General features: G+C 42.2%; 93 protein-coding genes and 4 tRNA genes (2 of these 97 cut by a window edge). 43 read left to right on the forward strand and 54 right to left on the reverse strand.

The features are described 5' to 3' along the window. A protein-coding gene (locus NHE_RS02510) for a F0F1 ATP synthase subunit gamma (RefSeq protein ID WP_038559653.1) crosses the window boundary here: on the reverse strand, nt 1-345 show its start. It extends 474 nt beyond the left edge of the window; only the first 345 of its 819 coding nucleotides appear in the window; it begins with the start codon at nt 343-345; the stop codon falls past the left edge of the window. A gap of 334 nt (nt 346-679) precedes the next feature. On the opposite strand from NHE_RS02510, the gene NHE_RS02515 reads away from it, so the two are divergent. Next, complete coding sequence (locus NHE_RS02515; RefSeq protein ID WP_198014737.1) at nt 680-2,269, forward strand: coiled-coil domain-containing protein; 1,590 nt, start codon at nt 680-682, stop codon at nt 2,267-2,269. A 197-nt stretch (nt 2,270-2,466) separates the two neighbouring features. On the opposite strand, the gene murB is transcribed toward NHE_RS02515, so the two are convergent. Beyond that, nucleotides 2,467-3,306: a UDP-N-acetylmuramate dehydrogenase gene (gene murB / locus NHE_RS02520; RefSeq protein WP_038559659.1), complete on the reverse strand. Its 840-nt coding sequence runs from the start codon at nt 3,304-3,306 to the stop codon at nt 2,467-2,469. Nucleotides 3,307-3,447: 141 nt separating this feature from the next. Between murB and NHE_RS02525 the strand changes: the two genes are divergently transcribed. Continuing rightward, nucleotides 3,448-4,386, forward strand: a complete 939-nt coding sequence (locus NHE_RS02525; protein WP_232214959.1) for a hypothetical protein — start codon at nt 3,448-3,450, stop codon at nt 4,384-4,386. 108 nt (nt 4,387-4,494) lie between these two features. On the opposite strand, the gene glpX is transcribed toward NHE_RS02525, so the two are convergent. From glpX to NHE_RS02545, 4 genes are all read right to left on the reverse strand, one after another. Then, the gene (gene glpX / locus NHE_RS02530; RefSeq protein WP_051579601.1) at nt 4,495-5,475 is read right to left on the reverse strand and encodes a class II fructose-bisphosphatase; all 981 of its coding nucleotides are present in this window, start codon (nt 5,473-5,475) and stop codon (nt 4,495-4,497) included. Nucleotides 5,476-5,658: 183 nt separating this feature from the next. Beyond that, nucleotides 5,659-8,163: a type I DNA topoisomerase gene (gene topA / locus NHE_RS02535; protein ID WP_038559666.1), complete on the reverse strand. Its 2,505-nt coding sequence runs from the start codon at nt 8,161-8,163 to the stop codon at nt 5,659-5,661. Nucleotides 8,164-8,478: 315 nt separating this feature from the next. Further along, on the reverse strand, nt 8,479-10,119 hold the full coding sequence (locus NHE_RS02540) for a hypothetical protein (protein WP_038559669.1): 1,641 nt from the start codon (nt 10,117-10,119) through the stop codon (nt 8,479-8,481). Nucleotides 10,120-10,312: 193 nt separating this feature from the next. Continuing rightward, complete coding sequence (locus tag NHE_RS02545) at nt 10,313-10,942, reverse strand: O-methyltransferase (RefSeq protein WP_051579604.1); 630 nt, start codon at nt 10,940-10,942, stop codon at nt 10,313-10,315. 251 nt (nt 10,943-11,193) lie between these two features. Between NHE_RS02545 and acnA the strand changes: the two genes are divergently transcribed. Beyond that, entirely contained in the window at nt 11,194-13,779 is a 2,586-nt protein-coding gene (acnA, locus tag NHE_RS02550) for an aconitate hydratase AcnA (protein WP_038559672.1), read from the forward strand. 129 nt (nt 13,780-13,908) lie between these two features. Here acnA and NHE_RS02555 read toward each other — a convergent pair whose 3' ends face one another. Both NHE_RS02555 and NHE_RS02560 read right to left on the reverse strand, forming a co-directional pair. Continuing rightward, complete coding sequence (locus NHE_RS02555; protein ID WP_038559675.1) at nt 13,909-14,880, reverse strand: class I SAM-dependent methyltransferase; 972 nt, start codon at nt 14,878-14,880, stop codon at nt 13,909-13,911. 100 nt (nt 14,881-14,980) lie between these two features. Continuing rightward, complete coding sequence (locus tag NHE_RS02560) at nt 14,981-17,320, reverse strand: valine--tRNA ligase (protein ID WP_038559678.1); 2,340 nt, start codon at nt 17,318-17,320, stop codon at nt 14,981-14,983. A gap of 290 nt (nt 17,321-17,610) precedes the next feature. Here NHE_RS02560 and prfB point away from each other — a divergent pair. The 4 genes from prfB (at nt 17,611) to NHE_RS02580 (ending at nt 25,553) form a co-directional block, all read left to right on the forward strand. Continuing rightward, nucleotides 17,611-18,715, forward strand: a protein-coding gene (gene prfB, locus NHE_RS02565) for a peptide chain release factor 2 (protein ID WP_156927349.1) whose coding sequence is annotated in 2 segments (ribosomal slippage) — nt 17,611-17,679 and nt 17,681-18,715 — 1,104 coding nt in all. Because the reading frame shifts where the segments join, the coding sequence is not laid out codon by codon here. A 214-nt stretch (nt 18,716-18,929) separates the two neighbouring features. Then, nucleotides 18,930-21,065, forward strand: coding sequence for a hypothetical protein (locus tag NHE_RS02570; RefSeq protein ID WP_038559684.1), 2,136 nt, complete (start codon nt 18,930-18,932; stop codon nt 21,063-21,065). A 270-nt stretch (nt 21,066-21,335) separates the two neighbouring features. Beyond that, nucleotides 21,336-23,021 (forward strand): hypothetical protein, encoded by a 1,686-nt coding sequence (locus tag NHE_RS02575; RefSeq protein WP_038559687.1) that lies wholly within the window; start codon nt 21,336-21,338, stop codon nt 23,019-23,021. Nucleotides 23,022-23,582: 561 nt separating this feature from the next. Then, nucleotides 23,583-25,553: a hypothetical protein gene (locus tag NHE_RS02580; RefSeq protein ID WP_156927350.1), complete on the forward strand. Its 1,971-nt coding sequence runs from the start codon at nt 23,583-23,585 to the stop codon at nt 25,551-25,553. Nucleotides 25,554-26,054: 501 nt separating this feature from the next. Here the strand turns inward: NHE_RS02580 and bioB are convergent. Beyond that, complete coding sequence (gene bioB / locus NHE_RS02585) at nt 26,055-27,026, reverse strand: biotin synthase BioB (RefSeq protein WP_038560584.1); 972 nt, start codon at nt 27,024-27,026, stop codon at nt 26,055-26,057. Nucleotides 27,027-27,158: 132 nt separating this feature from the next. Between bioB and NHE_RS02590 the strand changes: the two genes are divergently transcribed. From NHE_RS02590 to secD, 14 genes are all read left to right on the forward strand, one after another. Then, entirely contained in the window at nt 27,159-28,352 is a 1,194-nt protein-coding gene (locus tag NHE_RS02590; protein ID WP_038559692.1) for an aminotransferase class I/II-fold pyridoxal phosphate-dependent enzyme, read from the forward strand. Nucleotides 28,353-28,393: 41 nt separating this feature from the next. Beyond that, nucleotides 28,394-29,062, forward strand: a complete 669-nt coding sequence (locus tag NHE_RS02595; RefSeq protein ID WP_038559695.1) for an alpha/beta fold hydrolase — start codon at nt 28,394-28,396, stop codon at nt 29,060-29,062. Nucleotides 29,063-29,274: 212 nt separating this feature from the next. Beyond that, on the forward strand, nt 29,275-30,033 hold the full coding sequence (locus NHE_RS02600; RefSeq protein ID WP_232214960.1) for a methyltransferase domain-containing protein: 759 nt from the start codon (nt 29,275-29,277) through the stop codon (nt 30,031-30,033). A gap of 86 nt (nt 30,034-30,119) precedes the next feature. Further along, nucleotides 30,120-30,734, forward strand: coding sequence for a dethiobiotin synthase (bioD, locus tag NHE_RS02605; RefSeq protein WP_038559701.1), 615 nt, complete (start codon nt 30,120-30,122; stop codon nt 30,732-30,734). 189 nt (nt 30,735-30,923) lie between these two features. After that, the gene (gene bioA / locus NHE_RS02610; RefSeq protein ID WP_051579607.1) at nt 30,924-32,288 is read left to right on the forward strand and encodes an adenosylmethionine--8-amino-7-oxononanoate transaminase; all 1,365 of its coding nucleotides are present in this window, start codon (nt 30,924-30,926) and stop codon (nt 32,286-32,288) included. Between the two features lie 99 nt (nt 32,289-32,387). Continuing rightward, nucleotides 32,388-32,461: transfer RNA gene (locus tag NHE_RS02615), tRNA-Val, on the forward strand. Between the two features lie 84 nt (nt 32,462-32,545). Next, nucleotides 32,546-32,788 (forward strand): hypothetical protein, encoded by a 243-nt coding sequence (locus NHE_RS04295; RefSeq protein ID WP_156927351.1) that lies wholly within the window; start codon nt 32,546-32,548, stop codon nt 32,786-32,788. 217 nt (nt 32,789-33,005) lie between these two features. Continuing rightward, a complete protein-coding gene (gene coxB, locus NHE_RS02625; RefSeq protein WP_038560590.1) occupies nt 33,006-33,779 on the forward strand; it encodes a cytochrome c oxidase subunit II in 774 nt (257 codons plus the stop codon). A 28-nt stretch (nt 33,780-33,807) separates the two neighbouring features. Then, nucleotides 33,808-35,364: a cytochrome c oxidase subunit I gene (gene ctaD, locus NHE_RS02630; protein ID WP_038559707.1), complete on the forward strand. Its 1,557-nt coding sequence runs from the start codon at nt 33,808-33,810 to the stop codon at nt 35,362-35,364. A gap of 5 nt (nt 35,365-35,369) precedes the next feature. After that, nucleotides 35,370-36,278 carry a heme o synthase gene (locus tag NHE_RS02635; protein WP_038559710.1) on the forward strand — a complete coding sequence of 303 codons (909 nt, stop codon included), beginning with the start codon at nt 35,370-35,372 and terminating at the stop codon, nt 36,276-36,278. 17 nt (nt 36,279-36,295) lie between these two features. Then, nucleotides 36,296-36,817 (forward strand): ubiquinol-cytochrome c reductase iron-sulfur subunit, encoded by a 522-nt coding sequence (gene petA / locus NHE_RS02640; protein WP_038559713.1) that lies wholly within the window; start codon nt 36,296-36,298, stop codon nt 36,815-36,817. After that, nucleotides 36,810-38,036, forward strand: a complete 1,227-nt coding sequence (locus NHE_RS02645) for a cytochrome b (protein WP_051579611.1) — start codon at nt 36,810-36,812, stop codon at nt 38,034-38,036. The genes petA (NHE_RS02640) and NHE_RS02645 overlap by 8 nt, the downstream gene beginning before the upstream one ends. 16 nt (nt 38,037-38,052) lie before the next feature. Then, nucleotides 38,053-38,823, forward strand: a complete 771-nt coding sequence (locus NHE_RS02650) for a cytochrome c1 (protein ID WP_051579613.1) — start codon at nt 38,053-38,055, stop codon at nt 38,821-38,823. A 56-nt stretch (nt 38,824-38,879) separates the two neighbouring features. Further along, nucleotides 38,880-40,385, forward strand: coding sequence for a protein translocase subunit SecD (secD, locus tag NHE_RS02655; RefSeq protein WP_038559716.1), 1,506 nt, complete (start codon nt 38,880-38,882; stop codon nt 40,383-40,385). Nucleotides 40,386-40,387: 2 nt separating this feature from the next. On the opposite strand, the gene NHE_RS02660 is transcribed toward secD, so the two are convergent. From NHE_RS02660 to petA (NHE_RS04300), 3 genes are all read right to left on the reverse strand, one after another. Further along, nucleotides 40,388-41,602: a hypothetical protein gene (locus NHE_RS02660; protein ID WP_038559719.1), complete on the reverse strand. Its 1,215-nt coding sequence runs from the start codon at nt 41,600-41,602 to the stop codon at nt 40,388-40,390. Between the two features lie 162 nt (nt 41,603-41,764). Further along, nucleotides 41,765-42,448, reverse strand: coding sequence for a bifunctional 2-polyprenyl-6-hydroxyphenol methylase/3-demethylubiquinol 3-O-methyltransferase UbiG (ubiG, locus tag NHE_RS02665; protein ID WP_038559722.1), 684 nt, complete (start codon nt 42,446-42,448; stop codon nt 41,765-41,767). A 66-nt stretch (nt 42,449-42,514) separates the two neighbouring features. Continuing rightward, entirely contained in the window at nt 42,515-42,859 is a 345-nt protein-coding gene (petA, locus tag NHE_RS04300; protein ID WP_084473281.1) for a ubiquinol-cytochrome c reductase iron-sulfur subunit, read from the reverse strand. Here petA (NHE_RS04300) and NHE_RS02675 point away from each other — a divergent pair. Continuing rightward, a tRNA-Arg gene (locus tag NHE_RS02675) sits at nt 42,827-42,900 on the forward strand. The genes petA (NHE_RS04300) and NHE_RS02675 overlap by 33 nt on opposite strands. 29 nt (nt 42,901-42,929) lie before the next feature. On the opposite strand, the gene NHE_RS02680 is transcribed toward NHE_RS02675, so the two are convergent. From NHE_RS02680 to NHE_RS02705, 6 genes are all read right to left on the reverse strand, one after another. Beyond that, on the reverse strand, nt 42,930-43,865 hold the full coding sequence (locus NHE_RS02680) for a beta-ketoacyl-ACP synthase III (protein WP_038559724.1): 936 nt from the start codon (nt 43,863-43,865) through the stop codon (nt 42,930-42,932). Nucleotides 43,866-44,023: 158 nt separating this feature from the next. Then, a complete protein-coding gene (plsX, locus tag NHE_RS02685; RefSeq protein ID WP_038559727.1) occupies nt 44,024-45,052 on the reverse strand; it encodes a phosphate acyltransferase PlsX in 1,029 nt (342 codons plus the stop codon). A gap of 48 nt (nt 45,053-45,100) precedes the next feature. Then, entirely contained in the window at nt 45,101-45,292 is a 192-nt protein-coding gene (gene rpmF / locus NHE_RS02690) for a 50S ribosomal protein L32 (RefSeq protein WP_038559731.1), read from the reverse strand. A gap of 195 nt (nt 45,293-45,487) precedes the next feature. Beyond that, the gene (locus tag NHE_RS02695) at nt 45,488-48,049 is read right to left on the reverse strand and encodes a hypothetical protein (protein WP_038559733.1); all 2,562 of its coding nucleotides are present in this window, start codon (nt 48,047-48,049) and stop codon (nt 45,488-45,490) included. 528 nt (nt 48,050-48,577) lie between these two features. Beyond that, the gene (gene nuoE / locus NHE_RS02700) at nt 48,578-49,096 is read right to left on the reverse strand and encodes an NADH-quinone oxidoreductase subunit NuoE (RefSeq protein WP_038559736.1); all 519 of its coding nucleotides are present in this window, start codon (nt 49,094-49,096) and stop codon (nt 48,578-48,580) included. Between the two features lie 3 nt (nt 49,097-49,099). Beyond that, nucleotides 49,100-50,482 (reverse strand): ABC1 kinase family protein, encoded by a 1,383-nt coding sequence (locus NHE_RS02705; protein ID WP_038559738.1) that lies wholly within the window; start codon nt 50,480-50,482, stop codon nt 49,100-49,102. A 329-nt stretch (nt 50,483-50,811) separates the two neighbouring features. On the opposite strand from NHE_RS02705, the gene NHE_RS02710 reads away from it, so the two are divergent. From NHE_RS02710 to NHE_RS02720, 3 genes are all read left to right on the forward strand, one after another. Continuing rightward, the gene (locus NHE_RS02710) at nt 50,812-51,402 is read left to right on the forward strand and encodes a hypothetical protein (protein ID WP_038560602.1); all 591 of its coding nucleotides are present in this window, start codon (nt 50,812-50,814) and stop codon (nt 51,400-51,402) included. A gap of 201 nt (nt 51,403-51,603) precedes the next feature. After that, nucleotides 51,604-51,900 (forward strand): HU family DNA-binding protein, encoded by a 297-nt coding sequence (locus tag NHE_RS02715; protein WP_038559741.1) that lies wholly within the window; start codon nt 51,604-51,606, stop codon nt 51,898-51,900. Nucleotides 51,901-51,936: 36 nt separating this feature from the next. Further along, a complete protein-coding gene (locus NHE_RS02720) occupies nt 51,937-52,665 on the forward strand; it encodes a YebC/PmpR family DNA-binding transcriptional regulator (RefSeq protein WP_038559744.1) in 729 nt (242 codons plus the stop codon). Between the two features lie 198 nt (nt 52,666-52,863). Here NHE_RS02720 and groL read toward each other — a convergent pair whose 3' ends face one another. The 4 genes from groL to NHE_RS02740 form a co-directional block, all read right to left on the reverse strand. Continuing rightward, complete coding sequence (gene groL / locus NHE_RS02725) at nt 52,864-54,510, reverse strand: chaperonin GroEL (protein ID WP_038559747.1); 1,647 nt, start codon at nt 54,508-54,510, stop codon at nt 52,864-52,866. After that, entirely contained in the window at nt 54,510-54,800 is a 291-nt protein-coding gene (locus tag NHE_RS02730; RefSeq protein ID WP_198014753.1) for a co-chaperone GroES, read from the reverse strand. Before NHE_RS02730 ends, groL begins: the two co-directional genes overlap by 1 nt. Nucleotides 54,801-54,969: 169 nt before the next feature. Continuing rightward, nucleotides 54,970-55,929, reverse strand: a complete 960-nt coding sequence (locus NHE_RS02735; protein WP_038559750.1) for a DNA polymerase III subunit delta — start codon at nt 55,927-55,929, stop codon at nt 54,970-54,972. A gap of 3 nt (nt 55,930-55,932) precedes the next feature. Further along, nucleotides 55,933-57,657, reverse strand: coding sequence for a peptidylprolyl isomerase (locus NHE_RS02740; protein ID WP_232214961.1), 1,725 nt, complete (start codon nt 57,655-57,657; stop codon nt 55,933-55,935). A gap of 46 nt (nt 57,658-57,703) precedes the next feature. On the opposite strand from NHE_RS02740, the gene NHE_RS02745 reads away from it, so the two are divergent. Further along, nucleotides 57,704-58,912 carry a CCA tRNA nucleotidyltransferase gene (locus tag NHE_RS02745; RefSeq protein WP_051579618.1) on the forward strand — a complete coding sequence of 403 codons (1,209 nt, stop codon included), beginning with the start codon at nt 57,704-57,706 and terminating at the stop codon, nt 58,910-58,912. An 86-nt stretch (nt 58,913-58,998) separates the two neighbouring features. On the opposite strand, the gene NHE_RS02750 is transcribed toward NHE_RS02745, so the two are convergent. Both NHE_RS02750 and NHE_RS02755 read right to left on the reverse strand, forming a co-directional pair. After that, nucleotides 58,999-59,898 (reverse strand): hypothetical protein, encoded by a 900-nt coding sequence (locus tag NHE_RS02750; RefSeq protein ID WP_038559756.1) that lies wholly within the window; start codon nt 59,896-59,898, stop codon nt 58,999-59,001. 194 nt (nt 59,899-60,092) lie between these two features. Beyond that, the gene (locus NHE_RS02755; protein ID WP_038559759.1) at nt 60,093-60,725 is read right to left on the reverse strand and encodes a 3,4-dihydroxy-2-butanone-4-phosphate synthase; all 633 of its coding nucleotides are present in this window, start codon (nt 60,723-60,725) and stop codon (nt 60,093-60,095) included. A gap of 272 nt (nt 60,726-60,997) precedes the next feature. Between NHE_RS02755 and NHE_RS04365 the strand changes: the two genes are divergently transcribed. Then, nucleotides 60,998-63,367: an FtsK/SpoIIIE family DNA translocase gene (locus tag NHE_RS04365; RefSeq protein WP_198014738.1), complete on the forward strand. Its 2,370-nt coding sequence runs from the start codon at nt 60,998-61,000 to the stop codon at nt 63,365-63,367. A 214-nt stretch (nt 63,368-63,581) separates the two neighbouring features. After that, entirely contained in the window at nt 63,582-63,983 is a 402-nt protein-coding gene (locus NHE_RS02765; protein WP_038559762.1) for a hypothetical protein, read from the forward strand. Nucleotides 63,984-64,350: 367 nt separating this feature from the next. Here the strand turns inward: NHE_RS02765 and NHE_RS02770 are convergent, their stop codons facing one another. The 10 genes from NHE_RS02770 to greA form a co-directional block, all read right to left on the reverse strand. Continuing rightward, nucleotides 64,351-65,145 carry a GNAT family N-acetyltransferase gene (locus NHE_RS02770; protein ID WP_051579621.1) on the reverse strand — a complete coding sequence of 265 codons (795 nt, stop codon included), beginning with the start codon at nt 65,143-65,145 and terminating at the stop codon, nt 64,351-64,353. 45 nt (nt 65,146-65,190) lie between these two features. Next, nucleotides 65,191-65,634: a hypothetical protein gene (locus NHE_RS02775; RefSeq protein WP_038559765.1), complete on the reverse strand. Its 444-nt coding sequence runs from the start codon at nt 65,632-65,634 to the stop codon at nt 65,191-65,193. Between the two features lie 244 nt (nt 65,635-65,878). Continuing rightward, nucleotides 65,879-69,100, reverse strand: coding sequence for an FAD-dependent oxidoreductase (locus tag NHE_RS02780; protein WP_038559768.1), 3,222 nt, complete (start codon nt 69,098-69,100; stop codon nt 65,879-65,881). A 148-nt stretch (nt 69,101-69,248) separates the two neighbouring features. Next, nucleotides 69,249-69,698, reverse strand: coding sequence for a 3-hydroxyacyl-ACP dehydratase FabZ (gene fabZ / locus NHE_RS02785; protein ID WP_051579623.1), 450 nt, complete (start codon nt 69,696-69,698; stop codon nt 69,249-69,251). Between the two features lie 17 nt (nt 69,699-69,715). Further along, nucleotides 69,716-70,303, reverse strand: coding sequence for an OmpH/Skp family outer membrane protein (locus NHE_RS02790; protein WP_051579625.1), 588 nt, complete (start codon nt 70,301-70,303; stop codon nt 69,716-69,718). A 123-nt stretch (nt 70,304-70,426) separates the two neighbouring features. Continuing rightward, nucleotides 70,427-71,401 (reverse strand): phospho-N-acetylmuramoyl-pentapeptide-transferase, encoded by a 975-nt coding sequence (gene mraY, locus NHE_RS02795; protein WP_051579627.1) that lies wholly within the window; start codon nt 71,399-71,401, stop codon nt 70,427-70,429. 137 nt (nt 71,402-71,538) lie between these two features. Further along, a complete protein-coding gene (gene fabG, locus NHE_RS02800; protein ID WP_038559771.1) occupies nt 71,539-72,279 on the reverse strand; it encodes a 3-oxoacyl-ACP reductase FabG in 741 nt (246 codons plus the stop codon). A gap of 301 nt (nt 72,280-72,580) precedes the next feature. Beyond that, nucleotides 72,581-73,033, reverse strand: a complete 453-nt coding sequence (gene rnhA, locus NHE_RS02805; RefSeq protein ID WP_038560629.1) for a ribonuclease HI — start codon at nt 73,031-73,033, stop codon at nt 72,581-72,583. A gap of 126 nt (nt 73,034-73,159) precedes the next feature. Next, a complete protein-coding gene (locus NHE_RS02810) occupies nt 73,160-73,945 on the reverse strand; it encodes a methyltransferase domain-containing protein (RefSeq protein ID WP_038559773.1) in 786 nt (261 codons plus the stop codon). A 4-nt stretch (nt 73,946-73,949) separates the two neighbouring features. Continuing rightward, nucleotides 73,950-74,423, reverse strand: a complete 474-nt coding sequence (gene greA, locus NHE_RS02815) for a transcription elongation factor GreA (RefSeq protein ID WP_038559776.1) — start codon at nt 74,421-74,423, stop codon at nt 73,950-73,952. Nucleotides 74,424-74,681: 258 nt separating this feature from the next. Here greA and lpdA point away from each other — a divergent pair, with 258 nt between their 5' ends. After that, nucleotides 74,682-76,082, forward strand: coding sequence for a dihydrolipoyl dehydrogenase (gene lpdA, locus NHE_RS02820; protein ID WP_232214962.1), 1,401 nt, complete (start codon nt 74,682-74,684; stop codon nt 76,080-76,082). A gap of 107 nt (nt 76,083-76,189) precedes the next feature. Here lpdA and dapE read toward each other — a convergent pair whose 3' ends face one another. From dapE to typA, 3 genes are all read right to left on the reverse strand, one after another. Beyond that, complete coding sequence (gene dapE / locus NHE_RS02825; protein WP_038559778.1) at nt 76,190-77,305, reverse strand: succinyl-diaminopimelate desuccinylase; 1,116 nt, start codon at nt 77,303-77,305, stop codon at nt 76,190-76,192. A 92-nt stretch (nt 77,306-77,397) separates the two neighbouring features. After that, the gene (locus NHE_RS02830; protein ID WP_038559781.1) at nt 77,398-78,015 is read right to left on the reverse strand and encodes a hypothetical protein; all 618 of its coding nucleotides are present in this window, start codon (nt 78,013-78,015) and stop codon (nt 77,398-77,400) included. A 9-nt stretch (nt 78,016-78,024) separates the two neighbouring features. Then, nucleotides 78,025-79,821 (reverse strand): translational GTPase TypA, encoded by a 1,797-nt coding sequence (gene typA, locus NHE_RS02835; protein WP_038559785.1) that lies wholly within the window; start codon nt 79,819-79,821, stop codon nt 78,025-78,027. Nucleotides 79,822-80,207: 386 nt separating this feature from the next. Here typA and NHE_RS02840 point away from each other — a divergent pair, with 386 nt between their 5' ends. Continuing rightward, entirely contained in the window at nt 80,208-82,685 is a 2,478-nt protein-coding gene (locus tag NHE_RS02840; RefSeq protein WP_232214963.1) for a DNA polymerase, read from the forward strand. A 99-nt stretch (nt 82,686-82,784) separates the two neighbouring features. Here NHE_RS02840 and NHE_RS02845 read toward each other — a convergent pair whose 3' ends face one another. The 15 genes from NHE_RS02845 to NHE_RS02915 form a co-directional block, all read right to left on the reverse strand. After that, nucleotides 82,785-83,609, reverse strand: coding sequence for a cytochrome c oxidase subunit 3 (locus NHE_RS02845; protein ID WP_038559791.1), 825 nt, complete (start codon nt 83,607-83,609; stop codon nt 82,785-82,787). Nucleotides 83,610-83,635: 26 nt separating this feature from the next. After that, nucleotides 83,636-87,763: a DNA-directed RNA polymerase subunit beta' gene (gene rpoC / locus NHE_RS02850; protein ID WP_038559794.1), complete on the reverse strand. Its 4,128-nt coding sequence runs from the start codon at nt 87,761-87,763 to the stop codon at nt 83,636-83,638. A gap of 42 nt (nt 87,764-87,805) precedes the next feature. Further along, nucleotides 87,806-91,882, reverse strand: coding sequence for a DNA-directed RNA polymerase subunit beta (gene rpoB, locus NHE_RS02855; protein WP_051579629.1), 4,077 nt, complete (start codon nt 91,880-91,882; stop codon nt 87,806-87,808). Nucleotides 91,883-91,923: 41 nt separating this feature from the next. Further along, a complete protein-coding gene (locus tag NHE_RS02860) occupies nt 91,924-92,334 on the reverse strand; it encodes a ribosomal protein L7/L12 (protein WP_038559800.1) in 411 nt (136 codons plus the stop codon). A 36-nt stretch (nt 92,335-92,370) separates the two neighbouring features. Next, entirely contained in the window at nt 92,371-92,901 is a 531-nt protein-coding gene (rplJ, locus tag NHE_RS02865; RefSeq protein WP_038559803.1) for a 50S ribosomal protein L10, read from the reverse strand. 10 nt (nt 92,902-92,911) lie between these two features. Next, nucleotides 92,912-93,541 (reverse strand): uL1 family ribosomal protein, encoded by a 630-nt coding sequence (locus NHE_RS02870; protein WP_038559806.1) that lies wholly within the window; start codon nt 93,539-93,541, stop codon nt 92,912-92,914. Beyond that, on the reverse strand, nt 93,538-93,969 hold the full coding sequence (locus NHE_RS02875; protein ID WP_038559809.1) for an uL11 family ribosomal protein: 432 nt from the start codon (nt 93,967-93,969) through the stop codon (nt 93,538-93,540). Before NHE_RS02875 ends, NHE_RS02870 begins: the two co-directional genes overlap by 4 nt. A gap of 31 nt (nt 93,970-94,000) precedes the next feature. Then, complete coding sequence (gene nusG / locus NHE_RS02880; RefSeq protein ID WP_038559812.1) at nt 94,001-94,516, reverse strand: transcription termination/antitermination protein NusG; 516 nt, start codon at nt 94,514-94,516, stop codon at nt 94,001-94,003. 15 nt (nt 94,517-94,531) lie between these two features. After that, nucleotides 94,532-94,708 (reverse strand): preprotein translocase subunit SecE, encoded by a 177-nt coding sequence (gene secE / locus NHE_RS04555; protein WP_084473283.1) that lies wholly within the window; start codon nt 94,706-94,708, stop codon nt 94,532-94,534. A gap of 10 nt (nt 94,709-94,718) precedes the next feature. Then, nucleotides 94,719-94,791, reverse strand: a tRNA-Trp gene (locus NHE_RS02890). Nucleotides 94,792-94,810: 19 nt separating this feature from the next. Beyond that, nucleotides 94,811-96,097 carry an elongation factor Tu gene (gene tuf, locus NHE_RS02895; protein WP_038559816.1) on the reverse strand — a complete coding sequence of 429 codons (1,287 nt, stop codon included), beginning with the start codon at nt 96,095-96,097 and terminating at the stop codon, nt 94,811-94,813. A 29-nt stretch (nt 96,098-96,126) separates the two neighbouring features. After that, on the reverse strand, nt 96,127-98,208 hold the full coding sequence (gene fusA, locus NHE_RS02900) for an elongation factor G (RefSeq protein ID WP_038559818.1): 2,082 nt from the start codon (nt 98,206-98,208) through the stop codon (nt 96,127-96,129). Between the two features lie 8 nt (nt 98,209-98,216). Further along, nucleotides 98,217-98,738, reverse strand: coding sequence for a 30S ribosomal protein S7 (gene rpsG, locus NHE_RS02905; protein WP_038559821.1), 522 nt, complete (start codon nt 98,736-98,738; stop codon nt 98,217-98,219). A gap of 11 nt (nt 98,739-98,749) precedes the next feature. Further along, a complete protein-coding gene (gene rpsL, locus NHE_RS02910) occupies nt 98,750-99,118 on the reverse strand; it encodes a 30S ribosomal protein S12 (RefSeq protein WP_038559824.1) in 369 nt (122 codons plus the stop codon). 70 nt (nt 99,119-99,188) lie between these two features. Then, nucleotides 99,189-101,216, reverse strand: a complete 2,028-nt coding sequence (locus tag NHE_RS02915; RefSeq protein WP_038560636.1) for an ATP-dependent DNA helicase RecG — start codon at nt 101,214-101,216, stop codon at nt 99,189-99,191. Between the two features lie 256 nt (nt 101,217-101,472). Here NHE_RS02915 and NHE_RS02920 point away from each other — a divergent pair, with 256 nt between their 5' ends. The 5 genes from NHE_RS02920 to NHE_RS02940 all read left to right on the forward strand — a co-directional run bounded on the left by NHE_RS02920 (nt 101,473) and on the right by NHE_RS02940 (nt 105,848). After that, nucleotides 101,473-102,828: a complex I subunit 4 family protein gene (locus NHE_RS02920; protein ID WP_084473285.1), complete on the forward strand. Its 1,356-nt coding sequence runs from the start codon at nt 101,473-101,475 to the stop codon at nt 102,826-102,828. After that, entirely contained in the window at nt 102,825-104,198 is a 1,374-nt protein-coding gene (locus NHE_RS02925; RefSeq protein WP_038559830.1) for an NADH-quinone oxidoreductase subunit N, read from the forward strand. The genes NHE_RS02920 and NHE_RS02925 overlap by 4 nt, the downstream gene beginning before the upstream one ends. Beyond that, nucleotides 104,198-104,878, forward strand: coding sequence for a biotin--[acetyl-CoA-carboxylase] ligase (locus NHE_RS02930; RefSeq protein WP_038559833.1), 681 nt, complete (start codon nt 104,198-104,200; stop codon nt 104,876-104,878). The genes NHE_RS02925 and NHE_RS02930 overlap by 1 nt, the downstream gene beginning before the upstream one ends. 87 nt (nt 104,879-104,965) lie before the next feature. Beyond that, complete coding sequence (locus NHE_RS02935; protein ID WP_232214965.1) at nt 104,966-105,751, forward strand: polyprenyl synthetase family protein; 786 nt, start codon at nt 104,966-104,968, stop codon at nt 105,749-105,751. A gap of 24 nt (nt 105,752-105,775) precedes the next feature. Then, a tRNA-Thr gene (locus NHE_RS02940) sits at nt 105,776-105,848 on the forward strand. A gap of 4 nt (nt 105,849-105,852) precedes the next feature. On the opposite strand, the gene NHE_RS02945 is transcribed toward NHE_RS02940, so the two are convergent. Continuing rightward, a complete protein-coding gene (locus tag NHE_RS02945; RefSeq protein ID WP_051579631.1) occupies nt 105,853-106,671 on the reverse strand; it encodes a type I glutamate--ammonia ligase in 819 nt (272 codons plus the stop codon). 141 nt (nt 106,672-106,812) lie between these two features. Here NHE_RS02945 and NHE_RS02950 point away from each other — a divergent pair, with 141 nt between their 5' ends. The 3 genes from NHE_RS02950 to ccmA are packed head-to-tail and all read left to right on the forward strand — an operon-like array spanning nt 106,813 to nt 108,890. Continuing rightward, nucleotides 106,813-107,565: an MlaE family ABC transporter permease gene (locus NHE_RS02950; protein ID WP_038559836.1), complete on the forward strand. Its 753-nt coding sequence runs from the start codon at nt 106,813-106,815 to the stop codon at nt 107,563-107,565. After that, nucleotides 107,555-108,298: an ABC transporter ATP-binding protein gene (locus NHE_RS02955; RefSeq protein WP_038559839.1), complete on the forward strand. Its 744-nt coding sequence runs from the start codon at nt 107,555-107,557 to the stop codon at nt 108,296-108,298. The genes NHE_RS02950 and NHE_RS02955 overlap by 11 nt, the downstream gene beginning before the upstream one ends. Continuing rightward, the gene (ccmA, locus tag NHE_RS02960) at nt 108,276-108,890 is read left to right on the forward strand and encodes a heme ABC exporter ATP-binding protein CcmA (protein WP_038559842.1); all 615 of its coding nucleotides are present in this window, start codon (nt 108,276-108,278) and stop codon (nt 108,888-108,890) included. Before NHE_RS02955 ends, ccmA begins: the two co-directional genes overlap by 23 nt. Nucleotides 108,891-108,892: 2 nt before the next feature. Here the strand turns inward: ccmA and tsaE are convergent, their stop codons facing one another. Continuing rightward, nucleotides 108,893-109,336 (reverse strand): tRNA (adenosine(37)-N6)-threonylcarbamoyltransferase complex ATPase subunit type 1 TsaE, encoded by a 444-nt coding sequence (gene tsaE, locus NHE_RS02965; RefSeq protein WP_038559845.1) that lies wholly within the window; start codon nt 109,334-109,336, stop codon nt 108,893-108,895. 117 nt (nt 109,337-109,453) lie between these two features. Between tsaE and NHE_RS02970 the strand changes: the two genes are divergently transcribed. The 5 genes from NHE_RS02970 to NHE_RS02990 all read left to right on the forward strand — a co-directional run. After that, nucleotides 109,454-110,029, forward strand: coding sequence for a ribonuclease HII (locus tag NHE_RS02970; protein ID WP_038559848.1), 576 nt, complete (start codon nt 109,454-109,456; stop codon nt 110,027-110,029). A 156-nt stretch (nt 110,030-110,185) separates the two neighbouring features. After that, entirely contained in the window at nt 110,186-110,665 is a 480-nt protein-coding gene (locus tag NHE_RS02975; protein WP_051579633.1) for a hypothetical protein, read from the forward strand. 245 nt (nt 110,666-110,910) lie between these two features. Next, nucleotides 110,911-111,765: a D-alanyl-D-alanine carboxypeptidase family protein gene (locus NHE_RS02980; RefSeq protein ID WP_051579635.1), complete on the forward strand. Its 855-nt coding sequence runs from the start codon at nt 110,911-110,913 to the stop codon at nt 111,763-111,765. Between the two features lie 120 nt (nt 111,766-111,885). Then, nucleotides 111,886-113,868, forward strand: a complete 1,983-nt coding sequence (tkt, locus tag NHE_RS02985) for a transketolase (RefSeq protein WP_038559852.1) — start codon at nt 111,886-111,888, stop codon at nt 113,866-113,868. A gap of 183 nt (nt 113,869-114,051) precedes the next feature. Further along, a protein-coding gene (locus tag NHE_RS02990) for a proton-conducting transporter transmembrane domain-containing protein (protein ID WP_051579636.1) crosses the window boundary here: on the forward strand, nt 114,052-115,343 show its 5' portion. Its footprint extends 82 nt past the window's final position; the window shows 1,292 of its 1,374 coding nt (coding positions 1-1,292); its start codon is at nt 114,052-114,054; its stop codon lies off the right edge, out of view.

Consider the following 115,343-nt stretch of genomic DNA (forward strand, 5'->3'; position numbering starts at 1 on the left):
ACAGAACGATACCCGTCTCCTGCTCAAATCTGGGAAAATCATCCGGAAGTACTTAGTGATCGAGGAATTATATCCACCACACAAACCCTTGTCGGAGGATAACACGAACAACACCTCTCTTCCTGCTGCGCAATCTGACTTCGAATTTGAAGGAATTCCTGCTTCAGCAAATCTCCCAAGTCTGTACAGCGAACCCAAAACTTCATCTTTATAACGATGTGCGGCAGCGAGTGCCGCCTTGGAGTGCCTCAACTTCGAAGTAGCAATCATCTGGGTGACCCTCGTGATTTTCTTAGTCGAGTTCACGGAATTAATACGGAGTAACAGGCTCTTCAGGTCTGACATTTAGAATCGATATACAAATCGGTTACATATAGAATAGCAGCTCAGATTGTTTTTTAAACAGCAAATGCATTCAAACATACATCATGGAGTAATAGCGGACTGTTTATAAAGGACTCCAAAACAGAAAGTGATTCCGAACACGCTCTCAATTAAACCAAGGTCTCATAAAGGTAAAACCTAAATAACAGCTGTAGAATCAAAATACTCCTCAAGTGTATCCATCATGAATACGTTAAAAACTATTCTAGTATATCGTGATCCTACTAATATTCGGATATAATTAACATTATATTTAGATTTAAACATAGCATCCGCTATGTATATTGCACTATTTATGACTGACACACATTTAAATACTGAAGGAAAAGTACTTATCATTATAGGATCGGTAATAGCGCTTCTGTCATCACTTACGCTTCTGTCATCACTTATTATTGCAACGTTGACGGTTAGGCTAAACAGAGCGCAGTCTCGCACTAACACGCGAGCAAGTTTTGAAGTTTTTTTGCGTGACCAAGGAAAGCTAACACTACTACCTTGTAAGACACCAGATGAATATACAAGTTCATCTATGATGAGGCTGGCGGAGGAAGGTCATATAACCCATGAAGAACAGCAATCATCCATAGGTATACCAGAAGAGAAAGCAATTATTGCCCAAACAGAACCAAGTGTGTACTCCGATATATTGAAGATAAGAACAAAGCTGCCCGCTGGAAACACTGAAACAGTGCTACTTTATAACCAAGAACTCCTTAATGCAGGCGCACCTGTTTCCGACATTGGTGGCAACTCTGGATGTGGTTCTAGAGAAACACTTCTCACTTCTAGGAAGAGAACACCACTCACAAATCTTGTCGATCACTGTGATGTATCTCCAGAGCAAGCTTCAGCTCGTGATTCATCGATAAGATTAAATTCCGAGCAAGGTACAATCAGTGGACCTAATGAGGATTTAAGACAGACTTGTAAAAGTACACCAGAAGAAAGCGGTAGTTTACACCATTACCTTGCAAATCCATCGCTTCTCGGGGGCTGTGAAAAGCTAACTTTAGAAGAGTCAAGGGACGAAGCTTTTTCTGCTGATAGATTAGATTCGCTTTATTACGAGGAAGTAGAGAGACCGGAAAATAATGGAGGGAATTCACTTTATGTTGTGGAACTAAGCAAAATACGTGAGGAACTAAACTTCCTTGGTATAGAACTAAGCAAAATACGTCAGGAACGACGCTCTCTTGGTGCGGCAGTGAATAAAATAGATGAGGAGCTAAGCTCTCCTGTTACAGAGCAAGATGGAATGCATGTAATCATGGTACTTCTTTGCGAGGAAGTAAAGGAATTAAGGAAGAAGTTACAGTCTGTTTATGCGGAAAACGCTAAAATGCGCGATGAGATATGCGCTAACACAGCAGAAATACAAGAACTAAAAGCGCCTTCATGCACCGTTGAGAAACTAGATCCAAGTCTGTTACATTGTAATCACCAGATAGAGGAACTAACGAAGGAGTGCTCATTTCTTCGTGGGAAGCTAGAGTTGGAAATTTCATTTCGTGATAGTCAGGAGAAGAAACTACGTGAGACAATAAACTCAGCAACTTTAGTTACTAATCAGCAGATAAAAAAAATAGAGGAGGACAATAAACTTAATTACGAGGAAATAATTGCACTGAGTTCGATGATACACTCTAATAAAAAGTCTCTTAGTGTACAAATCGATGAACTGAGAATGCAACAACAATCTTTTGAGATAAAACTAGGAGACATTTCCACTTCGCCTCGTAATAAGCAACGACGTAGGAAGTCAAACTTAGGCGATTTAGGAGAAGGAGATTTCTATGCCAATGATGAAAGTCCATCTCATGCATTAGATACAAGTCATACCCTGCAATTGAATAGAGCTGGACAACGCGCTCCATATGCGTAGATTTCTTCCTCATGGCGAAAACAGCATAGTCACCGCACAGGAGCCAGATGAAAAGACTCGTCCGCTAGAAGGTATTCAAGCTCAGCGGACTTTATGGGTATCACGACTTTTCTGAGGTGCTTCGTACTCTCAGTGTCATTGCATCAAATGAGTTACAAATTGCTCGGCTGGTGCAGATCCTGAAGCGAAAGCGCCTGCTAAAGGAATCTCATCTCAAAATCCAACGTGATACCTAGCTTTTCCCTCACCCCATCTTTGACGGTGCGACAAAGATCAATTAAGTTCTCCGAGCTCTCACAACCATGGTTTATAACAAAATTGCAGTGCTGTTCCGAAATCTGTGCTTTTCCTATTGAGAAACCACGGAAGCCCGCTTTCTCTATCAACTCCCAGGCTTTATAGCCAACAGGATTTTTAAAAATTGATCCAGCGGTCTTAGAAAAAATTGGTTGGGACTCCTGCTTCTTTCTTATCATCTCCAACATTATGGACTTTATGGAGTCCCTAGGAACTACATTAGTAGCATCGAAAATTACCTCAATACAGATGTAGTGCGATGGTAAGGAATTAGATCGATATTGAAATCCAATCTCTTCCTTTGAAAGAGTGATGATCTCACCATTGTCAGCAATAAAAGTCGCAGAAGTAACAAGATCTTTCGTTTCACAGTTATAGGATCCCGCATTCATAGCAACTGCACCTCCGATAGTACCGGGAATCGTAGAGAAAAACTCGAATCCCCCTATACTATTTTCTAGAGCAAGCTTCGCTAAATTAGACTGTAATGCCGCTGCTCCAGCAATGATTTTTCCATCTTCATATGATAGGTAATTAAAATTCCTGCCTAACTTCAAAATAATGCTCTCTATCCTGTCGCCGGCTAAGATATTCGACCCAGCACCCAAGATGAAAAAAGCATTATACCTGCTAAAATGGATGAGTTCGTCGAGGTTCTCAGCTTTGAACAACTTCGCCTTACCACCGACTTTAAGCCAAGTATAATTCATCAGATTAATCTCTTTAAATCTGTATTTCATGTTTCTTGAAATTCATAGAAATGAAATAAATCTCGTGATATTCTACCAGTTTGTCTTCGGATTCTAAATGATGAAGTCTTTTTCGATAAGTACCATTCTGCGGATTAAATGTTGAGAACCAGGTTTGTAATGCTTTCTATGATGCTGTCTTTCAGCCTTTCTTCGTGCGCGAAACGTGGGATACCTTTTTCAGCTTACCCACTTCAGAATCCACAAGGGGTATATTTCGAGAGTGATCCTGAATTTGTCTCTGCATACATGCGTTATATGAACGCTTCGCAAAGCAATGAGCGTCCGGAAAGCGCTGTGAGTATACTCAATCTCGAAAGCGTTGGCGAGCTAGAAGAGATCAATCCCGTAGATGCCGGCTGGGAAGTTAAAACATTACCTGCCGGAAAAACAGACCTAGAGGAGTTCTTAGATAACTCTGTTGAGACAGCCAGATCATTCGTCACAGACGCTGTGAAGAAAGTGCAGGATTCTGCTGAGGCTGTCAAAAATGTAGCTAGTAAGCAATTCGGTTTCGATGATGAAACAAACAAAAATTCGTCTCGAAATAAAACAAAAGAAACCTCCAGAACTAAGATTCAGCAGTCTCAAGATGAATTAATCCAGGACAAAAAAACACCTGACTCCCAGGCCCAATCTTCTTCGAATGAGTCAAATCGCAACGACGGGACAGTAAGTACTGTCGAAACCATCCCTGATTCAGGCAGCGGAAAAGTATCCAAAAAAAAATCTAGATCAACATCTAAGAAAAGTAAGAGCCATCTTTCCACCGGTAGCAAAGAGGTTTCACAGATTGAGGCAGAGGGTGACAAATTGCTCCCCACTTTTTACACACGGGAAAAAACACATAAGCTGCCATTCTGCGCCGAAAACTGCTCCAGAATCGCTATATATTCTACCTATCCAGTGGTGGGTAGCAGAGATCCGCGCATAAAGTCAGTTGATACTCTTAGTACGCAACGGAATGTGTATTCTACCCATCCCGTTGCGTTAGATAGAAGTAATTTGCGTACGAAATTAGCCGGTATTTTCGATGCAGGGCACGATCGCTTTTCCGTTACGGATAGGTGAGTAACGTCCTATCTCAGCACAGAACTAGGGCAACGTTGTCACCTGGCTGGGAGAAACCAGACTGAGAAAGCGCAAACGATGACCACAGCCAGAGCCAAGTACCCATATTCAATTAGAAACTCTGTCAGGATAGCCTTGTAAGCAAGTCGGCTGTATTTTTCCTGATCTATGAAAGCTGGACTGGAGCTTGTGAAAAGCGCCAGGAAGTATTACCAAGGATTCGCAAGAGGCAATGGTAGAACTATCACGATCGTCGATTCCTGCCAGAAGTTTTCCATTTGTGACTCCAGTGGCGATAAATATCGCCTCTCCTCTGACCATCTCATAATGGGTATAGGATTTCTCTAGATCCAAGATACCTAACTTTCTCGCATACTCCCTACGTTCATTATCCTGAAGAAGTAGCTTCCCTATCATCGTACCCCCAAGATTACGTACAGCTATAGCAGATAACACACCTTCAGGTGCACCACCACTACCCATATATGCATCTGTTTCCCCTTTCAATATAATGGAGACGATAGCGGAGATGTCGCCATCGGTGATTAGCCTCACCTTGGCGCCTGCCTTTCTTATATCCTCGATCAACTGCTGATTTCTCTCTCGTTTCAAGACAGTGATAATCAGCTTGGCAGCAGATTCCACACCTTTAGCTGAGGCAATGCTTTTGAGATTCTGTGCAACGGTATTCTCGAAGCTAACCTCACATTCATAAGGTGTATAAATCTTTTCCATATAGACATCCGGGGCACAGAGAATACTACCAGACCCCCCAAAACCTAGAACCGAAATTGCGCCTTCCCTGAAGTCCGCACAAATATCCGTACCTTCAAGTGGATCTACAGCTAGGTCCAGTTCTAGGCCCCCATTTCCGAGTCTTTCCCCTATATAAAGCATCGGCGCTTTATCTCTCTCGCCCTCGCCTATCACGACACTGACAGTTGCAGAGATCTGATTGATAGCGCTTCGCATTGTTTCAACTGCTATTCTATCAGCTTCTTTACTATTTCCTCTACCTGCAAAACTATACGAAGCAAAAGCAGCTTTCTGCGTTACAGACAAGAAATCCAGAATGTAATCACTAATCATACTTCTTAAGGACACCAGCGAGGATGGTAGCAGAAATCCTGCATTTCGGCAAATATCAAAGTACCTTTTCGATTTTTAATCTCAAGTCTGCACAGACTTTCAAGGCGCATGGACAGCTCTAATGACGGGTTCGGCGAAGTGTGAAGCAAAATAAATATATCACACTTCAACCATAAGAAGCCGCTAATCCTTTTTCGCCTTCTTCCCCTGAGTTGAGGAGGTCTTTTTATTCCCAGATGGAAGAACCTTCTTTGCAATTTTTGGAGCACTCTTCTTTTTCTCCACCATAGAGATGGCTGTCTCAAGAGAAAGACTCTGAGGATCTTCCGACTTTGGTATTGGAGCATTGATCTTTCCGCATTTTATGTACGGCCCATACCTTCCACTCCTGATTTGAACTTCATCGCCTTCATGAGAACCTAAAACGGAAATCAAATTTTTATCGTTGGCTGCATAATTCTCTATGAAATAGATAGCCTTTCCCAATGTCATATCATACATCTCTGAGAATTGGAGATTATAATACTTACCATTCCAAAAGAGATATAATCCATATGGACCAATACCCATCTTAACTTCTTTATTATCCTTGGGGTGCTTGCCAAGTACCTTTGGAAGGGCCCCTAACCTGTCAGCGAACTCCTCATTTATCGAATTAGGATCGACTTCAGATGGAATACCAATATTCTTCCCTTTATATTTTAGATAGACTCCGTATGGACCTCTGTTTAGGGTAATATCCTCTCCAATCCGCTTCGGATACTGAGCACCGTCATCGACATTGTGATCATTCACCACAAGTCTGCAATCCGGATAATCTGTGCATCCAAGGAAGACTCCGTACCTACTGACGTTGAGACTGATTTTACCTGCTCCACATTTGGGGCACCCGTCCCCTATTTTGATATCTTTGGAGATAAGCTTTTGATCAATCAAGGCCTTATTTATAGCATCCAAGATCTCAGCAATGGGAATCTTTTCGACTTCCCGCACTTTTGCACTGAAATTCGACCAAAAATCCTGAATTACATCGAGCCATTCAAGCGCTCCATCTGCAACCCTATCCAATTTATCCTCCAGGTCGGCGGTGAAGTGATACTCCACATACTTGCTGAAAAAATGAACTAAGAATTCCGAAACTATCCTTCCACGATTTTCAGGAATAAAGGACTTATTTTTAATAGATGCGTACTCTCTTTCCTGGAGTACAGAGATAACGGTAGCATACGTCGAAGGTCGACCTATTCCCAATTCTTCCAACTGCTTCACCAACCCTGCCTCAGAATAGCGATGAGGCGGTTCTGTGAAATTCTGCTTGGAGACCACCTCATTGACCTTAAGAAGAGTCCCTTCTTTTTCTCTAGTTATGAAGTCTGCAACTTCCGGATTCTTGTTCTTATTCTTACTTTCAGAAAAAGCAGCATGAAAACCATCGAAGAGAACCATAGAAGTCGAAGCTGTGGTTTTGTACTTGTTGTTCTGAGATACAAAGACAATACTTTGCGTACCGATCAGAGCATCGCTCATCTGGCAAGCAAGGCTCCTTTCCCAGATTAATTTGTACAACTTGTACTGATCATTAGTCAGATAAGCTTTGACCTTTTGTGGAGTGTAGAAAATATTTGTAGGCCGAATTGCTTCATGAGCTTCTTGAGCATTCTTCACTTTCTTTTTGAAAATGACCGGAGCCTCAGGAAGATAGGATTCACTGAAATTATCCTGTATGAATTTCCTAATTGCATTGATCGCATCAGCTGCAATATATGTAGCATCAGTTCGCATGTAGGTAATAAGGCCTTCTGTAACACCAGCGATGTCTACACCTTCATATAATTTCTGCGCCAGGCTCATTGTTTTTTTTACATTGAACCCCAAAAATGTGGAAGCAGCTTGCTGCATCGTAGAGGTAATAAAAGGAGGACTTGCTCTTTGCCTGACTTCTTTTTTTTTTATTTCATCGATTCTGAAATTGAGGTTATTTATTTCATCAAGAATTTGCTGTGCTGTTTCAGCATTCTTAATCGAAGTTCTTTCGAGCTTTTCTCCATCTATATGGGACAATTGTGTACTTATTACGAGCCCAGCACTACCCAATATATCCACATCGATGCTCCAGTACTCCTCTGGAACGAATAATCCTATTTCATTTTCTCTTTCACAGAGCATCCTAAGTGCAACTGACTGGACCCTACCAGCAGACTTACTCCCAGGAAGCTTCCTCCACAAGACTGGCGAGAGACTGAATCCAACTAAATAATCGAGAGCCTGACGCAACCTCTGCGCCTGTACAAGATTATCGTTGATTTTCCTAGGAGAAGTGATCGCATTTTGCACGGCCGTCTTGGTGATCTCGTTAAATACAATTCTGTGGACTTCTTTCGGGAGGACATTGTTCTCCTTGAACACTTCGAATAAATGCCATGATATTGCTTCACCTTCTCTATCTGGGTCAGTTGCTAGGTAAAGCTTTGAAGCATTTTTCACGTCCTTGATCAGTTGTGGAACAACAGTCGCACCTTTTTCAGTGAGCTCATACGACATCTTGAATGAGTCATTGACATCGACGGAGCCGTTTTTCGTGGGCAATGCCCGGACATGCCCGAAAGATGACAGAACCTTAAAATCCTTACCTAAATACTGGCCGATAGCCTTAGCCTTCGCTGGGGACTCGACGATTAGAACATACATTTCTTCAGAACGCTAAAAAGTTAAAAACAATAAAGGTATGCTAGTACACAGGCGACACAGATATTATTACCGTGCCGCATTAGAGTAAAACCCGCGAAGAGATAACATGGACTTAACAATCATCAATAGGAATAGGGTAATACAACCCTAGCTTAAACAATGTTCCCACTAAAATGCAACTCTGTTCCAAAGAAAGGGAAGCGCAATAACGGCATACCATAGACCTGCACTTCCCAAGAAGACTCGAATATACTAGATTGCTAAACAATCCGAACAATCCGATTTTCGGCATAACGTAAACTTCAGTGGAAACTCCTATGGTCTTGACAAAGCTGGGCTCACTACTGGCTGTATGGAAGCGACTGTTAATCCCGGTGTACCATTGGAAAGCTCTTCATTCCTTTCAGATAGTTGTGAGCGTACTCCATGTAATGAAGCTCCGTTAAGTATAGGGGCAGCTATAGGACGACAGCTTCCAGTAGATGAAACGGTACCTGGATCTTTATTTCCCTCAAATAGGGAGGTGTATACTCCATGTAATGAAGCTCCGTTAAGTATAGGGGCAGCTATAGGACGACAGCTTCCAGTAGATGAAACGGTACCTGGATCTTTATTTCCCTCAAATAGGGAGGTGTATACTCCATGTAATGAAGCTCCGTTAAGTATAGGGGCAGCTATAGGACGACAGCTTCCAGTAGATGAAACGGTACCTGGATCTTTATTTCCCTCAAATAGGGAGGTGTATACTCCATGTAATGAAGCTCCGTTAAGTATAGGGGCAGCTATAGGACGACAGCTTCCAGTAGATGAAACGGTACCTGGATCTTTATTTCCCTCAAATAGGGAGGTGTATACTCCATGTAATGAAGCTCCGTTAGTGGCAGGAAGTTCAGGTAGAGGATAACCATCTCTTACGGATGAAGTAGTGGCTAAAACGCACCCTTCGAATGCATTTTGCCTAGAAAAGACGAAACCTTCATCTAGATTACTGAGGCCATGGACTTCTGTAAAAGATCCACTCACCTCAGTTCTGTCCCACGATTCATTGATGGGAGAATGTAGTATTGGGGTCTCTGAAATCTGAAGATATCCAAGCGATGGACGGTTTAAATACTCTCCACTGTTTTCAACCTCAGAGAGAATATATAAAACCGCATTGGCTTTCTGTACAGATGTATAATCGAACCCCAAATACTTCATGTTCTTCAGATCATACTTGAGTCGGTAATATCTTCCAAAATACTTCTTGACTTTTATACTGGAAAAGAAATCACATAGACTCGATGCAAATAAGGCAACCATCACCAACTGAAAACGGCTTGCTCTATCCGCAGTGGAATAGACAGTTGTGTAAAGTGTAGGAAAATCCGTACACTTTCCTCTGCGGTTGCCACTTCTATAACTCGCCCTTGGTGTACGTAAAAGACTCTGTACCCCATTGCTGAGATGCTCCACGCCCATACATATAGGACGCTCCCTAAAGTGTCTCTTAAAGATTTTTACTAGCTCAACTGCATGCTTTTTCGTAAGTTTCTCGGTCCTACCACTGAGAAAGTCACATAGTGCATACTCAAACACAACCTTGAAGAGATTTAGTGCACCGAGATCCACGATACACAATCTATTCAAAAGAGTAGTGGATTTTGCAGCTTTTGCGGCCTCAGCCCAAGGGCGCGCCTTGGGACTCTTATACTCAGAGCCACACACTCTGACACCGCCTTCAATAGCTTCCTTGTAATACCTAATCTCCTCTGGGGTAGCACCTTTCCATAAGATGTGGGAAAGGTATGCATAATTTAACCTGTCTATAACAAGAGCTTTACCTAACTCAGACTTGACTGCCAAAAAAAACTCCTTATATTTTTCCACGACAGTAAACCTACTCTGGCTGAATCCCACACGCTGAAACCCCTGTTGCCTAATTGATCTTTGTCCAACAGCATTTCCTGTCTCCATATCTACTTCCTCATAAACTGATAGTCTGTTGTTTATATGCCATATATAATAAAAAATTTCTATCCAAGATATGAGATATACTGCTGCATGCGTATCGGCTTACGTGATTCGCTTGGAGTGTGTTTTGGATTATTATCTTTCCTAGGTTGATATTGAGATCATCTGAAGGTGCTAAGCAGGATTGAATTCCTACTTACTTTTTCAGCGCGATTGTCATACCGTTTTCCGTCTGTATGATGACTGAATCATACTTATCTGGATTACTGAGTTCGCTGTTGAACTGATCTATCGAGTCCCAGAGTCTTCCCTTGTTGGCAAAACTACTCTCCCCGAAACTAAGTGTATTATCAGCGACTATCAGTCCACCAGACTTAATATTTTTCTCCGCCCAACAGAGATATTCGGGATATCCTGATTTTTCAGCATCGATGAACATCATATCAAATGGCGAAAAATCAATTAATTCATCCAACTTAGTCTTTGCATCTCCCACGATAAGCTTTATTTGTGTGAAATCCCTAAAATTCTGTGATGCAATTTGTGCGTGTTCAGGATTTTTTTCAATTGTGTACACTCTACCCTCAGGTCCCACGGTCTTTGCCATCCAGATTGTTGAATAACCAGCAAGAGTACCTACTTCGACAATTGTTTTAACGGAGTTCATTTTTATCAGAAGCTCTAGAATCTTCCCCTCAATTCTACCAATCTGCATGAACTTCCTCTTATCGGAAAAAGTCTCCTCTCTGATCTTGCGTAACAATCCACACTCGCCAGAAAGCTTTGAGATAATGTACTTTATGACTTCTGAATCTTCTAAATGCATTTATCCTGGGCAGTAGCCAAAATGGAAACAGGGTGCTATCTTTTAACAGCGTGGATCAGCGAGATAAACATCTTTTTCATTTTCATAGTGCTGTGCCACACAGTGCGTGATTGAACTGTGAGCTAGATTGTCCACAATGGTCATCGACTGTGAAATTCACGTATACATGATTTCAATACAAAAAGTAAAGCATTACCATATGATAATTGTCATTATGCCCCTTCTTTTGTTAGGATCGTTCCTAGTTGGTTATGAAGAAAAATCTAAAAGCTGGAATAGAATACTTCGATATAAATCTAAATAAGAGAGTCGAAAGCCTTCCGTGTGTCATAAAAATTTTCCTGGAGAATGCGATAAGGAATAATCGAGGCGAAAATACTGTGGATGCACTCTTGAACTACAAAGAGAACATTGGAGGCTTCACTATAGATTATTATCCATCGCGGGTACTTATGCAGGATTTCACTGGAGTACCGGCTATAGTGGATCTTGCATCGTTGCGAGATGCGGTCTCAGCAAATGGTGGAGATCCTAGAAATGTGAATCCTAAGATTCCTGTAGATCTTGTTATTGATCACTCCATTCAGGTTGATTCATATGGCAAGTCTAGCTCTGCTGGGGAAAATAAACGAAAAGAATTCCAGAGAAATATCGAAAGATATAAGTTGTTAAAGTGGGCACAGGGGGCATTTCAGAATTTCAGGGTAGTTCCGCCAGGAATGGGAATCTGTCATCAAATCAATTTGGAATATCTATCACGGGTGGTTTGTACAAAAGCGGAAGGTAGAGCTGTAATAGCTTATCCAGACACGTTGGTAGGAACAGATAGCCATACCACTATGAGCGGCGGCTTATCCGTACTTGGATGGGGTGTCGGAGGAATAGAAGCAGAATCAGTAATGCTTGGTGAAGCAATTTCCATGGTCATCCCGGAAGTTATAGGTTTGGGGCTCAAAGGTAAATTGAAACCCGGTGTCACATCTACAGATTTGGTTCTACATATTACACATCTTCTTCGCAGCTACAACGTCGTAGGAAAGTTGGTTGAGGTCTTCGGAGAAGGTGTAAAGAACCTTTCGATAGCTGATCGTGCAACGATAGCAAATATGGCTCCGGAATGCGGTTCGACTTGCAATTTTTTCGCTCCCGATCAGAAGACACTAGATTATCTAGACATGACAGGAAAGAGCGCCGAACAGATAGAGTTAGTGGAATCCTACACAAAAGCTCAGACTTTCTGGGCAGATTACAATCACGATGCAGATTTCATTGATGTAATCCACCTTGACTTAGGCGAAGTACGACCTATATTAGCGGGACCTAAAAGACCTCAGGATAAGGTACTCATAGGTGCAGTTCCAGAAAATTTTCGAAATGCATACTCATCGATCTCTCCGTTAGACAGAGAACAGCTCTGTGATGGGTCAGTAATCATTGCTGCAATTACAAGCTGTACTAATACGTCTAACCCTTCAGCGATGCTTGCAGCAGGACTCATAGCAAGAAAAGCTGTAGAAGCAGGCTTAACAACTAAACCATGGGTAAAGACATCGTTAGCACCGGGATCGCAGGTTGTTTCAGAGTATCTCTCACAATCTGGGTTGCAGGAATATCTGGATCAGCTAGGTTTCAACGTCGTGGGCTACGGTTGCACGACCTGCATAGGTAACTCAGGAGATCTACTACCGGAAATCTCTGAGCAAATCGCCGAAAAGAATCTGACTACCGTTGCTGTACTATCCGGAAACCGTAACTTTGAGGGGAGAATACATCCAAAGGTGAAAGCGAATTATCTTGCTTCGCCCATGCTGGTAGTTGCCTATGCAATTGCAGGAAACATCAATGTCAATCTGGAAGAAGAACCGTTGGGGATAAATAAAATTGGCAAAGCTGTATACCTCAAGGACATCCTACCCGACAACAAAGAAATAGAGGGATATATATCTCTTTTCCTGAAAAAAGAGATATTCCTCTCAAAATACAGCAGTGTTCTAGATGGGGATCTAGACTGGAATCAATTACAGTATCATGACTCAGTCACTTATGATTGGGATCCAGAAAGCACATATGTGAAAAATCCACCATTTTTCGATGACAATGCGTCTGAAGCTGATCACTTTTCAATAAGCGATGCAAGAATCATTGCTCTTTTCGGGGATAGTATAACGACGGATCATATTTCTCCGGCAGGAGCGATTCCCGTGAAAAGTCCCGCTGGAGAATACTTGAAAGAACTTGGAGTCGAGCCGCAAGATTTTAACTCCTATGGTGCACGCAGAGGTAATCACGAAATTATGATGCGTGGCACATTTGCAAACCTAAGAATCAAAAATCAGATGCTCGAAGGACAGGAAGGAGGTTACACAGATTATTTCGGCGAAGGCGGAGAAAGAAAAATTTTAAGTATCTACGAAGCAGCAATGCGATATAAATCTCATGGCACGGCTCTTGTGGTATTTGCCGGCAAGGAATACGGGACTGGCTCTAGTAGGGACTGGGCGGCCAAGGGAACGCATCTATTGGGAATAAAGGCGGTAATTGCAGAAAGTTTCGAAAGAATTCATAGGAGCAACCTAGTCGGGATGGGCGTTTTGCCGTTAGTGTATGCAGACTCTAACGAGTATAAAAAGTTGAACCTAACAGGTAGGGAGGAAATCAGTATAAGAGCACTCTCTGATCCCGCACCTATGTGCAAGATGGAGTGCTCAATAAAGAGCGAACAAGGTAAGACTCACATCATGATACTGACGCTGCTTGTAAACACAACTAAAGAACTGGAATATCTCAAAGTTGGGAGCCTCCTGAGATACGTAATTAAAGAATCATTTCTTAGATAGCTGAGCCAGATCTTGTCCATCAAGACTAGCAACTCGCAAGAATGCTCAATTGCAACATAATTCTCGTGAGTTCGGCATTCAAAAGATTGTTTGGGAGCAAGAGCTGTAGGTATGACCACCCAAAATAAGCTACAGGATCACGCACTTAAAAATCTCTCCCATTTGGATGGGTTCGAGTAATCTGTCCAAGGCTTTCTTTAGAGTTACTCGATCAGTTATTCTAGAGCGCTTTGCAAGTTCCAGGATCCCGTAGGAAAGAAGAAAATCCCGCTGTGACATAACTGGATATCCAGGAAATAGGAATGAAAAATCCACCTCATGTGTAATATCAGCCTCGCCTATGTTTTGGAAGATATCGGAAAATTTGTGGGACCTCAATGCCTGAATTGTACTTCTGCGCACACCAAATGCATGACCATAATCTATAACAAGGACGCCTCCCCCACATCTTGTGATTCTCTCAATCATTGAAGCAGCAACTTCCCTACCCTTAAAGTTCTTTTCTATGATATCTCCATGACTAAACATGCCAGTGAACCTTTCTTCTGTTTTTTCAGGCGTTACATGGAAGTCCGCAGTGATTTTATTTTCAAAGAATTCCTCATCAAGAAAGATGAATTGATCAATAGGAAGAGCATCAAAAAATTCATTTGCAAGAATGAGTATCTTGCTTTCAGGAATTTCGTTTATACTTTCGCACCAGCATATTTTCCTGGAATGCGCTATCAACCTCCCCCTTTGGAGCTTTCTGAGAAGCGGACTTATCTCGACCATGTAAACACGAACAGCGCTATAAAAATCATCAGAACAATGGATGGCATCCAAAATATCTAGCATCATGATACCAGTCCCTGGACCAAACTCCGCTATGATAATCTCGGTCGGCTTACCTAACTGCCCCCATCTATGAAGTAACCATATCGCTATTGTTTTCCCAAAAAGAGATGTAACTTCAGGGGCGGTGATGTAATCACCTTCCTTACCTATGGGATTTTTTGTCATATAATAGCCTTTTTCAGGGTGATACATGGCCATCTCTATGAACTTTGAGAAAGATATAGGTCCACTTTTTTTTATCACATCCTGTATGTAGGACCTCATTTCTTGATGCTGGACCTCCAACTTTGACTTAAAAGATATCTACGACTTAACACAACGAGCTCACCTCAATACAATAATGGACACCCAACTAAAGGTCTCATTATAAAGACATTGCAACAGAGGTTTCATGTGCGGATTCCAGTATCCTCCATGTGACGTTCAGACTATTTGTGGCCATCTTTAGGTCATATTCTGCAGCAACTAGATCTTTAAAGGATGTCGTGATCTCCAATAAACTTATCTCTTTCTTCATCGATATGGAGTGTTCCGATTTGAACTCCCTGACCTTACTCAGAATATGAATAAACTCGCTACCAGGACAAATAAGCTTCGGCTTGATATTAATCTCTTCTGGCCACATTCCCCTGCTATGAACAGAAATATCTGCTGGAAACAGTGTGGAATATATCTCCTCTGTTATGTAGGGAAAGAAAGGAGCAAAAAGTTTCAGCAATACAGAAAGAGAAATGCTGAGCGCATGAATAGCGCTGATGTTCCCATCAACACTATTGTAGGCACGAGATTTAACGAGCTCCAAATAATTGTCGCAGTATTCATGCATAAAAAAGCGCTCCAGCGTGGATTTAGCATGAGAGTAATCACACTGATCAAATGCATTCTCCATTACTTCAATTACCTCAGCTAATCTTGAGATAATCCATATATCGGTAGGATAGGTAATACTGTTTATATCAATCTCAGGTATAAAAAATTGTTCAATAAATCTTGAGGCATTCCAGATCTTATTCATTAATTTTTTGCCTACTAGGAAAACATTATCACTGAAACATGTATCACAACCAAGACCAGCACTTGCGCTCCAATAGCGTACTATATCTGCTCCATGATCGGAGATGAGTTGCACTGGATCAATTGTATTACCCTTGGACTTGCTCATCTTGCTTTTATCGCTGGCCAGACACCAACCGCTGATCATAATCCTTTCCCAGGGAGTTTTCTGATATTCGAGGAATGATCTAAGAATCGTATAAAATGCCCAGGTACGGATAATCTCATGTGCTTGAGGTCTCAGAGACATTCGGCGAAATGGGGCTACCGCGATACTGTCGTGATTAATCTGTGGCGTAAGCGAGCTGGTTGCCCAAGTATCAAGGACGTCTGTATCTTGTCTATAGCGTCTTCCATTCCTGAGTATGGGATCACCATTAATCGGCAAATCGACCTCCTCCGGTAAGAGGATTTCTTCCGTTTCCTCATCATAGTATACAGGTACTCGCACACCAAGATACCGCTGCCTGGAAATACACCAGTCCCATTTTATACCATCGATCCACTGCTCTATTTTGATTCGCATCTTTTCAGGAATCCAGTCGATTTCCTTAACTTTGACTTTCAATTCTTCCTTGTAATCCAGGACTCTAATGTACCACTGATACGTCGAGATTATTTCGAGCTTCCCACCTGATCTTTCCGCACATTTTACATTGTGAGTGATTTTTTCCTGTCTTTTCAATAAACCCTTTGAATCCAAACACTCCAGAATATATTTTCTAGCATCTTCGACTTTTCTTTGTCCTAGGGCATCTATTTTCCCATATCTGTCTACTACTTCCCGCAGTGGAAGGTCATATTGCTGCCACCACTTTATATCCATCTCATCCCCGAAAGTACAACACATTACTAATCCTGTTCCCTTTTCTACTAGGACACTCTCATCACAAATGATTGGTATTTTTACATCAAAGAGCGGTGTGAAGGCATATTTTCCGTTCAAACACCTGTATCGCTCGTCAGAAGGATTACAGAGTAGTGCGACACATCCAGGTAACAGCTCAGGTCTTGTAGTCGCGACTTCGAGCTTCCTGCCGTCTTCAGAGGAAAAAATGATGTAATTCATTTGGGATTCAAACTCTTTTTCCTCGACTTCAGCCTGAGCTATAGCGGTCTGATCTATCACATCCCAGAGCACGGGCATCTTTTTTCTATAGATCAGACCTTTTTTGTAGAGATTCAAAAACGACTTCTGAGATAGACGTCTACACGCTTCACTATTTGTCTGATAACTGAAGCTCCAATCTAGGCTGAGTGCAATACTATCAAAGAGACTTTTAAACTCCAATATTTTTTGTTCTGAGATTGCATCACATAATCGTATGAACTCATGTTGCTCTGTGGCACGTATCCTGATCTTATGGGTTTTTTCAACAAGCCTTTCTGTTGGAAGTCCATTATTATCAAAACCAGCTGAATAAAAGACATTCTTACCCCTCATGCGTTGGTAGCGGGCTATGAAATCAGTGTGACAGTAGCTGAAGACGTGCCCAATGTGAAGTGAGCCGGAAATCGTCGGCGGAGGAGTATCTATGGAAAAAATGTCATCTCCGTCTTTGGAGAAATCATATACTCCTGAATGCTTCCACTTCTCTCTACATTTTTCAGCAATCTGAGCAAAATTGTACCTTTCTACTAATTTTCCCATTGATTTTATTTTTCTGCGCCACACTTATGTTATCTGACAAAATGACATTATTAAATTCCCTTAGAAACAAGATTGCGCGTGCCAAATTGCTTCGAACACGGAGACCCGTCTATCCGCCAAGAGAGTCACAGCGCGGATGCTCAGATGGGCTTCTTTAAAACCAAAATATTTCCGGACTCACACGATCCTGAAGTATTAAAGTCATAGCCACAATTGCATAATGTACCCCTTTTAGTTATCGGAACACTACAATACAATTGTAGCTATGAAGTAAGGACTCGGTCTTAGTAATGGATTCCGAAATACAGACAACCCTGTCAGCATTAAAGAAGTCTATTGAATTAATCAGGAGACATCTTTGACATCGAAGGTAAGACAGCAAGATTAGAGCAGATTTGCAGTTTAGTTGATTCCCCTACACTTTGGGAGAACCAGAACGAAGCGCAATCTCTGTTGAAAGAGAAATCCAATATAGAGTCGGGCTTGGATGAGTTTAGGAAACTTTCCGCACAGTTGACGGATTTAATCGAAATGATTGAATTAGCTTCCGACGAGGACGAGCAAGAGACAATAAAAGAACTGGAAATAGAGCTGCTAGCACTCCAAGAAAAGATTAAGAAAAAAGAAATAGAGTGTCTCTTTTCAGGAGAAGCAGATGCTAATGATTGCTTCATAGAAATACAATCAGGCGCTGGTGGTACGGAAAGTAATGATTGGGCGATGATGCTCTTGAGAATGTATACTCGCTGGGCTGAAATCCAGCACGGGTTTCAAGTGCAGATCATAGACAAGGTAGACGGTGAAGAAACAGGGATCAAATCGTGCACCCTGAAGCTGCTCGGGGCAAATGCATATGGTTGGGCTCACACAGAAACTGGCGTCCACAGATTGGTGCGCATTTCACCCTTCGATGCAAATGCAAAACGTCATACGAGTTTTGCCAAGGTCTTTGTCTCACCTTGTATAGAGAATGCAATAAACATCAATATTGACGAAAAAGATTTGAAAATCGATACCTATAGGGCTTCCGGAGCTGGTGGACAACATGTCAATAAAACGGAAAGTGCTGTTCGGATTACACATTTACCAAGCAAAATAGTTGTGCAATCACAAACTAGCAGATCCCAGCATCAAAACAGAGCCGAGGCACTGCAAATGCTGAAGTCCAAACTATATGAAATAGAGCTTCGCAAAAAGCAAGATGCACTGAACCTAGCACGGAACGTAGACGCCTCAATTAGCTGGGGATACCAGATTAGATCTTACGTCCTACATCCTTACCAGATGATAAAGGACCTCCGCACTGGATATGAAGTAGGAAATGTCACTTCAGTCCTCGACGGAAAATTAGATCAGTTCATCATTGCAACGCTATCTTCCAGCACTCCTAGGTGAGCTCTTCAACAGTAAGTTGAATGACCAGAACGCAACAGTGAAAGAATTCACTCATATATTCTGCTTTATATTTTTGATATAATAAACTTGATAACTACTTTATACTATAAGCTACTTTCTTACTTATAGCATCATAATAAATTATTCTTTTTCTCTTGAGCAGAGATATTAATTAGTACTTCAGGCACATAACAAGAAAGCTTTATAACACCATATGCTAGAATCATATCATGATGAGACCTTTGAGCTCTTATTTGTGTTAAATGCTCGCGTTTTACAGGCAGCACAACAGCGCGGCTTGAGTAGGAAGCAACAAAGAGAACTTATAAACTCTCTGGAAGAAACATTAACAACCGAGCAATCAAAGATAAACAGCCTAAGTATATCTTTAGAACAACTAAAATCGGTGTATGGGACTGAAATTGATAATTTCAGGATTGGGGCTCCAGAAATGCCGGCCAAGCCTGCTGATACCGTTATCCAAGAAAGACAACAGTGCGTGGATACGCTGAAAACGCTACTTAGTTCCGTACGAGTAAATAACAGTGGAAAGCCAATACTACCTAGAAAACGCATAGAAAAAGTCGTATCGGAGCTCGAAAAAACACATAGAATGATCTTGCGCAATGCGAGGTTGGACTTAGTAGGTACGACACAACTATGCTCAAGAGAAGCAGAGATTATCATTAACGCTGTCAAAAAGAACTGTTCTTTGACTGTCAAATGTACACGTTCAACTACTTTATCCGATCTTGTAGAAAAGCAAACGCAAACTGAGATATCCCGCAAGAAACTACAAACACTATTTCTCGTTAAGTCGAATCCAAAAGAAGCCGAGCATTTCATTAGAAAAAGAATTGCTGCAGAAAGTCCTTTCTTGAATCACAAAGAATTGGAAGAACGTGTTGCTCAAGAATTCATAGAAACCAAAGAACGGTCACACAAATTACACAACCTCTTAGAGGAACATCTAACGTCAAGCAAAGCAAACGTTGACAAAACTGTTGCCGGCTTGAATAAGGAAGAGTTGACATACTTAGTCAACGCGAGAGTAAACAGGCTAAAAAATTTCGTGCATCTTGCTCTAGACCATGTAGCACGCAGTATGGCTATCTATGTTGAATCGCAATACAATGCGCACGAAAAACCTAGCTTTTGGAGCCAACTTAGTAAGAAAAATCCATTTACAGAAAAAGGCCGTCCGGTGATAGTGCATCCATTCATGCAGTCACAAGAGCAGCAGCCATCAGCGCCCTATACTACAAGAATTGCAAAAAACGAAGTTGGAACACATAATGGACCATCATCAATCCCTACAACAGCGCTACCCCAATCTACCTATATAGAATCGGCACCTGGCATACCAGTCACTCCACAAGCATCTCAGGAACCCAGACATACACCACTGCAAGAAACACAATCCGGAAAAGCAACTCCCGCAAAGTTACAAGAGGATTTTCGCACGCAGTCTTTTATACTTAAAAAGGAACAAAATATCTCTACTAGCCCTAATATTAATCCGCCGGAAAAACTTAGTAGAACGGACTCTGGGATCAGTATCTCATCGATACAAAGTAACGAATCCGACTATAAAGCAGCAAATCACAATCCTTTTGCAGAAGCACTACAAGAAGGCAAGACGAAACTTAGAAAGGTAGGTATCAAAGAAAAGCCTTTCACCGGTGATGATTTAATAGCTGAGTTAAAGGCGCGTATAGAGAAAAGAAGTGAAAAGAACCCTGGGAAACCTACTGTTTCGGATTCTAGGAAAAGGATGGTTACATCAGATGCAAAAGATTCGAAACAAAGGGAAACTCAAGGAGAGAAAAGTGGCAACCCTAGAACCATAACAACAGAAACAACGCTAGAACTTAGAAAGGTAGGTATCAAAGAAAAGCCTTTCACCGGTGATGATTTAATAGCTGAGTTAAAGGCGCGTATAGAGAAAAGAAGTGAAAAGAACCCTGGGAAACCTACTGTTTCGGATTCTAGGAAAAGGATGGTTACATCAGATGCAAAAGATTCGAAACAAAGGGAAACTCAAGGAGAGAAAAGTGGCAACCCTAGAACCATAACAACAGAAACAACGCTAGAACTTAGAAAGGTAGGTATCAAAGAAAAGCCTTTCACCGGTGATGATTTAATAGCTGAGTTAAAGGCGCGTATAGAGAAAAGAAGTGAAAAGAACCCTGGGAAACCTACTGTTTCGGATTCTAGGAAAAGGATGGTTACATCAGATGCAAAAGATTCGAAACAAAGGGAAACTCAAGGAGAGAAAAGTGGCAACCCTAGAACCATAACAACAGAAACAACGCTAGAAAGCGTTTCACAGAGAGATCCACAGAAGTAGGAATACCCTACCTAGAGATTTTTTCTGAGCACCTCCTAGAAGCACAAATTGCTGGGAACATTGCTGGGATTATATCTGTATCCGATGCTAATGCCAGGTACTAAAAAAGTCGATCAGGGAGTTTGTAACGACTTCATCGATGAGAAGTGATAGAAATCCATAAATATTCCAAGATAGTTATAGGAAAATTCTGTTGAATAGTCTTTAAAATCCTATATTTTATTAAGATCTTAATGATAGGATAGAGCTAAATAAGAACTCATAAATTATATGCTACCCGACTATATCACAAAGGAGATAGTACCAAAACTTGGACGTGCAGCATCTATCCTGACTCGATCTATGCACATGCAGGGTGGCGCCACTGATACACGTAAGGAGGTTAAGAAGCTACTTGCAGAGGTTACTTCTGATCTTAAGAAGGTAAAGAGTAAATACGAACCAGATCTTGCAGCCGGTGTACGCGATGTATACGGGCATATCTCTGCTGCTCTTATAGCCGTACCAGGAAAGCCAGGACCCTCGGGTTGCCTAATGAGCGATCGTGAGAGAGGTTCGAGCGTAGCTAACTGCCATAAATACATGGAGCGGGCCCTAGCTCTGACGAAGCGGCTCGCGCTTCAGTCCTTACCCGATAAATGCGCACCAGAGGAGAAAGAACTCGTTTACAAGTTGATGGCCTATCTAGACTCTTCTCTTCCTTCTGGAAAAGGAGGAGAAAGTATCCAGCAACTCTTAGAGGGGGCTAAGCGCGGCTTAGGGGATATCATGACTGATATCAATAACCCTGAAACACGGGATGCTATAGGAAGATATGCTGAGTCGCATCTCCTAACAGGCGGTAGTACTCAATATAAAAACCCCAGTGAATACGTAACTCATAGGCTTGGGATTGTGGCTGAGTGTGTGACTGGGTATACACTTGATCTTATGTCAGCGCTCGAGCAATCTACTAGATCGCATAACACACCGGAACAGCAGGCAACGGTCGAACGGGGAACTGGGGCTTTAAACTCGGAACGTCCAAGAGAGTCTGTAACTGAGAAACCTTCTGCGCCTACGCTGGAGGCTCTAGATCTAGCAGCTTCTCCGGAACAAATAGAAAAAGCACAAGAGAAAGGTGATGAGGGTATAAAAGCAAAACCAACGCTTGCAGAGAGGGTACGAACTATACTGCATGCGGGAAATCCTCTCGAGATGTTTGCCGATGCGCTTGCTCGTGTTGTGGGTACCTTAGGCCTAATGGTGGACAAGATGAAAAGTATCCTCCCCGATGTTAAGGGCAGACGTGCTAGTAGCTCTACCCGTGATCTAAGAGAGCATGTAGAAGGTACCGATATGACCATGGAGGAAGTCTGTGATACACTCAGCCTGACAGCAGAGGAAGTGAGGGAGTTGCTACAGGAAGGTAAACGGGCACAACAAAGCTCTTCTCATGGAACAGAGTCACCAACTCAGGGAGCATCCGCTTCAACGCCAGAACTTATTACTCCAGAGCCTATCAAAGCAACTAAAGTAGAAACAACGCTAGAAACATTTAAAGCTGCTGTAAGCGGTGTAAGTACAGCGAGTCCGAGCCAAGCAACAGTCGTAGAGGAAAAACAGGCCGTACCTCCAAAACCGTCTGTAAAGACAAAACCGAAAGCGTTCACCTCTCCTGGCGCAGAAGATTTAGGCTCTATCCGCGCTGGGCTTAAACCAACACCGAAACCAGAACCTAAGGCACCGGAGCATTCTCAGCTTGAAGGATTACAACAAGCTATCAGGGGACTTAAACACGTATCGCGACCCCCAGAAGGAGGTAGGTCTACTGGTTCTCAATCAATGTCTGAGGCATTAAGTACAGCTCTCAGTGGGCTTAAAGGCGTACAACAAGGTCAAAGCGATAAGGGAGCTTCTAGTGCACCCGGAGCAACACCTGGACAACCAGACCAAGGACAGGGAGCTAGTAGATAAATTCCACTCAATGGGACTCAGATGTCTCCTATGAAAGTAAATAGAAAAATTTCCCTACGCTCATAAGCCTAAGAAGGCAGTCAAAGCTAATCCACACAGGAGAAAACAGAAGAATTACTCACCCTAATGGAGAATACTCATCATACAGGACAGCGCAATCACGACCGCCCTACCTAGAGATTTTTTCTGAGCACCTCCTAGAAGCACAAATTGCTGGGAACATTGCTGGGATTATATCTGTATCCGATGCTAATGCCAGGTACTAAAAAAGTCGATCAGGGAGTTTGTAACGACTTCATCGATGAGAAGTGATAGAAATCCATAAATATTCCAAGATAGTTATAGGAAAATTCTGTTGAATAGTCTTTAAAATCCTATATTTTATTAAGATCTTAATGATAGGATAGAGCTAAATAAGAACTCATAAATTATATGCTACCCGACTATATCACAAAGGAGATAGTGGAGACCTTTGTAAGAGCATCAATGCACTGTGTTGCAGCTACGCAGAGGAGCTGCAATCCAGGAGGAAAAGAGCCCCTATTTACTGGGCTGAGCACAATGCTTGCAGATCTTGATACAAAGACTATTCTTGCGAATCAACAGTATTCCCCAGATCTTGCGCTTCTTGTTAGGAATATATACACAAATCTCGCAAGTTCAGTCAGGACGCTTATAGCTAACGCAGATCTTAACTCTGCCGGGCCTTTAGTATCGCATGGGATAGATGAAAGCAGTGCTGGGATTGTCAAAGCTTCATTAACGTGCTCAGCGCTCGTAGGGAAAGTGCTTCCCGGAGGTACTGAGTCTGAGCTGTATCGTCAGGTCTTTGATACTGCTGCTTCCGCTACAATCGCGCTCATGAATAGCAACCCAGAGCATTTAGTGCCCAGCTCAAATCTTGTATTTAGGGCATTCATAGAGTTACGACAGTCCGCAAACTCTGATGAAATGCTTGCAAAGCTACGAGATGAGGCTCAGCGTCTTGGACTATCAGGAAGGGCTGGCGCGCCTAAAGGGAGTCATGGGTACGCACAGAATGCAGTCAATGGTATCTGCGGTATAATAGAGATGTGCATGCTTTCTCTGATGAGTGAGCTCAATGAGGCTGTTGAGTCACGAAAATCGCAAGAAGAGAAGCAAGTCAACACTATTGATCTTGTCAACACAACAGATAAAGCTCCTGTACAGGAGAAACCTTCTGCGCCTACGCTGGAGGCTCTAGATCTAGCAGCTTCTCCGGAACAAATAGAAAAAGCACAAGAGAAAGGTGATGAGGGCCTAAGTCCAACACTTACACAGAGGATACAAACTCTGCTGCGAAATATACTAGAAACTCTTCAGCAATTTAGTAATACTCTATCAAGTCTAGTACGCCTCCCAAATTCACAAGAGTCTGTCAGTCAACTTAGCGAAGCTCTAAGACATTTTCTGGAGAACGTAAGGGCGAGTCTGCGGACTATGCTAACGCGTGTTACAGAAGCATTGCGTGGCACCGAAGGGCCTGCTCGAGATGATCCTTGGCCTACAACAGAGCATCCACTAAGGAGGACCCAGTCTCTTAACGATATTAGTAAAGCTCATAAAGAAGATGGTGGGGTAACACTACAAAGAAGCGCCTCTATGACTGCTATAGAGAGTGCTAACAAGTTTCTACATGAGAGAGGTGGATTAAGTCATTCTAGTCTGGGTGACCTGAGCGAACCTCAAACTGGTCAAGCTGTTTTGACTCAACCTGGCGTATCTCAATCCCAATCCGCTCCTGGGCTATGTCACACCCCTCCTGCACCAACTCCTCCTAAGAGCGCATCTTCTCCTGGCCTCGGTAGAGGTCTTAACATAGCGGGTATTAGTTCAGAATCATTAGCGGCAGCTTCCATGGAACTGAAACCAACAGCTCAAGGAACCCAACAACCATCAGCGCCGCTAGGCAAGGTAATAGATAAGCCTCAGCAGACGCCTCATACAACAGGCGCAAAGCCAAAGATGGATCCAGAGGAAATGCAGATCCTACAAAGCGCAGGCCAAGCAGTACGACAAGCACGAGCTACTCATCATGCACCACATCACCCAGCACCTACACCATCCACGAAACCTAAGCAGTTTGTGGTGACCCAAGAGGCATTAGATGGCGCCCTTAGTAAACTTAAACCAACACCGAAATCAGAATCTAAGGCACCGAAGCATCTTCCTGGCAAACCAACACCTAAAGAGTTACAACAAGCTATTGGTGGACTTAAAGCGACACATACAGACAAAGGTACGAAATCGCACAGCGAATCTTCGTTGTACACTCTTGTTACTGAAAAGTCACATCATGCTCCTTTCGAAGGAAGAAAAAAGAGGTCTTCTTCTGATGTAAGCTCTACATCAACTGGAAAACCCCCACAACCAACCATCACTAAGGAAGCTTTGCAGGCAGCTCTCAGTGGGCTTAAAGGCGTACAACAAGGTCAAAGCGATAAGGGAGCTTCTAGTGCACCCGGAGCAACACCTGGACAACCAGACCAAGGACAGGGAGCTAGTAGATAAATTCCACTCAATGGGACTCAGATGTCTCCCATTGAGGACAATTAAAGATTCAGCAGCTAAACTCGAATCAGAGTAATCCCTCAACATTGGATCCTATAGAAGAAAGTCTATACAAACTCCAGGCAGTAGCGCATAGCTTACTTAGAAGATTATGACATATCATCGACTACAAAGTTCCTATGTATAGATAAATTCCACTCAATGGGACTCAGATGTCTCCTATGAAAGTAAATAGAAAAATTTCCCTACGCTCATAAGCCTAAGAAGGCAGTCAAAGCTAATCCACACAGGAGAAAACAGAAGAATTACTCACCCTAATGGAGAATACTCATCATACAGGACAGCGCAATCACGACCGCCCTACTCACATCCGAGCCTACGAAAGGAAATGGAAGAACTATTTTCGTTCATGAAAGTAATATCAAACAATATCACTGTGCAAGTTATCCCACAACCCTAACCGAGAGAGGTGTCAGAGGAATATCAGTTCTACAGAAATCTTCAGGCTTCAACTGAAGCAGGTGAAGTGCTACTCTTTTCTTCCTTCAACAAGCCAAGCTTGGAAAACAATCTATCATCCCTGTCCGGTCTAGCATTACTCGATGTCAAAAGTTTCTCTCCGTAGAAAACTGAGTTAGTACCAGCCATGAAACATAATGCTTGAAGCTCATCCGACATACTATCCCGACCAGCTGAAAGCCTGATATAGGATTTCGGAAACATAATCCTTGCAAGTGCAACGACCCTAACAAAGTCTATTGATTCAACCTCTTTTACATCAGCAAGCGGCGTACCCGAAATGCGAATAAGCTTATTAAGCGGAATTGATTCAGGTGGAGGATTCAAGCGAGATAATGCAACTAACATCTTTATTCTATCTTCATTACTTTCCCCCATGCCTATGATACCACCACAGCAAATTTTCATACCAGCTTTGGTGACATTTTCGAGTGTCACTAATCTGTCGTTGAAGCACCTGGTGGTAATTATCTGCGAATAATATTCAGGTGAAGTGTCAATATTATGGTTATAGAAATCTAATCCAGCTTCCTTAAGGGATTCCGCTTGCCCAGGGGATAACAAACCTAAAGAAGCACATGTCTCAAGACCAAGTTTCTTAATCTCGGAAATCATCCGACACACTAAATCTAGATCTTTCATCCGAGGACCTCTCCAAGCTGCACCAATACAGAATCTAGTTGCACCACTTTCTGCAGCCTTCTTTGCAGCATCTATGACGTGATCTAATTCCACCAGCGGTTCCTTTTTCAGACCTGTATTATAATGTGCAGACTGCGGACAATATGAGCAATTCTCAGGGCAGCTTCCTGTCTTGATACTCAACAAGGCACTAACCTGTATCCGATTCGGTGCAAAATGCTCACGATGTACCCCCTGAGCTATGTATAAAAGCTCAATAAACGGAAGATAAAAAACCTCTTTAGCTTCATCGAGTGACCAAATTTTGTTCATATCTTTGTCAGGAACAGCAGTTGTTGTATCATCCATATGATGAAGTATAAATCCTCATTTAGCGAATAACATTTCCCTTAGAAATAGCAACAAATTCATCGAATCAGAACTTAAATGCAGTGCGCATACTAAATGGAAAACATACGGAATATACACCACTACGAAGAATTCATAAAGGAAAGAAAAACGCAGAATCTTTATCGCAGTCTGCAATGCAAGCACCACGAACCCAGCTGTTATGTGGACTTCTCAACAAATGACTATCTCGGACTCAGTAAATCCAGAGAACTATTAGAGGCAGCATATTCACATGGAATGAATGCTGGTGTAGGCGCAACTGGTTCAAGGATCCTTTCCGGGAACAGCAACCTGTTTAGTGAGCTGGAACAACAAATAGCTAAGGATAAAAAAACCGAGGCCGCACTCATAATGAACTCGGGATTTCAAACAAACATGACAGTTCTTGCTGGACTCCTTGATAAGTCGGTACTCATGGAGAGACCCATCGTATTTTTTGACAGACTGAATCACTCTAGTCTCTACCAGGCAATTTTCCTGAGCAGAGCAGAGCTAGTGCGCTATAGGCATTGTGATATTGAGCACCTTTCACATCTAATAAAAAAATACGCGCAAGATAAACGTACTAAGTTCATAGTGACGGAGACGCTATTTGGAATGGATGGAGATATCCCCGACATACATGGAATCATCAAGCTCGCAAGACAGTATAATGCGATCTTGTACCTTGATGAGGCACATGCAACCGGCGTACTTGGTAATAATGGATATGGCATTTCAACGGACTTTGATCTTTCAAATATTACCCATGTGATCATGGGTACATTCAGTAAAGCAGTGGGCGTGTTTGGATCATATATTGCATCATCAAAGATGATAAGAAGATATCTAATCAATAAGTGCACCGGATTTATATACTCCACTACTCTACCACCGATGTTGTTGGGTGCCATAGCCAAATCCTGGGAGAAAATAGCATCCATGAGTGGAGCGCGTACGGAACTCATGGCTAAAGCAAGCAGACTCAGAATGGAACTCCAAAAAAGAAAATATGATGTAGGTACCTCGGCTACTCACATCATTCCATTAATCCTGAAGGAGGAAGAAAAGACAACGGAATTACAAAGAATACTCCTCGGGAAAGGATTCAGAGTGTCTGCGGTACGCCCACCAACAGTACCTGCGAACACTTCCAGAATACGGATAGCTCTGTGTACATTTCATTCAGAGGAAGATACCTCTTCCCTAGTCAGATGTATGGACAACAAGATATCGCTTGGACTTAGTACACTACATCCTAGAAACTGATGTGCATTAAATTATGATTCTGTATCTTCCTCATTAGTCCGATGTCTAAGACACCTATTATCTTTTGTCATGGTTGGGGTTTCGACGATAGATTCTGGAATCCTATTATTCACATGTTCGAACAAGATCGTGTATGCGCTTTGAGCCTTGGATATTTTCATAGCCAAAATGCTGGAGAAATAATGGAAACAAAAAATCACTGTATAGGCGTGTGTCATTCACTCGGAATGATGAAGCTCATCTCATTGTTTGGAAATAAATTGACTCACCTAATCGGCATTAATAGTTTCGTTAACTTCCTCGGAAATGAGAGTGACTTACATAGAAAAAGATCCCTCATTCTGGAGACAATGATACGTAACTTCACGAGAGATCCGATGCGTACGCTCAAGAAATTCCAAAGCAGCGTCCTTGATGGGGAGAGTAGTCCTGAGTATAAAAATCAACAGATCCCTAAAGGAGCACCTAACTTTTCCGTCCTTTCCTCTGACCTGGAAAAGTTACGACTGGATCAATGCATATCAGATATTCCAATCCTGATAATCGGAAGTATTGATGACAAGGTTGTCCCAGTGGAGTTAATTCATGATAATTTTCCTGGACAAAAAAAAGTCATTTTCGAGAAAGGTGGTCACAATACAATAGGAAAGATACCCTCCCTCGTGTATAAGGAAATAACAAGTTTTCTATATTCACAAGATGTTTTATGATCATCGCCAACACGGATTACTGCATCTGATACAAAGATGTCAAATCCCATCTTGGACACTGGATTCACGTTCAATCCGGAAGTACGATACCCAATGCGATACTACCTTTCAGTGATACTGAGAAATGTCCCTCTACCGCGTCTGAATCTGAGCTACTCTTCTAAGGAAATGATGATAGGGATATTCACAGCATTCTTTCTATGCCGAGAAATATGAATAGTAATCTGATAATGCAAAACTTCGATAGGGCAAGCCACTCTTACGATTCAGCGTCAGCAATACAAAAAGAATGCTGCCATTACATGGTGAAACTCATAAAAAAGGAGCTTCCACGATTCCACCCCACTTCGATACTTGATGTTGGTACAGGAACCGGATATCTAACAAAATTACTGACTTCTGAGTTCCCTGAGAGCAGCTACACTATAAATGATATCTCTCAGAGCATGATCGATAAAGCAACACTGGAAATTAACAAGGAAATATCAACAATGCAAGGAGATATGGATGAATTAAATTTTCCACAGTTTGATATGATCGTGTCCAGCATGGCTCTCCATTGGAGCTCTGATCCGAAAAGGCTAATCGAAAAACTATATTCTTTTTCTCAAGTATTGATCTTCTCGATACTTATTCAACCATCCCTTCAAGAGTGGAACGAAATGTTTCTTAAGCTTGAGTTGTCTTCACCTGGACTCAATTATCTCTCATGCGAAGATATAACATCTTCGATTCTAGCGCTTGAGCATACTCATTTTGTCTTCGATCGTTATGACTTTCATTTACAATTTGATACACCTCGGACATTCATGAAGTATATGAGGAACCTTGGTTCACAGTATTCACCAGTTGGCTACAACCCACATCATGTAAAGAAGATACTGAAAAATTTCCCTGCTGGATTTTCATCGAAATACTCTGTCTTTTTTGGATTAGTATCAAAAATTCCACTGCAGCAGTTGGGAATGTAATGTATCTCCATTTTAAATTTTAATATTACGACTTTCACAGTAAGGCTTTTCATGTAATCTTCTCCTAGATCAACCCAAATCCTATCATGTCAGTTTTCATTACAGGGACAGATACAAATATCGGAAAGACCATCATTAGTGCTTGGATATGCACCCATTTGCGTTACGCTTACTTCAAGCCCATACAGACTGGAACAGATACCGATAGTGATTTCATTTCGAAAGTCACATCTGTACCAATTTATGAGTCAACTTTCTATTTCCCAGAACCGATTGCACCTCACATCGCAGCAAAGAACACAAATAAAGTGATTGATATTTCAAAAATCAGTATGCCAGATAATAAGAAGGTTCTAGTCGAAGGTGCTGGTGGCGTTCTTGTTCCGCTTCATGGAAGCGGCATCAAAATTATAGATCTGATTCAATCGCTGGAACTACCTGCAATAGTCGTGGCAAGTGATACCCTAGGAACAATCAATCATACCTTGCTAACTCTTGAAGCACTCAGAGCACGAAAAATAAAAGTCCTGGGCGTAATAATGAACTCGACTAGCAAAAATAAAGGCCTAGGGTATAATGCAGGCGCTATAAATCACTACGGCTCCGTAGAAATCTTGATGAATTTCCCATATTTGGAGTCCATCACAGAGGAGAGTCTATCAAAAATTCCTGTTACGAAATCACTGGAACAAGTCCTATAATCACGAGCCGATTCATCTAGAGTCTTCTTGCTTGCTTTCTATAGCCGATGTAGTAAAGTGAAATCAAACTTCCTTGGAGTAGAAAGTCGTCCGGGTCAAATTGCGTCTAGAAACGTATTGCTGTCGTTTAACAGAAAGAGACAGAAAGCTTATTTGGCATCCCTACACCCAACCGTATATTGCTATAACATGACTGATTTAACAGAAAGAGACAGAAAGCTTATTTGGCATCCCTACACACAGGAAAAGACAGCACCTTTACCAATAGCAATCACACGAGGAGAGAATGAATGCCTCTATGATGATAGGGGTAACAAATATATAGACCTCATATCTAGCTGGTGGGTGAATTTACATGGTCATTCCAATCCGGTTATCGCAAAGGCTATATATGATCAAGCATTGAAATTAGAACAAGTCATCTTTGCTGATTGCACTCACGAACTAGCGATTTCCCTGTGTGAAAATCTGAAAGCAAGCTTACCTCAAACCTTCTCAAAATTTTTTTTCTCTGATAACGGCTCCACTGCTGTTGAGGTCGCACTGAAAATGACATTACAGTTCTGGCAAAATCGTAACCAGGAAAATCGTAATATCTTTCTATCCTTCGATAAGGGATATCACGGCGATACAGTCGGCGCTATGAGTGTTGGTATATCATCAGACTTCTTCAGCTCCTATGAAAGATTCCTGTTTTCGTCACAAAGTATCCCTTATCCGGCAACGTGGATAGGTGACCCAGATGTGGAAACAAAAGAAGAATCATCATTAAAGATGTTAGAGAGGTTCTTAAAGGAAAATTCAGGTCGTGTTGCGGGATTCATTCTTGAACCACTTGTCCAAGGTGCTAGCGGAATGCGCATGTGTCGCCCCGAGTACTTAGAAAGGATACTGACACTTCTACGCAAGCATGAAGTGATACTCATATTCGATGAAGTCATGACTGGCTTTTATCGAACTGGAAAAATGTTCGCACTTGATTACCTCTCGATCACCCCGGATATACTGTGCTTATCAAAAGGATTAACTGGAGGATTCTTACCACTATCACTCACGATCACCACAAGGGAAATATATGATGCATTCCTTGATAACGATTTCAGAAAAGCTTTGGTTCACGGACACTCATACACCGCCAATCCGCTAGGATGCGCAGCGGCAATAGCATCACTTAAGCTTCTAAAGGACGAGAATACCTTAAAGGCGATAGCAAATATTGAGAAACTCCACAAGAACTTCTTATCTGAGTTGGCACAATCATCACTTGATTGCGTCAAAGCAAGAAGAGTGTGCGGAACAATTGCAGCTTTCAATCTCTTCTCTGAAGAAAGCGATTATAATCATCCTATCGTCAAGAGCCTCAAAGAAATATTCTTGGAAAAGGGACTACTTATAAGACCATTAGGCAATACGATATATCTGATCCCACCATATTGCATTTCACAAGCTTCTTTGGAGGAAGCTTATAACAAAATCTTGGAAGTAATTACCTCAATACATCATTCAAAGAAAGTCAGTGAAATATTGGAGAGTCAGGATCTCATGCTCTACTGAGCGGACCTTGTATATTCGCCTGAGCAAAATCAATGAAAAAATATATTGGCTCTACTTTCTCAGGAGCTAAAATTTTCGTATGATTTACCTCATGGGTGTGGGTGATTAGCTCAATTGGTTAGAGCACTTGCTTGACGTGTAAGAGGTTGTTGGTTCGAGTCCAGTATCACCCAGTCTGTTTCTTTGCTGTCCCAGCTGTTTTGGGCAGAGTTACAGGATTAAACAACATATTACCGCCTAGATTCGTCAGCGTTTTCTTGTCTAAAATCATTGAAGAAGTACACTTTGGAATCACTGAGCTAGCTATGTTGGCTTCATCTCCGCGAGCAGTAGTGCATATCGATGTAAAGCAGAAGGTCTCTTGGTTATCGAGAAAAATCGAGATGATATGTAGCAGTGACATATCAGAACAAGAGAAGTTATCGGTGCTAAAGGAAATGCAATCCCTACTGAAGAAAGTGGTGCAACTTTCGGTGCGTAGCAAAGAAAGTCGAGGCTAAAGACAATTTCAAGGTCATGGAAAATTTAGTGAAACCTTTTGTAAAAGGTGAACTGTATCTGAACTAGAAGCGATGAAAATCACTGTTAGCCCTGGTCAGGCCTGATTTATTTGCCTGATTTATTTGAAATAGGCTCCTAATTAACCCAATTATACTCTTAAAACTATTCCATTCATGGTGTATAATGTGGACACTTTTCGAAGATCAATATAGTTTTATGCGAAAGCTTGTTTTGATACTCTTTCTTGTTTTGCCGATCTTTGCGTTCGGTGAGCAGGTTGGACAGCCTCATGCGTGGCAGCTTGGGTTTCAGGAATCTGCGAGCCCGGTAATGGAGTACATAAATAATTTTCACAATAAGATGCTAGTGATAATGCTCTTTATTGTGGTATCTGTAAGCGCGTTACTTACTTACACGGTGATTCGGTTCAATAAAAAGCGTAACCCGGTACCGTCGAAGAGGTCACATAATACTCTGCTAGAGATAGTTTGGACATTAATTCCTCTGTGTATAGTGATCGGAATCGCATTTCCTTCTCTCAGGGTACTGAAATACGAAGAACAAATTCCAGAATCCGAAATGACTGTCAAAATCGTAGGACACCAGTGGTATTGGACTTATAGTTATCCCGATCATGGTGAGATCACTTTTGACAGCAATTTAAAGAATGACGGTGAATTGGTGGCTGGAGAGCCTCGATTACTAGCTGTAGACAACTATCTAGTTTTACCTGTGGATACGAATATCCGTATTCAGATTACCTCCGACGATGTAATACATAGTTGGGCTGTACCTGCATTGGGCCTCAAGAAAGATTCGATTCCCGGAAGACTCAACGAAACGTGGGTAAAGATCAAAAACGAGGGAGTATATTACGGTCAGTGTTCTGAGTTATGCGGTGTATTGCACGGTTTCATGCCTATAGCAGTCAAAGCCGTAAACAAGGATGAGTTCAAGAAATGGGTTGAACAGGCAAAAGATAAGTTTTAGTATTATATCGGTTGGACGGACTAGTTTTATGAGTGGACATTCAGAGATTCCTAAGGGCTTAAGTCGATGGCTCTTTTCAACAAATCACAAGGATATAGGTACTTTGTACATTATACTTTCGATAGTCGGTGGTATTGTAGGCGGACTTTTTTCTTTGCTCATGAGAAGTCAGCTAATGCATATTGATGTGTTTGGGGGTAATTACCAACTTTATAACGTTTCCGTTACTGCGCATGCGGTGATAATGGTCTTCTTCATGATAATGCCTGCCTTGGTAGGTGGCTTCGGGAACTGGTTTGTGCCAATAATGATCGGTGCGCCCGATATGGCGTTCCCTCGCATGAATAATATAAGCTTCTGGATGCTTTTTTTCTCGCTAATTGTCGTCGTCCTTTCGGCATTCATAGGAGAAGGACCTGGTACCGGATGGACTGTGTATCCTCCACTTTCAGGTATTAAATTCCATCCAGATGTCTCCATTGATCTAGCAATCTTCAGTCTGCACTTGGCAGGTCTCTCGTCGATCTTGGGGGCAATCAATTTCATTACAACTATAATCAATATGCGTGCACCAGGCATGGGAATGTTTAAAATGCCCTTATTTGTATGGTCAATCCTGATTACGGCAGTGTTGGTATTAATAGTAATGCCTGTACTTGCGGGTGTACTCACGATGTTACTTGCCGATCGTAACTTTGGGACAGCATTTTTTGAAGTCGCTGGCGGTGGTGATCCACTTCTATATCAGCACTTGTTTTGGTTCTTTGGTCACCCTGAGGTTTATATCGTTATACTTCCAGCATTTGGAATAGTCAGCGAGATAGTTTCTACTTTCTCCAAGAAGCCTGTTTTTGGATATATAGGAATGGTCGCAGCAATGACTATCATTGGAATTATTGGTTGCTTCGTATGGGCGCACCACATGTTCACAACTGGGGTCAGCTACAATACATTAGCCTATTTCACAGTTGCGACAATGCTAGTAGGTGTACCAACTGGTATAAAAGTTTTCAGTTGGATAGCGACAATGTGGGGCGGCTCCATAGATCTAAAGACACCTATGCTATTTGCATTAGGCTTTATCCTTTTGTTCGTACTGGGTGGTGTGACTGGAATTGCATTATCTAACTCAGCTCTCGATAAGATGCTGCATGATACCTATTACGTCGTCGGCCACTTTCATTATGTGATGTCCATAGCGGTTTTATTTGTAGTATATGCAGCGTTCTACTACTGGATTGGTAAAATCTCTGGTAGGCAGTATAATGAATTACTAGGAAAGGTCCACTTCTATGTAACACTGATTGCAGTTAATATAACTTTCCTACCTCATCACTTCTTAGGACTTGCTGGAATGCCGCGCAGAGTCCCAGATTATCCTGATGCCTTCATACCTTGGAACTATATATCCTCAGTTGGCGCCTTTCTTGCTTTTGGCTCCGCACTGTTCTTTGTGTTTATTGTGCTCCATACACTGCTCAGGGGCAAGAAATGTGAAAACAATCCATGGGGTGGCACGACTCTGGAGTGGACTCTTTCATCCCCTCCTCCATACCATTCATTTGAAGAGCCTGTTGCGAAGTAATATTTGTGCTGTCTGTGATATTTGGAATCGATTGCCCGAGTCTGAGGGATTGTTTCGCGCTACTCAAGCCTAGAGTCGTTGCTTTGGTGACGTTCACTGCAATCACCGGTGTCGTGTTGGCCTACTTTTCTGGATATACAACATCACTTTCGTCCGCGATGTTGGCGATTGTCTGTACGGCCACAGGTTCTGGCGCGGCTGGCGCTCTGAACATGTGGTATGACAACGATATAGACGCTGTGATGCTTCGTACAAGGAATCGTCCAATTCCGCAAGGAAGGGTTTCTCAATTGTTTGCGCTTGAGTTTGGTCTGATTCTTGCGGTACTTTCTGTTGGGATCATGGCCATCGCAGTGAACCTTCTGTCCGCGCTTCTTTTGCTGGTTGCGATTTTCTATTATTCAGTGGTCTACACAATCTGGCTGAAGAGACGCACTTCACAGAATATTGTTATAGGTGGTGCTGCCGGTGCCTTTCCCCCAATGATCGGATGGGCAGCCGTATCAAACAGTGTGGGAATCGAAAGTATAATATTGTTTCTCATAATATTTCTCTGGACACCTCCGCATTTCTGGGCACTTGCTCTCAAGAGCTCACAGGATTACAAGTCCGTTGGTATACCAATGTTGCCAGTCACGTCGGGTGTGAAGGTAACAAAGATACAGATACTGTGTTATTCTGTCCTACTTCTTGCAACGTCTATACTCCCATATGTATTGATGTTTGCGGGTGTTATCTATGCCGTTACGGCTCTAATTTTGGGCTTCATATTTTTGTATTATGCAGTCGCAGTCTATTTAGATGATAATAATTGCATGCAACTATTCTATTTTTCTGTGCTATACTTGTTCCTAATTTTCGGTGCACTGATATTTGATGCGGCTTTCGTTGCCTTGCTGAAGATAGTTATTTGATTTCATACTATGCAAAGATGATAGATAAGAAAAAAAGAGATTTCATTATTACTACTACGATTGCATTTGGTACTGGTGGAGCAGTCGTCGCCACTTGGCCTCTCTTAAAATCATTTGGTCCGGCAGCAGATGTCCTTGCAGCAGCGACTAAGGAGGTAAATATAGGAAGTATAGCTTCGGGGCAGAGCACGAAGGTCATGTGGCAAGGCAAGCCGGTTTATATAAGAAATAGAACCCAACAGGAGATAGAAACAGCAAAGAAATCAGATATAAGCTCTCTTAGGGATCCACAGCTTGATTCTGTACGCGTCCAGCATGGAAAAGAAAATTGGCTTGTGGTTGTAGGTGTATGTACGCATCTTGGATGCGTCCCTATAAGCAATCCCGATGGGACTTTTTTCTGCCCATGTCATGGTTCATACTATGACACTTCAGGTAGGGTCGTCGCTGGTCCGGCTCCGGCTAATCTTGTAGTGCCAGACTATTATTTTGTAAACGATACAACAGTGATATTAGGAGCAAAACAGAAAAATGCGTAAAATTGATGGTAATCCAGTTAGGAGATCAGGTATTATCGACTGGATAGAATATCGACTTCCGATTTTCTCGTTTCTTAGGGAGTTTATTGTCGATTACCGTGTTCCGATAAACATCAACCCTCTCTGGAATTTTGGTGTACTAGCTGGCTTGTCGCTGGTGATACAGATCTTGACAGGAATATTCCTGGCAATGCACTATGACCCAAATGCAGCTAATGCGTTCACCAGCGTCGAGCACATCACAAGGGATGTCAGTTTCGGCTGGTTGATTCGATACTCACACCAGGTTGGAGCGTCGATGTTCTTTGTGGTGGTGTACGTACATATTTTCAGGGGATTATACTATGGATCGTATAAGGAGCCACGTGAACTTCTCTGGATACTAGGTGTCGCAATATTTCTCGTTATGATGGCGACAGCTTTCTTGGGATACGTTCTCCCATGGGGTCAGATGAGCTTTTGGGCTGCAACTGTGATCACGAATTTCTTTTCTGCTATACCGTTGTTCGGCGAATCCATTACGCAGTGGATCTGGGGTGGTTTTGCAGTCGGCAGTCCAACGCTGAATAAATTCTTTGCTCTACACTATCTGTTTCCGTTCATAATAGTCGCCATAGTTATCCTACATCTAGCGGCTCTCCATCGATTCGGCTCCAATAATCCGTCCGGGATAGAGGTGAAATCGGACAGCGAAACTGTACCATTTCATCCTTACCACACTGCAAAGGATTTTGTGACTGTCGTGCTTTTCTTTATTGTCTTTTCCGGGTTTTTATTCTTTGCACCCGATTATTTGGGTCACCCCGATAATTTCATCGAAGCAGATCCTTTAGTGACACCACAACACATAGTTCCAGAGTGGTATTTCTTGCCGTTCTACGCGATCCTCCGCGCTATTCCTAGTAAGCTAGGTGGAGTTGTTGCACTGTTCTCGGCAGTTTTGATATTGGTCCTTGTACCATGGTTGGACACATCCAAGGTAAAAAGTGGTAGATATCGCCCAATTTTCAAGAAATTCTTCCTTGCTTTTCTTTGTAACTTTGTGTTTCTGGTATGGTTGGGCGGTAGAGAAGCTATTGAACCTTATATCACTATGAGTAGATTGGCTACTTTGTATTATTTTGGATATTTCATGATTGTCCTTCCTGTTCTTGGTAAATTTGAGAAAACTCTTCCTCTACCGAAAAGTATTCAGGATAGCCTCAAGTCAGACAGTTAAAGATGGATCTCATACTATGAAAAGATATTTTTTATTTACCTTCCTGCTTTGTTCTGGTTTCTCCACTGCAGACGAGAAGCACTTTAAACCAAAGGAGCCTCTTGCCGTCTCGTGGTCCTTTGATGGTATCTTCGGTACCTTTGATAGGCAATCGATTCAGAGAGGTCTCAAGGTATATCAGCAGGTTTGCGCTTCTTGCCACTCACTCAACAGAATATCGTTCAGACATTTACTGGATATCGGCTTCACGCCTGAGCAGGCAAAGAACATTGCTTCTGAGTATCAAATCACTGACGGTCCTGATGATAACGGTGAATATTATCAACGTCCAGGAGTACTCTCGGATTACTTCGCCCCACCCTACTCAAACAGACAGGCGGCTGAAGCTGCTAATAATGGATCATACCCTCCTGACTTATCCTTGATAGCGCGCGCAAGAATGAATGGTCCAAACTATCTATATTCTCTTTTGACCGGATTTACCGGAGAGGAATCGGATGAAGGTTTGCACTATAATCCGTATTTCATCACTGGAAAGCTTGCCATGGCCCCACCTTTGTCTGATGACCTGGTGACCTACGATGATGGTACTCAAGCGACAGTCAATCAGATGGCATTCGATGTGGTCAACTTCCTGCACTGGACCGCCGAGTATGAAATGGAGAGGCGCAAAAGTCTGGGCTTGAAAGTGATAGGTTTTCTTTTAGTGCTGCTAACTCTTTCTTGGATCTCGAACAAGAGGATCTGGGGTGATGTAAAAGGCTCGAGGAAGCACGATAAACATTAGTATGATGTATTGCAATATCTGGAAGCTCTTTTTCTTTCCATCGAGAGATTAATCTCATGTCAGCGCGTGTAAAGCTTTTTTTTCTTTTCTGTCTCGTTGGACTCGGTCTTTTTGTGGTCTGGGGCAATTTTTCCTCTAGAACTGGTAGAAAGATCAGTATGGGCCTGGATCTGCGTGGTGGCGTTAGTATTACGATGTCGATGGATCAGGCTGAATATCTACAAGAGAAGTTACGCAGAGTTGCTTCTGACGTATCGGAATTCGCGAAAGAAAGTAATGTAAAAATCCTCAGAATTAAAGTAGATGAAGTACAACCAATGCTTTCAATTTCACTGGCTGAATGGGATGAGCATATACTGACAGAGTTGAAGAAGTTCTTTAAACACTCTAGTGAGATTGTACTTGATAAAATTGACAGAAAGAACGCGGTTATACAGCTAGTATACTCCGAGCAGTACCTCAGAGAAATAAATAGACAGCTCATCGAAGATTCAATATCTAATCTTCGAAGAAGGGTGGATGAGTTTGGAGTGAGGGAAACACTCATATACTCTCTTGGAACGGATCGTATAGTAATAGAAGTCCCAGGCCTAAAAGATCCAGAAGAACTAATTTCCATACTCGGCAAAACTGCGAAACTTGCCTTCCATATGGTCCTGCCAGATAAAGCGATACTCTTAGGAAGACTAACACTGGAAGATAAGCTTGGAAGAAGGTTTACATTGGAAAGACATCCTTCGCTTACTGGTGATCTACTGGACGAGGCAAGCGTCGCATTCAGCCAGAAAGGGACTCCCGTTGTACGATTTAAGTTTAATTCCTATGGAACAAAAAAATTGGAACAGATCTCTAAAGCAAATATAGGAAGACCTATGGCAATAGTCTTAGATGATACTGTCCTGACTGCACCAGTGATACGAGATCCTATAATAGGTGGCAGGGGTGAGATTTCCGGGAACTTTGATACAAAAGAAGCAAAAGAGTTGGCTCTGTTACTCAAGTCTGGCTCCCTCCCAGCAAGACTTAATGTAATAGAGCAACGTGTTATCGGACCTTCCCTTGGTGCCAAATCGACATCATTGGCAAAAAAGTCTGGAATCTTGGCTGTAGTGTTAGTCATTCTTTTCATGCTTTTTGCGTACAGGATCTACGGTTTAATCGCAGCTATCGCTCTGATAATGAATCTGATTCTTTTACTTGCTGGGCTTACACTGATTGAGGCAACGCTGACTCTCCCAGGAATTGCTGGGCTAATTCTCACCATTGGTATGGCTGTCGATGCGAATGTATTAATTTTCGAGCGTATAAGAGAGGAGTTCGCAAAAACTGGTGTTCTGAGCAACTCAATAATGAAGGGATTCGAGCATGCAAAGGCCACGATTTTTGATTCAAATATCACCACCTTGGCAGCTGCCCTGATAATGATAATCATTGGATCCGGTCCCATCAAAGGTTTTGCTGTTACTTTATCCCTAGGAATTATTACCTCAATTTTCTCATCTGTCTTCGCGACTAAGGTAATGATGGAAGCCTTTATTATCCGTTCTAGACAGAGAGTATAAGACTAAACCATGTTGCTAGCCCTGCTTGAGAGGTGTGACCATGGCAAAATAGAGGTGACACCCCACCAACTCTTTCGTATCCTTCTTTCTTCAACAAAAGCTCGAATTTCACCCATGACAGTATCTTCATATAGACTATCCGAGTTATGCACAAGTAAAGCGTGGAAAGCCCGAAATAGGAACGGGCTGAGCTTATATTCATGGCGTAATCTTGCATTATCTACTGGAATAACAGCGATTTTAACATTCTCTCGCCGTTCCAGATCATCCGCGTTTATTCCATCTCTATAAGTTTCCCTGATATCCCCTTCTTCATAGAAAATATCTCCATCAGAAACTATCACAGAAACCGGCGTATCGTTCAGCGCATCAATTTCGTCCTGCGTTATCCCTATTTTGCTTCCGTACTGCACTACTGTTATGCAAATGACAGCTTTTAGTACAGCAATACACAACGCAAGACAAAGAGTAATACTGCACGCCACAGTAATCCATCGAGATTGATCATCTGATATTGCACCACGTATGATCCCATATAGCGCACCAGTAACAGTACCTAAAAGGAGTAAAGCGCATGCGACAAATATGAGATGCGCTCCTCTGGATCGATTAAGGAGCGTCCTAGCCGCATATTTCATATTCGGAGGAGCTACAAGAGTGATTAGTTTTGCGCATCGTTCTCCTGACTCTTCAAGCTTCGCAGCCAGCTTGGTACTAACCATACCTCCAAGTGATTTCCCGTATAATACTAAATCATTTGACCGATTATATTTCCTACCATAATATTGACTAGATCTGAGAAGGGCTTCCAAGTTTTTCAGCAACACTTCAGACTGCTGTACAAGATTTGAAAGCGAAAGCTTACCACCCATATATCTATAAACAGCGCGATGTGCACACCCATACTTTAGATAATTGAATGTGACTACATTGCAGTACCTCCGCATTTCAGAGAAACGCTCATTAATGCGTCCACCATTACCGGAAAAAAACAACACGGTTGGCTTAGAAGGATTGAAAAGATCAACAAAGCCAAAGCTCAATTCAAAGGCATTAGCTTCTTCTGGACTGGCAGCTAAGATTGCATCACCCTCATATTTTACCCAGAACTTATGGGGTCCTGATATCCAGGTAGCACCACTTTCACTGTTTCCAGGAATAAGAAGACTGTGTAAAAACGAACTGAGCAACCCTGTTTCATTTTTTATGTTCTGCATGATGCGTAATAGGTAAGGAAAATGGAAATACGATAAACAAGATCTTTATAATTGTAATTTTATAGTTAAATTATTTAGTATTCAAATTATACCTAATTAGGTTTAAGATTTAATTACTCAAATCATTTAGAGACTAAATTCTTCAGTGATTGAGGAAATTTGCTACTCTAATGATGCAAATCCAATGTAATTAACTGAAATATCTTTATCTAACTTCCAGGAATCGGAAATGAAATTATATTTCAATCCCCTAATATCTTTGATTTCCAGACCAGCATTCAAAAAGAATTTATTCAAAGTCGAAGGCTTCAAGAAAGCTTGCCAGGAATGCGTTTTTCTGGGTAGAAGATCCAATAAATATTCAGCTGCTACGATCCCAAAGAGAAATGATTTTATTGTTTTATTCAAAGTCGAAAAAAATATTTTTCCACCTGGAGCAAGCATTCCAGAACACAATTTTACAAACTCCATAGGGTCGTTAACATGTTCAATGACTTCCATTATGCAGATTATGTCAAATTGCTTATCACGAATAACAGCCTCATCCAAAGAAGCATTTATATAAGTCACATTCCCTTTACTGTTTTCCATGGCTGCCTTTACACTTTCCTCACTTGGGTCTATAGCAGTCACAATACCTCCAAGGCTGGAGAGCTCCTCGGATAAAATTCCGCCGCCACACCCAACATCCAAGATTGCTTTCCCAACAACATCACTGTTACTTAGAATATACTGAATCCTTAATTTATTCATTTTATGCAACATTTCAAAACTTCCGTGTGGCTTGTGCCACTCAGATGCAAGTACAGAAAATTTTTTTATTTCCTCTTTATTCTCAGTAACCATTTACTATGAAATCTCCAGGCTCGGATAAATTACATATCGATCAGTGTATAGCCCAAACCAACTTTATCATACCTGAACATCAGAAATCATAAACACTAATATCACTGTTGTATCGTTTACAAAATAATAGTCTGGCACTACAAGATTAGCCGGAGCCGGACCAGCGACGACCCTACCTGAAGTGTCATAGTATGAACCATGACATGGGCAGAAAAAAGTCCCATCGGGATTGCTTATAGGGACGCATCCAAGATGCGTACATACACCTACAACCACAAGCCAATTTTCTTTTCCATGCTGGACGCGTACAGAATCTGAAAATATTCCTAGAAAAACAAGTTTTACAACAGGCGAGTTTCTTTTATACTTAATCTTAGTGGTCCCGTAGCTCAGCAGGATAGAGCAACAGATTCCTAATCTGTGTGTCGTGTGTTCGAATCTCACCGGGATCATTGCCTGATGATAAGAGTACTTGGGGGGACTAATACTCAACTATCATAACTCCGTATGTAAATCCCCCTCCCATAGCCGTAAGTAGGAGCTTGTCCCCCTTTTTCAGTATTTTTTCATTGTTAAGGTGATCCAGCGTAATTGGAATAGAAGCTGCAGAGGTATTCGCATACTTGTCTACAGTCACTATCACTTTGTATGGATCTATACCTATCTTCTCGCTAACTAAATCTATGATTCTTATATTAGCTTGATGCATTACAAAGTAATCTATTTCCTGAGCTGATATGCCACTGACATCAAACGCCTTATTGATTTCAGTAGTGAGTTTTTTGACTGCTGCCTCGAAGACTTTTCTTCCGTCCATATGTAGTTTCCCTGTAACATCTGCAGAGAGCGCATCACACAAGGATGCGTCACAAGACATGGAATCATAGATTAATCCGCCTACTTCACCGGCAGAAATCAGTGCGGCACCTGCACCATCACCGAATAGAATACAAGTATTTCTATCTTTCCAATCGACGATGCTGGACATGGCATCTGCCCCAACCAGAAGCACTTTTGAGACTTTCCCAGCTGCAACCATTGCGCTAACAATTGAAAGGCCATATAGAAATCCAGAACATGCAGCATTGATATCGAACGAAAGAATTTGTCTTTTTATACTTAGCTTACCCTGTAAGATATTTGCAACTGCAGGGATTCTCTTACTAGCAGTACAAGTAGCAACAACTATTGCATCAATGTCTTCAACGGAAAAATCTTGCACTCCATTCAGACATTTCAGAGAAGCATTCAGTGCTAAGTCAGAGACATCTTCCTCATCAACTATGTATCTCGTTTTTATGCCGGTTCTCCTGAGAATCCATTCATCAGAAGTGTCGACTAACTTTTCAAGATCGAAGTTAGTCAAGACCTTACCCGGCAAGTAAGAGCCAAATCCCAAGAAATTTATTTTCCTCATTTTTACAGTTCGCCAAAAATCCTAGGAGCAGTAAGTACGCCAGGACAGATAAGTAAAAATAGCAACACCTCACCGTGTTTTGATGAAGCTCAAAAACCAACAATATCAGTCACGGACGTCAGGGTAAAATACCCGCGTGCGACGGAAAGTAAGCTGACCTAGTCAACAGCACAGATACTCTCAATAATCTGTGTGTTTAGATCATTCTCAACTAAATTAGCCGCGACCATAATAGCATTCGAGAAGGCATTCCTATCTGAGCTACCATGCGCTTTTACTGCAATACCATTCAAACCAATCAACATAGCGCCATTTCTCAGATCAGGATTAAACTTGGCCATTGATCCTTTCAAATTTTTGGACAAGATACATCCAGCGATCCTAGACAAGAATGAGGCCTTGGTCGCACTGACTATACCCTCTTTTATTAGGTGGTAAATACCCTCAGCAGTCTTCAGCATTATATTGCCCGTAAATCCATCACTGACAACAACATCCACGTTACCTCCGAGCATATCCGCAGGCTCTATATATCCTCTGAAGTCAAAACGACTAGCTTCAGATTTCTCTTTCAGCATGTGGAAGGCTTCTTTTATAGCATCAGTACCTTTATTCTCCTCAACACCAATATTCAGGAGCGCCACACTTGGATTTTCCGTGCCGAGAGCAGCCTTTGCAAAGGCTGCTCCCATAAAAGCAAACTGATATAGCACTTCAGAACTGCATTCGAGGTTTGCTCCAAGATCAAGGACAACTACTTCTCCCTTTTTACTTGGTAGAGTCGTAACAATGGCGGGCCTATATATGTCATCCAACATGCCGAGAAGAATCTTCGAAATCCCCATAAATGCTCCGGTATTACCAGCAGAAACGACACAATGTGAGATCATTTCTCTGACATCCTGTACCGCCCTGTACATACTCGAACCCTTCCTTCCTCTAACCGCTAAGGAAGGCTTATCATTGGACGAGACGATATCGTCTGTATGAATGATTTCACTATTCTTGAGAAGGACAAGATTAAGACTGTGTGAAAGACATCTCTCAAGAGAGGGACCATCACCGAAAAGCCTGAAAAAGACAGAATCAGGATGTCGCATCAGATAACGGGAAGCGCCAAAGATGATTTCATCTGGAGCATTATCACCGCCCATCACATCCAGGGCAACTATAATCCTATTTCCCATTTATGTTCCACAAAGACGACACACCCTCCAAATCGACTAAGAGACCAATTACTGTTGCTCTTTCTTTTTCTTCCTTGAAAGAACTTGTCTGCCATTGTAAAATCCGTCTAGGGAAATGTGATGAGGCCTTTGAAACTCCCCTGTAGTCTTATTTGTAACAAACATGTCAGGAGAGAGGGCATCATGAGATCGTCTCTGCCCTCGTTTTCCTGGAGTAGTTTTTCTTTTGGGAACGGGCATAGTCTATTCTAAAGTTTTGGAACCAGGCACAAATTATAGTATAAATGATCTCTTTTATGCAAGGGCGTAACAGATCAAAACTTCACCCAACACCGCCGATTCCAAATAAAAATAGATACGTATCATCCTGGATGATAACCTCGATCCACGGAAACGTGCCCTTCTAATCAGGCAATCTAACTCAAATTCACCACACTAAACAAGAGACACAGAAGCGCTACAAGTATCCGAGAGATTCACATGGCGAAGTCCACTACTAAGCGGCATTCCTGCTTCCTTGTCTGTATCAGGACAAAGATTCGGTCTCTTTGTTTCGTCGATGTCTACAAAGTACAGTAATACTGTAGATATGAAAGAGACAGCAATACCTACAGTAATACATAGACCTTCACTACTTCCGCTTACCCAGAAATCCCTAACTTTTATGATGTCATCCCCAAATAACCGTAGCAATGAAATGATTGCAGCAACACTGAAAGCAAGTGCAGGGAGCAATATACAGAAAATACCATGATATATGCTATATTTATCCTTATCTCTCCCCCTTGCGGGACGAAAGCCTTGTACCTTGGTAAAGGCCATGCTCAAAAACCCAATACCAACACAGAGTGATATGAATGATGCTATTCCGATAGCTTTGAAATTCTTGAATTCCGAAATTCCAGAGCAAGAAAAAGCAGCAAACAAGAATCCTATCACTACAAGAGCGCGACAAATATTCTTTGGGCTGACTATACCTTTGATTCCGCGCATTACAGTACCTGCACCAACACTTGCATTAAGGGCGCCACCTACAAGCTCAGACATTCGATTAAAATATTTCTCTTTCAGTACTGCGGCTGAGCGAGCAAACGCTTCAACCTCTTCACATGCTTTCTCAATGACCCGATCTGTATATGCAGTATCTTCATCATTCTTGCCAAGCAGCTCGAGCAACTCAGATACGCTCTTTAAAGTCCCAATTTCACGAGTACGCGGGCCACCCCCAAAAAGTCTCACGAAATCACGCTTCAAAGAAAGATTGATTATCTCCGCACTGGACAATCCACGAACATCGCACCCCTCATCTTCTAAGACCTTTCTACAGGCTAACCTAGCCCAGAGTTTGCTCGAAGCAATCGCAATAGTCGCAGGAAAAGCGAGTTGGCAGTCTCGTAGCTCATTGTAGAGAGTACGTATTGCTCGCGCTACATTCGCACGTTTCTTCCCATCTGTAGTATTGCTTGCGCGACAGAGAGCACCATAAAGCCTCTGGGAACATACAAGTATTTCCTCCATTGTATTATTTGTTCCAAAGACTTCGTATGCATTATGCATAAGGCCCGTCATATGCATATCAATAGATCGTACAGATGCTCCAGCATCACCTATGATAGTTTCCACCTTGTGCTTAAGACATTTGTCTTGCCCATTCTCATCAGTAGTAACTAGACCATTCGTTAATTCTGAGAATCGTGAGAGTGCCTCTCTTACACTTGGTAAAGTCTTAACCACCTCTGGAACAAGGCCTTGCTCTTGCCCTGACTCATCAGTACGAGCGACATGGAGTAGTAGTTCTCGTAACCTTGCTACAAACTCAGTCAGCGTCGGAGACAGACCGACTACTTCCCCGCCCTCACCAGTACTAGCGATACTCTTCATCACCATCACAGCTTTGGGCACTACTTCGCCTACCTCTTTCAAAAACTTAGTCAGCGTCGGAGACAGACCGACTACTTCCCCGCCCTCACCAGTACTAGCGATACTCTTCATCACTGCCGAAGTTGCAGGTACTAGCACCTGAAGTTCTTCGAGCACTGAAACAAGACATCGTCGCCCTTTCTCGCCATCTTCAATGCACTTAAAAACACCAGCTCTAATTTGAGGAGCGCACACATTAGCGGCTTGTTCACGAGCAAGTGGAAAGTTGCCCTCCCTACAGGCCTGAATTATTCTCTGGACTAGGGCACGCTCTTCATCATCTGGCACAGACGAAGCAATATCCTCCAAGGCAGCCATACTAGCCTGAGGGAATGTACTCCCAACTTGCTCTCCAATACACTTAACAATAGTACCAAGACTCGCGCATGCTGCCCCAGCGTTTGCTTTAATCGACCTTACAACAGAATAAGCAGATAAAAGAGCAGCACATCTGCGAGCTCTTTGAACTATTTCAGCAGCTGATCTTATTTTTCCACTTTTATGCTCTACTATTCCTTCACCTCTCTCATCTGTGGGTATCTCTATAGACCGGAGAAGTAAAGATAGCTCAAAAAGAAGTTTATGAGCGCAAACAACCTTGACTGGAGTCTCTGGAAAAGGAGGAAGTAATAAATCGCCATCGAGCATGGATGTAGAGCTACTGGCACCCAGAACTTTTCTTTTCCGAACAGAAGCCTTAAATCCTCCTAATCCACACTTAGCTGGGCCCATCCTAGGTGATGACGCTGATGCAGATGAGGAGGTATCAGAAGAAGCTAGCTCGTCACCATAAGCGCTTCGCCTTAGAGGTTCAAAAACAGAAAGCAATAGATCGCGCAGTCCCTGTAACTCTGGCGCAGACATTACAAGATCTTCTCTCCCTCGACCTTGAGTGGCGGCTCTATCTAGCATCTCCGCAAACCCGCTAAGGACGTCTCGTATATGGCTTACATCACTCTCCGGTATACAGTCTTGCTCAGCGAACGCTGCAAGAAGACCTGCCATTATTTCAGGATTTTCAAGATAACTTAACACCACCCGCGCAGATTCTGCGACTTGCCTATACTCCTCAAACATTTTTATCTCTTAATCTATTCACCGCCTACATTTTTCCGTCGCCTACATAGAGAGAGGCAGCTTACGTAATTCTCCAATATATTCGCTGGTAGCAACACTAGAACCTCAGGAGACATAAGTACAACTCTATGATATAAAAGATCACAACCAACTTTCCTAGGATTTTAGAGTGATCTCCTTGATCAAATTATAATTTATTTTCCCAGACCGATGTACATGGTCAGGTCATCTCCAACAGCTGGAAAAGGATAAAACAATTGATCCACACAGTGGCCAAGCTTCAGACAGAACAGAAAAAGACATCCAGCGCAACTGCATATCCAAAAAGCAGGTAATGCAAGATATTAGGGGGTTATAACACACAATTCGGGAAGAAAAATGGCTGCATAATACCAACCCGATCGTACTCAGTAATCTTGAATCAATTCACCAACACTCAGAGCTAGAAAAATTTGCGTACTACCAAATCAAAACAACCAAGACTAGATTATAGCATATATCAGTTAAAATTGTATCAGTATTAGAATTTTATTTTAATTTAGATATCAAACGAATTACGGATTTTTCATCTAATTCCTCAAAATAATCATTGTTGATTTGGATAACTGGTGCATTCACACACGCCCCTAAACACTCCACTTCAACCAGGGAAAATTTTCCATCTTCGGTCGATTGACCAACCCGTATCGAAAGCTCTTTTGCAATCGCGTTACATATACGATCCGCTCCCCTGAGCCAGCATGGGGTAGTCCTGCAAACTTGAATGAGATATTTGCCTACGGGAGCAGTATTGAACATACTATAGAAAGAAGCAACTTCATAAACCCTTATCACAGGCATATCTAATAATTGGGCTATATAGTCCATTGCAGCAATAGGGATCCAGTTTTCGTTTTGTTCCTGGACAAGGTGTAGCAGTGGAAGGACGGCACTTCTTTTATGAGATGAAGGATATCTAGCCAGTATTTGCTCTACCTTTTCTAGGTTCTCGCAACTGAAGACAAACTTATCAGTCTGGACAGAAGAATGAGCAACATGTTTTTTCATAGTTCAAAGAAATCTAAAAGCAAGAATAAAGAAAAAATTCATGATCGATGCAAACCAGAGCCAAAAAAACACACTCCTCCTTGAGCAATCTTCTACACCACTCCTCGTCCCTGAAGCATTATTCTCGCCAAAAGTATCCCTCAAGACGACTATCGCCTCTTCGAACTTCTCTTTCATCACCTTTAGCGGATTCATTTCAGTTTTATACCATTTTCTTATCAGAGGTTCTATAATTCGCCATATATTTGTTTCAGGGTGAATCCTGGCGCAATTTGACTCAAGGAACATAAGGTTCTTTTGGATGAGTACAAGATTCGGATTGATTTCGATCTCGAAATCTCTGGAGAGTTTGAAGAAATCCCCAAGTAATTGGGACAGTGAGATCTCCCTTAATGTTTTCCCCAATATCGGTTCCCCAAGAGCGCGACAGGCAGAAGCGAAATTCGCTCGAGACCTATCCACGTAACCTGCTGAATAATGAATCTCAGCAACACGATTATAATCTTGATCCAAAAAGCCCTTTATCAATTCTAACAGGTATATTTTGGTTTTTTTATCGATTCTGCCGACAATACCGAAATCCACTAATCCAACTTTGTTGCCGGGAGTAACGAATATATTCCCAGGATGTATATCTCCATGAAAAAATCCATTTCTATAAACCTGTTTAAAGAAGACTACGATCAGTTTTCTTGCAAACTCAGAATCGCACAGATTGCACTTCGTCAGAGGTACACCCAGCATCCATGACATGGTAAGTACACGTGTACTAGTCAGATTCCAAAAGACTCTAGGCATGATGACTTCAGTATCATAACGTGAATTATCCCTCATTTCTGATAAGGATGCTGCTTCCATCTTAAGATCAAGCTCACAGTTAACAGATGCCGTAAACCTCTTGAGTATAGGTATCAAATTAAACCGCTTCGACAGAAAGCAGGAAAAAATACGCGCAACAAAAAAAGCAATTCTGATATCACGTTTAAAAATCTTTTCTATATTGGGTTTCAGGACCTTTATAGCAACGACATCGCCGGAAAGAGTTGTCGCTTTATGGATTTGAGCAATTGATGCAGAAGCCACTGGTTCCTCACTGATCCAGGAAAAAAGATCCTCGACTTTGGATGAGAATTCCTTTTCAAGTGAAGCCTTTATAAAGGCATAGTCCACAGGTTTGACATCATCACACAACTTTCTCAATGCAGTACCCAGGCCAGGACCTATCAGATCCCCCATGCTGGAAAAAAACTGCCCAAATTTTATGAAAGCTGGCCCCATAGCCTCCATCCCGGAAACTAGATTATGATACTTCTTTCTAAAAAAAAGCTCAAAATACGAATAACAGATGAAATATGCTATCCTGAAGCCTCTGAAAAGTGTGTACATGCTCTAACTTTAATCACTACAAAGCACAGCTGCAAACCCACGGAGACAATTATTTCCACTAAGCGGGTGAGTCGGTGTCGGAGAATAGAGAATTCAATGCATGAAGGATGCAAAAATCACATTAATTCAATTAACTTCTGATATTAACTTCTGATGCTGTATATGAGACCCGCTGTCTGCAAATACAATGCGGGTAAAGAAATATGCATACAGATCGGCAGACTCAGAGAATAAGGTATACTTACATACCTTACATGCGACACAACTCCCATTTGAAGATTTTGATATTTTCCTGTAATATACTCTTTTATTTAGCTTATTCCGACTCCGTGAAAAAGATATCCCTGATCTTATCATTTTTTTGTTTCTTTCAGTGTTTTACGGCCTCAGCAGAAAGTCCAAAAGCGCTGCAGTCTTTCGAAAATTGGACCCTTTATACACAAATTGAAGATGGTCAAAAAGTGTATTTCATTGCTGCCACGCCTGTGGGGAGATCGGGTAATTATACATCTAGAGGGGCACAACATATCTGGGTGAGGTGCATAAGCAAGAATATTGACGAAGTAAGCATTACTCCAGGATATCCATACAAGGGGGATTATTATCCGCAGGTCGCCACCTATAAAAAGAAAGAAGATTTCCTGAAGTACAAACAGGGTATGATGGAAAATGCCAAAAAGGGAGAGTGTAGAGTGAAGAATCCGTCAGCCTCATACGTGTTCGATGTATTGGATGGCGACATAGCTTGGCTGAAAAATGTTGAAGATGATGAGAATGCTATTAAGTCTATGAAGTCAGATATTTATGCAGTGGTCGTTGCTAAATCAAGGAAGGGAACCTGCTCCCTTGATCTGTATTCGTTGAAAGGTTTCGCAAAGGCACATAATAAAATGAAAGAGCTCTGTGAAAAGGTCTTCTAGGATACTCCAATCCTGAAGTCACACATTATTTTGATGGCGCTCTCTTGACACCTTCTGCGATTGTTTCCCAGACTGTCCGGTTGCAAAATTCTTAACGTGCCTCTTGAAATTTCTTGAACTCATAGCAGTATCGCGACACTTCCTATTGATTTATTTGATTTTATGTCATAATCTGCAGTTTTGATTGTTTCAGAGCTTTTGATGACCAAAGAAGTAGTAAAGAGTGTTGATCTCATCAACATCGTTGCAGAGGGCGCTTCGATTCCTAAGGGGCAGGCTAAACATGCTATAAATGCATTGTACGAGTACATATATGACTCTCTTAAGAAGAAAAAATCCATCAGAATTCCGAAAGTCGGGACTCTATCCGTAGTGAAGAAAAAGGCGACGACTTATTGTGATCCAAAGACTAAGCAAATGGTCAAACAGGCCGAAACTGAGAGGATAAAATTCACTATCAGCAGCGTTATCAAGGGTGATTTGAAATCTGGAAGCTAAGAATTCGTTCCTTCATTATAGGCACAAAATCACATCATGGCTGGTCACTCTCAGTACGCGAATATAAAACACAGAAAAGGTGCTCAGGACGCAAAAAAGGCAAAAAAGTTCACTAAACTTAGAAGAGAATTGGTTGTTGCTGCGCGTTCTGGCATACCTGATCCTGCATTTAATCCAAGGCTGCGTTCCGCTTTAGCTAACGCGCGACGTCAGGGACTTCCAAAGGACAAAATTGAAGCCGCCTTTAAAAGTGCCAGTAACAAAACTGATGCCGATGATTATCAAGAAATCTATTACATGGCTTCGGGCTCTGGGGAGATGTGGCCCAATGGAATTTCAGTTGTAGTTGACGCACTCACGAATAACAAAAACAGGACCGCCTCAGAGGTAAGACATATTTTATCAAAGTTCGGTTTTGTTTTTGCTGAGCTTTCATTCATGTTTGATCGCTTAGGGTTGTTTTCATATGCAGAGTCAGTAGATCTGGATAGATTGATTGAATTTGCCTTAGAAATAGGTGCACTAGATGTGAAAAAGGAAAATAAGCGACATAATGTATACTCGAACAAGGAAGACTTCAGTAGGATTGCTGATGAGCTCTCCAAGGAATTCGGGGATTGTGAGTATTCGGGCCTCGTGTGGGTACCAAAGTCACCTCAGATTGCCTCTAAGGAGGTCCAGCAAAACCTGGAAAAAATGCTAGAAGCACTCGAGGAGAATGATGATGTACAGAACGTCTACACCTCCATCAGTCTCGAGGACTAAGCTGGAAATCCAGTGAGGATAAAAGATCAATAGAATAAAGTAGGGCCCACCAAAAGCTGAAGGGTCAACCAAGGGGGGATCAGTGGCGGTCCTTCACAGGATAGGAGCATCGTACCCAAGGCGGGAGCATTTTGGATAGCACTCGGCCGCCACTGGGATACCTACACATCGTTTTGCAGGGATCAGAGATGGGGGTTTTTAGAAACCACCCATTCCACCCATTCCACCAGGCATCATTGGAGCGCCGCCGGCATTATCTTTGGTAGGTAGATCAACGATAAGAGCTTCTGTAGTCACAAGAACGCTTGCTACGGAGACCGCACTTTCGAGTGCTACACGTACGACCTTTGCAGGGTCGATGATACCAGCTTTGAACGCATCCACATATTGAAGCTTCCTCGCATCAAAGATTCTGTTGATATCCTTCGATTCAAGTAAGTTGTGAACTATCACAGATGCATCCTCACCCGCATTCTCGACGATCTGAGAGATTGGCGCTTTGAGAGCCGCTTTCACGATATTGATACCAGCCTGCTCATCATCATCATCAGAAGAAAGCTCCTCAAGCACTTTAATTGCATTCAATAAAGTAGCTCCACCACCTGGTACTATACCTTCTTCAACTGCAGCTCGCGTTGCGTGCAATGCATCTTCGACCCTGTCTTTACGCTCTTTTACCTCGACTTCAGTAGCACCACCGACTTTGAGAACTGCGACTCCACCAGCAAGTTTAGCAAGTCTTTCTTGGAGTTTTTCCTTATCGTAATCAGAAGTGGTTTTCTCTATCTGTGTTTTAATTTGATTTACTCTTGCGCTTATAGCATCCTTACTACCGTTTCCGTCGACTATTGTAGTGGAATCTTTGGAAATAATGATACTTTTCGCAGTACCTAGATCTTCCACAGTCAGACTTTCAACGGTGACACCGATATCATCACTGACAAGACTTCTAGCTCCAGTTAGTATTCTGATGTCTTCAAGCATTTCAGCTCTGCGATCGCCAAAGCCTGGAGCTTTAACAGCACATGCTTTGAGACTACCGCGCATCTTGCTGAGAACAAGAGAGGTCAATGCTTCACCTTCAACATCTTCAGCAATGATCACAACTGCCCTATTTGAACGTACAATTGTCTCTAGTAGCGAAACCATCGGCTGTATACTAGACAACTTTTTGTTGGCGATTAGGATATAAGGATTATCGAATTCAACAATCATCTTCTCCGAATTGGTTATGAAATAAGGAGAAACGTATCCTCTATCAAAGACCATACCTTTGACCACGGATACAGAGAACTCTTCGAGGCCTTTACCCTCTTCTACTGTAATAACCCCTTCTTTACCGACTTTATTCATAGCTTCGGCGATTTTATTTCCGATTTCGCTATTGCCGTTAGCTGAAATTGAAGCAACCTGTGCTATCTCTTCCTCTGAGTCTATCTTTTTGGCAATTGATTGAATGTGTTTCACAACTGCATCGCGTGCACGCTTCATTCCGGCCTTTAACTTCATCCTGGACCTCTGAGCAGCAATGTGCTTGTGCGCATTTTTGATCATATTACCAACCAACATAGTTGCAGTTGTCGTACCATCACCCGCCTTCTCATTTGCCTGCGAAGTAGCCTGATTTAAGAGTTCAACTATTTTTGCTACTTTTTCATCTTCCGGTTTCAATGCGTTGATGACTTTATAACCGTCTTTTGTTACTTCCGGGCCACCGTAGGATTTACTCATGATCACCGGTCTGCCTTCTGGTCCAAGAGTCACGCCAGCACTCGAGACAACTAGGTCTGCTGCTTCACGAATGACTTTCTGTAACTGCTCACCACTTATTACTTCGTTTGGCATTATTTACCCTCCTTTACAGCTATAATATCTGATTCTTTCATTACGACGTACTCAACACCATCATGCTCTACTTCGCTGCCTGCCCATTTTCTGTATAGCACGACATCGCCTTCTTTAACACAAACTGGATCAAAAGTACCATTCGAATTTTTAGCTCCCTGGCCAACTGCTACAACTACGCCAATAGTCGGTTTTTTCTTTGCCGAATCAGGGATGTATATACCACTTGCTCCATCCTGCTCCTCTTGAGGCTTTATGAGCACCTGGTCGTGCAGCATTTTCAATCCTATATTCATAGACATCTTTTCTCCTATAAGTTTATCTAAACGTATTTCAATGACCTACAAACACAAATATCGTGATGACTGTTGTATTTTTCAAGATCCTCAGGAGATGTTTTACAATTATTTGCTTGTAAGAAAGCTCAGCCTTTTCCACCGAGCTTACACAGCCGAGATACTATCTTAGATTTTTGTCTCCGCTGGACTTTACTTCGATACACAGATCTATCAACCTCAACTGAAGCATAGTGAATCTACCTTTAACGTGGAGCTTATATTGTCTTTCGATTTTGGGTAAATTTAGAAGCAGTATCTTGGCTGTTTTCCCGCATGAATGATTGGAGGATACATTTTCGATCATCTCCAGATCATAGAACTGGTTTTTCCTGAGACGTTTGACTATTTCATATTTTGGCATACCTTTCGCTGTATCGGAAATGATTTCAAGAACGGCGTTACAGTATTTCATTAAACAGCGTATTATCAACAGACCTTCACTATCTGAGTATTGCTTGATGTGTGAACTAATCTTTTGAGTATCTAAAGTGATGATGCTTCTACAGAGCTCATTTATGGATGGAGAAATACTATCCAGTATGGTGCTCAACGACTCCGCTGTTATTAGTTCATCCTCGAAGTAATATTTGAGTTTTATAATTTCTTCCTCGATCGGGAAATCATTCGCACGGAGATATTTAGTTACGATCCCTACCGCGCTCGGTTCGAAGCGTATAGAATGTTTCCTGGCGTAGTACAGGATTAGATCCTCTAATGTGGCATCATTTTTCGAAAAAGCAATTTTCAGCACATCGCTTCTCTCGCTTTTCAAGGAAAATGGCTCAGTAGAGTACAAACAGAGGAAATGCTCAATTTTTCCTACCTTTGAAATCGGAAACTTATGGTCGTCGTATATAAGGAAGAGCTTCCCGAAACAAGATAAGGATTGAAGCTTCTCTAGCAACATCACATTCGAGCAATCCTTGAATCGGGTATGCTCAACGGTAAGTGAGACTGTATTCCTCAAGAGTGAGATGAACTCCCTGAGATAGGCAAGGTATACTGACTCAGACTGACCTTCGAAGAGGAAAATCCGTTTTGAGGATAAATCCAAAGAAAGAAGCTCAGCTATCTTACTCATAGACTAAAGAAGATCCTTGATCAAGTTGTTGGTGACCTTCACTTTGAATTCATTAACTGCAGTCTGGATCAGCTCACTTAGCATGGAGAACCCCAGTTCTTCACGAATCTTTGCTTCAATTGATGCGAGGACTACTTCATCTGGCTCGGGTTTTCTTTTCTCCAGGACCTTGCCTATGAAGAAGTATTTTTCAGATTCAAAAAGCTTCGTTGTATCACCGACGCTCAAATTGAAGATCTCAGCAATGAAATCATCTGAGTATTCATAGTGTAATCGTTTACTTTTACTGACATCTGGTCTGTACAGATCTATGGTTTGCTCGCGGTGATTATTGGATACCAATTTTTCCTGTAATAATCTGAAAGCAATCTGTTCTTGTTTTCGCGAAGAGACTGCTTTGATTACGGCTGCCCTGACTTTTTCAAACGGTTGTTCAGCCGCTGGCTCTACAGAGGTGACACTGAAAATAATCAGTTCATTAGCAGGACTAACAAGCTCGTGTTGAATGCCTTTCTCCTTTTTGAATATCTCCTCAAGCAGATTACCATCGATGTTAATTGCATTACCCTCTTTATCTCTGGAATCTTTTCCGATTGGGCCAACTCGTTGGAGTTTTATACCGTACTTCTCTTTGAGAGTTTCCCAATCTGCACCTGAGGCAAGGTCTTCACCTATTTGACCGGCTAGCAGACCCAACTTATCCAGAACCATGAACTTAGACAATTCCGCGATACTTTTTTCTTTGTCCGCAGCTGAGACAGGAACAATTTTTACGACTCTATAGAGGTAAAACTTACCCATATCTTTGATGATCAACCACTTATTACCGTCCCATTGGAGACTCTTAGGGAGGAAACTTGGTAAATCTATTTTAAAAGCACCATCTATATGTTTGATATCGTTTGCATAGAACTCGGGATTAGCAGCTATGGATTTCTTCATTCTCTCTGCGTCTTCGCGAGACTCGAACTCTATATAATCGACATAGTATCTTTTCCCTAGTTGTAGACTTTCAAACTTTTTCTGGACTTCTGAATCAGTGACTGAGATGAGTTCTTTTTTAACTGTCTGCTCTGAGATAGTCGCATATTCAGCTGTTCTGTACTCTTCACCGATGAAGCCTCCCTTATTCTCGTTGTAGAAGGATAAAAGTTCGGCCTCTGTCGGTACAGCGACGCTTGGGAGTTCACTCTTATTTACCTTTATCACATCGACCTTCCTGATCTGATACTCCAAGTCATAGAAAAGTCTAGCCAATTTCCCGTAATCCCCTTGAATATGGAAAAAAGGTGTAAAAAGAAATTCCTTTGCTATCTCCTGTTTTACTTTTTCTATGTACTCCCTCTCCGTGAGGTCATTACGATCTAGGAAGTTCTCCAGCTTGGCACGACTAAATTTGTTATCATCGAGGAAGAGCTCATTCCTTTTTATTTTATCGATCGCTATGGAATCGTGAATATGGAGATTCATCCGTTTAAGGAGCTGTGCTATCACTTTCTCCTGAATGAGATTAGTTAACACCATTCTCCCGACCCCCATTTCTTTGAGCTGGGAACTAGAAAGTCCAAAATTGAACATACTTTGGATGTACCTCTCACTTTTTCTGTACTCGGAAAGAAAAGCATCCACAGTGATTTTCTCTCTCCCTACGGATGCTACTACGTCTGAATTTCTTTCTATCAACGCGCCGTTTATTGCTGTACCTAGAAGTGCTAGAATAACGAGCACCAGAACGGACCATTTTGAAAAGAGGATTCTTTTTAGCTGCATAGTAATGAAGATCGAAACAAGCTGGCTGAATAACTTCAGGCAGCTGATTCAAATAATACGTAATAATGCTGGAGAAGCAAGATTCGTCGGGGGATGCGTAAGGGATAGCATACTCGGAAGAAAAATCAGCGATTTTGACATCGCAACGACTTTGGAACCTGAGGAAGCCATGAGTATATTGAGAGCAAATTCATTTACTGCGATCCCGACGGGCTTGAAACATGGCACTTTCACTACTCTGGTGGGTTCGCGCTCTGTGGAAATCACGACACTGAGAAAAGACCTAGAGTGTGATGGACGTCATGCTACCGTTATGTTCACAGAAAACTGGAAAGAGGATGCCAAAAGGCGGGATTTTACTTTCAATGCGTTGTACATGGATATAGATGGCAATGTATATGATTATTTTTCAGGATTGGAAGATCTGAAGTATCGAAGATTGAAATTCGTCGGTGATCCATGTAAGAGAATCGAAGAAGATTATCTAAGAATACTCAGAGTATTTCGATTTCAGGCAAATATATGCAAGCTGCCGATAGGCATGGAGATATTGGAGGCCTGCGAAAAATACAAAGAACAGATTAACCTACTTTCCGGAGAGAGAATACAGGCAGAGATGCTCAAGCTACTTTCCTATGATAATTTCCTGTCTACATTGGAAGCGATGCAATCCGCCAAAGTACTAGAGAGGGTATTCAATACAGAAATACTATTCTCCAAAATAGATGCGGAAAGGACGCATCAATTAAGGGATCCGATAGCCGCACTTGCATTACTCATCAGGAACACGGTTGACAATTATGATCTTCAATGGCTTTACCAGCGGTGGAGATTCTCAAAGAAGATCTATCAAATGCTAGACACTTTGATTCTGGAGAATCATATAGCTTCTCTACAAACAACAGCATCAAGACTCGGAAAAGATCTCGCAAATAAATTGCTCAAGATCCTGTATGCGGAAAACAAAATAAATGACAAAGAATATCAACAATTTTCTGTCGAACTTATTAGTTCTAGTGTTCCCGTTTTTCCTCTATTCGGCAGGGATCTGACACCGCTCGGATACAAAGGCCCTGAGCTAGGAAGGATCTTAAAATATCTGAAAACCTTATGGGAGGAAAGTGGTTGCCGTATGAACAGACAAGAGCTCCTCTCCAGGACAAAGAAGTATGATCCAGACAATATAGGAGAGAGGAATCCAAAACTGCGTTAAGAAAGACGGAAACCTGGCTAAAGAAGAATCTATAGTGAAGTCAGTGGCAGTCTGCCAGATCCATTGCGAAAAAGATTCAAAAAAAATCATCTGCTACGTCCTCCATCTCTAGAAGGATTTTGTACAAACTGTGTGAATCCAGCACTAACATTACTACTGCTACCAATATTCGAAGCAGTACCACTGAAAATACCTAGGCTACTTCGCACTTTCGAGAGACTGAACAGACCTTCCGACTTACCAGGTATCCTAGTAGCAGATTGACTAAATTTTTCACCTCTGATCATATCCAAAAGAGAATCCTTTTGGGATGTAACCAAAGATTGAAGCTTTTTCACCGAAACATTGTTGTGTCCGAATATCCCGCGTGAATTTAATCTAGCGAAAACAGCAGAACTTATCACTCCAGCCTTTACTAGATCTTTCAGAGAGACTTTATTTTCTCTTCTATATATTTGCGCATGCTTCACATTTGATTGTGCAGTTTCTCCGGCTCTACATTTTGGGTCCATTCTTACGGCAATCATACAGATAAGGAGTCTTTTCAGAATTTCCTTAGCATCTTTTTTCTGTCTTGCAGAAGACATTTTGGCAAGAATATCGACATTGATCTCTTCTTCAATCTCTTCTTGCTCATCTTCCAAGTCTCTCTCTACTTCGAGCTCTGACTCCTTTTCCTTCAAACGAACTTGATCTCTCCCACTAATTCCTGGACCATCTTCAACAGTGCTGTATTCGACATTTTCCTCCAATAGCTTTTGACCAATGGGTAAGATCTTAGGTCCACTTATAAGTGCGACGATCCTTTCAATAATATGCAGAGGTAATCCACACATCCTCGCTATTTTTGCTTGTTGCAGATAAAAATATTTGTAGAACCTTTGATAATAGTCCGATTCCGCTCCATCTAACGCTGCCATTGCTTCCATAGCGGAACGTTTTATGTCTTCAAGAATTTCCTGAGCTATCTTTTCTTCAGTATCCACCAGACCTCACTTCGAAGGACCCTTACAAAAGAATTATAGCCAAACAACAAAAAGAAAGCCTAAATAAGTAATGAAAATTCCAATCCAATCGTCAAGAAATAAGTACTATGATAGGAGAGAATCAATAGACTACATCCACCAGATCAAAAGTATCATCTTAAGACACCACAAGAACATCTAAGCTAAGGGACTCATCAGAAACGAAGAGTCATACCCCTCTCTTTCAGATACCGATGCAAAATATCTATGCTAGTGATTCGGAGATCATGTTTTTTAATGAACTCGGTTAAGTAAGGCAATCTGGCGGAATCACCTTGTTCATCCAATATTTCACATATCATCGACTCTGGCTTGAACCCGGCCAAACAGGCAAAAGTGGCGCTACCTTCGGTATGACCCAATCTAGCCTCCAGCCCATCTTTGTCGATCATGAGCGGAAAAACGTGTCCAGGTGACACAAAGTCATCCTTCGTAACGTTATCCTGCACCAAGAGACCCATTGTGCGCACCCGGTCAGCAACGGAGATTCCAGTAGTTACACCCTCCCTCGCTTCTATAGTAGTGACAAATCTCGCAACATTTGGAACATCATCAATCCCGGACCGTCTAAGAAGTGTCAATTCGAGCTTCTTGCAGAGCTCTTCAGTCACACAAACGCATGGAACCCCCCTACAATGGGTAACTGCAAAATTCATGATTTCTCTGGTCAACAACTGGACTGGCACAACTATATCCCCCTCATTCTCCCTATTGCCTGAGTCAACAAGCACGAAGGGCTTCCTTTTTTCTTTAAGCTCTTGCAGTATTTCTTCTACTGTCGAAAACATTTTGTATAGCAACCAGTCCAGTTATAAAATACATCATCTTAACAGGAAAATCCAATTAGCATTGCTGCAGTGAATCCAAAACCAATCCAAGGGAAAAGCTGAATTTTGCTTCTGATAAGCTATTTTTGCATTAGTATACCTATAATACTAGAGTGGAGGAGCTTAAGAGATGCTAATTACTTATACACAAACACGAGGTATTCAGACTTGCGTTGTCTTAAAGTAGTCACGAATCAGTGTTAAACTGCTACGCGTCAGTGATAACAAAGAGAGTGCATAATAAGCTTCAGAACATTACCCACATATTATTCGGAATAACATATAGACTCGGATTACTTTTCCTGATTGTATGCGGTTTGATAAGTAACCCAGAGGAGGCATCCTTCAATGTAGCAGTGGAAAAATCTAGAAATGAAATGCTATTTCTTGGTTCATTTGTAGCAACCTTTTGCATGAATTTCCTAGGTTTAGGATTTTATTTGTTGTGTCTGTTTTTGATCTTCAGTGCAGCCTTTTCAAAAGAAAAAAAAGTACTTTCCATACTATTCATCCTGCTGAGTATCGTGGTACTAGCAAAGCTAACTCCGTCAGAAGAATGGCTCTTTGGATCTTACGGAGGTGTCATTGGATCATTGATAGCAAAGCACTTGAAGTATCCACGCGCGGTCTACTGGTGCATCGCTGGGATGCTGCTAATCGTGACACGAATATTCAATCTCCTAACCCTGCGGAGGATAAGGAAAATACTCAAGAAGATATACCGGCTACTGAAAACGGTCATAGTTGCCATTTGGAGCAAGAGAAAATTCGACTTTCGGAGAAAAGGAACAGAACCCATTACTCCAAACAGCGCTGTTTTATCAGTAGATAGGTTCAAAGAAGAACTTCCAGTTGTCTCGACGTATACCTTTCTCAGGAGAGCGACAGATCAAGAAGAGTCCAGTACTGGACAGCCCGGAAGTAGGGTTCAAGCGTGTGATGAAAGTACAGCAGAAAAGTGCCCCACTGAAGATTGCAATCTTGATGATACTGATCTCTCTATACACTCAGATTACTCCGGTTCTGAGGAGGTAAAAATTACTACCACCCACAATACGTCGAGAGAAAAGAAATCCATATTCCAGAAAGCCAGGGAGGCAGCGAAATTAGGTGGATCAGGAAAAGTAAGGAGTACAATACCGTCCTTGGATCTTCTCAAAAGAGGAAACCCATCGCAAAAATGCGCCGAGGATACTCTAGGCAGAGCTGAGAACCTGAAAAAGGTTCTAGAGGATTTCAAAATAGATTGCAAAATTGTCGAAATCAGTGTGGGTCCGATAGTGACGCTCTATGAACTCCAGCCAGCAGCAGGAATCAAGTCATCCAGTATAATTTCCCTTTCCACGGACGTTGCAAGAACAATGAGTGCAGTCTCAGCAAGGATTTCCATTATTCCGGGGAGGAACGCAATAGGAATAGAGCTACCAAATAAGCACAGGGAAGTGGTGCTATTGAGGGAACTTTTGGAATCGGAAGTATACAAGGATCAGAATATTGTGCTTCCAATAGCACTTGGAAAGAATATAAGTGGCGAACCTATAGTTGCCGATCTTACAAAAATGCCACACCTTTTAGTTGCTGGAACAACTGGCTCAGGGAAATCCGTGGCAATAAATGCAATGATCCTCTCCTTAATCTACAGGCTGGAACCGCATGAGTGTAAACTTATAATGGTAGATCCAAAAATGTTAGAACTATCCATCTATGATGATATACCGCATTTACTTTCACCGGTTGTAACAGATCCAAAAAAAGCGGTCGTAGCGCTGAAGTGGGTTGTCAAAGAAATGGAGCGACGCTATAAGCTCATGACCAAACTCGCGGTCAGGAACATTGAGAGATACAACAAAAAAGCTGAAGAATTCATCAAAAACAACAAACTCTTCGAATATGAGGAAGCAGTTGGCATAGATCCAACAACAGGCGAAAAATTAACACAAATGAAAAGTATTCAACTTAAGAAACTCCCGCTTATTGTGGTGGTGGTGGACGAGATGGCCGATCTGATGCTTGTTGCTGGAAAAGAAATTGAGACATCCATACAAAGATTAGCGCAGATGGCTAGGGCATCTGGGATCCACATTATCATGGCGACTCAAAGACCATCTGTAGATGTGATCACAGGCGTGATCAAAGCGAATTTCCCAACCAGGATAAGCTTCGCTGTTACCTCGAAGATCGATAGTAGGACCATACTCGGTGAACAGGGGGCAGAACAACTCCTAGGACGCGGAGATATGTTATATATGTCCTCAGGACAGACGCCTATCAGAGTCCATGGTCCGTATGTGAGCGATACTGAAGTCGAAAAAATCGTGGAACATCTAAGAAAATCAGGCATCCCTGAATATGACTGCAGTATCACTCTTGAAGAAAACTCAGATGAAAGTACAGCGATTTGTACATCAGTGGGGGATGATTTTGACTCCCTATACAACCAAGCAGTGGAAATAATAAAGCGTGATAATAAGGTTTCTATAAGTTATATCCAGCGCAAGCTTTCGATTGGATACAATAAGGCTGCCAAACTGGTCGAAAAAATGGAAGAAGAAGGTATTGTGAGCCCTCCTAACCAGGCTGGAAAAAGAAACATTCTTCTTTAGATCGATATGAATGCCATACTTTTTGGATTCACCATCTAAGTTATGGGTGTGACAGTCCTTTCGATCTAGTTGATCGTAACAGTTTAGGTTTGATGGTAAAAATTGCTTTGCTATCACAAAATGCTGTCGCCCTAATAGTAAAAAGTTGCTATTTGAGCGCAGAATTAGTTATAATATTTACGATTACTATCTTTCAATCGGAGGAGGTAGCATTATGCTGAAAAGATATACTAAAAACCGTCATAAGGGACATAATGCAAGGTCCGCTTCTGGTACAGGCTCTTGGTTAACAAGTACTACTCACCAAGATCAACGTGATTCTGGCGAGACTCAATCGGATCATTCAGATCATGACGAAACAGACACAGTCAACACCGGTACCGCAGGTGCTCCGCGCCCTAGCACACCTGAAAGTAGAGGCTTAATGAAAAGTCCTGCGATACGTCTGCGTGAATTATACAATCCCGGAAACGCTGCTACTCAACTATTTGGCCCTATCTGTGCTACTAACAATACCTCACTTGAAAATGACGGAGGAAACCCAGGTGGAGTAGTTAGCAAGGCTGCCTGTGAAGGTTTACAAGGTTGCGGCAGGGGTGCGGCAACAGATAAATAAGAGCGTCTAGTACCTAAAAGGTATTTTCGGGGAAGGATAAAAGCGCAACGGCAGTTTTCTTGCGGTAATTTACTCTAGACCAGCGTGCGCACAGGCGCAGTATAAGTGCAGAAACACCTCAGATAAAAAGCAGCGCTAGAGCGCAGACCGCCTGTGATGCTGTTGTGGGCCAGGATGATGAAGTATGGGCACAAAATAATATGGTCTGGCGCGGCCAATTGTAGCGTACAGAGGAGACTATAAATTCAAGAAAAATGTCCAGAGTGGCGGATTCTCATTCAACTCACACAATAGGAGTAGACTATCGACCGTGAGTGCAAATCTCCAATCGGGCCACGATGGAATACTTCCAGATCGTAGTTGTACACTACTCCGACGTCCCAAGTAATTCAGTATTGCCACGCGGCTCGGAGTAGTATAATCCCAGTGAGCCAAGCATCCTGAATCCCATTTTCTTGTAGAGACCCGCTGAAATCGGATTTATGCAATGAGCAATCACACTCGTACAACCAAGTTCCTTAACCAACACAATCCGCTGTAGTATCATCTGCGCACCGATTCCCTGCCCTCTATATTTGTAATCCAAGCCGTCAGCATAGAAGCAGGCAACTTGATTCTCTAAATAGAAGCCACACACTCCTACGATCTCAGCATCTTTAAATACTAAGAAAAATCTCAGCCTATTGGAATCAGCCCTTTCAATCCCACGGAATGATATCGATACCAGCTCGCTTCTATGGCAGAAAATCCTTGAAGAGAGCCAATCGAATAACTTTAGCTGCTCTGAATTCTCAATTGGAATCAGCTCCACAGAGGAGTCAATTTTATCTACAGGAACGTCATATCGAGAAATATCGAGGAATGCTTTCTTCGGATTACTGGTACATCGAATACCATATTTTTTCAGATATATCCGTAATAGCGTCATTCCCGGCTCAACAGACCAGGACATCTCCCATTGGCGCTCATCGAGATATTCCAAGATTGTTTTCAATTCATTTTCTTGCACCACACTCGAGCAGAAAACATAATTGAACAACGAATCCCTAGCGCAATTGTACACTATCAGATGATCACCTATTTTCATTGTTTCCCCGCCAGAGATTTCTGATAGATAGGAAACATACTGTTGCAAATTCTGTGAATGCAGCCAACCAGCCATACATTAATAAAAAAAGCTTATCAATATCTAACTGGAAGTTCGGTTTTATTCAATACCGTACCCATGACCATGACCTGAACCCATACTAGGAGTGCTATCAGGAGCAACAATAGCAGCCCCACTCATATGTGATGGAGGTGAAACACCCTCCAAACGGAGCACGGCCGCAACTCTATGAGCCGTCTGAGAAAGCTCAGAGTTAAATTCCTGAACCTGCTGTACGACGTTCGGCAAACCAAGGGCACTAAGATCGCTAAGCTTTAGCATCCCTTCCAGGAAATTCCCAGATAACAAACCCATAGCACCACCAACCTGCTGCCCAACCTGGTCAATATTACCGGTTTGCGCAGAAACCACACTCGTATTGACACCCTTAACCGGCTCAGTAAGATTTACAACTCCGCCACTACCGCCTTCCTTAGCCATCTTAGACTGGATCATTGACTGCTGTACCGCCCCGAGACCGCCTCCGCCGCCTACTCCTTCCATAACTGTTGCGTATTAGACTTTTTCTTAATTCTATCACAAGACTGATGAATAATCAGCTAAACACGTAAAATCCACCAACCATCTTGGACTGGATCATTGACTGCTGTACCGCCCCGAGACCGCCTCCGCCGCCTACTCCTTCCATAACTGTTGCGTATTAGACGCTCCAATCGACTTCAAGTCGCGAAGACCAATCTTGGACCCTACTCCAACTAATTTTGGCCCACAGCACAACCGACCCACACTACACTTCCATTGCTGACTTACAGTAGAGGTAGGTAATTTTCTCAGCTAAACTATTCTGCCTGAGCCTTTGAGAAAGAAAATCAAAATCCGTCTCCTCTAAACCCTGATCTTGATTCACGCAGCTATATACGTATACCTCTTTCCCATCTATCACTCTCCTCTGAAGGCATTGTGCACATACACCCTTCATCATACACTGCATCGGTGAGTTCACAGATGCAATTACTTCCACTTCAGGTTTCAAGACATCCCTATTCTCGCGGATGAAAGTCTGCACTGCACGCATAAGCGGCTCCGATCCTATGATAATAATTCGATCTATCGCACCAATCTTAGTGGAAACTGGAAGCTCTTGTGCCTTATATTTATTGAGTGCTTCCACCATATTACAGTTCAGTGAAAGATCGCGTGATCTGTTATACGGAAGTTGTGCCTCATCGCAAACCCATACCACGGCATCAGATGATTCTTCTATAACTTCAGGCTTGAAACGATCTTGTAGCTTCTTATAACCAGCGAAATATATGACCTGACAACCTTTGCGCTTCATTTCCTTGGCGATCGAGAATAATACTGCATTTCCCAATCCGCCCCCGATAAGGAGAACCTTCTCACCAGATGGAATTTCAGTAGGAGAGCCTGATGGACCAGTAAGAATGATTCTTTCGCCGGGCTTGAGGAACCTACACAAATATGATGATGCACCTATCTCTATCACTATCAGGGAAATAATTCCCTTGAGCTTATCCACACAGGATCCAGTTAACGCGATTGGCTCTATCTGAAAGGTATTAGATACTTCGAAATTCTGTAGTTTGTAAAATTGACCTGGCATGAAATTCCAAGCGGCCAGCGGTGCATAAACCTGGATCTCGAAGATATTCTCGGTTAATTCCGCGACATTTATTACTTTTGCAGTCAGCAATTCACTAATCTCCTCAAGGAAGCGCTTATTGATCTCCTTTATACTATCCTTGGAGCCACATGGATCCACACATCTGAAATTCTGATGTTCAATATTGCTAGTCGGTTCAATTCGCATAAGTCTCTCCGTGATCCTGGGATATTTATCCTTTGCGCTCGCCATGGCACCAACAACACTCCCTGAATACTTAGGATCAAGATCGCCAAAGAACGAAAGATTCTCCATATCGGAATACAATTCTGGGACTTCGTCCCTCAATGAAGAATTTGGGCGCGTCCCAGTGGCAATTATCACGCTTCTAGCATTGATGCTAATCATCTTACCCCTATGGAGACACTTTATCGCCTTCACTAAACCATACTCATCTTGAATGATTTCCAAGGGTTCAGTTTCTTCAATGAACTCTATACCTTCAAGCATTGCGCTGTTCAGTTCTTCAAAATTCAATCGATATGCTGGAGAATCCTGAATCCGCTTACGGTAAATTATTTTCACTCCGCCAAGAGATTTTAGGAATTGTGTCTTATCCACTGTCTCCCTTAACGTCCTTGCGTGACTGAGGAATTCATAAGCTATACGTTTTTCCTCTTTGTCCCAGTTTTTTTCTACTTCTGAGCAGCCGTAAACCCCAGAAAGATATTCATAACGTTGTAAGAATTTTTCAACTTGCACCTTATAGTAGGTGAGCGCTTCAGTTGCAGAATCCACTGCAGTGAGTCCGGCTCCTATTACAACCACTGGCATGTGTAGTTGCAAAGTCGCGATAGAGTTCACCTTAAAAGCTCCACTCATCTGAAGATTCATTAGGAAATCTGATGCGAACCTCACTCCTCTGGTAAGGACATTTTTTACATCTGGGATATTCGGATTGCCACTCCCGATACATAGCGCAACATGTCCAAAACCTAATCTACGGCAATCCTTGGCAGAGATATTAGAACCAAAACACACGCCACCAAAAACACGATAATTTGATCGTCTCTCTAAAAGAATTCTGATTAATTTAAGATAATTCTTATTCCATCTAACGGTAATGCCGTATTCCGAGACACCTCCGAAACCATATACTATTCTCTCATCTAGGTTTTCATATAGATCGTTGACATTCTCTATGAGCTCGAAATTTTTACCTCCCAGACCGACATATTTCGTAGGCAGAGGTTCTATCTTTGCCCCATCCACGGCGATCACTGTATGACCATCATTCAAGAGATAGTGCGCAAGTGTGAAGCCTGCTGGCCCAGTCCCAGAAATAAGTACCCTTTTCCCAGAATCCTCACGCGGAAATGGTTGCTCTACTCTAAGAGGGTTCCATCTCGTTAACAGGCTATAAATTTCGAAGCCATAAGGCAGCTCAAGTACTGCATTCAAGATCGCTGTCTCAATCCCAGGAACATTCACTGGTTCTTGCTTTTGATAAATACATGAGCGCATACAATCATTGCATATCCTGTGGCCGGTCGCGGCACACATCGGATTATCTAAGGTCACGACGCTAAGTGCTGCAATGATCTTCCCTTCTGAGTATAGCTTGTTCATCTCAGAGATTTTTTGCCTTAATGGACAACCCTTCAGTAGTATTCCGAGCGGAGATTTGCTGTACTGACCATCCGTGGTACTAAATCCTGTTCTACAGCTATCTTTCTTACGTGTGTGACATACAAGACAATAATTTGTATGATCAACACTATTGCTCTCATCTGGACCTCCATCTGAAAGGCAAAAACTATCACGTGAATGACATCGCCCTTTCTCCAATACTGGAATTCCATCCTTTTCAACACGATTTAGAGAAATTAATTCCTCAAAGTCAAACTTTTTGGGTAGGTGGAATAGAGCTTTATCGCAGCGGGTCTTGAATTTTTCGACCATGTACAGTGCATACTGAGCTGCAATTTCGAGCTCCTTGGAATATTTTTCACGATCTTTCAGCCAGCTGAGAACCTTTTCAGCATAAAGGAGTTCATCAATCTCAGAAATCTGAAGCAACTTCCTTAAATCCCCCTCAATTAAGGACAGTGATATAGTTTTCTCGTATTGCCTGAGAGCAATTCTTTCTATAAAGTTTCGTTTGCATAGGTGTATCGCAGCGGCCCTAATCACAGAAAGAGATTTCTTCTGGAATTCATCTTTGATGCAAAAAAGCTGTACTATGAATTCCTCAACAGCAGTCGCAAGAGCAATAACATCACTTTCAGAGGAAACAGAATTTTTCAAAAATCTCGCATGCAACTTACGCAAACCTTGCGTAGTATATAATTCCTCGATCCTTGTAACATTTGGATTCACAGACATGTTCTCCAGAATAGAAAATCTCGCACACCTATGCTATTGAAGAGCAGCGCCAGAGAGATTATAACACGAACCAGACAGCAGAGCGTCACAAATTCACAAAACCTCAGGTAGGCGTACTAGCCACGCACAGGATAGGATATGTAGGAAGTCACGCCTGAATCGTTGCCATGATCACTGCTTCAGCACACACTTCCCCACCGGCGGAAGCCTCAGTATCGAACTTCCAAAAATTCATGGACTTCTTTATCAAAACCGCTTGCAGGCGCAACTGGGCCCCAGGAGACACAGGTCTTTTAAACTTCACTTTCTCGATGGAGGCGAAAAAGAAAGGTCTGTTATGGTACTCCCGATCTACAGTAAGCATCGCATAAACACCGGCAGCCTGCGCAAGAGATTCAACGATGAGGACTCCGGGAGTAATAGGAAAATCCGGAAAATGTCCCTGAAAAAACCAAGCATCCGGACTCACATCCCAGCGACAAACTATAGAACGAGACTCCCTATTGACTTCCAACACCTCATCCAGAAATAGAAATGGATCTCTGTGAGGAATCAAAGCTTTTATCCCTTCTTTATCTAAGAAAATATCGCCTCCCATAGCGTGACTAACCTCTCTTATTTTCTCTTATTTTTGTCCTGCTTTTTCGAGGAAAGATCTCCTTTTGCAACCTCAGAGGCACTCACATTTGCAACATTACTGGATTTTTCGTTAAGCGCAGTAATGACATCAGCAGTGATATCCAAGACACCAGCAGAACTATACAACGCCTGAGAAGAATTGATAACTAGGTCGAGTTTTTTATCTACAGCATGCTGCCCTATTAACTGCTTTACTTCTTTCCCGATATTTTCAACCTTGGAGATGTACTCAGCCTCCAACTTAGATGCAGCCTCAGCAGCACGTCTCTCAGCTGAAGCAGCCTCGTCGAAAAGAGCGCCTAATTTCTGATTCAGGGACTCCTCCGAAAGTATACCTTTCTGTTCCCGAAGCTCTTTATGTTTCGCATCTAGCTGCTCTTTTTCGGAGACAAATTTCGCCCTGATATCCTCTTGCTTCGACTTGATATCATTGACCAATGCAGCAGCAGAAGGAGAACTCTCAAAAATAGCATTTACATCAACTATCGCGATTTTTAATCCATCAGCAAGGACAACGCCAAAAAATAATGTACAAAACCACACTGAAAAAAGAAATTTATGCATTTATTCGAATCCATTGTAGAACCAGAGCAGAGTGTACATGAAAATACAAACGAAAACCATACTTTCCCAGTACAGCTATGTGAATTAGCGCAGCAGCGCAGATGAATAAATGGCGTGTAAGCGTCACAAAAGAATCCAAAGCAACAATCCGAGGATCATCATTGCTAATGACGTAAGCCAGAATATGAATACGATTTTCCGCTCTTCGAAACCAATACACTCGAAGTGATGATGGATAGGAGCCATTCTAAAAATACGAAATTTTTTTGGAGATAGGCGTAAACCTGAAAGTTGGAGTATCACCGACAAAACTTCTATTAGGAATATGAACCCGAAAAATATCATAAGAATTTCAATCTTAAGAAGGATCGCAATTATCGCGATAATTGCTCCAAGTGCTAGACTTCCAACATCACCCATGAATATCTTGGCTGGTCTCAGATTGAAAGGAATAAAAGCAGCAGCGGCACCGACAATGATAATAATAGTTAGCATCACTTGATGATTGTGCTGTGACACCGCAATCGCTAGCAATCCTATGAGTGCACTTAAGATAGTGGATATTGCTAATCCATCTAATCCATCTGTCAGATTAACAGCGTTAGAGACACCAACAATAAAAAGGACTGCAAAAATGTAATAACACCAACCAAGATCAAGATAGTGTCCTCCGGGGAAAAAAAGATACGTGAGATTCTCGATATGCACCGAATACTTGATCAACAAAATACAAATAGTACCTGCGATGATCTGTAATAAAAGCTTTGTTCGCGGAAGCACTCCGGCATTACTCCCGTACTTTATCTTTGTGAAGTCATCCACGAATCCCACACATGAATAGGAAAAAATCCCGAATATGATGGGAAAAGTTATCCATCCTATGTACACACTGAGAAGTGCTATACCCAGGATAGTTACGGTACAAATCACTAAGCCCCCGAGGGTCGGAGTACATTTTTTCCCCTTATGTCTTGGAAGGTATTCACTGATCGGTTGTACTGCAAGTAATTTCTTCACCAAATCGATAAAAAGTGGAAAAATAGAAATTCCAGCAAGAAAGGGTAAAAGGAAGGCAGCTAAACAGATCCAGAAATTCATATACAATCGTGATTAAGTGCATTAATCATAAAGATCTCGAAACCTAAACAATCAAAACAAAACGCATCTATTGATTATCTACATGTCCTTTCTAGGGAAGCGTAGCCAAATTAAAAGACAACGGGACAAAGTCAGGTTCATACCATTAACATTCCACCATTCACGTGGAAGGTCTGTCCAGTAATGTAACTAGCCATGTCACTCAAAAGAAATGCTGTAATACCGCACAATTCCTGAGGCTCTCCAATGCGCTTCATAGGAATACCATTCAGAACATGACTGTGCTGCTCATCAGTAAGCTTGTCAGTCATGCTCGTCTTGATGAATCCAGGAGCAATACAATTAATCAGCACTCCCTTTGTAGCAAACTCCCTGGCAAAACTCTTGGACATAGCTATCATTCCAGCTTTCGACGCGCAGTAGTTAGCCTGACCAGGATTCCCCATTACCGCAACAACTGACGAAATATTCACAATCCTTCCATATTTCTCCCGCATCATTAGAGCGGCAGCATGCTTATTTAAGATAAAACTGGAAGTCAAATTCACATCAATGATCCTCTGCCAGCACTCGAGATTCATGCGCAAGGACAATTTATCATCAGTCATTCCAGCATTACAGACCATTCCATCAAGACCACCTAATTCATTTTTACAGGCTTCAATGAGCAAGTGAACATTCTTCAAATCTGATAAATCCTGTAAAACGATGCGTGCATCGTTATTGATTGCAGAATTCAAAGTCTTAAGCTTCTCCTCATTCGTACCGGAGATCACGAGACGTGCTCCACAACTATGCAGATATCTTGCTATGGCACTACCTATTCCGCCAGAAGCACCAGTGATCAATATTCTTTTATCCTTCAGGCTAAACTCCATTTCAGCAACTCTATCACAATAAAGCAGACATCAGTCTACCATCAAATACCAGGTAAAAACAGAAATTCCTCGGCGTCATAGACAGAAAATTTCCGAGATTTTTCCATATAAAGACTACCAACATACAACAAAGCTCGATGCCTCACAATGAAATTAAGTATCTGACTCTGATAAGGTTCGGAATTCATGAGAGAAGTAAAGATGAAACTGGAGCAGTCCCATACTAAGATAGTAGGTCCACAGCTTTGAATCCACAATTAAATTATAGGATCCGATATCAGATCTTGAGCATAGCCAGGATTTACGTCAGTTCCGGAAAGGCATTCTGCGCTTCCTGTCTGGCAATCCTATCCACGATCTCATTGTAGTAATCACCGTTATGCGCTTTGACCCAGAACCATTCGATATCATGTAACAATGAGACAGCATGTAATCTTAGCCACATTTCCTTATTTTTGACCGGCTCTTTCGATGAATTATACCATCTGTTTTTCATCCAGCCTTGTATCCAGCTGGTGATCCCCTTGTACACATAGTTACTATCGGTATATAAAGTAATCCTTTGTCCTTTCTCCTCAAATGATTCAAGCGCCTTTATCGCGGCAATAAGCTCCATCTGATTATTCGTGGTACTGATTTCTTTTCCTGAGATTATTCTTTCACCCACCCCTTCTTGAATGATGATAGCTGCCCATCCACCAGGTCCGGGATTCCCTGAACACGCACCATCGGTATATATTATGTATTTTTCCACTTTGGTAATTGCCTCACGTTTAGAACTTCTTTCCATTATTTTTTACAACTTTCTTCCAGCAAGAGATACATATCGCCCCAGCGCCAAGAATCAGCTTGCGGGTCATACAGGGAATAATCATTTTTATCAGATTTTCTCCTTTTTTAGAGCAGTAAGTATCACTATTTCGAAAGTTGCTTTAATCTGACCGTTGGAGAGCCTTTCATATTCCTTGATAATTCTATCGATTGTTCTCCTAGTACTCAGCCCATAATCGATCCCAAACATCGCACCACTTTGCGCGGTTGCGTGTATATCATCGAACAATTTCATCACACTTGAATACTCAACCACTATTTTCTCACTAGCAACCACCGGAACTGAGAAACCAACTCTCTGAAGAAGTCTGCCTGCATCCTTAATATGAATAAACGGAGAGACCCTAGGGACAAAACCCAGATCCATCTCAGCATTGAAGATGGCTTGTTTCAGTTCTGAAAGAGTTTCAGGGCCAAATAGACTTGCAACACATATCCCATCAGGCTTCAGAGTTTCGTGTATACAGGAAAAAACATCCACAAGATTATTCACATGATGCAGAAACATGCCACTGATAACAAGATCAAATTTCCTTACTCCGAGGTCGAAATTATCATCTGCTACAACAATTTTTTCACCTCGAACATACTTAAGCATTTCGTCGCACATGTCGAGATGAGTGATATTCTCAAACCGCAGGTATGGAGCATCCTTCAGAGCCAGTAAGATCTCTCCCCTGTGTGCACCGAGGTTCAGAACATCAGTAAAATTGCCACTTATTTTTTCCAGAAGCAGTTTATATATTTCCTCTAGAAGAAAATAATGTGAGCTCGAGACATCAGCGAAACGCTTCCTACGAGCGACCATCGCTTTTGTGTTAAAGATTAGCTTCAAAACTCTACTTAAACTCTACCTTCAGGATTTTGTAGATTTTCTGTCCATTAGGAAGCTCGATCTCAACTACATCACCAGCTTCTTTATTCATTATTGCCTTTCCTATCGGAGATGAGAGTGAAATTTTTCTTTCCTTTATATTGGACTCAACATTACCGACAATCTGGTAAGTCGTCGAGGTACCATTCTCCAAATTTTCCACAGTTACAGAAGCCCCAAACTTTACCTTATCACCACTCAACTGTGAGACATCTATTATCTCAGCTTTAGCTAGTTGAGACTCCAACTCTAGGATTTTGCCTTCTACGAAACTCTGCTCCTTACGTGCTTCATGATATTCAGCATTCTCCGACAGATCGCCCAACTCTCTTGCTTGAGCAACAGCGGCAATAATGGAGGGTTTCACGACTTTCACAAGATGCTCAAGCTCATCTTTGAGTCTAACATATCCCTCTCTAGTGATTGGTAACTTCTCCATACTCTGCGCTCCTAAGGGAAGACTGAAGCATACTACCCAATTCTGACAGCGCCTCATTCTACAACAAAACCTGCAAAGAGTATACAAACACTCTTGAGCAATTTCCATAACTCATCATCAACAAGGAAGGCTCATAAGGAGTCTTTTTCAGATTGAGTTCGGTATGGGAGCAGCTTCATATAAACTGACTAGGTTCGGGAATAGCTATCAATCGGGGAATTGCGCCATAAAGATCTTTATAATAACATTGAATCACTTATGTTCATTGAGTTACAGAAGATGCCTCCAAAAGAATTTGATGTAGTAGTGATAGGGGGTGGTCCTGCCGGGTATGTATGCAGTATCAAAGCTGCTCAGCTTGGCATGAGAGTCGCCTGCATTGAAAAACGTTCAGTCTTAGGAGGTACCTGTCTGAATGAGGGCTGTATCCCATCAAAGGCTTTGCTTCATTCCTCCTACGCGTACTATTCTGCTAGAAACCACTTCGCTGCCCTGGGGATAGAGTGCTCTGATGTAAAACTAAACCTCGAAAAGATGATGGAAAATAAAACCAAGATAGTGAAAGATCTAGCGCAGGGTATAGATTTCCTATTCAAGAAAAATAAGATCGCCTTATTTCGCGGAGCGGGTAGTATCGTCAATGGAGGCAATCAGAAGTTAGTCAGTATCGATGGCTCTGAGACGGTCCACACAAAATATATTGTTCTTGCTACCGGTTCGGAATCAGCGGAGTTCCCGTTCGTAAAATGCGATGAGAAAAATATCCTCTCTTCGAGAGGGGCGCTGAGTCTGGAGTCAGTTCCGCAAAGCATGATTGTCGTAGGAGGCGGAGCAATAGGCCTTGAAATGGCTTCTGTGTGGTCCAGACTTGGCACAAAAGTCATCCTAATAGAGTTCTGCGATAGGATTGCTGCAGCTTCAGATGGTGAAGTCAGTAGCTATCTTCTGAAATCCTTGAAAAAACAGGGAATAACTTTTCACCTGTCCAGTAGGATCACCAGCATAGAGAGTGGCAATCTAGTTTCAGCATCATTCCAGAAAGACGGAAAAGAGGAAAAAGTCTCGGCAGAAAAAATATTGATTTCAATTGGTAGGAAACCATACTCATCTGATCTTGGAATTGAATTAGAAAAAAATTCTGCTGGCTTCATCAAAGTGGACAAGAATTTCCAGACCAGTGTCCCTGGAATATATGCAGTAGGTGATGTAATACCAGGTCCGATGCTCGCTCACAAAGCAGAAGATGAGGCAATTGCAGTCGCAGAGATACTTGCAGGTAAGTCTGCTCATATAGGTTGGATCCCATCAGTGATATATACACACCCAGAAGTTGCGAGTGTAGGAAAAACAGAGGAGGAACTAAAAGCATTAGACGTACAATATAAAGTTTCCAAATTCCCATTCGCCGCGAACAGCAGGGCAAAGACAACGAACGATACAGAAGGTTTTGTTAAAATACTTGTAGATGAACACGATACTATCCTGGGCGTGCATATAATTGGAGCATCAGCCTCCTCATTAATTGCTGAGGCGGTATTAGCCATGGAATATGGTGCATCAGCCGAGGATATCGCGCGAACTTGCCATTCACACCCTGATTTAAATGAGGCTGTGAAGGAGGCAGCACTCGGAGCATTTTTCAAACCGATTCATTCTTAGCAGTTATTCTCGGAGCGAGTCTAAAGAGTGATCAGGTAGGTTGCTCATCCTGCAACTCTTCCCTCGGAAGTTTCAGGGCCCATTGGGTAGCTCGAGTTCTAGAGCACTCATAGACTTTTTAAGAACTCCAAGTATATCTCCTTAAGTAGGAGAATGTCTTTCAGCGGGGCGCATTCGTTAACTTTATGAGCTGTTTCATTGAGCAATCCAAACTCCAAAACGTTTGTAATTTCACGTAGAAACCTCGCATCTGAAGTACCACCTTTTGTCGTGAATTGCGCCGATATTCCGCTGCACTTGAGTATCGCTGCAGATAACTTATCCGCAAAGGCCGTTTTCTCAGATAGAAATGGCAAGGCTGGATTCTCAGAATACACTATTTCGACTGCAGAGGTTCTACTTACAAATATCGAATCTATCGCTTGTTTTAATCTTTTGACGGTCTGGAGATTATTGAATCTTATATTGAAATTAGTAGAAACTTTTCCCGGTATGACATTCGTGGATGGATTATCGACATCAATACTCGTAATCTCGCAGTGAGATGGCGGAAAAAACTCATTTCCATTGTCAAATTTATGATCTCTCAACCTTACAAGGGCATCCAACATCTCTGGGATGGGATTATTTGCTTTTTCGTGGTATGCAACATGCCCCTGGATCCCAGAATACGAAACAGCGACATTCAGGGAGCCACGCCTTCCTATCTTGATGGAGTCTCCAATCTTGGATTCGCAAGTTGGCTCCCCAACTATACAATCATGTATCACATAGCCACCCTGCCTAAGATATCGAATCATTGGTAGCATTCCATTACTACTGGACATTTCTTCATCACTAGTGAGTATCACTCCAATGTTTAATTGGGAGTCATAATTGTCCAGGAACTCGAAAAGTGCCGTAATGAAAGATGCTATGGCACCTTTCATATCGACAACACCTCGACCATAGATTGTTTCAGAAATCACTTCTCCAACAAACGGATTGCATATCCATAAACCGGAATCCGCCGCAGGAACAACATCGACGTGACCCGCAAAACATAAATGAATTTTTCGCGAATCCTTATTATGTACCAGGAGATTTCTTATACCATCGGACTCAAGGATTGTCACTACGAATCCGCGCTGCTCGAAAAGATTTGAAAGGAATCGTATTGCACCACCACAGCCAGGTGAGATTCCCTTATAAGTCAGCAGCGATTTCAATAGTTCGAACAACATCTATAGCAGTCCCTTGTGAAGAATATGAAAGGCTAACATAGCATCGCAGCACTTCTGTTTTGATATAATACACAAGACTCCTACATACGCCGCTAGTGCACAAGTGTCTTTTCCACCCCTCCAGCAACTACTTCAATAGCAATACCAGAAGAATCGCAGTTAGCTTCTCTTTGCTTCTGTTGTAACAACAAATCCAATATTTCATTGAGACGCGTAATGCTCTCTCTGGATTCAACGCGCTCGACAGAGATCACAAAATAATAAAAAGATCCCATAACAAGAAAAACCACCATCAATCCCATATAAACCCACATATCGAGCTTCCCCGATTTATAACAGAATGGTGTTACAGCTAAGCCCACCCCACTGGCTATCTGCATCAGAATCTCAGCAATAAAAACGTTTCTATTAAAGCTCTTCCTAGTTCTACAAGAAGGAAAGCTAGTGGCAGATTTTGATAAGAGTAAATCTGCCTTAGCACTGGCATCCTCCATGGCGCAAGAAATACACCTTCTTCTATAGCTCGAATAGAGGGCGGAAAACGAAACAAGTAACTGAAGTGCAACAGCACAAAGAATAAATACGGATGCGTCGATCTTATTTTTCACATAAAGCAGGTTTAATGGGAGAACCAACACCTTTATTGTTGTAATGAACAAGACTTCGAGTATTGTCGTTACTCGTCTCCTAGACTTAGGTGATAACTTCATTTGAGCCATCTAATCATTCCTTTTCATCCTTTTCCTTACATTTGGATCTAGTTCTTTCTTACGCAATCGCAGTGAGGAAGGAGTCACCTCTACAAGCTCATCATCATTGATATATGACATCATCTCTTCCAGTGTCATGATTCTAGGCGGACTAAGTCTGACTGCTTCATCGCTTCCTGCAGCGCGGATATTAGTAAGCTGCTTACCTTTCAGGACATTGACCTCGAGATCATTGCTTCTGTTGTGTTCACCTACTATCATACCGCAGTAGACCGGGTCCTGTGGCTTTACGAACATTATTCCCCTATCCTGAAGATTAAATAGCGCGTAAGCAACTGCTTCTCCCTGACCATTAGAGATCAGTACCCCACTGGATCTACTTTCTATCTTACCAGAATACGGCGCGTAACCATGAAACACCTTATTTAAGATACCAGTACCCCTAGTATCTGATAAAAACTGCCCATGATATCCTATCAAGGATCGTGAAGGAATATGATAAACAAGTCTTACTCTGCCGCCGGGATAGTTATCCATGGATTGCATAATACCTTTCCGGGTATTCAGGGTTTCCATGACTATTCCTGCGTATTCCTCATCCAAGTCGACCGTCAGCTCCTCAATAGGCTCCAGTTTTTGCCCGTTCTCATCCAGCCTTATCACGACTCTCGGACGCGAAACCGATAACTCAAAACCTTCTTTTCGCATATTCTCAATAAGTACTCCAAGCTGGAGCTCCCCACGACCTCGCACTTCGTACTGTCCTTCGCCCTTTTCTTCCAGATTAATCGATACGTTGGTTTTCACTTCTTGTAGAAGCCTATCCAGTATCACGCGGGAAGTTAACTTATCTCCGTCTCTGCCTGTAAGCGGTGAGGTATTAACAGAAACATTAATAGAAATAGTCGTCGGATCGATAGGTATAGCAGCAATAGGATCAGTCACCGAAGGATCACAAATAGTATCAGTAACCGAAGCTTCGGATACTCCCGCAATCGCTATAATTTCCCCAGCTTGTGCGCTATCAGCATTTCTCTTGCCCATGCCTTCAAAAATTTGCAATTTTGTCAAACGGGCATTTTCCACTAATTCGCCTTTTAAGTTGATCGCTTTGACACTCGCATTTGCAGCAATGGAGCCTTTTTCGATTTTTCCTATTAAAATTCTACCGACAAAGTTATCATTCTCCAGCATCGTCACAAGCATTGAAAATGGAGCCTTGTAATCGTATTCCCGGACGGGTGTGTACTCCATAATTGTCTCCAGCAACGGAATAAGATTATCCTTAGGATCATTTAAATCACGTATACACCAACCGTCTCTCCCTGAAGCATATAAAACTGGAAAATCTAATTGCTCATCATTTGCATCAAGGCTGAGGAAAAGATCAGAGATTTCATTAACTACCTCCTCCAACCTGCGATCAGGTCTATCGACTTTATTCACTATCACTATAGGTCTGAGACCACTTTTCAATGCCTTGGATAAGACGAACTTCGTTTGTGGCATCACACCTTCTGCGCTGTCCACGAGCAACAACACCGAATCCGCCATAGACATGATCCTCTCAACTTCCCCACCGAAATCAGAGTGACCTGGTGTATCTATCAGGTTGATTTTCGTTTCTTTATAGTAGATGGATGCAACTTTCGAAAACATGGTGATACCACGTTTCTGCTCTAGTGGATTCCTATCCATACCTAGATCATCCAAGACATTGCTCTGACGCAATAAATTATTTGTTAGAGTTGTTTTACCATGATCAACATGTGCTATGACAGCGGTGTTCAGAACTTTCTTATACATTTCAAAATAGAATGCGCTTGGGAGATTATAACACAATAAAATGCAAGGTACTGAGAGTTATTTGGTGGTTATCGAGTGAATATTTTTTTGTGGAACCGTAATAAAGCATGTCACGATAATGTTAATTACTATGTTTTATTTTTGTATGTTCACTAGGGGAGGTTCAAATGTTTCATAGCCGGCATATATGAAGTTGTATCTATTGAGGTGGACTTCGGTACGCTTTTATCTGCATAGATACTGATATTTTGAACATCGGAGTTGCTGTACTGGGAATAAATCGGCAATGCTCAGCTACGGTCAGGAGTTATATATACAGGCTTCCATCTTTCGAATGGTAGAGATGTGACTAATCAACAAGATGTAGTAGAATCTCTGGATTGACAGTGACTTACACTACCCACATGTCTGAGACCTTGATGATTATCGATGCCTATAATTTCTTATTCAGTGCTTACTTCGCTTTACCTAATCTGACACACAACGAACTGCCTGTAGGTGCGGTATATGGTTTTATCAATATTCTTCTGAAACACTTGAGAAGTAAACCAGACTATTTAGTGGTTGCTTTGGATACTGGTAAGTCGACTTTCCGGGAAGTGCTATATGATGCTTACAAAGCGAATAGGCCCCCAGTCCCTGGGAACTTGACTCCACAATTTTCTCTATTGAGGGAGTGCATAGATGCCCTCAATTTGAACTCATTGGAGGTACACGGATTTGAGGCTGATGACGTAATTGCAAGTTTAGTAAAAAAATTCCAGGGAAGTGACTTGAAGATTGTCATACTGTCTACGGATAAAGATCTAATGCAACTTGTCAATGAAAACGTATATATAGTCAATCCTATAAAAAACAAAATCATCGGAACAAATGAAGTCAAGGAGAAGTTTGGAATTTTCCCTATTCAGATTGCGGATTTTCTAGCACTTATCGGAGATGCATCTGATAATATACCAGGAGTCCCAGGAATCGGAATAAAAACAGCTGCAAAATTACTTAATACTTTTGGTTCAATAGATAACTTCAAAATCGAGGAAATTTCACCATCAAGAATCAGGGAAAATCTACTTAGATACAGCGACCAACTAACTCTGTCAAAAAAACTGGTCTCACTTGCAGACAATATAGAAATCAAACACTCTCTACACGATATCCGATATAACTCCCACAGTGATGACAAACTATTGCCGTTCTTGCAGAAGTATGGGTTCAGGAATCTTATTCCGAAGCTCATAAAAAGCGTGCCAGAGAAAAAAATACACGTCGGAAGTCATGCTCACATACTAGACAGATTCATTACAAGTGTCCTATACGAAGGAAAAATGACCATCTATCAGGATGGTGAATATATTATCTTCAGTACACAAGAAGCCCAGTTCACTACAAAGGAATGTCCTGATAGCATAACAACTCTACTGGAAGATCTATCAATAAAAAAAATCTTTCATAGCGGTAACCTAGCACTTCCACACCCGTCTAATGAGTCATTCGAAGATCTGAAAATCATGGCATACACTCTGAACACTCTAAATACTAGCCTAGAACATCTCTTTTCAGAGCACCTGAAAGAAACCTCGCCGGAAACATTTCCTTTGAAGATGGAAAGACTATATCTGGAGCTGGTCAAAAAAATGATCAGGGAAAAGGTGTGCACACTATATTATAAAGTCGATAAACCACTGATCAATATTGTAAAAAAAATCGAAAATAATGGTGTACTTTTAGACATAGAGTACCTCAATAATCTTTCAGAGGAGATCTCGACTGAACTGCAGAGAATAGAAAAAAATATCTTCGATATTGTTGGTGAGAGGTTCAGTTTGGCATCGCCAAAACAGCTGAGTGAAATCCTATTCGAAAAAATGAAGATACCAGTCCAAAAAAAACTGAAAACAGGATTGGCAAGTACTGATGGAGAAGTATTAGAAAGTCTAAGTATACAAGGCTATAGAATTGCAGATGAATTGCTCAAATGGAGACATAATATCAAACTGAAAAGTGCCTATATCGATCCCCTAATCAACAGAATAGAATCCGGAGAGCATAGGGCAAATAGAATCTCTACAACATACTCGACAACACTCACGTTGACAGGTAGACTAAGCTCATCAAATCCAAATTTACAGAACATCCCACGCGACGAGAATATACGTAGGATTTTCATTACAAGGAAGGATCATACTTTCATATGCGCGGACTACTCACAAATTGAACTAAGGATCCTAGCACATATAGCGAATGTCACAAAACTGAAAGCCGCTCTGATGAGTGGAACTGACCTTCATACACTCACGGCGAGACAGATTTTTAAGACAGATAACATCACACCGGAATTGAGAAACAGAGCCAAAGCGGTAAACTTCGGGATAGTATATGGAATAACAAACTTTGGTCTTGCAAAGCAACTTTCCATATCAAAAGAGGAGGCCACCTTGTACATAGCACAATATTTCGAGGAGTACCCTGAAATCAAGGAATACATGCGTGCGACAAAAGAAACAGCCAGGATAAACGGTTACGTCAAAACACTGATGAACAGAAAATGTCCCATCCGAAATATAAATAGTACCAACTACGCACTCAAAAGCATCGCTGAAAGATCTGCGATAAATGCTCCAATACAAGGGACAGCTGCAGATATCATACGAAAAGCAATGATCGCAATAGCTGAAGAATCAGAGTTACTTGAATGCATGGTGATGCAAGTACACGACGAGCTTATTTTTGAAGTGGAAAAAAATATGCTTCACAAATTTGCCTTGAACATAAAGACAAGGATGGAAGAATCCCCACAGATCTCGATGCACGTAGACCTAAAGTGTGGGACAAGCTTGGGTAAACTCGAAAGCCTACAGCTATAGCTCAGAAGCAATATCTGAGACCATCACAGGAGCCAAGTTCGAGCGAGGACCCCCGAGTCGACGATCCTCTCGAACCGAGCCAAAGGCCACGTAGACAAATTAAATCACGGTACTCAGCCAGTAGAGGATAGTGAAAAGAAACAACCACACTACATCTACGAAATGCCAGTACCATGTAGCGAACTCAAGACCTAGATGATTCTCAGGGGTAAACTGTCCGGCCTTAGCACGGAATAGACAAACCGCTATGAAAATCGTACCAATAATGACATGAAGTCCATGGAATCCAGTAGCTAGGTAGAAATTAGATGAATAAATAGCTTTATAACCTTCCTCACTCAATGAGAAAGTAGCATGATAATACTCGTATCCCTGTAAGCAAGTAAAGACTAACCCCAACAGCATAGTATATAGGAGACCTCTTACCACGCTTTTATTATCACTTTTTAGCACTGAATAGTGCGCCCAAGTCATAGTCGCACCTGAAAGCAGTAGAATCATTGTGTTCAAGAATGGGATGTTCCAGGGATTCAAAACTGTGATACCCTCACCCGGCCAAGTCAATCTGGTAGTAGGCCATGGGCCATCCATAACATACGCTGGATCGAGCCACGCCTTGAATAGAGACCAGAAAAACGCGAAGAAGAACATCACCTCAGAGAAGATCAATAGAATCATACCGATCCTGAGACCACGGCGCACAAGTGGATTATGTGCTTTATCGACTATCCCCTCGGAGACAACATCCCTCCACCAGCAGAACAAACAAAGCAACAAGAGAAAAAGAAAGGAAAAGAAAGAAAGTCCACTGTACGGAGAAGAACGCATCAAAAATGCAGCGGACGTAACTACACCACACGAAGCCGCAGAAGTGAAAATAGGCCAGGGACTAGGATCCAATATGTGGAAACTGGTTTTGCTCATACCAACTATACCTCACAATTCAAAAATCACACAGAAGCAATATCATCACCAAGCTCGACAGAGGCCTGCCCATGCTGCTCTTCACTAGCAAATTGATGCCTCAATTTATCAATAAAATATCCAGCACCAACAGGCAGCAACCTACCAGCTATTATATTCTCCTTTAGGCCTCTCAACCTGTCAACTTTACCTGCAACTGCAGCCTCAGTGAGAATCTTTGTCGTTTCCTGGAAAGAAGCGGCAGAGATGAATGATTCCGTTTGTAGACTTGCTCTGGTGATTCCGAGTAATACAGGGGTATACGAAGCGCATCTCAAGCCTTGCGTGGCTATTACTTCATTGATTTTTTCCACACGGGACTTTTCGACTTGCTCACCTACGAGGAGCGTAGTATCACCAGCATCGGTGATCTCCACCTTTTGGAGCATCTTTCTAATAATAACCTCTATGTGTTTGTTATTTATCTTCACGCCTTGCAGTCTATAGACCCTCTGTATTTCGGTGATCATGTATTCAGCAAGTGCTTCTAGTCCTAACACCCTCAAGATTTCATGTAAATCCGGATCTCCATCCATCAGTGGCTCACCCTTTCTTATAAAATCGCCCTCACTGACAATAAGATGTCTTCCTTTCGGCACCAGATATTCATACACCCGCTGGCTGTCTTCGCGTGATCTAATAAGAACCTTTCTCTTGGATTTGTAGTAATCCTTTGCGAACTCGACATAACCATCGACCTCGCTAATGACCGCGTTGACCTTCCCTTTTCTAGCTTCGAACAGCTTAATTACCCTAGGAAGACCTCCTGTAATATCACGAGTCGTTGTTGACTCCTTGGTAATTTTCGCAATTATATCACCTGCTTCAACCATATCCTCGGGAGAGACATTGAGGATTGCCCCGAGTGGCAATAGATAGATCGCTTCCTTGGACTGTTGCCCAGTAGCTAGGCTACCATCGGCATTTAAGATCTCGACGCGTGGGCGCAGATTAGAAGCCGCTTCACCTTGCTTCCAGTCGACAACGGTCTTGTTTGAGATACCAGTATTCTCATCCTGAATCTCGTTGTAAGAGACACCTTCGATCATATCCGCATACGAAACCTTACCTGAGGCTTCTGAGATAATTGGGACGGTATATAAATCCCAATCTGCTAATTTTTTACCGATTGGTACCATATCCCCTTCTTTTACGTAGACTGTACCACCGTACTGGACTCTTCCTTGAAAGTGTTCTATTCCCAATGAGTCTACAAGCAACAACTCGAACGACCTGCTTAAAACGATATAATTTCCATCGCGATTTGTGATCAGGTTTGCGTTTACGAACTTGACCCTACCGCTGCAGAAAGCAACCATACTAGAACTCTCCACCCTACGGGTAGCGGCGCCACCGACGTGGAACGTTCTCATTGTGAGCTGTGTACCTGGTTCGCCAACAGACTGAGCTGCGATCACCCCCACTGCTTCCCCGAGTGAAACTAACTTCCTATTGGACAGATCAGCACCGTAACATTTCCTACATATACCGTATTTACTCTTACAAGTCAGCACGGAACGAATTCTCACAGAATCTATTCCAAGTGACTCTATCCTTTCTATAGATGCATCATCGAACATCTCTCCAGCCCGGACTATAGTTGAGCCATCGGATGGATCTACTATATCCCCGGCTGAAACTCTGCTAAATATGCTATCGCTGAGTGGCATGATAACGACACCACCTTCGATGCTAGCACGCACCATCAATCCGTCTGTGGCACCACAATCCTCCTCGACAATGATGGAATCCTGCGCAACGTCGACGAGTCGGCGAGTTAAGTATCCAGAGTTTGCAGTTTTCAATGCGGTATCAGCCAATCCTTTACGTGCACCATGCGTGGAGTTAAAATACTCCAGTACGCCCTGACCCTCTCTTAGATTCGATATGATTGGGTTCGGAATGATTTCACCGGAAGGCTTAGCCATCAAGCCTCTCATACCGGCCAGCTGCTTGATCTGGGCGGCTGAACCTCTTGCTCCAGACTGCGCCATCATAAAGATTGAATTCATTTCCGCGACATTTTCATACACCGAAATTCCTTCCATCATATCCTTCGCGACGATATCAGTACATTTCTGCCATGCATCCACCACTTTATTGTATTTTTCGTGTTTAGTTATAAGACCTTCTTGGTACTGAAATTCATAATCTTTCACTTCTTCGTTGGTCTTTCTAACGTGCTCAGCTTTAGTAGCTGGAACTACCATATCATCTTTACCGAATGAGATACCCGACAGAGTTGCATATCTGAAACCTAATTCCATTATTTTATCAGCGAACTCGACCGTCTTACCATGACCGCAAATCTTGTAGACCAGGTCAACTAGATTACTGATGTCACGAACAGTAAGCATCGTGTTAACACTATCGAATGGTACACCCTCAGGCAGTATTTTCAGTAGCTGCAATCTTCCAAAAGTGGTGGTATAGAGGCGCGATTCACCATTAAATTCGAGCTGACACCTAATTCTTGTATGTAGCGCGATCTTTTTATTAACGAACGCATGTTCAGCCTCCCATGGAGCGCAGAATACAGTTGGATGTACTTCTTGCGACTTTTCTTCCAGGCTCAGGTAGTACACGCCCAAAACGATATCCTTGGACGGCACGATAATCGGGCGCGAATTTGCAGGATTCAGGATATTATTCGTCGACATCACCAATAGACGTGCTTCAACCTGCGCCTCTATTGATAGTGGCACGTGAACTGACATCTGATCACCATCGAAATCAGCATTGAAAGCCGTGCAGACTAGTGGATGCAACTGAATTGCCTTTCCTTCTATCAGAACCGGCTCAAACGCTTGGACACTTAATCGGTGCAGAGTAGGTGCTCTGTTCAGGAACACAGGATGCTGATGTATAACTTTAGCCAAGACATCCCAAACCTCAGGCTGTTCATTTTGGACCATTCTACGTGCGGTCTTTATTGTAGGAGCGATACCATAGAGCTCCAACTTTGAGTATATGAAAGGCTTAAAGAGCTCCAGTGCGATTTTCTTAGGCAAGCCGCACTGATGAAGTTCCAACGCCGGACCCACGACGATCACTGATCTTCCGGAATAATCGACACGCTTTCCGAGGAGGTTCTGCCTGAATCTCCCTTGTTTTCCCTTAAGCATATCGCTGATAGACTTGTAAGGACGCTTATTACTACCTTTGATTATTTTAGTACGTCGCCCATTATCGAAGAGTGCATCTACGGCCTCTTGTAGCATCCGTCTTTCATTATTGATTATAATACTCGGAGCTCTTAGATAGATTAAGCTTTTCAATCTATTGTTTCTATTGATGACCGACCTATAGAGTGCATTCAGATCGGAGGTTGCGAACCTACCACCATCCAGCATAACCAGAGGTCTGAGATCTGGCGGCATGACTGGGATCACATCTAATATCATATCCACGGGCCTGCTATCAGAACCGAGGAATTGTTCCACCAAGCGCAGAGTCTTTATGATTTTCTTCTTTTTCACCTCTGAGTTGGTACTTGCAGCTTGAGAGCGCAGTTTAACGGCCATCTCCTCCAAGTTCAGGGAGGCGAGCATGTGTTTTATAGCCTCGGCACCGATCATTGCAGTGAACGAACCTGCACCATATTCGCGGATTGCCTCAGAGTAGCTTTCGTCGGTGATTATATCATTCTTATTGAACGCTGTAACTCCAGGATCTATAACCACATAGGACTCGAAATATAATATCTTTTCTACGTTTTTGAGAGTCAAATCCAGCAGGGTACATATCTTTGACGGCAAAGATTTCAGGAACCAAATATGCGCAACCGGACTTGCCAATTCTATATGTCCCATCCGCTCGCGACGCACTCTAGAGGAGGTGACTTCTACGCCGCACCTCTCACAGACAACACCGCTGTACTTGATCTTCTTGTATTTACCGCACAAGCACTCATAACTTTTCGTTGGCCCGAAAATTTTCGCACAGAACAGACCATCCCTTTCTGGCTTGAAGGTTCTATAGTTAATGGTTTCGGGTTTAGTCACCTCACCATAGGATAAGGCTCGTATCTTATCTGCGCTAGCAAGAGAAATCTTAATGCTATCGAAGTCCACAGACCCATCAGCGCTGCGATGAAAACTACTGAAATTTTTCATAAAAACAAAAGAACTCTACTCCAGAAACCCAACTTCACTATTTTATTCTACATCAAGGAAAGAACGACCTTTTTTCTCCGAGAGGGAACAAAACTCCACATTCAGACATAAAGCTCTGAGTTCATTCATCATTACGTTAAATGACTCAGGAATGCCATAATAGAAATTATTATCACCCCTTACTATCGAGTCATAGACATTCACACGACCGACGACATCATCGGATTTGATAGTAAGCATTTCCTGCAGAGCAAAAGTCGCGCCGTAGGACTGGAGGGCCCAGCATTCCATTTCACCGAACCTCTGTCCCCCAAAGTGGGATTTACCACCGAGCGGCTGTTGCGTTATGAGGCTATAAGAACCGATAGAGCGGGCATGAATCTTATCATTTACTAGGTGATGGAGTTTCAGCATATACTTACATCCGACAGTCACTTTCCTATCGAACTGCTCCCCTGTTACGCCATCGTACAGCACTTCCTGACCTGAAGGATCCTTACCTGCCAAGATTAGGAGTCTCTCAATCTCGTCTGTCTTTGGGCCTTCGAAGACAGACGCCGCAACTGGGATACCCTTCCTCAAAGACTGAGAATAATGCAGTACTTCATCATCGCTCATACCCTTTAGTATAGCCATCATTTTCTTATCGTTCTTGTAGATTTCGAAAAGTAATGATTTCAATTCAGGAAAATTATTCTCATCGAGGAGTTTACTTACCTTCTTCCCAAGATTATAAACCGCCCAACCGAGATGGGTTTCCAATATTTGTCCGACGTTCATTCGCGAAGGAACACCAAGAGGGTTGAGGATGATATCTACTGGGGTTCCATCGGACAAGTAAGGCATATCTTCAGCTGGAACTATCCTTGAGATGACACCCTTGTTACCGTGTCTACCTGACATTTTATCCCCAGGCTGGAGGGTGTGTTTAACAGCGACGAACACCTTTACAACCGTCAGGACACCTTGTGCCAGATCGTCATCGCCACGAATCTTCTCAAAGTTTTCCTCGTAGACCTTATTTATTTCCGCAGAACGGTCCACGAATCTCTGTCTTAAAAGTTTTATTGAGGCGATACCCTCGACACTCAGCTTCCACCAATCCTCTCGATTTATCGACAAGAGTGCAGTTTCAGTGATGACATCGCCTTCAGATATGCCATTAAGGCTATTCAGTGCGACTTTACCCACCAGCATCTCCTTAAGAATCGAGTAGATGTAATTCGCAAGCACCGTAAGCTCATGATCACGCTTTGCCTTCTCGGAATCTACAGCCTGTTTTTCTATCAACAGCGCCCTACCGACCTTTTCTATACCCCTGCGCTGTAGGATTTTTACATCCACCACACAACCTGACACCCCTGGTGGCAGATACAAAGAGGAATCCTTCACATCGATTGCCTTTTCACCAAAAATGGCGCGAAGCAATTTTTCTTCAGGCGTTACAGGGGAGCTACTTTTAGGCGTCACCTTACCCACGAGTATATCTCCTGACTCGACACTTGCCCCTACACAAACTATACCGAATTCATCCAGGCTATGCAGGAACTCTTCAGCTACCCCAGGGATATCTCTAGTCAACTCCTCAGGACCGAGTCTTGTATCGCGAACAATACACTCAAATCCTTCCAAATGCACAGAGGTAAAGATATCATCCCTGGCAACGTTGCTGGAGATGACAATAGAGTCTTCGAAGTTGTAACCGCGCCAAGACATGAACGCTACTATCAAATTCCGGCCAAGAGCGAGCTCGCCTTGTTGTGTAGCGGGACCATCGGCAAGAATATCACCCGCTTTGACGCGCTGACCCTGGTATACAACACATCTCTGATGAATACATGTATTGTGATTTGACTTCCTGAATTTATGCAACATGTATGAATCGATCCAAAAATCCTCCTTAGATTCGGAAGCAACGACTATATTTTTTGCATCGATATACTCAACAACACCAGCACGTTTTGCCACTACTACAGCCCCGGAACCACGAGCAACATAGCTTTCCATACCAGTACCAACCAGAGGAGCTTCAGGCACCATAAGAGGCACAGCTTGTCTCTGCATATTGGAACCCATCAAAGCTCTATTTGCATCGTCATTTTCCAAGAACGGTATCAAAGAGGCGGCAACTGATACAATCTGTTTTGCCGAGACATCTGCGAACTGGACTTCATCCCGGGGAATAAAAACATTTTCATAATTTCTCCGACAGTAGACAAGATCGTCTAGTATATAGCCATCATCATCGACTCTGACACTGGCCTGACAAATATTTGCCTTGATCTCATCAATCGCGGATAGGTATGTCACTTCATCCGTGATCTTACCATTTCGAACATAGCGGTAAGGCGTCTCTATGAAGCCATACTTATTGATTTTTGCATATATAGCAAGACTATTTATCAGACCAATTGTAGCGCCTTCTGGTGTTTCAGTTGCACAGATCCTACCGTAGTGCGTAGTGTGTACGTCACGCACTTCGAATCCTGCTCTGCCTCTATTTAATCCACCGGGCCCTAATGCAGATATGCGTCGCTTATGTGTGATTTCGGATAAAGGATTTGTTTGATCCATGAACTGAGAAAGAGCTGAAGACATGAAAAATTCCCGTATCACAGCACCAAGAATTTTGGAATTTATCATATCACACGGCATTACTGTATCGAAATCAGCTGTAGCCATATTTTCGATAATGACCCTTACCATTCTCACCAGCCCTACCCTGAACTGGTTATCCATGAACTCACCGACAGATCTGACGCGTCTATTTCCCAGATGATCAATATCATCGACATCTCCAACATCTCTCTGCAAGTTCATTAACTCCTTGATGGTACAGAGGATGTCTTCTTTTGTGAGGACAGTTAAGTTTTCATCGTGATTCAGGTTGAATTTTGCATTTAATCTGACCCTACCGACGTTCAGAAGATCATATCTCTCAGGGAGGAAGAAGAGTGACTCAAAGAGCTTCTCCGCGGACTCGACCGAGGGAATCTCGCCTGGCCGTACGACTCTATATATGGATAGCATCGCTTCCTCGTACGAGCAATCATATTGGAGAACTGCATTGAACATGTAATTCCCTTTGAGATCCACTAATTTGAGCAAGTCGACGTCCAAGAATTCCGTTTTCGCGATATGTTCTTTTGTCAACTTTGTTCCATGCGGAAGAAGGAATTCCCCCTTAGTGGAGAGCAGATCGTCAGCAAGGTACATATCCTTCATGACCTCGACGTCCATGAAGTAGTGACGAAGACCCTTTGCATACAAGCTTTTAGCAAGAGCTATAGAGACTCTACTACCCTTCTTCAGAACCACTTCACCGGTGTCAGTGTTGATGAGGTCGTATTGCAGTCTCACGCCCTTGAATTTCTCAGGAACGAAAAGACTCACCCACTTACCATCCTGGGTGCGACGACATTCGGTGATTTCGCAAAAACAGGAAAAGATCTCCTTATTTGACAATCCCAAGGCTCTCAAAAGAAAAGTGACAGGAAGTTTTCTTTTTTTGTCTATACGAAAGTACAGAATATCTTTAGCATCGAATTCGAAATCCAGCCACGATCCTCTATAAGGTATAATACGAGCTATGTAATTAAGTTTTCCCGAAATGGACTTCGCTTTGTCGTTATCGAAAAATACCCCTGGAGCTCGATGCATCTGTGACACAACAACGCGCTCGACACCATTTATCACAAACGTACCATTCTTGGACATAATGGGTATATCACCCATATATATTTCCTGTTCTCTTATATCTTTTATCGAAGGGCTACTCGGATTCTGCTCAGACTTAGCTGATTTCTCAGATGAAACAACAGATTCATCTGCAAAAACGACCAATCTAAGTACTGCTCTGAGCGGTGCTGCGTAGGTGATACCCCTCTCTATACAGCCATATTCATCATGCTTTGGCTCACCTACTCTGCAGCTAACAAACTCCAGCGAAGCCCTTCCGTACCCATCGCTTATAGGAAAAACAGAAGCAAAAATATCCTGTATCGAAGAAATGGAACCTCCGCCTCCTATAAATGAAAAATACGAATCCTTTTGAACTTTTACCAGATCAGGAAAGTCAAAGAGCAACTCATCAAAATACAACCTGCGAAATCCAGACATAGCAGAAAGAGAAGAAGGAAGATAAAATTCAGTCAGGGATTCTACTCTCCTTTCAGTTCGGATTCACATTCAGCATCCTTTAGGACTTTTGCATAGGCATCAGCCTTTTCCTTGGTCAGCCCCGATAGGACATCCACAGGGACCGCATCAACCTTATCTTTAAGTTCTTTCAAGCCCATATCTTGACCCAATTCCTGTTTAAAGATAGTCTTCAATGCTTTGATAGCATTAGTTTTTTTATCGCCATAGCCCTTCAGGATGAGCGTGAATTTAGAAGCTTCACTTTTCTTTTCGGTGACTTCTGCAGCTACTGGAGCTGCTGATGCAGCAGGCGCGAAAGACACATCTGGCAAATTCAACACTTTTTTCAATTCAGCAGCCAGCTCAGCCGCTTCAACTAGATTCAAAGACAAAATCTTCTGCGCTATTTCAGAACACTCAACTTTAGACACAAAAACCTCCAAAATAAAATAGGTAAGGACAGACCCTCAATCAGCAGTACTAACAGTACCACCTTTTACGTAAGAATCAAAATATCTGACGAGCAGATTAGCCGGCCCATTTAGAGCATCCACCAATGCGGCCGGGACGGAATTTATAGCATTGACGAGAGCTGCATAGATACAACTCTCATCTGGCAGCGCTGAAAAATCCTTCATCAGTGGAAGAGTGAACGAGGTAGTATCATATTTCCCACCGAGAACAGCAAATCTTTCCTGACCGTAGTCCGTGGAGAACTTGAATACACACCTTAAGAATTCGGGGACATTCTGGTTACAATGAGCAAAGGCTACGCTTCCAGCAAGATACTCGGATAGGAAGGACACGCCAGAATTAGAGATAGCAATTCTTGCAAGAGAATTCTTCACGACATTTATGTTTCCCCCGAGATCCCACAACTTTTCCCGGAAAGAAAATATTTCGTGACAGGCGAGGGAAGACACCTTAATAACTATCACAACTCGCTGCTGAAGAATCGATTCAAGCTTTCCGAGAAGATTAGATTTCCTTTCATTCATAACAACACTACTACAACGCGCTAAAATCTATGAAGTATCCGCTCCCCATGGTGCTGCTGAGACTGATACTATTTATATAATTTGACAGACTCACACTCTTCGGCTTGATCGAGAAGACAGATTCACAAAAAACCTGAAAGTTATCACGCAACTTATCAAAGCCCATGCTTAACTTACCAACTTTACAGTGGAGAACCCCCGCCTTATTACTTTTAAAAATCGATTTACCCGAAAGAAGCGAAGAGACAGCATCAACCACGCTGTCTGTGACGAGACCATATTTACTATCAGGCATTAGACCCCTTGGACCTAGAATACGCGCCACTCTACTAAGTTTAGGCATCATAGCGGGAGTAGATACGGAATACTTATGCCCCCTCACTAATGATTTCTTTGACTTTATCGACTCCATTAACTCCTCTCCCCCGCAAGAAACCTTATCACCGAAACTATGCAGGGCAGCAGTATCACCTGAAAAAACCAGAATGCGCCCAAAATCAAAAGAGTGATTGAACACGCAACTTCCCTTGACTGAATCAGTTGAAACAAAATGAACTGCGACATCAAGGGCCTCATCAAATTTATGCTCTTTCTGCATTATTTCTTTGAGAGCTACATCAATACTGAGAACTTCCTTCATTTCAAATCTCCTGATATCTTTATACCCATGGATGACACCTTACCTACAACGGTACGCATTGCGGCATTAAAGTCCCTAGTATTCATGGAAGACATTAACTCCTGCGCCATTTCGGAAATCTTCTCCCGATCGATGTAAGCAAGTATATCCTTACCAGGAGCTGAAGAACCCTTCTCAAACTGCAAGAAAGATTTAACAACATCCGTGGAACTTCTTCCTTTTACTTGAACGTCAAAGGTCTTATCATGATACAACAGAACCCTCACTCTAACATTACCACTTCCATAAGACCCTGTTAGCTCATTACAAGCTTGACAAAACTTCATCAGATTAATCCCCTTTGGCCCAAGAGACGACGCTATAGCCGGGGTAGGTGAAGCCTTCCCTGCAGGAACCCGCAACTTCAACCGAGCAACAACTTTCTTCATATAACAACACAAAACAACACAAAATCCTACGCTAATCAACCAATTTGAGCTGATCTAAACTAAAGGAAACCACTACATCCTGCCCACAAAAAACTATTCTCACTTTCGCCTTGGAATGTTTTTCATCGATTTCATCGACCTCACCTACACAAGACTCGAAATACTCACATAAGATTGCGACTCGAGATCCGACGACAATCTTGTCTCCCTCAGAAACGAACTCGGCAGAAGTCATAAACTCGCGCATTTCATCGATATCGTGATCGGTCAAGAATTTTGGAGAACCAGCCTGGTTAAGAAACTTACATGGAATGCCGTACAAACCACGCATAGTAGAGACTTCGTTGAGGAAAGTCGAACCTGGTGCAACCTTTACGAATACATATCCCGGGAGGAATCTTTTAGAAGAGGGGGTATCAAGCTTAGCTAAGGCAGGAGAGAACACATCGACCACCACACCTGCACATCGACTCCTGATTAAATCGCATACCTTGGACTCAGTACCAGATCTAACCTGCAGAACACACCAGCCACCATTAGAATCCATACAAATCCACAAAATCTAGTAAAAAAACTGAACCACCGAGAAAGCGATATAATCGACGAGTGCAAAAAGCAGAGCAAAAACGGATGTAAGCACCACGACGAAAGCAGAAAAAGAGAATACCTCCTTTCTGGACGACCAAGCCACACATCGAAACTCAGCCAAAACACTACGAAAGAAATTCATCCAAAACATACTAAAAAAACAGGAGCGATAGGACTCGAACCTACAACCGTCGGTTTTGGAGACCGAAACTCTACCAATTGAGCTACGCTCCTAAAATTTAGCTCTTACCTATTACGTTACTTTATTAAACCTAAATAGCTTTGATATTTCCTCATCAGTTTTGGAATCCATAATTTCCAGCACTTGTCCAGCGCCCACAGTCACACCGCCCTCCCTGATGGCGAACCGCGAACCTTTTTCCATCGCAATTGGATTTAAGAGTTCCACAAAAATTTCCAGATCGTCGCCCGGCATTACGATTTCCACCCCATCAGCAGGTAGATATGCAGTACCAGTAACATCAGTGGTACGGAAATAAAATTGTGGTTTATACCCAGAAACGAAACCGGTCCTTCTACCACCTTCTTCCTTCGTGAGAGTGACAATCCTAGCCCTAAGCCTCTTATGAGGAGTTATTGAACCAGGCTTACAAAGTACCTGCCCCCTGCATACATCCTCTCTCTTAGTGCCACGTAGAAGGACGCCCACATTGAACCCAGCCTCGCCCTCTTGAACAAGCTTATTAAACATCTCGACGCCAGTACAAGTAGTCTTTTGAGTATCTCTTATACCAACGATTTCAACTTCATCACCAATTTTAATCCGTCCGCGCTCGATTTTACCAGTGACAACAGTCCCCCTTCCGGAAATAGAGAAGACGTCTTCAATCGACATAAGGAACTCACCATCGACGGCTCTATCCGGAAGATCGATATACTGATCACACGCAGCTAACAATTTACGAATTGATCCTTTTCCTAGATCAGTATCTTCACCATTTAAGGCTGCCAGCGCGGATCCCCTGATTATTGCTGGATTACTTCCATCATCATTATCTGCAGGCAACACGAATCCATGAGAAGCTAAAAGATCTTTTATATCACCCTCAACCAACTCCAGAAGCTCATCATCAAGATCAGGCGAATCGCACTTATTGATATACACAACAATACTTCCGACACCAACCTGTTTTGCGAGAAGAATATGTTCCTTTGTCTGCTGCATGGCACCGTCAGTCCCAGCCACAACAAGAATCGCGCCATCCATTTGCGCCGCACCGGTGATCATATTTTTGATATAATCTGCGTGACCTGGGCAATCGACGTGCGCATAGTGTCTACTTGGTGTTTTATATTCGACGTGGGCGGTCGAGATGGTGATACCCCTCTGTCTTTCTTCAGGCGCTTTATCTATATTATCATAAGCCCTGAACTCGGATTCATAGCCACCACCTTCTTCTGCGCAAAATTTAGTGATCGCCGCAGTAAGAGTAGTCTTACCGTGATCAACGTGTCCTATAGTTCCTATATTTAAGTGCGGCCTATCATTAACGAAAACCTGCTTCTGCTTAACAGCCATCTTTACATCTCCTTATTACTTCATAACATCTAACTCGCAACACGCTTCTCAACCAGCTCTGCAGCTATATGATCAGGCATCTGCGCATATTCCTTAAATTCCATCGAGTAATTTGCGCGCCCCTGAGTAGACGAACGCAGATCCTTTACATATCCGAACATCCTCGACAGCGGTACGACACCCGAAATAACTCGGGCATTACCTTTTGTCTCCATTTCAGATATCTTCCCTCTTCTACTGCTCAGGTCACCGATAACTGTACCAGTATACTCCTCGGGAGTGATTATTTCAACTCTCATTAAGGGTTCCATGATCTTAATTCCGAGCTTTTTGGCAGCTTCTTTGAAAGCGTCCCTAGCTGCTATCTCGAATGCAAGGACGCTCGAATCCACATCATGGAACGCCCCATCCAGCAACGTGACCTTGAATCCAATGAGTGGATAATTGGCAAGCAATCCCTTGTTCTTCACTGATATTAATCCCTTTTCGACACCAGGGATATACTCCTTAGGTATCGCGCCGCCTGTAATTTTGCTTTCAAAGAGAAACTCGCCCTCTAGGTAAGGCTCGAACAGCATTTTCACCTTTGCGAACTGTCCTGCACCACCAGTTTGCTTTTTATGCGTATAGTCTACCTCATAGGACTTTGTAATTGTCTCCCTGTATGCGACCTGTGGATCACCGACATTTACATTTACATTGAACTCACGCTTCAAACGATCCAATATAATTTCCAAGTGGAGTTCACCCATTCCTCTGAGGAGGGTTTGCCCCGTTTCTTCATTACTTGCAACCTTCAAGGAAGGATCTTCAGCACACAACCTACCCACAGCGAGAGCCATCTTTTCCTGTTCAGCAGCGGACTTAGGCTCGATCGCAATCTCGATTACTGGATCTGGAGCAGAGATCCTTTCGAGTTTCACCAGATTCTTCCCAATTGCACATAGAGTATCACCTGTACTAGTATCCTTGAGCCCGGCCAGAGCTACTATATTTCCAGCCATCTCAGTCTTTATATCCTCCCGCGAATTAGCATGCATCAGGAGCATTCGACCTATTCTCTCCTTGGAGTCTTTAGTCGAATTTATAACTGTATCAGAGGCACTAAGGATGCCAGAATATATCCGAACGAACGTCAATGAACCAACATAGGGGTCATTCATGACCTTAAAAGCGAGCCCGACAAAAGGCTCATTTGGATCAGGTTTGATAGCAATCTTGTTTCCATTTTCATCTTCACCAGTGATCTCATGGACATCCAAGGGGGATGGAAGATAATCAACTACGGCGTCGAGTAATGTCTGGACCCCCTTATTCTTGAACGCAGACCCGCACAACACCGGAACAAAATGACTACTGATAGTACCAGCACGAATCGCAGATTTTATTTCAGCCTCAGAGATTTCCTCGCCACCGAAATACCTTTCCATGAATATATCGTCGGTTTCGGCGACCTTCTCCAGCAACTTTTCGCGGTACAAAGCGGCCTTCTCAGCGAGCTCAGACGGGATTTCTCTATATTCAAATTTTGCCCCAAAATCATCTCCATGCCAGTACACGGCCTGCATTTTTATCAGATCTACAACTCCGACAAAGGACTCAGATGATCCGATGGGAAGCTGCACTATTATAGGATTAGCGCCGAGCTTATTCACAATCATATCAGCGCACCTATAGAAATCAGCGCCTATCCTGTCCATTTTATTCACAAAACACAACCGCGGGACATTGTGCTTATCAGCCTGTCTCCAGACTGTCTCAGATTGCGGTTCGACTCCAGCAACGCCATCGAAGACTGCTACTGCACCATCAAGAACCCTGAGAGAGCGCTCAACCTCTATTGTGAAATCGACGTGACCTGGGGTATCAATTATATTGATCTTTGCGCCATTCCACCAGCAGGTTGTCGCAGCGGACGTGATTGTAATGCCCCTCTCTTTTTCCTGCGCCATCCAGTCCATAGTGGCTGCACCTTCATGGACCTCGCCGATTGTCCTATTGACACCGGTATAGAGCAATATCCTTTCAGTAGTAGTCGTCTTTCCTGCATCTATGTGAGCCATAATGCCTATGTTTCTTATTTTTTTCAATTCACTTAATGCGACTGACACAGAAAACCCTACCTATTACCACTAGTATTACTATTGCTACTCTTCTTCGCGCCCGTATTAAAGAACCTAAAATGCGAGAATGCTCGTCCAGATTCGGCCATTTTCGTATTTTCTTCGAACTTCCTAAAAGCACCGCCGCGACTAGCATGGACATCTAGGAGTTCCAGCGCTAATTTTTCCTCGGACGCCATACCCTTACGCTTACTCGCCTCAGAGATGATCCATCCAAGAGCGATAAACCTGGACCTCTCACCCTTGATTGGGATCGGTATCCTATAGTTTACACCACCTGCACGGAAGGAGCGCAATTCCACAGCAGGAGAGATATTAGCCAAAGCGTCGTTAAGTACTTCTATAGCCGGTACATTGAGCTGCCTTTCCACTCTTTCCAGTGCTCCGTAAACTATCTTTTCGGCTAGGGACTTTTTCCCGCGCTTCATGACGTAATTCATGAACTTCGCGACGACTTGGCTATTATATTTTCTATCAGCAGGTATCTCACGCTTTTTGGCTGCGTTTCGTCTAGACATTCAAAACTCTCCTAACTCTTCTTAACACCATATTTGGACCTACTTTTTTTTCTTCCCTTCACACCCTCGGTATCAAACATACCTCTGACTATGTGGTAACGGACACCTGGTAAATCCTTTACCCTTCCTCCGCGTATACATACCACTGAGTGTTCCTGCAGATTATGCCCCTCACCCGGAATATATGCTATGACCTCAGCACCGCTAGAGAGCCTCACCCTCGCAACCTTCCTCAACGCAGAGTTAGGTTTCTTAGGGGTAGTAGTGTAGACCTTGGAGCATATACCACGTCTGAGCGGATTTCTATCCAGTGCCGGAACCTTGTTAGCCTTGACCGGTGTTTTCCTAGGCTTTCTGACCAACTGATTAATCGTAGGCATTACAATAACTAACTAAAATATCGAGAATGAAAGCTTTGACGAAAGTGAGCAATAGCGCGGATAAGTCAAGCTACAAGTAGTAATTATTATCTGAAAAAAATATTTTTATCAACACCTGATACCTGTCTATATCGCCTTTATTCACAGCGCAAGTCGATTTTGCTGCTGCACTTTCGAAGAGCGAATGCTCAAATGCACGATCCAGAAACCTGAAACGGCAGAAACCTGATTGTCTCACACCTAGAATATCACCGGAACCTCTTAGTTTGAAATCCTCTTCCGCGATGAAAAATCCATCATTTGAGCTTCTAAGGATCTTTAATCTCTTTTTTCCTGAATCGGTAATTTTTGCAGCATCATACAGCAAGACGCAGAAAGATTTTTTACTTCCACGACCTACCCTTCCTCTAAGTTGATGAAGTTGCGCTAATCCAAAGCGATCTGCATCCTCAATAACCATAATGTCGGCATCTGGTATATCTACTCCAACCTCGATCACTGTAGTGGAAAGAATGATTTTGATTCTGCTTTCTCTGAAATCCGCGATTTTCTCCGCAATTTTATGAGCAGAAAGTCCTCCATGTATACAATCCACTTCGTTTAAAAAGTGCTGCTTGAGCATTTTCAATCTTTCTTTTATGGAAATCACTTGTATATTTTCACTCTCCTCAATTATCGGACATACCCAAAACACCTTTGAGCCATCTTTTAGAACAATTTTGAGCCTTTCTATCAGTTGCTCGATTTTTTCCTTTGCAATGGTCGATGTATTAATATTAGGTCTACATTTTGGTTTCTCCCTCAGATTCAGAAATGTGATCGAGCCAAATAAGACTTGTCCAATTGTTCTTGGGATCGGCGTGGCGCTGATGAGAAGGAGATCAGAGTTTGTATTTTCCCTGATTAATTTTGTTCTTTGGTCAGCACCGAATCTATGTTGTTCATCTATCACCAATAGGCCGAGATTGGCGAATATTACTTTATCACTCAACACGGCATGAGTCGCAATGACAATCTTGATGCTTCCGGATTGTACATCGCGCAGCAGACTTTTCTTTGATGATCCCACTTGTCCGCCGATAAGTAATGCCACCTCAAGCTCTGGCATTAGACTTCGAAGTAGTTCGAAATGCTGTTTAGCGAGCACCGTCGTCGGAGATAATAAGACTGTTTGTTTACCAGCTTCCACTGCATTCAACATTGCAAAGAATACTGCGAGTGTCTTGCCACTACCGACGTCCCCTTGTAGTAGAGCAATCATTCTGGAAGTCTGATTTTGTAAACTATATATCTTTACTATGATCTCTTCCTGACCACGTGTCAGAGAGAAATCCAGTCTCGTTCTCAGTACTGATGTGATACTTCCATTTCCCTTGATTGCTTCCTTTTTTTGACTTGATATCTGCTTATGCAGGCTGCTACTGACTAGATGCATCGCAAGAATTTCATCATAAGCCAATCTCCTGCAAGCCTGCTCGAACTCACCTTCAGATGATGGATGATGAAGATGTCTAATAGCAGTATTCCACCCGGGAAGATTGTGAGCACGAAGAAAATCCCTATCCAACCAGTCTTGGATTGTTTCTATTGAAGCCAAGGCATTATCCACGAGTGAAGAAAACCGATAATTACTTATACCTTCAGAGAGTCTGTATCTAGGATCGAAAGTCAATAATTTTGATACTTCATCAAGTCTCAGTATTTTCTCTGGATGGGACATCTGATAAGAACTTCCTAACTTACCATTGATGAGATACCACTCACCCATCTTGAGTTTCTTCTGGAGATACGTCTTAGCAAAGAAAATTACCTCCAAGACATCATCATTCTTGTCCCTGAAAAAAAATTTGTGAAGCCTTTTTGTTTTTCTAAATTTTGGGAACTTCTCATAGTAGGATTCATATTTCGCTTCTATAGTCACTAGTTCACCTTCTTGGGATTCGGCAAGTGTCTTAAAGTTGCATCTATTTATGAATTCCCTTGGTTTATGGAGGAGTAAATCAACTATCCGATCTCCGGAAAGAACGTTGCTCAGTATTTCCATGAATTGCTCCTCAAGCAAGCAAAACTTCTGTATCGAATCGAAAAGATCAGCCATAGAGTCCACCTTCATTGTTAAGATTTAGACACTAATCGCATATGGGGTCAAATCCAGCATCGGATAAATCACTTGAAACAGTATACTGATCCGTAGTGATACTGGCTATTGCTACGAAATATAGCAATAATCTCATCCAATTCAGCTTACAACTGAACGCTGGAATAGTCCCAGAGGCAGTTTATTTACTTAAGCTACCAGGGAATGTATAACTTGGTTTATCCGTTGATCGAAAAGTTTTTCCTTGAATCTAGTGATGATATCGCTACTTTTTATACTTCCTATTGTGGCGTCCGTTATAGTGTTACCTATGTCTAGTCTTAGGTATTGCTTTGCAATTTCTACTGCGATTTCAGTTTTTTTTATCTCTATAGCAATCGCTCTAAGGGTACAAGACGAGCTTATTGGAATCAGCCTAGGAGCAATCACTTTTCGAATAGATGAATTATCGTGCGTGATGATACTACTCACAGCGTTCCTCACCATGCTGTGCGCTGTGATGGCAAAAGATAAGTCATCCAGTTATTTCGCATTGCTGTTTCTGTTGGAGTTCATTCTTGTGGCTTTTTTCGCAGCGACGGATCTCCTGACATTTTACATAATGTTCGAACTCTCACTTGTACCAATTTTCTTCATCATCGGATTTTGGGGAAGCAAGAATAGGATATATGCAGCCTTCAAAATTTTCCTGTATACGCTATTTGGATCGATTGGGTTCTTGATATCGATACTATACATTTTCTCCAAGACTGGAACGCTGGAGCTAACATCTCTGACGTTCTTAGTGCCCCAGATGCTTTCCGTTAAAGCGCAGAAGCTCATTTGGCTTGCGTTATTTTTTGCATTCGCGGTCAAGATCCCGATGTTTCCTTTTCATACTTGGCTTCCAGATGCGCACGTACAGGCACCTACCGAAGGCTCTGTGATGCTGGCAGGTATCCTGATAAAGCTCGGTGCATATGGAATGATCAGGATTCTTTTACCGATATTCCCGTTACTCAGTCACGAGTTCGAAACTCTTATTTTTTCACTGAGCGCTATTGGAGTGATCTATACATCGGTGATAGCAATCATGCAAACCGATATGAAAAAATTAGTTGCATATTCCTCTGTAGCGCACATGGGTATCGTCACTGCAGGATTGTTTGCGTTTAATTTGGAGGGCTTGAATGGCGCTATATTTCAAGTGGTCAGCCATGCTTTGATTTCATCAGGTCTGTTCTTTTGCATAGGGTGCTTTTATGAAAGAACCCATACAAGAAAAATAAGTGAATATTCTGGAATTATGTGCTTTGCACCTAAGTTCGGATCTGTCTTTGTGCTTCTATCGTTTGCCTCAATCGGATTGCCGGGAACTTCAGGCTTCATAGGGGAATTCTTATCCCTGATAGGTTTGTTCCAGAGCAACCAGGTATTTGGAATTCTTTGTACCACTGGAGTCATCTTGGGGGCCTGTTATATGCTCTTTCTATGTAAGCGCATTATATGGGGAGTCCCAACAAGTACTTTCCCGGATATGAAGGTGCATGAGGCTTTACCTATTTTTGCGCTCGCTCTTCTAGTGATGTTGCTGGGTATTTATCCGAATTTCCTTCTTAATTTCATGAGATGAATCATTATTTATTTCTGCTTCCTGAGATCGTTTTATTCCTCCTATCGTGTCTGGTGCTGTTTTTTGGAAAAAGGGACATATTGGCACTCATTACAGTACTCATCACTTTGGGAGTCACAGCGTTCAGCTGCACAGACGCATCACCGGAAATATTAAACGGTATGCTTTATATTTCTCCTTTTTCGCAGACGGTTAAATTAACGATCCTGATTATATCCTGCGTTTTTCTAGCGCAGATCATAGCAGTGAAACAATCCTATTCGAAGTATTTTCCTGTATTAGTTCTCTTCTCTCTGTTGGGAATGCTTTTATCTGTATCCTCGAAGAATTTGATGGCTCTATATCTCGCTATTGAACTACAGAGTATAGGATTGTACGTATTAGCATCTGTAAACCAGAAGTCCATAAAAAGCGCTGAAGCAGGGGTAAAGTACGTGCTGCTAGGTACCTTTATGTCTGCAGTGATGATATACGGGATCTCTCTGATATTTGTCTCTTCAGGAACGCTTGCAATGGATGCATTATTTGTTCAGAGTAGCAGTACACACCTAATCGGAATTTTATTATTCACTGCTGGTTTACTTTTCAAGATTGGTGCAACACCTTTCCATGCTTGGGTCGGAGATATATATGAAGGATCTCCAACGCTTTCCAGTACATTTTTTGCTGTTCTTCCGAAAATCTCGATCGTTGCTGTACTCATATCTATTGCTTCATACATCGATCCACACACCCTTATTGAAGCCCACCAGAGTGTCGCCCAAACAGAATCATCATTATACATGAGAAATATATTATTTCTTTCTGGAATTTTATCACTGCTGTTTGGAACGTTTGCTGCATTTGGTCAAAGCGACATTAAGAGATTCCTCGGATTTGCATCGGTTTCGCACGTTGGATATGCCCTTCTGGGAATAGGTGCGTCAACAAGTTTTTCGGTAACTAACCCCGGATTTATATATATTTTGATATATTCACTGACCAATCTTGGGATCTTCTCAGTTGTGTTGATGCTCAAGGATAAGGTCATCATATCATTGAGCACGCTGAACAGCACAAACAAATTCATTGCATTTACCTTTGTGGTGCTGTTACTTTCTTTAGCCGGAATTCCACCATTTACTGGCTTCTTCGCTAAAGTATATGTGATAAAGAATTTAGTTGATTCTGGCTATATAGTCTCATCATTGATCGCTGTGTTTACTGGAATAATATCGGCCTTCTACTACTTGAGAATCACAAAAGAAGTGTATCTGACGCGCGGTTATCAATCTTCCGGCGAAACCAAGATAAAGATCAGTAAAGTCTTGATCTTTATCGCTGCTGCATCAGGGCTTTTTTCAATGTTCGGATTTGTATTACTTCTATAATGTTTACTCAACCTCTGGAAATACGGAGAGTCAAGAATCCGGATAACACAAATGATGCAGTCAAAGAGTTCATATCGAAAGACAGATGTGTGGTACTCATAGGAGAAAGACCGCTATACGGAAAAACCAGAAACGGCGCAAATAACTGGAAAATCATGGAAGGTAATCTGTTCATGAGTATTGGGCTAGTAGCCGAGAATATTAAGGTCGGGGAGATTGTTCTCAAGGTCGCTGTCGCAGTGGGTGAACTGATCTCAAAGTGGATACCAAATGTAGAGTATAAGTGGCCTAATGATATCCTGATTGATGGGAAAAAAGTTTCCGGTATTCTTCTGGAATACCATGACAACAGGTTAGTCATAGGAATAGGAATAAATGTTCTATATTCGCCGTATGAATGGAGTACTTGCTTGCATGAGTACCACCAAGTAGATCTGGTCGAACTGCCGCTGCAAATAATGGAGTCCTTAAAAGTGTATGGTGATATGGACGCCGATCAACTCACCAATCTCTGGAAGAGGAAAGCTGCTTTCTTGGGTAAGTTGATCAATTTCGATGCAAATGGGGAAATAGTAAAAGGGATGTTCTCGGATATAGCCTCGGACGGTGCACTCATCCTTAGAACAGAGTATGATAGTAGCGAGAAGAGATTTTATTCTGGCTCTATATGTGTTACATAGTCGCTGCTTACTTGGTATACATCGGCCTTCTGGGATGGTGCGGTTATAGAATTTTGAATCGTTATTTTAGTTCGGTGAGTAAGCTAAATGAATTTGAGCATTAAAGATAAGCTCCGAGAAACATCGACGCTTATTCGAGAGAACCTAAGAGAAATTCTGTCGTTGTTTCCAGCTGAAGAAGAGCTCTTCGATGCTATTCGGTATTCGACTCTGGCCGAGAGTGGTTGTATAAGAGGATTCCTGATTCTGGAGTTCAGTGATTTGTTCAACGCCCCTTTTGGGGACGCGCTTGAAGTAGCATCTGCTGTGGAAATGATTCATTCCTTCTCACTGATTCATGATGATTTACCTGCGCTCGATAATTCGCTAGAACGCAGGAATCAACCAGCATGTCACGTTGCATTCTCGGAAAGTACAGCGATACTGGCTGGTGATGCGCTATTAGTACTAGCATATCAACTACTGAGTCATTATGGCTCGGGTATTATTCAGGACGCCTCAAAGTACGTACTGGAAATGATTGTAGGACAAGTACATGATCTGAAACAGGAGAAGGTAATATCCAGCAGTGAGATCAATGTGATGAAAACAGGAGCACTTTTCGCATTGAGCTGTTCCTGCATCGGGCATCTGTGCAATAGGGCAAATGATGATTTGGATATCTTACGGAAATTTGGATACGAGTTTGGACGCTTATTTCAGGCCGTCGATGATATCACAGATGATGACGCCGGAGATTACCCATGCAAGACACTTAACAAGTCGCTCGAATGCTGCAGGAAAATGATTAATACATCTTTCATGATCCAGAAAAAAGCGATTCTAAGCGAATTGTTGGATTATGTTACAGAATCGGTATTGCCTCCAAGATGAGATTGTAGTAGAATTCCACGTGTTGCCCGCGTGGCTCAATTGGTAGAGCAACTGATTTGTAATCAGTAGGTTGGGGGTTCGAGTCCCTCCGCTGGCACGTCTTAGCTATTCTTCGGTACTCTCCTCTTGTGTGAAAGCTTTTCGCAGTTGTGGGCTATTGAGTCCCTGTATAGAGAAGCCTCGGAGTACGAGAGAGGTATTCTATTCTTAAACGAGTCCGAGTATCGACTTTCTTTGAAGTTCGGTTCCCCAGGTATAATTTCGTTCGAGATACCATATTCGATGGCACCGATTATGCTCTTAATTACCTCAAGTAAATCAGCATCCGATCCAGCCACTCTATGCTCTATGGTGTTTTTAGTTATTCTGATCGCATTGCTTTTATTCTCCTCGAAACCCCAGTTCACAAACCTGGGGGTGAACTTGTCATGATACTGAAAACGTCTATAGGAAGAGACCTCTGGAGCAAAGCACAACATGGAAGCCTTTATAAGGCTACACATCCCTCCGATAATGAAGAGTTTCAATTTTGCCTCTGATGCAATGATATTCTTAGAAGATTCCTTATCATGCAAACTGATGTGGATATGCATAGCACTACCAGGCTGATCAAAACGAGGCTTAGACGAAAAATCACTGACCGCCTTGGTAAGCTTTCTGAACATTTCTATTTCCCTGACTAGCAAAGTCAAGTCAGAAGTTGGAATAGTAGAAATCTCATATTGTTTTTCGCCTATTTCGTTCACCACCCTTTCTATCAGATTGAATCGCCTGCTGATCAGATCCTGAAAGAATCCAATATTTTCATTGCTATAGAACTCCAATTCGACTCCAACTTCCAGTCTAAAGTTCACTAGACAGTCAATACGAAACAAATCTACATCTACTATCTTCCCATTCACGCATTCGACTGCACTCATTTCAAATTAATACTAGACCACTTTTAGCTTGATTAAATTCGCGCCAACTGATATAAGACCAGGTTGGTTGTTATTCATCTCTTTGACGCGGCATTCGTAAGAGATAAGCCACAATCTTCAGTATATACACATAACACATCGATGTATAACATAACCAGAAGCGCCTTAGAAAAAGTCGGTGATTTTGTCATCTTCAATATCAATATCCTTTTAAACTGCAGGAGAGTATACCTAGCAGAAACGATTAAGCAGATGATCTCGATAGGTTACCTTTCTATTCCTGTGGTTGCATTTACGGCCACATTTGTGGGGGCGATATTAGCAATCCAGAGTTATATGGGATTCGAGGTAATGCAATCGCAGATGATGGTAGCAAATATCCTTACAACCTCGATTACTCGCGAGATAGGACCAGTCGTAGTTGGTATAATCGTTGCAGGAAGGGTAGCATCCACAATAGCGGCTGAGATAGGAGCAATGCAGGTCACCGAACAAGTAGATTTACTACGATCACTATCAATTGATGTGCATGCATATCTTGTTGCACCTAAAGTGATTGCAGCACTGATTTCTTTTCCGATCTTAGCAGTAATCTCAGACGTATACGGAATATTAGGTGGCTATCTGATAGGCATATATAAGTTTCACTTTAATCACATGCTTTACATATCTGATACAGTCGCATCCCTCTCTTACGGGGATTTTATGTCGGGCATAGTGAAGTCGTTGTTTTTCGGTTTTCTTACAACGAGTGTTAGCTGCTTCAATGGCTTAAGGAGCACTGGAGGAGCAAGGGGTGTCGGTTTTGCTGTAACGAATTCCGTTGTAGTGTCATTCGTACTGATACTCTTCATGAACTATCTGATAACTCTGTTCATGTTCTATGGAAAGTAAGATTAGCGTCCGCGATCTCTCAGTAGCGTTTGGGAATAGAAGTATCGTAAAGAATCTAAACTTCGACCTACTACCAGGTGAGAACTTATGCATTATCGGACAATCTGGAGAAGGTAAGTCAGTATTGCTCAAGTCAATCATTGGCCTAATACCACATAGGACGGGAAAGGTATTGATAAATGGCTCTGAAGTGGCACAAAACGTAGAGGAAAACACAAAAAAGCATGATATTTCCATCTCCTTCCAGAACGATTGCCTTTTCGATAGCATGACAATTCTGGAGAACCTGTGTTTCCCACTGATCTATAGAAGTAGCATACCTCGGAACACGGCCATAAAAATTTCTGAGAAAATAATTCCAAAGATCGGACTATCGAGTGCTATATTGAAACTATATCCATCCTCTCTATCTGGCGGTATGAAAAAGAGAATCGCTATTGCAAGGGCGATTATTACACAGCCAAGTATTGTTTTCTTCGATGAACCAACGACCGGCCTGGATCCTATAACTTCGGGTAGAATTCTAGATATAGTTGTGGACTACATTATACAGGAAAAAGTTTCGAGTATTACAGTGACTCATAGTCTATGGTGTGCAAAGAGAATTTCAAATAAGGTCGCCATGATACATGATGGAAAGATAGTCTGGTACGGTGACACCACTTCCCTCGAAACAACCAAGAATGAGTATATAAGAAACTTTCTCTTTCATGTTCAGAATAGAGGCGAATAACATAAGTTTCGCGCGTGAAGATGTAGAGATATTTTCGAATATCAGCTTCACCGTGAACAGCGGGGAAATCCTATGGATCAAAGGGGATAATGGTTCTGGGAAAACAACATTGCTTCGTATTATCGCCGGAATAATAAGAAATTTTTCCGGGGAGATATTATTCCAGGGGAAACCTATAACGCAAAACACATTATACAATTCTGAAATCACATATATTGGAGAAAAATCAGCTTGTGACGAGGAATATAGTATATTTGAGAATCTGCTCTTCTGGGCGAAATTGAGAGACCGCATAGCGCTACTCGAAGCAACATTAGAATTTTTCAATCTGGGCAGAATTGCTCACGTAGAAGTGAAAAAATTATCTAGCGGTTGGAAGAAAAGAGTAGCTCTAGCAAAATTGCTTTTATTCAACTCGAAGATCTGGATATTAGATGAACCCTTCACCTATCTGGATACAGAGAGTATCAAACTTTTCGTGGAACTTTTTGAATCCAGGCTCGAACAAAGAGGTATCATAGTCCTGGTAAATCACGGAGAGTTAGATATCACGAATCTCACTGTAAAAGAATTAAGACTATCTCAGATATAGTATTAGCAAGACCGGGATCTGGGATTCAAAATGGTAAGCACCCGCTCATCATCGACCTCAGTGCTACCGATGGTAAGCTGGCAGACGCCCCTTAGATCTACCGAAAATCCAGATTGCATTATTTCAGGCCATTCGATTATACAGAATGACTGTTGTAGTATTTCTTGTAAACCAATCTCATATAGTTCAGAGGGAGATTTGATCCTGTAGAGATCCAAGTGGGCTATTGTATTACTAATCGACTTATAGACATTGACAATACCATAAGTCGGACTCTGAACAATCAATGATGGATCACCGAGCATTAATCTGATCACCTCGCCAGAAAGACGTGTCTTACCTGAGCCTAAGTCACCATATAAGAAAATTATTCGCCTTTCCCCTAATATAGAAACAATCATTTTTGCAACCTCATTGATCTCAGTGAGGTTATATTTTATTTCCATTATTTTGCACGAAGCTGTGTATTATAGTATCACTTTAAAGCAAGACTCAGCATTTAAAAATTGGATCCCAGATTTATGGAGCCATTCTCAGATGTTCTCCCATTGTAGAGCCATCCAATGAACATGCAGAAAAGCATAGTAGCAGGCGTGGATGAGGCAGGGAGAGGAAGTATCGCTGGGCCGGTCGTAGCAGGCGCTGTGATACTTAAAGAGACGCTGACGATTCCTGGAGATTCAAAAAGTCTTTCGAGTACTGCAAGATCACTGTGGTATTCAAGAATCGCCTCGGCTGCACATTGGGGCATCGGAGTTGCAACCGTCAGAGAAATAGAAAATATGAACATTCTGGAGGCAACACTCCTCGCAATGGAAAGGGCACTAAATAATTTGCAAATCACACCAGATGTAGTCCTCATAGACGGCCAGCAAGTCATACACAATGTTGGGAAGTATAAAAAGGTCATAAGCATAATTAAGGGAGACACAATACATGAAGAAATAAAAGCAGCCTCAATCGTGGCGAAGGTCGCCAGGGACGTATTCATGGAGGAATTAGATCTACTATATCCACAATATCTCTGGAAAATTAACAAGGGATATGGCACAAAAAGCCATGTTCAAGCCATCTTCGATCACGGAGTGAGTCAGTATCATCGAAGGACTTTCGCGCCAGTGAAAAATTCATCCAAGTAAAACAAGATCGCAGATGATTGCTGTATTATTAGAATCAAGGATAAAATGGATACTATATACTTCAGGATTGAGATAGTCGATTCTGCATTAGAGAAGTTTAGACTGTAAATTAAGTTGTCTCTTGTATTCGAGCACTAATCTGTTGGCAACATACGTATGAAAAAAATTTACGAAATTTTTCGGAAAATAGTTCTTTGCTTCTCGGATGCCATTGCACCCTCAAAGATATCTTCAGCGACAGTTGAGGGGAAAAAAGGATCGTCCTCTAAAATCCTGCAATTGATAAAATATGAAAAAGAGAAAATACCTCTCCCACGGATAACAATAGACGCATCAGTACATAAAAAGGAAAAAGAAAGTCAAGAAGGAGTAGCGTACGAAGAAAGTGTCTATCAACATTACTATTTGTATCAGTTCATTAATATAGAGAGGCAGAGCCAAATCAGGAAAAAACGCGAATCCACGCAAAAAAGGTTGGCACAAGTAATGAGTTTCATGCATCTTTTATCAATATCCAACCCAGGATCGAAAATGCGTTGTGGTCCAGCAATGAACATACGTATATATAATCCAACTATCCAGTCCGTCACATTTAATAAGGATCCTTCTCCATTACAACAGATCACTGGCAGGTAGGTAAATTTTGAGACAATCAGGATACTACAGCTACATCTGTTTCGGATGATAGAAGGTCCAGTTCATGAGATGTCGCAATGGTGGTAGATAGCTCAATCGGTATAGCAACATCAGAGACTACATTTCTGCAGAGTATGCTGAAACTCAGCCCTACACACAACAACGTACCGATCATGCTCGATAACACAAAATTGCAATTACCTCGATTGTAATAATACAATACGTACATCTCCATCGGTGGGTACATGTTGCTGAGTCTTAAAAATCTACTCTTGATGATTTGTCTCATTAGCTCTTCTAGTCTTGCTCACTGTACATCAGCGATCGCTATAGACCAGAAAACAGGTGGAGTTCTAGTAAAGGAAAAGGCAGATGAAGTGCTATATCCAGCGTCACTGACAAAAATGATGACTGCGTATATTGTGTTCGACCATCTTAAAAAGAAGTCGCTAAAATGGAATCAGAAACTTTACGTTTCCGAGAGTGCTGCATCCAAGGCCCCTTCAAAGCTGGGATTAAAACCAGGTGAATACGTGAGCCTCAAAGATGCGCTCCTCACAATGGTAATGAAATCAGCAAATGACTCAGCGACAGTGCTTGCGGAAAAAATAGGTGGTTCAGAAGAAAACTTTGCAAAAATGATGACAAAAAAAGCCAGATCCTTCGGAATGAGGAATACTCGTTTCAGGAACTGCACTGGACTCCACGCTATAGATCATGTTAGTACGGCAAGTGATATGGCAATACTCGCAAGGAGAGTCATCAATGATTTCCCGGAGTACACACACATATTTGGATTAAAATCTTTCAAATACAAAGATGAGTGGATCCATAACACAAATAAGCTCCTACATAGTAGTCCGGAGATAGCTGGAATAAAGACAGGATATACAAACTATGCAGGATATAACTTGGCTTCCTTGGCCTATAGGAAGGGGAAAAGAGTCATAACAATCGTCATGCATGCCCCTACATCGGATGAAAGATATGAGAAATCTCAGGAACTCATAGATCGGGCATTTGCAAATATGAGACTGCAAGTTAGTGCTCCGAAATTATCGCATAAATACACCAATCTCAATGCGCATCAAAGTATTTGAGTGATTTTTTGTTTTTCATGTTCAACATGAGGAAAATGGAAGGTGTATTTCTCTTCCGTAAGTGAGGACGCACCGACCATGATATGTTACAATCCTCTTTTTCGATAGTTATTCAGAGTAATGATGGATAGTGCAAGAATGTCTGCTGCCATACGCATACTAACAATAGATGCAGTAAGTCGTGCGAATTCTGGACATCCAGGTATGCCTCTGGGCATGGCTGATGTAGCCACTGTACTCTTCACAAAATTTCTGAAATTCAATCCTAGTGATCCAGACTGGCCGGATAGAGATCGCTTCATCCTGTCTGCGGGACATGGATCAATGTTGCTGTATTCACTTCTATATCTCACTGGCTATCCCGATTACACTTTGGAGGAGATTAAAAATTTCCGGCAGTTACACTCAAAGACTCCAGGCCACCCCGAGTATGGAGTAGCAAAGGGAATAGAAAATACATCTGGACCACTTGGTCAGGGCCTTGGAATAGGAATAGGGATGGCACTCGCAGAAGCAATTCTGAGTGCACGTTTCGGGAGAGAGCTAGTCGATCATCACACCTATATCATCGCAGGTGACGGATGCTTGATGGAAGGAATAAGTCATGAAGCCGCATCTTTCGCAGGACACATGAAGCTCCGGAAAGTAATACTGTTATTTGACGATAATAAAATCTCGATAGATGGCAGTACATCATTGTGCACCTCAGACGAGCATATGAGAAGATTCGAAAGCTATGGCTGGCACACACAAGAAATTGATGGCCATGATTTCCTAGCAATAGAGAAGGCAATAGAAAATGCAAAATTATCCGATAAGCCTTCAATCATTGCAGCTAGAACGATAATAGGAAGATTCATGCCTAAGGAAGGCACAGAAAAGACTCATAGCGGTGGTCTGTCAGAAACTGAGAGAATCGAATTTAAGAGAATACTAAATTATCCAACAGAGGATTTTCAAATACCAGAAGACGTATTGAATAAATGGAGAACACTGCATAGCATCGAGGAATACCAGAACTGGAGGCAATATTTCTCAGGACTTCCTCATGAGGTCGCAGAAGAATTTAATCGCGCACTTAGAGCACAAGACTATCACGAGTTAGCTAAATCACTCGATGAGCTTAAACTAAAGAGTTCAGAGATTCCTTCAGAGGCAACAAGGCAATCTTCAGGGAGAATTATCAAGTTCCTGACAAGCAGAATACCAGAAATGATAGGTGGCTCATGTGATCTTACTGGCTCCAACAACGTTACTCCAGAACCGTTCAGAGCAATCACGAAGGAGAGATATAACGGAAATTACATATACTACGGGGTCAGAGAACACTTCATGGCCGCTTGCATGAACGGCATGGCATTACACAAAGGTGTGATACCTTATGGAGGTACTTTTTTCATCTTTTCGGATTATCTGAGGCCAGCTATTAGAATGTCCGCACTGATGGGCATCCAAGTCATATACGTCATGACACATGATTCAATAGGAGTCGGTGAAGATGGCCCAACACATCAGCCGATAGAACATCTGGATAGTCTAAATTTGATTCCAAACTTATATCTGTTCAGGCCCTGCGATTACATAGAGGTATTGGAGTGCTGGCAAAATGCTCTGAAAATCACAAATGCACCATCGATGATAGTCCTATCCAGACAGAAAATAGACTTCATACAACGAGAACCATCTGAGAAAAACATGTGCGCAAAGGGAGCATATATAATCAGGAAATCCAGTAAATCTGCTAGGATCTCTTTGATAGCAAGTGGATCAGAAGTTGCAATCTGCGCCGAAGCTCAGAGAATTCTGGAAGAACTAGGATACCCAACTGCACTTATTTCAGTACCTTGTATGGCACTGCTGAAGAAAAATCCAGATCACTACATTTCTGAAATCATTGAACCAGGAAGTATTTCTATTGCTGTCGAATCAGGTTCATGTTTGATGATGAAGTCGATGTTTAACATATCAGACGATGCACTCTTCAATATTGAAGAATTTGGCTTATCTGCGCCATATACCGAACTATATAAACATTTCGCTATGACACCTGATGCGATTGTGGAACGTTGTATTAAAAAACTATCTGGAAAGATGCAATACTGATGCTATATATTTGGGGATCTAAGTCCGTAGCTAAGCGCATGAACGCAATTATACGAGAATCAGTCCGGGGTCAGAAATGAATGCTATTCTAGCTACATGGAGCACATTCGATTATTTATGATCAGTCACATAAGTATCCCTGTTATGCACTATTTGGAAGTTATACAAGGAGATCATCTATAAATGCATGAAACACTTCTAGCCTTGATAGTCATCATACCTATGATGGTTGCACTGTTTCTAGTCTTCTCGAATAACAAAATCTATAAACTCGTTCTGCTGCTCACGGCGCAGAGCTTCGGAATTATAAGCGCAGTGATACTTCTTTCGCACACAGTCGATGGGACTGCGATATTCAACACGATGGGTGGTTGGGAGGCGGCGTATGGAATTCAAATTACTGCGGATAAGTATACAGCACTTATGTTACTCCTGATAAACGTAATATCCTTGACTGCGACACTGCACTCTTTTCAGAAGGAAAGAAAAAACTTTTTTTATAGCATACTAATACTATGTCACACCGGCTTATCAGGAATGATTATATCGAATGATCTCTTCAATATTTACGTATTTCTCGAACTCTCATCTTTAGCGACCTATGCTCTGATAGCAACAAAACATACTCATTCATCATACAAAGCCGCCTTCGAATATTTGGTAATAGGGACGATCGCAGCAACCTTCTATCTGATCGGAGTCGGTCTCCTATATGCGACTACAGGGAATCTCAACATCACTGCAATTGCAGCTGCTCCAGAGTTACTCTTTTCATCAAGAATAGGACGGGCCGGGATACTACTAACGATACTTGGGCTAAGTGCAAAGTGCGCTATATTTCCTTTGCATTTCTGGCTTGTACGTTGCTATAGCGCTACGAGCACGACTGTTGCGACTTTTCTTTCAGGAACGAGCTCCAAGGTTGGACTCTACCTACTTGCAAAGTTCATATATACGATCTTTGGCGAACGCGTTTTCATCTTCCCAGTAGTTGGACTGGATAAGATTATTCTTATTTCGAGTGCGCTGGCAATCATATTCTGTGGAATACAAGCTATTTTGAGCAAAGAGATCAAACAAGCATTGAGCTATTCTAGTGTTTCACAGATCGGATATATCATCCTGACACTTTCGCTAGACTCAGTGTATTCCATTCCAATTGCAATGTTACAGATGTTTGCACATGCATTTGCAAAATCTGCATTATTTATCCTTTCAGGAGGTGTGCAATCTGAGAAAAATAAGAAACATTCGTTTGTACAGGATTGTTATCTCCTCATTAGCACACTGAGCTTAGCTGGAATTCCTATTACAGCAGGATTTCTTGGAAAGGTACAGCTTCTAATGCTAGTGATCCAAACTGGTCATTATGTGACTCTAGCTACACTAATAATTGGAAGCATTATTGCTCTAATGTATAGTTGGAGAATCTTCACTCTACTGAGGCAGCAATTAGGGGGCAATAGTTCAATCTT

Source organism: Neorickettsia helminthoeca str. Oregon (assembly GCF_000632985.1).
Lineage (GTDB): Bacteria > Pseudomonadota > Alphaproteobacteria > Rickettsiales > Anaplasmataceae > Neorickettsia > Neorickettsia helminthoeca.

Bases quoted from the DNA above. Each gene is read 5' to 3' on its own strand.
- NHE_RS02515 (WP_198014737.1), top strand. From the start codon at position 680: ATGACTGACACACATTTAAATACTGAAGGAAAAGTACTTATCATTATA.
- murB (WP_038559659.1), bottom strand. From the start codon at position 3,306: ATGAAATACAGATTTAAAGAGATTAATCTGATGAATTATACTTGGCTT.
- NHE_RS02525 (WP_232214959.1), top strand. From the start codon at position 3,448: ATGCTGTCTTTCAGCCTTTCTTCGTGCGCGAAACGTGGGATACCTTTT.
- glpX (WP_051579601.1), bottom strand. From the start codon at position 5,475: ATGATTAGTGATTACATTCTGGATTTCTTGTCTGTAACGCAGAAAGCT.
- topA (WP_038559666.1), bottom strand. From the start codon at position 8,163: ATGTATGTTCTAATCGTCGAGTCCCCAGCGAAGGCTAAGGCTATCGGC.
- NHE_RS02540 (WP_038559669.1), bottom strand. From the start codon at position 10,119: ATGGAGACAGGAAATGCTGTTGGACAAAGATCAATTAGGCAACAGGGG.
- NHE_RS02545 (WP_051579604.1), bottom strand. From the start codon at position 10,942: ATGCATTTAGAAGATTCAGAAGTCATAAAGTACATTATCTCAAAGCTT.
- acnA (WP_038559672.1), top strand. From the start codon at position 11,194: ATGAAGAAAAATCTAAAAGCTGGAATAGAATACTTCGATATAAATCTA.
- NHE_RS02555 (WP_038559675.1), bottom strand. From the start codon at position 14,880: ATGAGGTCCTACATACAGGATGTGATAAAAAAAAGTGGACCTATATCT.
- NHE_RS02560 (WP_038559678.1), bottom strand. From the start codon at position 17,320: ATGGGAAAATTAGTAGAAAGGTACAATTTTGCTCAGATTGCTGAAAAA.
- NHE_RS02570 (WP_038559684.1), top strand. From the start codon at position 18,930: ATGCTAGAATCATATCATGATGAGACCTTTGAGCTCTTATTTGTGTTA.
- NHE_RS02575 (WP_038559687.1), top strand. From the start codon at position 21,336: ATGCTACCCGACTATATCACAAAGGAGATAGTACCAAAACTTGGACGT.
- NHE_RS02580 (WP_156927350.1), top strand. From the start codon at position 23,583: ATGCTTGCAGATCTTGATACAAAGACTATTCTTGCGAATCAACAGTAT.
- bioB (WP_038560584.1), bottom strand. From the start codon at position 27,026: ATGAACAAAATTTGGTCACTCGATGAAGCTAAAGAGGTTTTTTATCTT.
- NHE_RS02590 (WP_038559692.1), top strand. From the start codon at position 27,159: ATGGAAAACATACGGAATATACACCACTACGAAGAATTCATAAAGGAA.
- NHE_RS02595 (WP_038559695.1), top strand. From the start codon at position 28,394: ATGTCTAAGACACCTATTATCTTTTGTCATGGTTGGGGTTTCGACGAT.
- NHE_RS02600 (WP_232214960.1), top strand. From the start codon at position 29,275: ATGAATAGTAATCTGATAATGCAAAACTTCGATAGGGCAAGCCACTCT.
- bioD (WP_038559701.1), top strand. From the start codon at position 30,120: ATGTCAGTTTTCATTACAGGGACAGATACAAATATCGGAAAGACCATC.
- bioA (WP_051579607.1), top strand. From the start codon at position 30,924: ATGACTGATTTAACAGAAAGAGACAGAAAGCTTATTTGGCATCCCTAC.
- coxB (WP_038560590.1), top strand. From the start codon at position 33,006: ATGCGAAAGCTTGTTTTGATACTCTTTCTTGTTTTGCCGATCTTTGCG.
- ctaD (WP_038559707.1), top strand. From the start codon at position 33,808: ATGAGTGGACATTCAGAGATTCCTAAGGGCTTAAGTCGATGGCTCTTT.
- petA (WP_038559713.1), top strand. From the start codon at position 36,296: ATGATAGATAAGAAAAAAAGAGATTTCATTATTACTACTACGATTGCA.
- NHE_RS02645 (WP_051579611.1), top strand. From the start codon at position 36,810: ATGCGTAAAATTGATGGTAATCCAGTTAGGAGATCAGGTATTATCGAC.
- NHE_RS02650 (WP_051579613.1), top strand. From the start codon at position 38,053: ATGAAAAGATATTTTTTATTTACCTTCCTGCTTTGTTCTGGTTTCTCC.
- secD (WP_038559716.1), top strand. From the start codon at position 38,880: ATGTCAGCGCGTGTAAAGCTTTTTTTTCTTTTCTGTCTCGTTGGACTC.
- NHE_RS02660 (WP_038559719.1), bottom strand. From the start codon at position 41,602: ATGCAGAACATAAAAAATGAAACAGGGTTGCTCAGTTCGTTTTTACAC.
- ubiG (WP_038559722.1), bottom strand. From the start codon at position 42,448: ATGGTTACTGAGAATAAAGAGGAAATAAAAAAATTTTCTGTACTTGCA.
- NHE_RS02680 (WP_038559724.1), bottom strand. From the start codon at position 43,865: ATGAGGAAAATAAATTTCTTGGGATTTGGCTCTTACTTGCCGGGTAAG.
- plsX (WP_038559727.1), bottom strand. From the start codon at position 45,052: ATGGGAAATAGGATTATAGTTGCCCTGGATGTGATGGGCGGTGATAAT.
- rpmF (WP_038559731.1), bottom strand. From the start codon at position 45,292: ATGCCCGTTCCCAAAAGAAAAACTACTCCAGGAAAACGAGGGCAGAGA.
- NHE_RS02695 (WP_038559733.1), bottom strand. From the start codon at position 48,049: ATGTTTGAGGAGTATAGGCAAGTCGCAGAATCTGCGCGGGTGGTGTTA.
- nuoE (WP_038559736.1), bottom strand. From the start codon at position 49,096: ATGAAAAAACATGTTGCTCATTCTTCTGTCCAGACTGATAAGTTTGTC.
- NHE_RS02705 (WP_038559738.1), bottom strand. From the start codon at position 50,482: ATGTACACACTTTTCAGAGGCTTCAGGATAGCATATTTCATCTGTTAT.
- NHE_RS02715 (WP_038559741.1), top strand. From the start codon at position 51,604: ATGACCAAAGAAGTAGTAAAGAGTGTTGATCTCATCAACATCGTTGCA.
- NHE_RS02720 (WP_038559744.1), top strand. From the start codon at position 51,937: ATGGCTGGTCACTCTCAGTACGCGAATATAAAACACAGAAAAGGTGCT.
- groL (WP_038559747.1), bottom strand. From the start codon at position 54,510: ATGCCAAACGAAGTAATAAGTGGTGAGCAGTTACAGAAAGTCATTCGT.
- NHE_RS02735 (WP_038559750.1), bottom strand. From the start codon at position 55,929: ATGAGTAAGATAGCTGAGCTTCTTTCTTTGGATTTATCCTCAAAACGG.
- NHE_RS02745 (WP_051579618.1), top strand. From the start codon at position 57,704: ATGAAGATCGAAACAAGCTGGCTGAATAACTTCAGGCAGCTGATTCAA.
- NHE_RS02755 (WP_038559759.1), bottom strand. From the start codon at position 60,725: ATGTTTTCGACAGTAGAAGAAATACTGCAAGAGCTTAAAGAAAAAAGG.
- NHE_RS02765 (WP_038559762.1), top strand. From the start codon at position 63,582: ATGCTGAAAAGATATACTAAAAACCGTCATAAGGGACATAATGCAAGG.
- NHE_RS02770 (WP_051579621.1), bottom strand. From the start codon at position 65,145: ATGGCTGGTTGGCTGCATTCACAGAATTTGCAACAGTATGTTTCCTAT.
- NHE_RS02775 (WP_038559765.1), bottom strand. From the start codon at position 65,634: ATGGAAGGAGTAGGCGGCGGAGGCGGTCTCGGGGCGGTACAGCAGTCA.
- NHE_RS02780 (WP_038559768.1), bottom strand. From the start codon at position 69,100: ATGTCTGTGAATCCAAATGTTACAAGGATCGAGGAATTATATACTACG.
- fabZ (WP_051579623.1), bottom strand. From the start codon at position 69,698: ATGGGAGGCGATATTTTCTTAGATAAAGAAGGGATAAAAGCTTTGATT.
- NHE_RS02790 (WP_051579625.1), bottom strand. From the start codon at position 70,303: ATGCATAAATTTCTTTTTTCAGTGTGGTTTTGTACATTATTTTTTGGC.
- mraY (WP_051579627.1), bottom strand. From the start codon at position 71,401: ATGAATTTCTGGATCTGTTTAGCTGCCTTCCTTTTACCCTTTCTTGCT.
- fabG (WP_038559771.1), bottom strand. From the start codon at position 72,279: ATGGAGTTTAGCCTGAAGGATAAAAGAATATTGATCACTGGTGCTTCT.
- greA (WP_038559776.1), bottom strand. From the start codon at position 74,423: ATGGAGAAGTTACCAATCACTAGAGAGGGATATGTTAGACTCAAAGAT.
- lpdA (WP_232214962.1), top strand. From the start codon at position 74,682: ATGTTCATTGAGTTACAGAAGATGCCTCCAAAAGAATTTGATGTAGTA.
- dapE (WP_038559778.1), bottom strand. From the start codon at position 77,305: ATGTTGTTCGAACTATTGAAATCGCTGCTGACTTATAAGGGAATCTCA.
- NHE_RS02830 (WP_038559781.1), bottom strand. From the start codon at position 78,015: ATGAAGTTATCACCTAAGTCTAGGAGACGAGTAACGACAATACTCGAA.
- typA (WP_038559785.1), bottom strand. From the start codon at position 79,821: ATGTATAAGAAAGTTCTGAACACCGCTGTCATAGCACATGTTGATCAT.
- NHE_RS02845 (WP_038559791.1), bottom strand. From the start codon at position 83,609: ATGAGCAAAACCAGTTTCCACATATTGGATCCTAGTCCCTGGCCTATT.
- rpoC (WP_038559794.1), bottom strand. From the start codon at position 87,763: ATGAAAAATTTCAGTAGTTTTCATCGCAGCGCTGATGGGTCTGTGGAC.
- rpoB (WP_051579629.1), bottom strand. From the start codon at position 91,882: ATGTCTGGATTTCGCAGGTTGTATTTTGATGAGTTGCTCTTTGACTTT.
- rplJ (WP_038559803.1), bottom strand. From the start codon at position 92,901: ATGAATGAAAGGAAATCTAATCTTCTCGGAAAGCTTGAATCGATTCTT.
- NHE_RS02870 (WP_038559806.1), bottom strand. From the start codon at position 93,541: ATGAAGGAAGTTCTCAGTATTGATGTAGCTCTCAAAGAAATAATGCAG.
- NHE_RS02875 (WP_038559809.1), bottom strand. From the start codon at position 93,969: ATGAAGAAAGTTGTTGCTCGGTTGAAGTTGCGGGTTCCTGCAGGGAAG.
- nusG (WP_038559812.1), bottom strand. From the start codon at position 94,516: ATGGATTCTAATGGTGGCTGGTGTGTTCTGCAGGTTAGATCTGGTACT.
- secE (WP_084473283.1), bottom strand. From the start codon at position 94,708: ATGTTTTGGATGAATTTCTTTCGTAGTGTTTTGGCTGAGTTTCGATGT.
- tuf (WP_038559816.1), bottom strand. From the start codon at position 96,097: ATGGCTGTTAAGCAGAAGCAGGTTTTCGTTAATGATAGGCCGCACTTA.
- rpsG (WP_038559821.1), bottom strand. From the start codon at position 98,738: ATGTCTAGACGAAACGCAGCCAAAAAGCGTGAGATACCTGCTGATAGA.
- rpsL (WP_038559824.1), bottom strand. From the start codon at position 99,118: ATGCCTACGATTAATCAGTTGGTCAGAAAGCCTAGGAAAACACCGGTC.
- NHE_RS02915 (WP_038560636.1), bottom strand. From the start codon at position 101,216: ATGGCTGATCTTTTCGATTCGATACAGAAGTTTTGCTTGCTTGAGGAG.
- NHE_RS02920 (WP_084473285.1), top strand. From the start codon at position 101,473: ATGATATCGCTACTTTTTATACTTCCTATTGTGGCGTCCGTTATAGTG.
- NHE_RS02925 (WP_038559830.1), top strand. From the start codon at position 102,825: ATGAATCATTATTTATTTCTGCTTCCTGAGATCGTTTTATTCCTCCTA.
- NHE_RS02930 (WP_038559833.1), top strand. From the start codon at position 104,198: ATGTTTACTCAACCTCTGGAAATACGGAGAGTCAAGAATCCGGATAAC.
- NHE_RS02935 (WP_232214965.1), top strand. From the start codon at position 104,966: ATGAATTTGAGCATTAAAGATAAGCTCCGAGAAACATCGACGCTTATT.
- NHE_RS02945 (WP_051579631.1), bottom strand. From the start codon at position 106,671: ATGAGTGCAGTCGAATGCGTGAATGGGAAGATAGTAGATGTAGATTTG.
- NHE_RS02950 (WP_038559836.1), top strand. From the start codon at position 106,813: ATGTATAACATAACCAGAAGCGCCTTAGAAAAAGTCGGTGATTTTGTC.
- NHE_RS02955 (WP_038559839.1), top strand. From the start codon at position 107,555: ATGGAAAGTAAGATTAGCGTCCGCGATCTCTCAGTAGCGTTTGGGAAT.
- ccmA (WP_038559842.1), top strand. From the start codon at position 108,276: ATGTTCAGAATAGAGGCGAATAACATAAGTTTCGCGCGTGAAGATGTA.
- tsaE (WP_038559845.1), bottom strand. From the start codon at position 109,336: ATGGAAATAAAATATAACCTCACTGAGATCAATGAGGTTGCAAAAATG.
- NHE_RS02970 (WP_038559848.1), top strand. From the start codon at position 109,454: ATGAACATGCAGAAAAGCATAGTAGCAGGCGTGGATGAGGCAGGGAGA.
- NHE_RS02975 (WP_051579633.1), top strand. From the start codon at position 110,186: ATGAAAAAAATTTACGAAATTTTTCGGAAAATAGTTCTTTGCTTCTCG.
- NHE_RS02980 (WP_051579635.1), top strand. From the start codon at position 110,911: ATGTTGCTGAGTCTTAAAAATCTACTCTTGATGATTTGTCTCATTAGC.
- tkt (WP_038559852.1), top strand. From the start codon at position 111,886: ATGATGGATAGTGCAAGAATGTCTGCTGCCATACGCATACTAACAATA.